This is a genomic window from Leptospira sp. WS58.C1 (assembly GCF_040833995.1).
Lineage (GTDB): Bacteria > Spirochaetota > Leptospiria > Leptospirales > Leptospiraceae > Leptospira_B > Leptospira_B cinconiae.
In genome coordinates this window covers 2,707,672-2,823,014 of the sequence record NZ_CP162137.1, presented here as the reverse complement: position 1 = coordinate 2,823,014, position 115,343 = coordinate 2,707,672, and the positions used below count along the sequence as shown (strand labels likewise).

Annotated in this window: 111 protein-coding genes and 1 tRNA gene (2 of these 112 only partly in view); 80 read left to right on the top strand and 32 right to left on the bottom strand. The window is 41.7% G+C overall.

The genetic code is table 11. The annotated features are described in order from the left end of the window. On the bottom strand, positions 1-201 hold the start of the coding sequence (locus AB3N61_RS12915; protein ID WP_020768808.1) for a MaoC family dehydratase. It extends 264 nt beyond the left edge of the window; the window shows 201 of its 465 coding nt (coding positions 1-201); the start codon lies at positions 199-201; its stop codon lies off the left edge, out of view. 452 nt (positions 202-653) lie between these two features. Between AB3N61_RS12915 and AB3N61_RS12910 the strand changes: the two genes are divergently transcribed. From AB3N61_RS12910 to AB3N61_RS12845, 14 genes are all read left to right on the top strand, one after another. Beyond that, positions 654-1,031, top strand: coding sequence for an NADH-quinone oxidoreductase subunit A (locus tag AB3N61_RS12910; protein WP_036089115.1), 378 nt, complete (start codon positions 654-656; stop codon positions 1,029-1,031). After that, entirely contained in the window at positions 1,022-1,582 is a 561-nt protein-coding gene (locus AB3N61_RS12905) for an NADH-quinone oxidoreductase subunit B (protein ID WP_020768877.1), read from the top strand. Before AB3N61_RS12910 ends, AB3N61_RS12905 begins: the two co-directional genes overlap by 10 nt. Next, complete coding sequence (locus tag AB3N61_RS12900; protein ID WP_020768976.1) at positions 1,579-2,100, top strand: NADH-quinone oxidoreductase subunit C; 522 nt, start codon at positions 1,579-1,581, stop codon at positions 2,098-2,100. The genes AB3N61_RS12905 and AB3N61_RS12900 overlap by 4 nt, the downstream gene beginning before the upstream one ends. A 12-nt stretch (positions 2,101-2,112) precedes the next feature. Then, complete coding sequence (locus AB3N61_RS12895; RefSeq protein ID WP_036089163.1) at positions 2,113-3,327, top strand: NADH-quinone oxidoreductase subunit D; 1,215 nt, start codon at positions 2,113-2,115, stop codon at positions 3,325-3,327. Then, on the top strand, positions 3,327-3,806 hold the full coding sequence (gene nuoE, locus AB3N61_RS12890; RefSeq protein WP_020768953.1) for an NADH-quinone oxidoreductase subunit NuoE: 480 nt from the start codon (positions 3,327-3,329) through the stop codon (positions 3,804-3,806). Before AB3N61_RS12895 ends, nuoE begins: the two co-directional genes overlap by 1 nt. 11 nt (positions 3,807-3,817) lie before the next feature. Further along, positions 3,818-5,113: an NADH-quinone oxidoreductase subunit NuoF gene (nuoF, locus tag AB3N61_RS12885; RefSeq protein ID WP_020768857.1), complete on the top strand. Its 1,296-nt coding sequence runs from the start codon at positions 3,818-3,820 to the stop codon at positions 5,111-5,113. A gap of 3 nt (positions 5,114-5,116) precedes the next feature. Further along, the gene (nuoH, locus tag AB3N61_RS12880) at positions 5,117-6,175 is read left to right on the top strand and encodes an NADH-quinone oxidoreductase subunit NuoH (protein ID WP_020768791.1); all 1,059 of its coding nucleotides are present in this window, start codon (positions 5,117-5,119) and stop codon (positions 6,173-6,175) included. Continuing rightward, positions 6,169-6,780, top strand: a complete 612-nt coding sequence (locus AB3N61_RS12875) for an NADH-quinone oxidoreductase subunit J (protein WP_367897779.1) — start codon at positions 6,169-6,171, stop codon at positions 6,778-6,780. Before nuoH ends, AB3N61_RS12875 begins: the two co-directional genes overlap by 7 nt. Continuing rightward, a complete protein-coding gene (gene nuoK / locus AB3N61_RS12870; protein ID WP_020768973.1) occupies positions 6,777-7,112 on the top strand; it encodes an NADH-quinone oxidoreductase subunit NuoK in 336 nt (111 codons plus the stop codon). Before AB3N61_RS12875 ends, nuoK begins: the two co-directional genes overlap by 4 nt. A gap of 4 nt (positions 7,113-7,116) precedes the next feature. Beyond that, positions 7,117-9,048: an NADH-quinone oxidoreductase subunit L gene (nuoL, locus tag AB3N61_RS12865; RefSeq protein ID WP_020768829.1), complete on the top strand. Its 1,932-nt coding sequence runs from the start codon at positions 7,117-7,119 to the stop codon at positions 9,046-9,048. After that, the gene (locus AB3N61_RS12860) at positions 9,049-10,698 is read left to right on the top strand and encodes a complex I subunit 4 family protein (RefSeq protein WP_367897778.1); all 1,650 of its coding nucleotides are present in this window, start codon (positions 9,049-9,051) and stop codon (positions 10,696-10,698) included. Continuing rightward, positions 10,695-12,173 carry an NADH-quinone oxidoreductase subunit N gene (locus AB3N61_RS12855; protein ID WP_367897777.1) on the top strand — a complete coding sequence of 493 codons (1,479 nt, stop codon included), beginning with the start codon at positions 10,695-10,697 and terminating at the stop codon, positions 12,171-12,173. The genes AB3N61_RS12860 and AB3N61_RS12855 overlap by 4 nt, the downstream gene beginning before the upstream one ends. Position 12,174: 1 nt before the next feature. Beyond that, positions 12,175-12,687, top strand: coding sequence for an SseB family protein (locus AB3N61_RS12850; protein ID WP_367897776.1), 513 nt, complete (start codon positions 12,175-12,177; stop codon positions 12,685-12,687). Between the two features lie 90 nt (positions 12,688-12,777). Further along, entirely contained in the window at positions 12,778-13,329 is a 552-nt protein-coding gene (locus tag AB3N61_RS12845) for a hypothetical protein (RefSeq protein ID WP_232420966.1), read from the top strand. Here the strand turns inward: AB3N61_RS12845 and AB3N61_RS12840 are convergent. Then, on the bottom strand, positions 13,319-13,747 hold the full coding sequence (locus AB3N61_RS12840; protein ID WP_020768846.1) for an MAPEG family protein: 429 nt from the start codon (positions 13,745-13,747) through the stop codon (positions 13,319-13,321). The two genes, AB3N61_RS12845 and AB3N61_RS12840, sit on opposite strands and share 11 nt — an antisense overlap. A gap of 169 nt (positions 13,748-13,916) precedes the next feature. Between AB3N61_RS12840 and AB3N61_RS12835 the strand changes: the two genes are divergently transcribed. Continuing rightward, on the top strand, positions 13,917-17,756 hold the full coding sequence (locus tag AB3N61_RS12835; protein WP_367897775.1) for a PAS domain S-box protein: 3,840 nt from the start codon (positions 13,917-13,919) through the stop codon (positions 17,754-17,756). 17 nt (positions 17,757-17,773) lie between these two features. On the opposite strand, the gene AB3N61_RS12830 is transcribed toward AB3N61_RS12835, so the two are convergent. From AB3N61_RS12830 to thiL, 3 genes are read right to left on the bottom strand one after another with little or no spacing between them, the layout of a single operon-like run. After that, positions 17,774-18,937: a DUF418 domain-containing protein gene (locus AB3N61_RS12830; protein ID WP_367897774.1), complete on the bottom strand. Its 1,164-nt coding sequence runs from the start codon at positions 18,935-18,937 to the stop codon at positions 17,774-17,776. A gap of 8 nt (positions 18,938-18,945) precedes the next feature. Continuing rightward, positions 18,946-20,274 carry an MFS transporter gene (locus tag AB3N61_RS12825; RefSeq protein ID WP_367897773.1) on the bottom strand — a complete coding sequence of 443 codons (1,329 nt, stop codon included), beginning with the start codon at positions 20,272-20,274 and terminating at the stop codon, positions 18,946-18,948. 48 nt (positions 20,275-20,322) lie between these two features. Then, positions 20,323-21,243, bottom strand: a complete 921-nt coding sequence (thiL, locus tag AB3N61_RS12820) for a thiamine-phosphate kinase (protein ID WP_257588071.1) — start codon at positions 21,241-21,243, stop codon at positions 20,323-20,325. Positions 21,244-21,301: 58 nt separating this feature from the next. Here thiL and AB3N61_RS12815 point away from each other — a divergent pair, with 58 nt between their 5' ends. Then, complete coding sequence (locus AB3N61_RS12815) at positions 21,302-21,946, top strand: YceI family protein (RefSeq protein WP_257588070.1); 645 nt, start codon at positions 21,302-21,304, stop codon at positions 21,944-21,946. A 229-nt stretch (positions 21,947-22,175) separates the two neighbouring features. Here AB3N61_RS12815 and AB3N61_RS12810 read toward each other — a convergent pair whose 3' ends face one another. From AB3N61_RS12810 to AB3N61_RS12800, 3 genes are all read right to left on the bottom strand, one after another. Continuing rightward, entirely contained in the window at positions 22,176-22,811 is a 636-nt protein-coding gene (locus AB3N61_RS12810; protein ID WP_020768783.1) for a hypothetical protein, read from the bottom strand. A 54-nt stretch (positions 22,812-22,865) separates the two neighbouring features. Further along, complete coding sequence (locus AB3N61_RS12805; protein WP_257588069.1) at positions 22,866-23,441, bottom strand: hypothetical protein; 576 nt, start codon at positions 23,439-23,441, stop codon at positions 22,866-22,868. A 161-nt stretch (positions 23,442-23,602) separates the two neighbouring features. Further along, a complete protein-coding gene (locus AB3N61_RS12800) occupies positions 23,603-24,283 on the bottom strand; it encodes a hypothetical protein (RefSeq protein ID WP_367897772.1) in 681 nt (226 codons plus the stop codon). A 90-nt stretch (positions 24,284-24,373) separates the two neighbouring features. On the opposite strand from AB3N61_RS12800, the gene AB3N61_RS12795 reads away from it, so the two are divergent. The 6 genes from AB3N61_RS12795 to mpl17 all read left to right on the top strand — a co-directional run bounded on the left by AB3N61_RS12795 (position 24,374) and on the right by mpl17 (position 29,895). Then, the gene (locus AB3N61_RS12795; protein ID WP_367897771.1) at positions 24,374-25,192 is read left to right on the top strand and encodes an LA_0442/LA_0875 N-terminal domain-containing protein; all 819 of its coding nucleotides are present in this window, start codon (positions 24,374-24,376) and stop codon (positions 25,190-25,192) included. Between the two features lie 67 nt (positions 25,193-25,259). Next, complete coding sequence (gene rplM / locus AB3N61_RS12790; RefSeq protein ID WP_008594822.1) at positions 25,260-25,709, top strand: 50S ribosomal protein L13; 450 nt, start codon at positions 25,260-25,262, stop codon at positions 25,707-25,709. 13 nt (positions 25,710-25,722) lie between these two features. Further along, positions 25,723-26,121 (top strand): 30S ribosomal protein S9, encoded by a 399-nt coding sequence (rpsI, locus tag AB3N61_RS12785; protein ID WP_020768787.1) that lies wholly within the window; start codon positions 25,723-25,725, stop codon positions 26,119-26,121. An 83-nt stretch (positions 26,122-26,204) separates the two neighbouring features. Further along, entirely contained in the window at positions 26,205-28,964 is a 2,760-nt protein-coding gene (gene alaS, locus AB3N61_RS12780; protein ID WP_367897770.1) for an alanine--tRNA ligase, read from the top strand. Between the two features lies 1 nt (position 28,965). Then, positions 28,966-29,460, top strand: a complete 495-nt coding sequence (locus tag AB3N61_RS12775) for a YajQ family cyclic di-GMP-binding protein (RefSeq protein WP_257588065.1) — start codon at positions 28,966-28,968, stop codon at positions 29,458-29,460. Between the two features lie 39 nt (positions 29,461-29,499). Continuing rightward, positions 29,500-29,895, top strand: coding sequence for a cell surface protein MPL17 (gene mpl17, locus AB3N61_RS12770; protein ID WP_257588064.1), 396 nt, complete (start codon positions 29,500-29,502; stop codon positions 29,893-29,895). Between the two features lie 212 nt (positions 29,896-30,107). Here mpl17 and AB3N61_RS12765 read toward each other — a convergent pair whose 3' ends face one another. Continuing rightward, a complete protein-coding gene (locus AB3N61_RS12765) occupies positions 30,108-30,527 on the bottom strand; it encodes a lipoprotein (protein ID WP_367897769.1) in 420 nt (139 codons plus the stop codon). Between the two features lie 17 nt (positions 30,528-30,544). Beyond that, positions 30,545-31,165, bottom strand: coding sequence for a hypothetical protein (locus AB3N61_RS12760; protein ID WP_198289296.1), 621 nt, complete (start codon positions 31,163-31,165; stop codon positions 30,545-30,547). Positions 31,166-31,260: 95 nt separating this feature from the next. Here AB3N61_RS12760 and AB3N61_RS12755 point away from each other — a divergent pair, with 95 nt between their 5' ends. The 6 genes from AB3N61_RS12755 to AB3N61_RS12730 all read left to right on the top strand — a co-directional run bounded on the left by AB3N61_RS12755 (position 31,261) and on the right by AB3N61_RS12730 (position 38,047). Then, positions 31,261-32,838 (top strand): M16 family metallopeptidase, encoded by a 1,578-nt coding sequence (locus AB3N61_RS12755; RefSeq protein WP_367897768.1) that lies wholly within the window; start codon positions 31,261-31,263, stop codon positions 32,836-32,838. Next, complete coding sequence (locus AB3N61_RS12750) at positions 32,835-34,268, top strand: M16 family metallopeptidase (RefSeq protein ID WP_367897767.1); 1,434 nt, start codon at positions 32,835-32,837, stop codon at positions 34,266-34,268. Before AB3N61_RS12755 ends, AB3N61_RS12750 begins: the two co-directional genes overlap by 4 nt. Then, positions 34,268-35,098 carry an MBL fold metallo-hydrolase gene (locus AB3N61_RS12745; protein WP_020768803.1) on the top strand — a complete coding sequence of 277 codons (831 nt, stop codon included), beginning with the start codon at positions 34,268-34,270 and terminating at the stop codon, positions 35,096-35,098. The genes AB3N61_RS12750 and AB3N61_RS12745 overlap by 1 nt, the downstream gene beginning before the upstream one ends. Before the next feature lie 4 nt (positions 35,099-35,102). Next, positions 35,103-35,789: an O-methyltransferase gene (locus tag AB3N61_RS12740; RefSeq protein ID WP_367897766.1), complete on the top strand. Its 687-nt coding sequence runs from the start codon at positions 35,103-35,105 to the stop codon at positions 35,787-35,789. 54 nt (positions 35,790-35,843) lie between these two features. Continuing rightward, on the top strand, positions 35,844-36,599 hold the full coding sequence (locus tag AB3N61_RS12735; RefSeq protein WP_367897765.1) for a hypothetical protein: 756 nt from the start codon (positions 35,844-35,846) through the stop codon (positions 36,597-36,599). A 128-nt stretch (positions 36,600-36,727) separates the two neighbouring features. After that, the gene (locus AB3N61_RS12730; protein WP_412758413.1) at positions 36,728-38,047 is read left to right on the top strand and encodes an N-acetylmuramoyl-L-alanine amidase; all 1,320 of its coding nucleotides are present in this window, start codon (positions 36,728-36,730) and stop codon (positions 38,045-38,047) included. 170 nt (positions 38,048-38,217) lie between these two features. On the opposite strand, the gene AB3N61_RS12725 is transcribed toward AB3N61_RS12730, so the two are convergent. From AB3N61_RS12725 to AB3N61_RS12715, 3 genes are read right to left on the bottom strand one after another with little or no spacing between them, the layout of a single operon-like run. Further along, positions 38,218-39,648: an OmpP1/FadL family transporter gene (locus AB3N61_RS12725; protein WP_081603572.1), complete on the bottom strand. Its 1,431-nt coding sequence runs from the start codon at positions 39,646-39,648 to the stop codon at positions 38,218-38,220. Positions 39,649-39,698: 50 nt separating this feature from the next. Then, positions 39,699-40,058 (bottom strand): hypothetical protein, encoded by a 360-nt coding sequence (locus AB3N61_RS12720; protein WP_020768749.1) that lies wholly within the window; start codon positions 40,056-40,058, stop codon positions 39,699-39,701. Continuing rightward, a complete protein-coding gene (locus AB3N61_RS12715; protein WP_020768869.1) occupies positions 40,055-40,945 on the bottom strand; it encodes a patatin-like phospholipase family protein in 891 nt (296 codons plus the stop codon). Before AB3N61_RS12715 ends, AB3N61_RS12720 begins: the two co-directional genes overlap by 4 nt. A gap of 209 nt (positions 40,946-41,154) precedes the next feature. Between AB3N61_RS12715 and AB3N61_RS12710 the strand changes: the two genes are divergently transcribed. Genes AB3N61_RS12710 through AB3N61_RS12700 form a run of 3 tightly spaced genes read left to right on the top strand, consistent with a single transcriptional unit; the run spans position 41,155 to position 45,037 of the window. Further along, positions 41,155-42,783 carry an FAD-binding dehydrogenase gene (locus AB3N61_RS12710; protein WP_036089149.1) on the top strand — a complete coding sequence of 543 codons (1,629 nt, stop codon included), beginning with the start codon at positions 41,155-41,157 and terminating at the stop codon, positions 42,781-42,783. Between the two features lie 16 nt (positions 42,784-42,799). Further along, the gene (locus AB3N61_RS12705) at positions 42,800-44,533 is read left to right on the top strand and encodes a thiamine pyrophosphate-binding protein (protein WP_020768914.1); all 1,734 of its coding nucleotides are present in this window, start codon (positions 42,800-42,802) and stop codon (positions 44,531-44,533) included. 12 nt (positions 44,534-44,545) lie between these two features. Further along, positions 44,546-45,037, top strand: a complete 492-nt coding sequence (locus AB3N61_RS12700) for a copper resistance protein CopD (RefSeq protein ID WP_367897763.1) — start codon at positions 44,546-44,548, stop codon at positions 45,035-45,037. Between the two features lie 23 nt (positions 45,038-45,060). Here the strand turns inward: AB3N61_RS12700 and AB3N61_RS12695 are convergent, their stop codons facing one another. Then, positions 45,061-45,684, bottom strand: coding sequence for a Crp/Fnr family transcriptional regulator (locus tag AB3N61_RS12695; protein WP_020768923.1), 624 nt, complete (start codon positions 45,682-45,684; stop codon positions 45,061-45,063). A 214-nt stretch (positions 45,685-45,898) separates the two neighbouring features. Between AB3N61_RS12695 and AB3N61_RS12690 the strand changes: the two genes are divergently transcribed. From AB3N61_RS12690 to AB3N61_RS12660, 7 genes are read left to right on the top strand one after another with little or no spacing between them, the layout of a single operon-like run. Continuing rightward, entirely contained in the window at positions 45,899-46,345 is a 447-nt protein-coding gene (locus AB3N61_RS12690) for a c-type cytochrome (RefSeq protein WP_020768828.1), read from the top strand. A 54-nt stretch (positions 46,346-46,399) separates the two neighbouring features. After that, complete coding sequence (gene nosZ, locus AB3N61_RS12685) at positions 46,400-48,280, top strand: Sec-dependent nitrous-oxide reductase (protein WP_085988908.1); 1,881 nt, start codon at positions 46,400-46,402, stop codon at positions 48,278-48,280. Between the two features lie 12 nt (positions 48,281-48,292). Next, on the top strand, positions 48,293-48,901 hold the full coding sequence (locus tag AB3N61_RS12680; RefSeq protein ID WP_020768757.1) for a hypothetical protein: 609 nt from the start codon (positions 48,293-48,295) through the stop codon (positions 48,899-48,901). Then, positions 48,888-49,328 carry a nitrous oxide reductase accessory protein NosL gene (locus AB3N61_RS12675; protein WP_020768915.1) on the top strand — a complete coding sequence of 147 codons (441 nt, stop codon included), beginning with the start codon at positions 48,888-48,890 and terminating at the stop codon, positions 49,326-49,328. Before AB3N61_RS12680 ends, AB3N61_RS12675 begins: the two co-directional genes overlap by 14 nt. Beyond that, positions 49,312-50,607: a nitrous oxide reductase family maturation protein NosD gene (locus tag AB3N61_RS12670; protein WP_020768913.1), complete on the top strand. Its 1,296-nt coding sequence runs from the start codon at positions 49,312-49,314 to the stop codon at positions 50,605-50,607. Before AB3N61_RS12675 ends, AB3N61_RS12670 begins: the two co-directional genes overlap by 17 nt. Further along, positions 50,604-51,314, top strand: a complete 711-nt coding sequence (locus tag AB3N61_RS12665; RefSeq protein ID WP_036089108.1) for an ABC transporter ATP-binding protein — start codon at positions 50,604-50,606, stop codon at positions 51,312-51,314. The genes AB3N61_RS12670 and AB3N61_RS12665 overlap by 4 nt, the downstream gene beginning before the upstream one ends. Beyond that, the gene (locus AB3N61_RS12660; protein WP_020768848.1) at positions 51,311-52,096 is read left to right on the top strand and encodes an ABC transporter permease; all 786 of its coding nucleotides are present in this window, start codon (positions 51,311-51,313) and stop codon (positions 52,094-52,096) included. Before AB3N61_RS12665 ends, AB3N61_RS12660 begins: the two co-directional genes overlap by 4 nt. A gap of 55 nt (positions 52,097-52,151) precedes the next feature. Here the strand turns inward: AB3N61_RS12660 and AB3N61_RS12655 are convergent, their stop codons facing one another. The 6 genes from AB3N61_RS12655 to AB3N61_RS12630 form a co-directional block, all read right to left on the bottom strand. Then, the gene (locus tag AB3N61_RS12655; protein ID WP_020768768.1) at positions 52,152-53,309 is read right to left on the bottom strand and encodes a transporter; all 1,158 of its coding nucleotides are present in this window, start codon (positions 53,307-53,309) and stop codon (positions 52,152-52,154) included. 61 nt (positions 53,310-53,370) lie between these two features. Further along, on the bottom strand, positions 53,371-54,153 hold the full coding sequence (locus AB3N61_RS12650; RefSeq protein WP_257588060.1) for a hypothetical protein: 783 nt from the start codon (positions 54,151-54,153) through the stop codon (positions 53,371-53,373). Between the two features lie 78 nt (positions 54,154-54,231). Next, positions 54,232-54,684 (bottom strand): LIC_11090 family protein, encoded by a 453-nt coding sequence (locus tag AB3N61_RS12645; RefSeq protein ID WP_020768862.1) that lies wholly within the window; start codon positions 54,682-54,684, stop codon positions 54,232-54,234. 105 nt (positions 54,685-54,789) lie between these two features. Further along, entirely contained in the window at positions 54,790-55,758 is a 969-nt protein-coding gene (locus AB3N61_RS12640) for a sterol desaturase family protein (protein ID WP_020768879.1), read from the bottom strand. A 5-nt stretch (positions 55,759-55,763) separates the two neighbouring features. Next, a complete protein-coding gene (locus AB3N61_RS12635) occupies positions 55,764-56,951 on the bottom strand; it encodes an NnrS family protein (protein ID WP_020768774.1) in 1,188 nt (395 codons plus the stop codon). A gap of 68 nt (positions 56,952-57,019) precedes the next feature. Beyond that, positions 57,020-58,120 (bottom strand): hypothetical protein, encoded by a 1,101-nt coding sequence (locus AB3N61_RS12630; RefSeq protein WP_020768884.1) that lies wholly within the window; start codon positions 58,118-58,120, stop codon positions 57,020-57,022. A gap of 171 nt (positions 58,121-58,291) precedes the next feature. Here AB3N61_RS12630 and AB3N61_RS12625 point away from each other — a divergent pair, with 171 nt between their 5' ends. From AB3N61_RS12625 to AB3N61_RS12615, 3 genes are all read left to right on the top strand, one after another. Beyond that, on the top strand, positions 58,292-59,038 hold the full coding sequence (locus tag AB3N61_RS12625) for a helix-turn-helix transcriptional regulator (RefSeq protein WP_020768844.1): 747 nt from the start codon (positions 58,292-58,294) through the stop codon (positions 59,036-59,038). Positions 59,039-59,124: 86 nt separating this feature from the next. Further along, entirely contained in the window at positions 59,125-60,012 is an 888-nt protein-coding gene (locus AB3N61_RS12620; protein ID WP_020768903.1) for a M24 family metallopeptidase, read from the top strand. Next, positions 60,009-61,247 carry an SMP-30/gluconolactonase/LRE family protein gene (locus tag AB3N61_RS12615; RefSeq protein ID WP_367897762.1) on the top strand — a complete coding sequence of 413 codons (1,239 nt, stop codon included), beginning with the start codon at positions 60,009-60,011 and terminating at the stop codon, positions 61,245-61,247. Before AB3N61_RS12620 ends, AB3N61_RS12615 begins: the two co-directional genes overlap by 4 nt. Positions 61,248-61,392: 145 nt before the next feature. On the opposite strand, the gene AB3N61_RS12610 is transcribed toward AB3N61_RS12615, so the two are convergent. Together AB3N61_RS12610 and AB3N61_RS12605 are read right to left on the bottom strand one after the other, a co-directional pair. Then, the gene (locus AB3N61_RS12610) at positions 61,393-61,926 is read right to left on the bottom strand and encodes a hypothetical protein (RefSeq protein WP_367897761.1); all 534 of its coding nucleotides are present in this window, start codon (positions 61,924-61,926) and stop codon (positions 61,393-61,395) included. A gap of 81 nt (positions 61,927-62,007) precedes the next feature. After that, positions 62,008-64,065, bottom strand: coding sequence for a SpoIIE family protein phosphatase (locus tag AB3N61_RS12605; RefSeq protein ID WP_367897760.1), 2,058 nt, complete (start codon positions 64,063-64,065; stop codon positions 62,008-62,010). Between the two features lie 137 nt (positions 64,066-64,202). Between AB3N61_RS12605 and AB3N61_RS12600 the strand changes: the two genes are divergently transcribed. From AB3N61_RS12600 to AB3N61_RS12590, 3 genes are read left to right on the top strand one after another with little or no spacing between them, the layout of a single operon-like run. Continuing rightward, positions 64,203-66,062 (top strand): PAS domain S-box protein, encoded by a 1,860-nt coding sequence (locus AB3N61_RS12600; RefSeq protein ID WP_367897759.1) that lies wholly within the window; start codon positions 64,203-64,205, stop codon positions 66,060-66,062. Then, a complete protein-coding gene (locus AB3N61_RS12595; protein WP_367897758.1) occupies positions 66,059-67,264 on the top strand; it encodes an EAL domain-containing protein in 1,206 nt (401 codons plus the stop codon). The genes AB3N61_RS12600 and AB3N61_RS12595 overlap by 4 nt, the downstream gene beginning before the upstream one ends. A gap of 19 nt (positions 67,265-67,283) precedes the next feature. After that, the gene (locus AB3N61_RS12590) at positions 67,284-69,584 is read left to right on the top strand and encodes a PAS domain S-box protein (RefSeq protein ID WP_367897757.1); all 2,301 of its coding nucleotides are present in this window, start codon (positions 67,284-67,286) and stop codon (positions 69,582-69,584) included. Here the strand turns inward: AB3N61_RS12590 and AB3N61_RS12585 are convergent. From AB3N61_RS12585 to AB3N61_RS12575, 3 genes are read right to left on the bottom strand one after another with little or no spacing between them, the layout of a single operon-like run. Then, entirely contained in the window at positions 69,559-70,281 is a 723-nt protein-coding gene (locus tag AB3N61_RS12585) for a glycosyltransferase family 2 protein (RefSeq protein WP_367897756.1), read from the bottom strand. The two genes, AB3N61_RS12590 and AB3N61_RS12585, sit on opposite strands and share 26 nt — an antisense overlap. A 5-nt stretch (positions 70,282-70,286) precedes the next feature. Continuing rightward, a complete protein-coding gene (locus AB3N61_RS12580) occupies positions 70,287-71,651 on the bottom strand; it encodes a multiheme c-type cytochrome (RefSeq protein WP_367897755.1) in 1,365 nt (454 codons plus the stop codon). Between the two features lie 10 nt (positions 71,652-71,661). Continuing rightward, positions 71,662-72,543: a sulfurtransferase gene (locus AB3N61_RS12575; protein WP_367899099.1), complete on the bottom strand. Its 882-nt coding sequence runs from the start codon at positions 72,541-72,543 to the stop codon at positions 71,662-71,664. 134 nt (positions 72,544-72,677) lie between these two features. Here AB3N61_RS12575 and AB3N61_RS12570 point away from each other — a divergent pair, with 134 nt between their 5' ends. The 9 genes from AB3N61_RS12570 (at position 72,678) to AB3N61_RS12530 (ending at position 82,974) form a co-directional block, all read left to right on the top strand. Then, entirely contained in the window at positions 72,678-74,039 is a 1,362-nt protein-coding gene (locus tag AB3N61_RS12570) for a hypothetical protein (protein WP_367897754.1), read from the top strand. A gap of 149 nt (positions 74,040-74,188) precedes the next feature. Further along, positions 74,189-74,773 carry a helix-turn-helix domain-containing protein gene (locus AB3N61_RS12565; protein WP_020768830.1) on the top strand — a complete coding sequence of 195 codons (585 nt, stop codon included), beginning with the start codon at positions 74,189-74,191 and terminating at the stop codon, positions 74,771-74,773. Between the two features lie 93 nt (positions 74,774-74,866). Further along, positions 74,867-75,961 (top strand): hypothetical protein, encoded by a 1,095-nt coding sequence (locus tag AB3N61_RS12560; protein WP_367897753.1) that lies wholly within the window; start codon positions 74,867-74,869, stop codon positions 75,959-75,961. A gap of 305 nt (positions 75,962-76,266) precedes the next feature. Then, positions 76,267-77,814, top strand: a complete 1,548-nt coding sequence (locus AB3N61_RS12555) for a sulfurtransferase (protein ID WP_367897752.1) — start codon at positions 76,267-76,269, stop codon at positions 77,812-77,814. Between the two features lie 161 nt (positions 77,815-77,975). After that, complete coding sequence (locus tag AB3N61_RS12550; protein WP_020768958.1) at positions 77,976-78,344, top strand: hypothetical protein; 369 nt, start codon at positions 77,976-77,978, stop codon at positions 78,342-78,344. A gap of 18 nt (positions 78,345-78,362) precedes the next feature. Beyond that, the gene (locus AB3N61_RS12545) at positions 78,363-79,334 is read left to right on the top strand and encodes a hypothetical protein (protein ID WP_367897751.1); all 972 of its coding nucleotides are present in this window, start codon (positions 78,363-78,365) and stop codon (positions 79,332-79,334) included. 11 nt (positions 79,335-79,345) lie between these two features. Then, positions 79,346-80,776, top strand: a complete 1,431-nt coding sequence (locus tag AB3N61_RS12540; protein ID WP_367897750.1) for a sulfurtransferase — start codon at positions 79,346-79,348, stop codon at positions 80,774-80,776. A gap of 260 nt (positions 80,777-81,036) precedes the next feature. Further along, positions 81,037-81,948, top strand: a complete 912-nt coding sequence (locus AB3N61_RS12535) for a cytochrome C554 and C-prime (protein ID WP_412758374.1) — start codon at positions 81,037-81,039, stop codon at positions 81,946-81,948. A gap of 267 nt (positions 81,949-82,215) precedes the next feature. Then, complete coding sequence (locus AB3N61_RS12530) at positions 82,216-82,974, top strand: hypothetical protein (protein WP_367897748.1); 759 nt, start codon at positions 82,216-82,218, stop codon at positions 82,972-82,974. Between the two features lie 4 nt (positions 82,975-82,978). On the opposite strand, the gene AB3N61_RS12525 is transcribed toward AB3N61_RS12530, so the two are convergent. Further along, positions 82,979-83,062 (bottom strand) — tRNA-Leu (locus tag AB3N61_RS12525). A gap of 23 nt (positions 83,063-83,085) precedes the next feature. Beyond that, positions 83,086-83,490 (bottom strand): PaaI family thioesterase, encoded by a 405-nt coding sequence (locus AB3N61_RS12520; protein ID WP_008595600.1) that lies wholly within the window; start codon positions 83,488-83,490, stop codon positions 83,086-83,088. Positions 83,491-83,601: 111 nt separating this feature from the next. On the opposite strand from AB3N61_RS12520, the gene AB3N61_RS12515 reads away from it, so the two are divergent. The 15 genes from AB3N61_RS12515 (at position 83,602) to AB3N61_RS12445 (ending at position 98,876) form a co-directional block, all read left to right on the top strand. Continuing rightward, on the top strand, positions 83,602-85,608 hold the full coding sequence (locus AB3N61_RS12515; RefSeq protein WP_367897747.1) for a hypothetical protein: 2,007 nt from the start codon (positions 83,602-83,604) through the stop codon (positions 85,606-85,608). 230 nt (positions 85,609-85,838) lie between these two features. Continuing rightward, on the top strand, positions 85,839-86,420 hold the full coding sequence (locus tag AB3N61_RS12510) for a peroxiredoxin (protein ID WP_020768941.1): 582 nt from the start codon (positions 85,839-85,841) through the stop codon (positions 86,418-86,420). 186 nt (positions 86,421-86,606) lie between these two features. Beyond that, the gene (gene sufB, locus AB3N61_RS12505) at positions 86,607-88,019 is read left to right on the top strand and encodes a Fe-S cluster assembly protein SufB (protein ID WP_020768788.1); all 1,413 of its coding nucleotides are present in this window, start codon (positions 86,607-86,609) and stop codon (positions 88,017-88,019) included. A 47-nt stretch (positions 88,020-88,066) separates the two neighbouring features. Then, the gene (locus AB3N61_RS12500) at positions 88,067-88,954 is read left to right on the top strand and encodes a tetratricopeptide repeat protein (protein ID WP_020768957.1); all 888 of its coding nucleotides are present in this window, start codon (positions 88,067-88,069) and stop codon (positions 88,952-88,954) included. Beyond that, complete coding sequence (gene rlmN / locus AB3N61_RS12495) at positions 88,951-90,024, top strand: 23S rRNA (adenine(2503)-C(2))-methyltransferase RlmN (protein ID WP_367897746.1); 1,074 nt, start codon at positions 88,951-88,953, stop codon at positions 90,022-90,024. The genes AB3N61_RS12500 and rlmN overlap by 4 nt, the downstream gene beginning before the upstream one ends. Before the next feature lie 31 nt (positions 90,025-90,055). Then, positions 90,056-90,352 carry a Cys-rich protein gene (locus tag AB3N61_RS12490; protein ID WP_367897745.1) on the top strand — a complete coding sequence of 99 codons (297 nt, stop codon included), beginning with the start codon at positions 90,056-90,058 and terminating at the stop codon, positions 90,350-90,352. A 40-nt stretch (positions 90,353-90,392) separates the two neighbouring features. Beyond that, a complete protein-coding gene (locus tag AB3N61_RS12485; RefSeq protein ID WP_367897744.1) occupies positions 90,393-92,126 on the top strand; it encodes an ArnT family glycosyltransferase in 1,734 nt (577 codons plus the stop codon). A gap of 175 nt (positions 92,127-92,301) precedes the next feature. Beyond that, positions 92,302-93,735: a M20/M25/M40 family metallo-hydrolase gene (locus AB3N61_RS12480; protein ID WP_020768861.1), complete on the top strand. Its 1,434-nt coding sequence runs from the start codon at positions 92,302-92,304 to the stop codon at positions 93,733-93,735. 102 nt (positions 93,736-93,837) lie between these two features. After that, on the top strand, positions 93,838-94,740 hold the full coding sequence (locus tag AB3N61_RS12475) for a lysophospholipid acyltransferase family protein (protein ID WP_036089141.1): 903 nt from the start codon (positions 93,838-93,840) through the stop codon (positions 94,738-94,740). Then, complete coding sequence (locus AB3N61_RS12470; RefSeq protein WP_367897743.1) at positions 94,701-95,912, top strand: helix-turn-helix domain-containing protein; 1,212 nt, start codon at positions 94,701-94,703, stop codon at positions 95,910-95,912. Before AB3N61_RS12475 ends, AB3N61_RS12470 begins: the two co-directional genes overlap by 40 nt. A gap of 91 nt (positions 95,913-96,003) precedes the next feature. Beyond that, on the top strand, positions 96,004-96,882 hold the full coding sequence (locus tag AB3N61_RS12465; RefSeq protein ID WP_020768921.1) for a YHYH protein: 879 nt from the start codon (positions 96,004-96,006) through the stop codon (positions 96,880-96,882). A 12-nt stretch (positions 96,883-96,894) separates the two neighbouring features. After that, positions 96,895-97,446: a toxin-antitoxin system YwqK family antitoxin gene (locus AB3N61_RS12460; RefSeq protein WP_367897742.1), complete on the top strand. Its 552-nt coding sequence runs from the start codon at positions 96,895-96,897 to the stop codon at positions 97,444-97,446. Continuing rightward, positions 97,424-98,131 (top strand): SCO family protein, encoded by a 708-nt coding sequence (locus tag AB3N61_RS12455; RefSeq protein WP_020768907.1) that lies wholly within the window; start codon positions 97,424-97,426, stop codon positions 98,129-98,131. Before AB3N61_RS12460 ends, AB3N61_RS12455 begins: the two co-directional genes overlap by 23 nt. A gap of 95 nt (positions 98,132-98,226) precedes the next feature. Then, the gene (locus AB3N61_RS12450; RefSeq protein WP_367897741.1) at positions 98,227-98,481 is read left to right on the top strand and encodes a hypothetical protein; all 255 of its coding nucleotides are present in this window, start codon (positions 98,227-98,229) and stop codon (positions 98,479-98,481) included. Next, positions 98,478-98,876, top strand: coding sequence for a type II toxin-antitoxin system VapC family toxin (locus tag AB3N61_RS12445; RefSeq protein WP_020768849.1), 399 nt, complete (start codon positions 98,478-98,480; stop codon positions 98,874-98,876). Before AB3N61_RS12450 ends, AB3N61_RS12445 begins: the two co-directional genes overlap by 4 nt. A gap of 109 nt (positions 98,877-98,985) precedes the next feature. Here the strand turns inward: AB3N61_RS12445 and AB3N61_RS12440 are convergent, their stop codons facing one another. Further along, complete coding sequence (locus AB3N61_RS12440) at positions 98,986-99,834, bottom strand: endonuclease/exonuclease/phosphatase family protein (RefSeq protein WP_367897740.1); 849 nt, start codon at positions 99,832-99,834, stop codon at positions 98,986-98,988. A 314-nt stretch (positions 99,835-100,148) separates the two neighbouring features. Here AB3N61_RS12440 and AB3N61_RS12435 point away from each other — a divergent pair, with 314 nt between their 5' ends. The 9 genes from AB3N61_RS12435 (at position 100,149) to AB3N61_RS12395 (ending at position 109,438) form a co-directional block, all read left to right on the top strand. Continuing rightward, positions 100,149-100,655 (top strand): cytochrome c3 family protein, encoded by a 507-nt coding sequence (locus AB3N61_RS12435; protein ID WP_008594443.1) that lies wholly within the window; start codon positions 100,149-100,151, stop codon positions 100,653-100,655. A 19-nt stretch (positions 100,656-100,674) separates the two neighbouring features. Then, entirely contained in the window at positions 100,675-103,737 is a 3,063-nt protein-coding gene (locus tag AB3N61_RS12430; RefSeq protein WP_367897739.1) for a TAT-variant-translocated molybdopterin oxidoreductase, read from the top strand. Between the two features lie 26 nt (positions 103,738-103,763). After that, a complete protein-coding gene (gene nrfD / locus AB3N61_RS12425; protein WP_085988907.1) occupies positions 103,764-105,131 on the top strand; it encodes an NrfD/PsrC family molybdoenzyme membrane anchor subunit in 1,368 nt (455 codons plus the stop codon). After that, on the top strand, positions 105,131-105,682 hold the full coding sequence (locus AB3N61_RS12420; RefSeq protein WP_020768865.1) for a DUF3341 domain-containing protein: 552 nt from the start codon (positions 105,131-105,133) through the stop codon (positions 105,680-105,682). Before nrfD ends, AB3N61_RS12420 begins: the two co-directional genes overlap by 1 nt. 10 nt (positions 105,683-105,692) lie before the next feature. Further along, the gene (locus AB3N61_RS12415) at positions 105,693-106,289 is read left to right on the top strand and encodes a c-type cytochrome (RefSeq protein WP_367897738.1); all 597 of its coding nucleotides are present in this window, start codon (positions 105,693-105,695) and stop codon (positions 106,287-106,289) included. Then, positions 106,289-107,512, top strand: coding sequence for a hypothetical protein (locus AB3N61_RS12410; protein WP_367897737.1), 1,224 nt, complete (start codon positions 106,289-106,291; stop codon positions 107,510-107,512). Before AB3N61_RS12415 ends, AB3N61_RS12410 begins: the two co-directional genes overlap by 1 nt. An 11-nt stretch (positions 107,513-107,523) precedes the next feature. Further along, entirely contained in the window at positions 107,524-108,048 is a 525-nt protein-coding gene (locus AB3N61_RS12405; RefSeq protein ID WP_020768867.1) for an Lsa16 family lipoprotein adhesin, read from the top strand. 95 nt (positions 108,049-108,143) lie between these two features. Continuing rightward, positions 108,144-108,557, top strand: coding sequence for a hypothetical protein (locus tag AB3N61_RS12400; protein ID WP_036089099.1), 414 nt, complete (start codon positions 108,144-108,146; stop codon positions 108,555-108,557). Positions 108,558-108,625: 68 nt separating this feature from the next. Continuing rightward, positions 108,626-109,438, top strand: coding sequence for an Lp29 family lipoprotein (locus AB3N61_RS12395; protein WP_367897736.1), 813 nt, complete (start codon positions 108,626-108,628; stop codon positions 109,436-109,438). 36 nt (positions 109,439-109,474) lie between these two features. Here the strand turns inward: AB3N61_RS12395 and AB3N61_RS12390 are convergent, their stop codons facing one another. Beyond that, the gene (locus AB3N61_RS12390) at positions 109,475-109,774 is read right to left on the bottom strand and encodes a hypothetical protein (RefSeq protein WP_367897735.1); all 300 of its coding nucleotides are present in this window, start codon (positions 109,772-109,774) and stop codon (positions 109,475-109,477) included. A gap of 365 nt (positions 109,775-110,139) precedes the next feature. Here AB3N61_RS12390 and AB3N61_RS12385 point away from each other — a divergent pair, with 365 nt between their 5' ends. Then, a complete protein-coding gene (locus AB3N61_RS12385; protein ID WP_367897734.1) occupies positions 110,140-111,285 on the top strand; it encodes a DUF1577 domain-containing protein in 1,146 nt (381 codons plus the stop codon). A 1-nt stretch (position 111,286) separates the two neighbouring features. Here the strand turns inward: AB3N61_RS12385 and AB3N61_RS12380 are convergent, their stop codons facing one another. From AB3N61_RS12380 to AB3N61_RS12370, 3 genes are read right to left on the bottom strand one after another with little or no spacing between them, the layout of a single operon-like run. Beyond that, positions 111,287-113,584: a DNA polymerase domain-containing protein gene (locus AB3N61_RS12380; RefSeq protein ID WP_367897733.1), complete on the bottom strand. Its 2,298-nt coding sequence runs from the start codon at positions 113,582-113,584 to the stop codon at positions 111,287-111,289. After that, positions 113,581-113,841 carry a hypothetical protein gene (locus AB3N61_RS12375; RefSeq protein ID WP_020768937.1) on the bottom strand — a complete coding sequence of 87 codons (261 nt, stop codon included), beginning with the start codon at positions 113,839-113,841 and terminating at the stop codon, positions 113,581-113,583. The genes AB3N61_RS12380 and AB3N61_RS12375 overlap by 4 nt, the downstream gene beginning before the upstream one ends. Further along, on the bottom strand, positions 113,834-114,481 hold the full coding sequence (locus tag AB3N61_RS12370) for a hypothetical protein (RefSeq protein ID WP_367897732.1): 648 nt from the start codon (positions 114,479-114,481) through the stop codon (positions 113,834-113,836). The genes AB3N61_RS12375 and AB3N61_RS12370 overlap by 8 nt, the downstream gene beginning before the upstream one ends. 133 nt (positions 114,482-114,614) lie before the next feature. Here AB3N61_RS12370 and AB3N61_RS12365 point away from each other — a divergent pair, with 133 nt between their 5' ends. Then, on the top strand, positions 114,615-115,136 hold the full coding sequence (locus AB3N61_RS12365; protein ID WP_232420960.1) for a Pycsar system effector family protein: 522 nt from the start codon (positions 114,615-114,617) through the stop codon (positions 115,134-115,136). Between the two features lie 97 nt (positions 115,137-115,233). Beyond that, positions 115,234-115,343: the start of a GNAT family N-acetyltransferase gene (locus AB3N61_RS12360; RefSeq protein ID WP_020768847.1), read on the top strand. 406 nt of this gene lie beyond the right edge of the window; the window shows 110 of its 516 coding nt (coding positions 1-110); it begins with the start codon at positions 115,234-115,236; its stop codon lies off the right edge, out of view.

Below are 115,343 nucleotides of genomic sequence, written 5' to 3'. Positions count from 1 at the left end.
ATAACCGTGCGCGATCGTGGTCCCGAACGGAGATTCTTTTGCCGCTCTTACCGGATCCGTGTGGATCCATTGGTGGTCCAAGGTTGCGTTTGCGAATGTATCGATCTGTGCCTGTGTGATTTCGTGAGCGTCGGATACGCCTAATTCTTTTCCTTCGTAGGCTTGTAATTCTGCGAAGCTGGAGAGTACGAGTTTAGCCATTTGATTTTATTCCTGCCAATGCTGGATCTATATGTCCAATATCCTGGTTCCTTAAATAGTTTTGTCACCAACTTTTTGGGCAAAACTAGAACGACTGTTCTGTTCGTAGTCCAAAGTTTTCGGCTATCGTTGGATAAAATGTCTGAATTTTTTGGCGCACAGAGTTCACGGAGATCGCAGAGGTGGGTTTGTTAATATAAAATTATACAAAACTCCGTGTCCTCAGTGATCTCTGTGCGAAAGCATTAGTTTACAAAAACGTAAAGTTCTTGTGCGAGGATAGAACACTCGTTCTGCTTTTTGCCATGGTATTGAAAAACGTTCTCATTTCGAAAACAGGAGAATTGTAAAATTCTAAAATGATAGAATCCGGTCTTCCGACCTCTTGTAAAGGCCTCGTTCGGGATTTTAGATTGACATAGGCGAGTAATCGAGTTTGATAGAAGTTAAATATGGGAAGTTCGCCGGACCATCTAGGCCCCCTGCTGATTCAATTCCTCCTGGGAGTAGGGTTCTCTGCCCTCATACTCGGGCTCGCATTCCTCCTAAACCCCAAAAAAAAATCCAAACCTCACGACACTTTCGAGTGCGGGGTACCGTATTACGGTGATGCAAAGGGTTTGTTTAATATCAAGTTTTACCTGGTTGCAGTTCTATTTATACTTTTCGATATAGAAGCGATCTTTCTTTTTCCTTATGCCGTGAATTTAAAATCATTCAAAGAGGCAGGGTTGGGGAATTTTCTCTTAATTGAGATGTTTGTTTTTATTTTCACCCTCGTGGTTGGACTGTATTATATTCGGAAGAAGGGGGCCTTAGAATGGGATTAAACGAACAACTCGCTCAACCCGGATCGTCTTACGGAGATTCCTTCCAAATTGCGACTGTGGATTCAGTCATCAATTGGGGAAGAAGTTACTCCTTATGGCCTTATCCATTCGCGACCGCATGTTGCGGGATCGAGTACATGAGTACCTCCTGTGCGGATTATGATATCGCCAGGTTTGGAGCGGAAAGGCCTTCCTTCTCTCCTAGACAGGCAGACATGATCCTAGTCCTCGGGACCATCACTTATAAAATGGCTCCGGTGCTTCGCGAAATTTACGATCAATTGGCCGAACCAAAATTTGTGATCAGCTACGGGGCCTGTGCTTCTTCCGGAGGAATGTTCCATGCGTACTCGGTTTTGCAGGGAATCGATAGGATACTTCCTGTGGATCTTTATGTTCCGGGTTGCCCTCCTAGACCGGAAGCACTTTTGGACGCTGTGATAAAACTCCAGGAAAAGGTAAAAACCCAAGGGCTAGAAGCCAGAAGACAGGAAGTAATGGATAAGATCCGGGAAATGAACGAAAGAAACAAACCCCTGGTCGTCCGATGAAAGAAACAATTCAGAGTTTCCTAAAAGACAAGTTTTCTCATTTTATCTCCAAGGAAGAGGAGATCATCACGAATCTTCCTACATTCTTTTTAAAGCCGGAAGGGATTGTCCCTGTTCTTTCCGCTTTAAAAACGGCGCCAGGGATCGAACTGAATTATCTGAACGATCTGACTGCGATCGATTGGCTGGGAAAAAAAACTCCAAGATTCGAAGTCTGTTACCTTCTCCGCTCCGGAAACAAATCCTCCACAAGAGTGCAGTTTCGTGTCGCATTGGAAGAAGACGAAGAAGTCCCAAGTATCATAAACATTTTCAAAGGTGCCAACTGGCCTGAGAGAGAAGTTTACGATCTATTCGGGATCCGTTTTGCCGGCCATCCCAGAATGGATCGTCTTATCATGCCTGATAATTTCCAAGGTCATCCATTAAGAAAAGATTATCCTTTGGAAGGTTTCGGTCAGGATTATCTGGTAGAGGACCTTCTCACCATCCACCTAAAAGAGGATATGGAGGCTTAAGTTATGGCAGCGATGTACGAAAAAACCGCGGAACATTTCAGCCTCAAACAGAAAAAACTCCCGGAAGGACATCTGCTCGTGAACTTGGGACCTTCTCACCCTTCTACTCACGGTATTTTGCAGAATGTGATCCAACTAGACGGGGAAAGAGTTGTGGATGCGGAATCCGTGATCGGCTATGTGCATCGCAGTTTCGAAAAATTAGGAGAACGTTATACTTATAATCAGTTCTTAGTTTGTACAGATAGGATGAATTACGTATCCACTCCTTTGAATAATATCGGATGGATCCTGACCGTCGAAAAAATGCTTCAGATAGAAGTTCCGGACAAGGTGACGTACGTTCGAATGATCGTCTCCGAACTTTCCAGAGTGATGGACCATATTATCTGTAACGGTATCTTGGGTGTGGATCTGGGTGCATTCTCCGGGATGTTACACTTATTCCATCATAGAGAAAATATTTATCAGGTCTTGGAAAAACTAACGGGTGCCAGACTTACTACTACATTCTGTAGAGTGGGCGGACTCGAAAAAGATATTTATCCCGAGTTCGAAAAAGATGTAAAAACCATCATCAAGGGACTTCGACCTGCGATCGAAGAGTTCCAATCTTTACTCGTAAATAATCGGATTTTTATAGATAGAACGGAAGGAGTGGGAGGTATCTCGGCGGAAAATGCGATCTCTTACGGTTATTCCGGTCCAAACTTGAGAGCCGCCGGAGTTCCATGGGATATTCGTAAGGACGATCCTTATATGTTCTATGATAAGGTGGATTTCGATATTCCTGTGGGAGAGGACGGTTCCGTTCTTCATAGGACTCTTGTGCGTATGGAGGAGATGAGACAATCTCTTCGTATCGTAGAACAGCTCATCAACGGTCTTCCGACAGGCGCTCACCACGCTGACATGCCTCATATCTATCTTCCTGATAAAAGTAAGGTTTATAAGAATATGGAAGAGTTGATCTACCATTTCAAATTGATTATGCACGGGATCAAGGTCCCTAAGGGAGAATATTATATGGCGACCGAGGCCGCAAACGGCGAGCTCGGGTTTTATATCGTTTCCGAAGGGGAGAAGTCCCCTTGGAGAGTGCATGTGCGTAGACCTTGTTTCTGGTTTTATCAGTCTTTTCCCGAATTAGTAAAAGGTTCACTTCTTGCGGATACGGTCGCTACCATGAGTTCCATGAATGTGATCGCAGGGGAGCTGGACTGCTGATGAGTTATCAATTTTCTTCCGAGTCGGTTTCGAGATTGAATAAACTTCTGGAGATGTTCCCTGATAAAAGAAGTGTGATCCTTCCTGGGTTGTACCTCCTACAAAAAGAACAAGGTTATGTGGATAGAGAAGGTATGGAAGCTCTTGCGGAGAAGATCGGTGCTCCCATTTCTCTCGCCCAAGTTTACGGTGTTGCTACCTTCTATACCTTATACAATAAAAAGCCCGTTGGTAAGTATCATATCCAGATCTGCGGGACTTCTTCTTGTTATATGAGAGGGAACGATAAACTTGAAAAACATCTTTGCTCTCGTTTAGGGATTGAACTCGGAGAAACCACTCCTGATAAAAAATTCACTTTGGAAGAAGTGGAATGTCTGGGCGCCTGCGGGTATGCTCCTATGGTCCAGATTAACGATGCATATTATGAAAATCTAACGTTCGAAAAAATGGATGAGATACTAAAGGATCTAACCTAAGGGGAAACGTTATGGCAGAAATGAAGATCCTCACAAAATTTATAGACGATCCCCGTTCTAACGAATTGGAATTTTACGAATCGGTCCATGGCTATGACGGAATGAAAAAAGCCTTAAGCTTGGCGCCGGATGAAATTATAGAGATCGTTAAAAAATCGGGCTTAAGAGGAAGAGGGGGAGCGGGATTCCCTACGGGGCTCAAATGGTCCTTTATTCCTAAGGATATTCCGAAGCCCAAATATTTGATCTGTAATGCGGACGAGGGAGAACCCGGAACATTCAAAGACCGTAAACTGATCGAAAACCTTCCTCACCAGATCATCGAGGGAATGGTGATCGGTGCGAAAGCGATCGGTGCCAACAAAGGATTTTTTTATATCCGTGGAGAGTTCAACAAAGGGATCGACTCCATGCAGAAGGCGATCGACGAAGCTTATACAAAAGGATATCTTGGAAAAAATATCCTAGGAAGCGGATTCGATTTCGATCTGGTATTGTATGCAGGAGCCGGTGCTTATATTTGCGGAGAAGAGACCGCACTCATCAATTCGTTGGAAGGTCGTAGGGGTCATCCTAGATTAAAACCTCCGTTTCCGGCGGTTTCCGGTCTATATCGCTGTCCTACTGTGGTGAATAACGTGGAAACTTTTTCCACAGTTCCTCATATTTTGGATAAGGGTGCTGATTGGTATTCTAAGATCGGGACCGAAAAGTCCCCGGGTACTCGTTTGTTCTCTGTTTCAGGTCATGTAAAAAGACCCGGAGTTTACGAGATAGAATTAGGAACTCCTTTATTAGAATTAATTAATGATCTTTGCGGCGGAATGTTGGACGATAAACCTTTAAAAGCGGTGATCCCGGGAGGTTCTTCCGTTCCGATCCTAACTGCGGAAGAATGTAAAACCGCAAACATGGATTTCGAATCTATGGCGGCTCATAAAACTATGCTCGGTTCCGGAGCGGTTATCGTGATCGGAGAAGGCACGGATCTCGTGGAGACAACGTATCGATTTGCTAGATTCTACGCCCATGAGTCCTGCGGGCAATGTACTCCTTGTCGAGAAGGTACCCACTGGGTGAGGGACCTCCTACATAAGATCAGAGAAGGAGAAGGAACAAGTGCGGACTTGGAACTTATTCTTTCTTTATCTCGAAATATGGAAGGCGGAACTACCATTTGTCCTCTATCCGATGCATGTGTGGGTGCGGTCCGACCTACAATCTTAAAGTTCAGACATGAATTCGAAGCCAGATTAAAAGACAAAGCAGGCAAAGAAGAACAAATACCTGCACAGACGGGAGTCTGAACCATGGATTGGAATGTAATTCTACTCTGGTTGTTAAAAAGTGCGCTTTTTTTCCTAGTGTTTATCACTGCTTGTGCATATTATACATTAGCAGAACGTAAAGTAGCCGGATTCATCCAAGATAGAAAAGGTCCGAACCGTGCGGGTCCTCTCGGTTTATTACAACCTTTGGCGGATGGGATCAAATTTTTAACAAAGGAAGAGATCTTTCCTAAAAATGTGAACAAAGTCATGTATTTGATCGCTCCGGCGATCTCCATGACCTGTGCGATCATGGCTTGGGCAGTGGTTCCTTTGGGGGGGACAGTTCTTTTGCCCGACTGGCTTGCAAAAGAGGTCGGTTCTCCATACTTGGATTTGCAGATCGCAAATCCGGATACCGGGATCTTGTTCTTATTCGCGATCTCTAGTCTTTCGGTTTACGGGATCATTCTTGCAGGCTGGTCCAGTAATAATAAATATTCTTTGATCGGCGGGATCCGGGCTACGGCTCAAATGATCAGTTATGAATTACCTTTAGGTCTTTCTGTGGCTTCTATCGTGATCTTGACCGGTTCTTTGCGGCTCACGGATATCAATGACGCGCAGATCGGTCTTTGGAATATTTTTAAACTTCCGGGCTTTATTGCGTTTTTCGTTTTTGTAGTGGCGATGTTTGCCGAAACGAATCGACTTCCTTTCGATTTGGCGGAAGCGGAATCCGAATTAGTGGTCGGGTTTCACACGGAATACGGTGCATTCAAATTCGCGTTATTCTTCATTGCGGAATATATGAATATGATCACTATGAGCTGCGTGGTCACCATCCTATTTTTCGGCGGATATCATCTTCCGTTCGGTTGGTTAAACGGTTCGATTTGGCAGGCTTGGGCGGGACTCGGGTTTTTTACTCTTAAGGTTTTATTCTTCGCATTTTTATTCATGTGGGTGAGATGGACTCTGCCTAGATTCAGATACGATCAGTTAATGACGATCGGCTGGAAAAAAATGATCCCTTGGGCTGTGGCGAATATAATCGTCGCAAGCGTTTATGTAGGTTTGGACGGTTTCTGGAAATGGTAGGAATATTCGACAATCCGGGTCTTCTACTCTTTTTCGTTTTTAGCGGAGTATTGGTTGCGGGAGCATTAGGGGTCGTTTTTCATCCGAATCCGATCAGCTCTGCGGTTTTGCTTGTGCTCTCCTTTTTCGCGTTAGCCGGTATTTACGCGGTCATCGGTTCTGTTTTTGTGGCCACCATGCAGGTTTTGGTCTACGCAGGTGCCATCATGGTGTTGGTGGTTTTCGTTCTAATGCTTCTTTCCTTAAATGAAGAAGGGATTACAAAGCTCTGGAACAATCCTATCAAAAAAGTTTTGGTACTTTCCGTAGTTGTCTTACTCGCAATTGTGCTGATCCAATCAGTGAAAGAAGGTATTCCGAATTCGGAAGCTTCTCCAAAAGGATACTCTGAGTCAGGTACGTATCAATATACCTTGTCCAAATCTGAAGAAGGTAGGGCGGGAGTGGTCGCGGAAGGAAATACCGCTGCGGTGGGAAGTTCCATGTTCTTGGATTACCTTCTTCCTTTTGAAATAGTTTCCATTCTCCTTTTGGCTGCCGTACTCGGTGCAGTTATATTAGGAAAAAAGAATTTAGGTAAAAAATTGGAAGAAGGGGAAAAATGAATCCGGGAATTCTGAAACCAACTCTCGCGGGAATTCCCGTAGAATATCTGCTGATCCTTGCCTGTATTATTTTCTCCATCGGTGTTGCCGGGGTTTTATTCAGAAGAAGTGCGGTAGTCATTTTTATGAGTATAGAACTCATGTTGAACTCCGTAAATTTGGTATTTGTCGTTTTTTCCAAATCGCTTCATCAGGTCCAGGGCGAAGTGGTTGTGTTTTTTGTGATGGCAATCGCGGCCGTAGAAGCAGCGATCGGTTTGGCCTTGGTGGTTGCTATTCACAGGAAGAAAAAGACAAGTTTCGTAGACGAAATGAATTTAATGAAATGGTAATGCGATGAGTTGGGAAATCCTTATATCCATTCTGGCTCTTTCTCCTCTTCTTGGATCCGTATTAAACGCATTATTCGGAAGATATTGGAAGGGTTTTTCCGGTCCGATCGGGACCTTACTGTCTTTTGTATCTTTCGGAGCTAGCGTATTCGCTTATTTGCAATTTCATCCAATGGAAAGGCAAGACGCTCAAATTGTGACCTTATTCAATTGGGTGAATGTCGGGAATTTTAAAGCGGACCTTGCTTACCAAGTAGATCAACTTTCCCTTTTTATGGCGTTGATCATTACCGGGATCGGCAGTTTGATCCATCTCTATTCCATCGGATACATGAAAGGAAATCCTGGGATCGGCAGATTTTTTTCCTATCTGAACTTATTCGTATTCTTCATGCTCCATTTGGTTTTAGCGGAAAACTTAGTGGTCCTATTTTTCGGTTGGGAAGGTGTGGGACTTTGTTCTTATCTTTTGATCGGATTCGATACTCATAAGGAGAATGCGGCACAAGCTAGTATCAAGGCATTTGTCACCAATCGGATCGCCGACTTGGCAATGATCGGTGGGATTGCTCTTACGTATTGGCTTGCGGGTTCCGTTTCCTTTATTACGATTTCTGAATCCTTGCCCCAGGCAAAGTTTTTGCTGAATGCTCTTCCTTTTGTAGCGATCTGTTTTTTTATCGGCGCAATGGGTAAATCCGCTCAGTTCCCATTCCATGTTTGGTTACCGGATGCGATGGCTGGACCGACTCCTGTTTCCGCTCTGATCCATGCGGCAACAATGGTGACTGCAGGGCTCTTCTTGATCGCAAGATTGAATTTTATTTTTATCTTAGTTCCTAAAGTAGGTTTTTGGATCGTTTGTATCGGAACGTTCACCGCTTTTTTTGCGGCGACCATCGGTGTTTACCAAAACGATATCAAAAAAGTTTTAGCTTATTCTACTGTTTCTCAGTTGGGCTATATGTTTGTAGCAATGGGAACCGGAGCGTATGTGGCTGGACTTTTCCATTTACTGACCCATGCATTTTTTAAGGCTCTTCTCTTTTTGGGTTCAGGTTCCGTGATCCATGGATTGTCCGACGAACAGGATTTGAGAAGAATGGGAGGTCTCAAATCCCAGATGAAGATCACTTGGTGGACCTTCCTTTTAGGAACCTTGGCGATCGTAGGAGCCCCACCATTCAGCGGATTTTTCTCCAAAGATCTCATTTTAGAAAAAGCATTCTATTTCCATCCGGTATTTTTCGGAATGGGAATAGCGACGGCTTTTTTAACCACATTTTATATGTTCCGCCTAACGTTCTTGGCGTTTACGGGTAAATCCAGGATCTCTCATAATGTGCATCCGCACGAGTCCCCTTGGACAATGACTTTGCCATTGGTGATCTTAGCATTGGGCGCCGCATTTTCCGGATATTTATTGGTTCCGGAATCCTTAGGAGGGGGGATCGATTTCTTGGAGAAATATTTCTCACCCATTTTTGCAAAAGGATTATTGTATTCCTCTCAGCAAAGGGGACCTGCAGAAGTACATCATTTAAGTCATGAGTTGGAACTCCTACTGGCCGGATTTTCTTTAGGAGCGATCTTTCTTGGAGTCGGGATCTATTGGTTCTTTTTCGGCAAAAAGGAGAAGTTGCCCTTGGATGAATCCTCTTATACAGGCTGGAGAATTCTTCCAGCAAACAAGTACTTCATAGATGAAATTTTCAAAAACGTTTTGATCGGACCGATCTCAGCCTTATCCGAATTTTTATCGGAAGTGATAGAGAAACGTTTGATCGATAGAGTTTTGACCGGAACGGGAAAAATTTCCGGGGGTATATCCGCATTACTACGCAGGCTCCAAACCGGGACCGTCGTAGATTACGCTTTTCTAATCGTCTTAGGGACCGTCTTGATCTTGTCCGTTTTCTTATGGAGGGGAATCTAAGTGCCCCAGTACTATTTAAGCATTCTATTATTTTTGCCCGTTTTAGGGATCCCTTTCTTATTCTTTTTTAAAAGCGAAAAATGGATCCGACTTTGGTCTTCGATTATAACTCTTGGAGTTTTTGCGATGACCGTCCCTCTTTTTTTGGAATTCTTGAAAGGAGATAGCGGCTTTCAATTTACTCATCGTATTTGGAACTTCCTGGAATTACAGTCGGGAGGGTTGGACTACCATATAGCGATCGACGGATTCTCCTTATTATTGGTTACGATGTCCGCGTTTCTATTCTTCCTTTCCGCTTTATCCGCTTTTTCTAATGTAAAACATAGGATCAGGGAATTTTTTATACTTCTTCTTTTGGTCGAAACAGGAGTGATTGGAGTTTTTCTTTCGGTCAACCTGATCCAATTCTATGTTTTTTGGGAATGGATGGTTTTGCCTTTTACCTTGATGGTGGGGATCTGGGGAGAGAAAGGGCGAATTAAGGCTGCTATGAAATATCTGGTATTCTCGTTTACCGGATCAGTGTTCATGTTAGCGAGTATTCTGGTCTTATATCATTATACCCACACATTCGATCTGGAAGAATTGGCTGTGGTTTCCCTGAATTCTATTCCTGCGAATATTAAGTTTTGGTTATTTATCGGTTTTAGTTTCGCATTTGCGATCAAAGTTCCTTTATTCCCTTTTCATACTTGGATGCCTGATGTTCATGAAGAAGCTCCTACCGTAGGTTGTGTGGATTTGGCCGGGATCCTTTTAAAGATAGGACTATTCGCGTATATTCGGGTGGCCATTCCGCTTTTCCCTCAGGTATTTTTAGAATATCGTAATTTACTTACCGCTCTTGCGGTTGCCGGGATCGTTTATGGGGCCCTGGTTGCTTTAACCCAAAAGAATAGCAAACGGTTAGTTGCATTCTCTTCCCTTTCTCATATGGGGTTCTGTATTTTAGGCGTTTTGACGCTTACGGAAGAAGGTGTGGCCGGCGGAATGCTTCAAATGGTGAATCATGGATTCACTTCTGGGCTTTTGTTCTTTATATTAGGATTTTTGCATGAAAGAACGGGAAGTAACGAATTAAAGGACTATTCAGGGCTTGCTAAATCAGCCCCGTTCTTGGCCGTCGCGATCGGTCTTGCTGCATTCGCTAGCGCAGGATTACCCGGAACGAACGGATTTGTCGGTGAGTTTTTAGTCTTAATCGGCACTTTCAAATACAGTCTTATCTACGGATTTCTGGCCGGATCTGCAGTGATCTTTTCCGCCGGGTATATGTTATACTTTGCAAGGAACTTGTTATTCGGTGAGCCGAATTCGTTATCTTCCGGTTTGGCTCCTTTAAACGGACGGGAGAAGTTTATAGTTTCTGTAGTTGCAGGAATTATAATATTCACCGGGATTTTTCCGAACATTCTACTCGATTATCTGAAACCTAGTGCAAGAGTGGTCTTGAACTTAACGTCTAAACAAGCTCTACAAGAAAGAGCCTTTTTGGAACAAGAAGGCACTTTGAAAAACACCAAGAAGAAATTTATAAATTATAGGACCTTGGGCACAGAACCTCCTAGTTACGAGGATAGGATCACATCCGGAAGGGGAACAGGGATCCCGGGTAAAAAGACAGTGTCCCAAGAGGCGGAAGAATGAATTTAATTCCAAATTCCAACGATCTAATTTCTATACTTCCCATCCTGGTGCTTTCCGGAGGAGGGATCCTATTACTTGGATTACAGTTCTTTTTTCAAGGATTTGAATTTAGGATCGTAAGATTTACTTCCGGTCTAATTTTGATTGCTGCATTCTTTTCCTTGTTTGTTTCTCAATCAAATCCGGGGATCGGGTCCTATTTTTCGGGGCATTATGAAATTTCCACCTTAGGATTCTGGTTCGGTGCTTTATACTTGATAGCTGCATTCTGCACCGTCCTTGCTTCTCCAAGAGTATTAGAACAACATAATATGGAATTTCCTGAGTTCTATCCTCTTCTTCTTTTTTCAGTCGTGGGGATGTTCTTAATGACTTCCGGAACGGACACCGTTACCATCTTCGTCGGATTGGAATTGATGTCCGTATGTTTGTATGTTCTGGTAGGAATGGCGAGAAGCGACGTTTACTCTTTAGAAGCTAGTTTGAAATATTTTCTTTTAGGAAGTTTTTCCACGGGATTTTTCCTTTTCGGAATGGCATTCTTGTTCGGAGGATCTGGCACTACTCATTTACAAGATTCCTTGAAACCGCTGGTGAGTTCCGGATTTGATTCTAATTTTACGAAAATCGGATTATTACTCCTATTAACCGGGATCTCATTTAAGATCGCTTTATTTCCTTATCATTCTTGGACCCCGGATGCTTATGAAGGCGCTTTAACGCCGGTCACAGGGTTTATGGCTACGGCATCCAAGTCCGCTTCCATGGGATTATTATTAGTCGTATTTTCAAAATTTCCAATTTCCGTTTCGGGAGGAGGATGGATCTGGGTGATGGGGATTTTAGCCCTGATGTCCATGACGTACGGAAATTTCGTGGCTTTAAAGCAAACTAGTTTAAAAAGAGTTTTGGCATATTCTTCGATCGCCCACGCAGGTTATGTGGTCGCTGGGATCACTTTAGGCGTAAAAGAAGAAGCCTTGTTCTATTTGATCGTATATTCTTTTATGAGCCTTGGAGCATTTTCTATTCTTTCTTTCCTGGAAGAAGGAAATCGCCACGTAACGTATGAATCCATTGCTGGGCTTGCAAAGTCCAGACCTTGGACGAGTTTTGCATTTTTCATTTTCTTCTTATCGTTGGCAGGGATTCCTCCTTTGGGCGGATTTTGGGCGAAGTTTTTCTTATTCCAAAAAATTGCGGAAGGAACGGGTCAGATCTCTAAGTGGTTGCTAATCGGAGGGATTGCGAACTCCGCATTGGCATTATATTATTATGTAAAAGTGGGAATATTGGCTTACATGAGTTCCGAAGAAGGAGAAATTTCTAAATTAGAAGCTCCTAAAGCGAGTTATGGAGTTTTATTCGTTTCCGTAATTTCTTTGGCTGCAGTACTAGTGGGCTGGTATATTATCCAGCCCAAGGATTTGAATAACTTAAAGTTCGCAAACAAATCCGCAGAATTACAAAAATAAGATGTATAACTTCAAAAGAGTCCTCTCTTCCATTAGAGAATACTTCGAGCCTATTCCCAAATTTGACGGAGAAAATGCAAGGTTCAGAGAGGCGATTTATCTTTATTCAAAAAATCGTTCCGAGAAAAACTTAGAAAAACTGTCCGCAGAACTTACCAAAGCTTACTTTTTGATCCCTCATGCGGGTGAGGAAGCCGTCCCGAAAAAGACAAAACCTAAAAAGAAAGTTGCAGCCAAAAAAAAGAAGAAAGTTTCCCCTAATAAAGGAGCGAAACCTATCGTATTATTATACGTAAGCGATGAAAGAGGTAGAGTGTTCTTACCTGCATTCTCCCATCCTTCGGAGTCATTTCGTTATTTTAAAAAAGAAACCCCGCTTGTTCCTATCACTGCGAAAGAATTATGGGTCTTAGGTCTACAGAACAAAGGAGTTTCCGGGGTCGCCATAGATCCAGGTTCTACGTTATGGTTGCTTTCCAGGGAACATTTGGAATTGTTGCAAAAGGAAAAATAATCTTTCTTTGAACGACGTTCTATGTATTCCACTTTCCGAATATATATTTTTCATCTTATTCTTTTATCCGCTTTATTTACGAATTGTATCTTGGTCTCGAGATCCGAACTTTCTCTTCCTTCGAGCTTAAACGAGGGAAAAGTATTAAAACATTATAAAAAAGTTTCTCTTAAAGTGATCTATATTCCTGAAAAGGATGATCACGCTTATAATCTGGAAGAAGAAGAGCAGAAAAGCAGGGAGGAAATCTGGACAAACCTGCTGGTTTCCGCTTATGAGGATTCGGGATTATTTAGAGAGGTCGTAACTTCTTCCGGAGGCGACTTGAAAGTCCAAATTAAGATCGTAGAATCCCAGGCAGAAGATAGGGGGATGGATTACACATTTTCCAAAGGTTGGGGGTTTCGCCCGTATCGGGAAGAGGGCTCCTTTTCCATGAGTACGGACTTTTATAATTCAAAGGGTGAACTTTTAGGTTCGGTAGATCTAACGGAAAAATATGACTACTATTATCAGATTTTCTTTATATTCCTAATGCCTTTCTATTCTCAAGACGGAGAATACGAAAAATTGGGACGTTTTATGGGATTAAAAACTTTGGATCGGGCTTTATTTAAGGAAATTTTCATCCCTAAAAAATAACGCCTAGGAATTTCCAAAAATAGTTCGCCCAAATCCCGAATAAAACGAAATTACTCGCTGCAAAGATTGTCAATCTATGAATAACGTTGTTATAGGTGAGATGGATCAAGCTATGCAAAAATCTAAACCCCACATAGATCCAAGCCAATTGAAAATTTAAAGGATCGATTGCCTCCGTCAAATATTGTATCAGGCAGATCAGATAAAATAATAGGGGCATTTCCAATAAGTTCATGTAGTTCCGGTTCGCGATCGATACCCATTGAGGGACATTTGTGGATTCTCCGAACTTAAAATCATCCGGGCTCACTTTTCCGATAAATCCTGCATAAAAACGACGGATAGGGATTTGTAAAAGAACGAAAAAAGTCAATAGAGCTAACGCTCCGACTGGAAGAAGCCATAATTCTTTTTGCATTTTCGGATCCTTTGAATCTAAAAGAATTTTATATAAAATCGTTTCTCATTTAATCTGCAAGCAAAAGTCATAGAATTTCAAAATCTTCCATTTCGATTTTCGTTGACTCCTGAAACTTTTTAACTAATCTAAAGGCCCTTTAATTACGTCCTATATCCATATATTCAATATGCAAGATTCCTTAGAAAAGTTAGTCTATCACTGGATTCAGAAAGATTGGGGAGTTTTCCAATTTATTCAATCGGAGGGATTGGATGGAATATGGATCTTAGATCTATCGAACGAAGATCGATATTGGATCAATCCTAAGTTCAGATCCGTTTTGGGATTTTCGGGATCGGATCAGGAACTTTGTTCTATTCGATGGAAGGATCTTTTTTCTATAAAAGATCATGAGTTACTCCATTCTCAGATAAAGAAGTTAGAAAATACAAAAACTTTTCGCGTACGTTACAAAACATTCTCAGGTACCGAGCTAGAGACGGATACTAAACTTAAATTTTTACAAGATCCGTCCGGTGAACTTTTTTGTATCGGAGGGGTCAACATCCTAAAAGAGTCTGAGCTCCATACGATGAAGAGGGAATTGGACTTTCTTTCCTTGATCAACGCTTTACCGGATATGATCGGCTATTGGGATTCCAATCTGATTAACCGATTGGCGAACGATGCGTATCAAAACTGGTTCGGTATCGAGGCTAAAAAGATTGTCGGTCAACATATGAAGACCCTTCTTGGTAACGAATTATTTGAATTAAATTATCCTTATGTACAAAAAGTTTTAAAAGGGGAAGGCCAATTATTTGAAAGAAAGATCCCATCTCCCGATGGGAAAAGTTTTAGATATTCTCTGGCAAAATATATTCCCGATTTTAGGGAAGGCAAAGTGATCGGCTTCTCCGTGATTGTTAGCGATATTTCCAAAATTAAGAATGCGGAAGCTGAGAATTTAAAGTTAGCGAGAATAGTCGAGTCTTCAGATGATGCGATTATCGGAAAGGACCTGGAGGGTACTATCAATTCTTGGAATCGAGGTGCTGAAAAAATATTCGGTTATAGTCCGATTGATATTTTAGGATCTAATTTTGATATTCTGGTTTCGAAGGAATCCAAGGAATTGGAAGCCAAAATCAATCAAAAGATGATCTCACAAAAAGAGACAGCAAGTTTTGAATCCGTTCGTAAAGCAAAGGACGGGCATTCGATAGAAATGTCTATCACTCTTTCTCCTGTGTTCGATTCATCCGGAAAGATGATAGGCTCCGCAGAGATAGCAAGAGATATAGGCGAAAGAAAAAGAATGGAGAGTTCTTTTAGGAGCGCTTTCGAATATTCCGCGATCGGGATGGCAATTCTAGATCCGAAAGGAAGATGGATCCAAGTTAACGGAAATCTGATCAAACTGCTCGGATATGATTGGGAAGAATTATCCAAACTGACTTTCAGGGATATTACGTATCATGAGGATTTAGGAAAGGATCTGCAGTTATTGGCGGAAACTTTGGAGGGTAAAAGGTCCGGATATCATTTAGAAAAACGTTATATTAAAAAAGATGGAGGGATCGTTTGGATACTTCTCTCCGTTGCTTTGGTTCGAGACGCGGACGGAAAGCCTAATCATTTTATAGCCCAGATCATGGATATAGACGAGATCAAAAAGACGGAAGAACAATTGCGTCATGCTAAGGAGCTTTTGGAACAAACCAATAAGTTGGTTAGAATAGGGGCCTGGGACCTGGATCTGAAAAACAATACGGAAACTTGGTCGGGAGTCACAAAGGAAATGTTTGAAGTTCCGCATGATTTCGATCCAAATGTAAGAGGAGCATTAGAATTTGTTAAAGAAGGAAAAAATAAGGAAAAAATTTTAGAAGCGGTGGATAAACTTATTAAACAGGGAGAACCGTACGATCTTGAGATCAAATTGATCACTTACAATGGTAACGAACTTTGGGTTAGGACAGTGGGGAGTGCGGAATTTAAGAATGGAGAATGTTTAAGGATCTACGGCGCATTTTATAATATAGATAAAAGAAAAAAAGCTGAGATAGAATTATTCCAAGAAAAGTCCAGATTATCAGCATTCGTCGAACATGCCCCCGCCGCGGTTGCTATGTTTGATACCGAGATCAAATATATTGCTGTCAGCGAAAGGTGGTTAACTGAATACCATGTATCCGGCAAAAATATCATTGGACTTTCCCATTACGAAGTATTCGGGAATATTTCCCAGGAATGGAAGGATATTCATCAAAGATGTTTATCCGGTGAAGTCTTAAAAAACGACGAAGATGTTTGGAGACCGGAAGGTTGGGATCATGACCAATATCTTCGTTGGGAAGTGAGACCTTGGTATCAACTGGACGGGTCAGTAGGCGGGATCATGATGTTCACTCAGGATATCACTGAAAGTTGCCTCCAAAGAGAAGAATTAAAAAAAGCGAAACTGGTAGCGGAACAGGCGAATAAAGCCAAGTCGGATTTTTTAGCGAATATGAGCCACGAAATCAGGACTCCTTTGAACGGGATCATAGGATTTTCCGACCTTTTGTTGCGAACTTCCATGGATTCCATCCAGCACCAATACATGATGACAGTCTTCCAATCCGCCGAATCTTTATTGGATATTATTAACGATATATTAGATTTTTCTAAGATTGAAGCCGGAAAACTTGAATTATCTTATGAAAAAACAAACCTTTTGGAACTTTGCAGCCAGATCGTAAATACGATCAAGTTCCAAGCCCAAAAGAAAGGATTAGAAGTTATAGTGAATGTAGCCTGGGACGTACCCAGATTCGTAAAAGCCGATAGTGTAAGACTTAGACAGATCATAGTGAATTTATTCAGTAATTCCGTAAAATTTACGGAAGAAGGCGAAATAGAATTTAAGATAGAACTTCTTAAAAAAATATCCGAGACGGAAGGGGAGTTCAGATTCTCTGTGAGAGATACGGGGATCGGTATCGCACCGGAAGCGAAGGACAAAATATTCGAAGCATTCTCTCAAGGAGATGTTTCCACCACTCGTAGATTCGGAGGAACGGGTTTAGGTCTTGCTATATCCAATAAACTTCTCTCTATGATGGGAAGCAGTCTTCAGTTAAAAAGCGAATTGGGAAAAGGAAGTACATTCTATTTCGATCTAAAACTTCATATTTCCGAAATTATCGGAGAAGATTGGATCAGACTTCGTTCGATCAAAAAGGTTTTGATCGTAGATAAAGATCAAGAGAACATAAAGTTAATCGGAGAAATGTTATCTTTGCAGAATATTCCCGCGGATTTCATGAGTAACGGAGATGAAATGATTCAGACTCTATCTAAAGGGAATAGATATGATATTATTCTAATGGATTCCGAAATGCCGGAAGGGAACGCCTTGGAATTGGTCCGAAAAATACGAGAGGATCTAAGGATCGGAAACGAGGATCAGCCGATCGTACTGATCGTAAATCCGGAAGACGGAGAATCTTTCGTTTCGGAATCTCGAAAACTGGGGGTGCAGGAAGTCGTCTCTAAACCGATCCATATGCAAAAATTATTCGATATCCTGGCAAGAAATCAGATCCTGAAGGAGCCTTTCGAGTTCCCGTTGATTACGAGGGACCAAGAGGGTGCAGCTACGATTCGTAAAACTGCAACCGTGCTGATTGCAGAAGATAATTCGGTTAATATGATGTTAGCAAAAAGTATCATCAAAAGAATTCTCCCTAAGGCAAAATGTATAGAAGCTCAAACCGGAAGGGAAGCTGTCGATAAGTATAGAGAGACAAATCCTGACCTAATCTTCATGGATATCCAAATGCCTGAGATGAACGGGTACGAGGCCACCAAAGCGATCCGTGTTCTGGAAAAAGACGGTATTCGGGTCCCGATTATCGCTGTGACTGCAGGGATCGTTTCCGGTGAAAGAGAAAGATGTTTGGAAGCGGGGATGGATGATTATATAAGTAAACCCGCAGTGAAAGCGGATTTTGCTCGGATCATCTTTCGATGGATGAGTTGACTATACTTTGAGTTTTATTAAAGTATTTTGATAGCCTTCCAATATGTCCAGGATCTCAGTATCCATTCCATAGGGCCTAACGAGAACATTCTTTTCCAGATAAAGGAAAATAATCCGAAGAATACCCAAATAGGAACAGTCAGAATTAGGACAATATAACTTCCAACCTGGTCGAAATATCCAAGCCCCCATCCACAAAAGATCCAGGAGCAAACCAAGGACTCTCCTAAATAACAGGTCAAAGAAAGTTTACCCATTACCTCGAACCAAATTCGATCGGCTAAACTTTTTTCAGAATGATAATAATTTCCGAGCAGATACACATAACTGAATGTGAGCGCAGGCGCGCTAAAAGTATCCGTTATCGCAAATAGGATTTTTAAGAAAACGTTTTGGTTTTCCGGAAGAATATGACGAGAATGTAATGTGTATATAAAATTTCCTAAAATCCCAAGGGTTAGCATCCAAGGAAAAAGTTTTTTAAATCCTGGCTTCGTATTTTCCCAATTCGAGAATACGGAATTTTTAGCCGCATAAAATCCCAAAGCAAACATGGAAAGAACCGAAGGCCATTGATATAAGACTAAAAAAGGAATGGAGAGGATGGTATCCTTTGTTCTTTGTATACTACTTTCCCAGAACCCTCCTAAATACGCTTTTCTGCTTTCATCCAATAGACGCGGAAGATCGGCTTCCAGTTGGGATTTAATTTCTCCCTCTGCCAAACTCATTCCTATCCTACAAAACGCGGCAAGTATTATACAAAAGAGGGAAAACTTTAGTAACCAAGAAGAGTTTTTATTCCTCAGAAACCAGAGTACGGTTCCTAAAATTGCGTAAGAAAGAAGTATGTCCCCGATAAAAAGAAATATTCCATGCAGAATGCCTAATATTCCTAAACCGAATATCCTCCTGAAATATACGTTTCCTGAGCTTGTTTCCGGGCTGTTCTCCAGTTGTATAAAAAATCCGTAACCGAATAGAAAAGAGAATAATACGTAAAACTTGGACTCAAAGAGAAATGCTACGATCCAAGAACCTATGGAATCTAAAAGATTGGAGTTTTCCCCTAAGGAAGCAACCAGATACATAGGTTTGGAAAAGTACGGTAAGTTGACCGCAAGTATCCCGAATAACGCAAAGCCTCTCAAAAAGTCTATGAATCCTATTCTGTTGTTCATATTTTTTCTTAATGTTTGGGTTTCCAAGTCCATGTGAAAGCGAGAAGAATTATCGCTAAAATTGCGGAAAGGAATATTATAGATATAGAATGTTCCCAACGAAACCAGGAGAAAGAGCTCATCCATCCTAAAACCTTGGAAAGAGTTGTCCTTCCTAAATATCCGAACAAACCGATAAATCCGGCCGCAGTCCCTACCGCTTTTTTAGAAGTAAAGTCCAACCCGGCCACCCCTAATAGCATGACAGGCGGGTAGATAAAAAATCCTACCACTCCAAAAAGTGTGAGGTCCGCCCATAAATATCCCTGAGGAATAAGGGAAATGCCGAATAACGCGAATAATATAGGGACCATACAAACCAAGCTGACTAATCCTCTTTTTCCTCCCACCTTATCGGAATACCAACCGACGAGTAATGTGGATCCTATTCCGGCAAATTCATAGATGAGAGTGCTAATCCCTCCTTTTTCCAAACTTGCACCTTTAACGAATTTTAGATAAGAAGGTCCCCAATCTGTAAGACTATATCTGACTACGTACACGAAAAAATTCGCCAAAGCAAAGACCCAAACGTATTTATTTAAGAGAACCGAATCTATCAATATTTCTTTGAAACTCAATTCCCTCTCCAATTCGGAAACTTTTGAGGAGTCGATTTCCGTTCCGGTATATTCTTCAATGGAAGGAAGCCCGACAGACTGAGGAGTATCCAATAATCTGTAATATAAATAGATCGCGGTTAGGAACGAGATTGCAGCGGGGATATAAAATGCGTTCCTCCATCCGAACCAAGAAGCGCTATAAGCAGCGATCACTCCTACGAGTCCGCCGCCAACATTATGCGCTATATTCCAGATTGCGAATTTTTCTCCTCTTTCTTTAACGGAAAACCAATGGCCTAAGGACCTTCCGCAAGGCGGCCAGCCCATTCCCTGAAATAACCCATTTAGTCCCCATAAGATTAAATGTGTTTGGTAATCGGAAGAAGCACCGAAACATACATTACAAATTGCTGTTAGAATGAGACCTAACGGCATGAAAACCTGAGGATTACTTCTATCCGATAGCGCTCCCATCAGGAATTTTCCGATCCCGTAAGAGATCGAAGTGATTGCTATAATATTTCCGATTTGCTCCTGAGAGTAGGAAAGCGCTTCGCCGATTTCCTTGGAAACAACCGGAAAATTGTTCCGAACAGTGTAGAAGACTGAGTAACCTAAAAATGTAGCTTCTAATATTCTCCATCGGAATTTGGGATACAGGGAGCGGACTTCCGATTCGGGAAGTAACGGTTTAGGGGGCTTAGGTAAAATCCAGGATAATAGACCGATTCTCATCGATCGGGAAGAATGATGCCATCTATCCTAAGCACAAGTAGAATTTGATCAAAAATGTCTAAATCCGGATTCTTTAGGAAAATAAGTTTTTCCTTCGTAAGAATATGTAACCTGTGGGGATTCGCCTTCTTCGATACCTAAGACTGAGCCTATCTTTCGGATAGAGACCCCTTCCCAAGAAGAAGGTAATTCGTCCGGAGATAAGAATAGAAGTTCTAATTCTTCTCCTGAAGTCAGAACTCCTTCTATTCCGATTGCTTCTTTCACTCCGTTTTCGAATGGAAGTTTGTCCAGATCCAATTCGATCCTAACACCGGAAGATTTTGCCAATTTGAACACATCCTGTTTAAGCCCGTCGGTTAGGTCCATTCCGGCATGTATTCTATTTTTCGAATATAAAGAACGGCTTAAACTTAATCTTGACTTAGGTCTTAAATGTCTGTCTAGAGCGATCTTTTTTACTTCCGGAGAAAGTGAAATATATGCGCCTTCTAATATTTTATATCCTAAAAGAGAAGCGCCTATATGACCGCTTAAGTAAACACTATCTCCCGGTTTTCCTCCCTTTCTATCTACAGGAGAATCCGATTTTCCTAACAAAGTTAAAGTTAAGTTTAATTCTTGGGTCCGATAAGTGTCCCCGCCGCAAAGTTCTATTTTATAAGAAGTTAATGCCTTTTTAAATGAGTCGACAAATGGTTCTAAAAATTCTTTTCGATTGCAGGAAGGAGAAAGTCCGAAATTGAAAAATGCTTTTTGAGGAGTCCCGTTAGCCGCTGCTATATCCGACACGTTAACTTCCACCAACTTGTTAGCTAGATCTTCGGGGCGACTCCAGTCCAATCGGAAATGAGTTCCTTCGACTATCGTATCCGTCGTGATCAAGTTCCCTTCTTTGTCCGAATAACAGTCGTTTTCCTGTTCTTTGCCGGGGGGATATAAGGAGGAGATGAGTTCTTCTTCGTTCAATTGTTTTCCGATATCTAAAAATCTTGACTTTGTTTTATTGTAACCCTAGTATAAGGCTATGAAATCTCGTATAAATTCTTTTTATCTAATTGCACTGATTTTTTCAGTATTCTCTTTTGGGGGAAGTTGGCAATTCAATTCGTTATCAGCAGAGACTTCTTGTAAATATTCCATTAGCAGCGAAGCAACGGGTCTGGAGTGGAAAGCGTTTAAATTCACCGAAAAAACTGGAGTCGGCGGTAAGTTTACGAAATTGAATATTTCCGGAACTAAATCGGCGGCTACGGTTCCCGACACATTAAAAGGTTTAAAATTCTCAATCGATGCTTTGGATTTGGACAGCGGAAATCCGGAAAGAGATCCTAAGATCAAGGGAGCATTTTTCGGAAATCTGAAAAAGAACGGAAAAATAGAAGGTTCCGTCTCTTCTGTAAAATTAGAAACGGATGGAAAATCCGGAAGCGGTGTGGTAAAACTTTTATGGAATGGAGTCAGTAAGGAAGTTCCCTTACAATTTACTTTAGCTGGAGAAGTTATAGAAGCAAAAGGCCTCTTGGACGTAAATCAGTGGAATGCAGGAAAGGCATTAACTGAATTGAACAAGGTTTGTAACGATCTGCATAAGGGGAAAGACGGTAAATCGGTTCTTTGGCCGGATGTAGAAATTATTATAAAATCTACATTAAAGAAAGATTGTAAATAAGATGGAAAAGCGGAGTGGGTTCATTAAGGTCGCCTTAGGGCTACAGCTCCTATCTTGGTCCGAGCAGGTTTTATCGGAAAGGCATCCGCTTGCGAAGATATAAAAGAATATAACAAAAAGAATACGGACCGTCATCCAGCCAAAGATAAGTTATAGTTTGTAAGTAAGCAAGAAATTATAAATCAATTTTAAATCTTAAATCCGTTTTCTATTTCCGGCTTCTTACTGTTTAATTCCTATAACAAAGACAAATTATCGGATGAGATTCGCTACACGCCGGAGCGCCCGATAAAATCCAACTTGTAGTGATATCTGTCGCAGACCCGATTGCCCCTGCGGCTCCCATATTCGTCCCATCGATACAGTTATCGGCGGAATTATAAACTCCTCCCGAGTTGGAGAAAGTCCAAAAGTTTTGAGATATCACTCCTGCCTCTGCCAAGGTAATCTGTAGTCCTGGAAACATATTTGTCCAAGAATTTGCGATAATATCACCTCTCGGTCCTCTCACGGGATATTCAGTATTATCAGGCAGGCCGAAATCCGTCGGAAAATTAGAAAGGTAATGTGTAGAAGTGGAGACTACTGGAAGAATATTGGAACAAGTGAAATCCGTGATCGAAGAAAATAACTTATTACTAGTGCAGATATTATACAGGCTATCGTCTAAGCTGGATCCGAATTTTGCCAGATCTCCCTGGTAACTTTGGGTGGAATACAGATAGATCCCTTTCGGGGTGGAAAAAATAGAAAATAATAGTTCTTTAGTGTTACAGGCTTTATCCGTATCGGAGCAGACGTCGGAAGACATACAAGCGTTGGAAAATAGAAGTAAGAAACTAAAAAAGTAAAATGTTTTGCTCATATAAAAATTCCCGAAAGTAGACGAATCTCTAAACCTTTAGACGAAAAAAGATCTTTAATAACAGATGCACAAAACTTTTCTATACTGGTCGCAGGTATCGCTTGCAAAGGATGGCCAACTCAAACCGATATCATTCGGATCTCCCGTAATTCCAACATTTGCATTATCTGACAAGGTGCCGTTTACACAGGAGCTGGAAGCATATCCCCATCCGGTGGTCGCAAAAGTCCAAAATTTTTCGGTCGTTACTCCCGCTTCACTCATTGATAGTTTCGGATTAGAAGATAAAATTAAATTCCATTGGTCATAAATTAATTCTCCTCGAGCTCCTCTTATTGGTAAAGTCCCATCTAACGAAAAATCCGTAGTGTACGAACTAACGGAGCTCGTCGGGCTTGCAGTTAGAGGAAGAACGTTCCCGCAATTGGAAATGGTCTGAGCGAAAAGTCTCGCTTCGGCACAAATATTCATAAGGCTGATCTGGAGGTCCGGTCCATAGGCGGCTAAGTTTCCTTGAAAGGATTTTTGAGTAGAATAGAGATAGATCCCCGGAGGAGTAGAAATATGAGAATATAAAATTTCGTTAGCGCTGCAACTCTTATCCTCTGAGGAACAGGTTTTACCATTCATACATCCGTATGCGGAAAAAAATAAGAAGAAAAGTAATATCGCAAAAAATTTCACCGCACGATTAAAGACCGAACGGCCGTGTTTTGCAAGAAATAATTTACTGAATGATGTGCAGAATGTGGATCTTTTAAAAATGAATCTTTAGAGAGATCAAGAAAGTTTTATTGGGATTCGGAATTGATAACCGGTGTGAAACAAACACAAAGTACACGATAACGGGAATCACAACTGGAGAATGATTCTCCTCCAGGATTGATCCAATCATTGTTCTTCGTGGATGGCGAACCGACTGCTCCGAAAAATTCGGAGGTATTATCCGATCCGGCATTACAATTATCTCCCGCTAACCCTCCGCCTATAGTGGAAAAGGTCCAAAAATCCCCATCCCCTAAACCTGAACTGGACAGAGGCTGTTTCGGACTTATTTCACCGAGAACAAAATCTTCCCAGGTATCCGAGATCAATATACCCGTGGGGCCGTAGATCGGAAGATTGCTTGGAACGGAAAAGGCATTTGTAAATGTGAATAAAGGCACTGATTCGCTAGATATAAAAGCCCATACGTCGGGACAAAACTGATTCACAAGAGATGAAAATAATTTTTCTCCCTTACAAATATTTTGACCTCCTATTTCCGGTCCTGATCCGTATGCGGCAAGATTGCCTTGATAAGTGTTGATCGTGGAATAAATATAGATCCCGTTCGGAACAGAAAGGATGGAGGTAAGTAAGGCTTGAGAACTACAGCTTTTATCCTCGTCGGAGCAGGTCTTTTCGCTCAAACAATTGTAATATAGGGAAGAACAAAGGACTGTTATAAGGATGAAAGAGCGACTTCGCATAATACTATACTCACGGGATGGCTATACAAAGTTCAAGGAATTTCTCATTACACTTGACTAAAATGTCTAAAAGTTTTTCCTTCTGCCAAGATGCGTCCAAATTCTAAAGTCCGTTCTACAGTTTTTTTCCTATTGGCCTTGGTCCTAACCCCAAGTCTGCTATTCGCCGAACAAACCATTCTTCTCCGCAAGGGTGGCAAAGTGATCGGTAACGTAGTCGGCCAAAACGAGAAGACGATCACCGTTCAATCCGACACCGGCAAACAGACCATCAGTAAAAGAGATATATTAAAAATCATTTATAAAGATATCACTAGAGAAGAAGAGAATCGCATTCGTAAGGAAGAAGAGAAGAAAGTCCAGGAAAATCCCCAAATAGTAGAGGAACCGATCCAGATCATTCCGCCTCCGGTTTCTAACGAACCTAACAGAAGTAGATGGAGCGCGGTTTGGCGTTCCGCACTTTTACCAGGCTGGGGACAATGGTATACCGACAATAAACTGGAAGCTAAGATTACCGGCGGCGCATTCCTTGCCAGCTTAGCATACGCCGGTTATTCCAGATCCGAAGCGGAATCCGCAAAAAGTAAATATGATGATGCCGTCTCCAAGAGTAGTACTACCGGTTCCTTTATCTACGGAGGCGGGATTGCAAATTTCTACCTTCTCACCATAGTCCCCAGCGCAAGAGCGGATTATGAAAGCTCCGTCCAGACCTATAATACTTCCGTATATTTGTTGGGTGGAGTGTATTTGGCTCAATTGGTCCGGACCTATTTTCTGGGAAAATCTTGGGAGGAGGGTGCAACAGCCAATCCAGTTGCTTGGACAGTCGTACCTAAACCGGATTGGTCTGCCTCGGGAAGAGTCGGTTGGGGCGCGGAAGCAAGTTTTAGCCTTGGTTTTTAGGAATTTTGTTCGTATTTCCTTGACCCCTTAGGCCGGTACGCGAAATTGGCCAATACAGGACATACCCATGCCAATCGTATCTAAACCGCATAGAACTCCTTCCTTAAAAAAGGAACAAGCTAATAAAGCTTGGTACGTAGTCGACGCAGAAGGCAAAACCTTAGGTCGTCTCGCTTCGGAGATCGCAACTAGACTCCGCGGTAAACATAAACCTACTTTTACTCCAAACGTTGATTGTGGAGATAATATTATCGTTATCAATGCTGCTAAGGTAGCTGTGACTGGAAATAAAGAGACTCAAAAAGAATATTTCCATCACTCTCGTTATCCGGGTGGTATGACAGCTACTACTCTCCAGAATATGAGAGTAAAACAACCTGAAAAAATCCTGTACGAAGCAGTAAAAGGTATGCTTCCTAAAAGCAAACTCGGTGCCGAAATGTTAACCCATTTCAGGATCTTCCCTGGAACCGAGCATAATCTCGGCGCTCAAAAGCCGATCAAACTGGAACTCTAGGAGATATTAGAATATGGCAACCGCCAAGGAAATTTGGGCAGTAGGACGTCGCAAAAACGCGATCGCCCGCGTAAAATTAAAAGAAGGTTCCGGAAAAATTGTAATCAACGATAAGGATTACAAAGATTATCTGCAAAATAGCCGTTCTAATATTAAAGAAGCTTTAACCGCTTTAACTCTGATGAACGTTTCTGAAAAGTTTGATCTTAAGGTAAACGTTTCCGGGGGAGGGATCATCGGGCAAGTGGGAGCGATCCGCCATGCACTTGCAAGAGTAATCTGCCGTTATAATCCCGAGTTCAGACCGACTGTTAAAAAAGAAGGCCTTCTGACTCGTGACCCACGTATGGTGGAGCGCAAGAAATACGGTCTACACAAAGCACGTAGAGGAACTCAGTTCTCTAAACGTTAATTTACGCTTTTTAGATCTTTTTTTGGGAATGCCTGAAGTTCTTGCCAACAAGACCTCGGGCATTTTCTGTTTTTAGGGGATACATGAATTTTAAAAAAGTTTCCGAAGTCCGCACAATTTTTTTGGATTATTTTAAGGAGAAGGGCCACACAATAGTGCCTTCTTCCTCTTTATTGCCTGCGGGAGATCCTACACTTCTATTCACGACTGCGGGAATGGTGCAGTTCAAACCTTTGTTCACAGGCGCTGTGGAACTTCCTTATACAAGAGCCGCCTCCGCTCAAAAATGTCTTCGAACCACGGATCTGGAGAATGTAGGTAAAACGGAAAGGCACTGTACATTCTTTGAAATGTTGGGAAACTTCAGCTTCGGAGATTATTTCAAGGAAGAAGCGATCGAATACGCACTGGATTGTTCGGTAAACTATCTTGGATTTCCTAAAGAGAAGATCTGGATTACTGTATTCGAAAATGATGATGAAGCAGAAAAAATTTGGATCTCCAAAGGTATTCCGAAGGAAAGGATCACTCGTTTAGGAAAAAAAGATAATTTCTGGGGACCTGCGGGAGATAGCGGCGCTTGCGGACCATGTTCCGAATTATATTTGGATAGAGGGCCGGAAAAAGCGTTCCCGGATTGTGGTGTCAAATACGAGTGCAAACCGGGCTGTGATTGTGATCGTTTTTTAGAATTTTGGAATATAGTATTCAACCAATTCAACCAAGATACGGAAGGAAATCTTCATCCGCTCAAACAAACAGGCATCGATACCGGTTCCGGATTGGAAAGAGTGGCTTTACTTCTGCAAGGTGTGGACTCCGTTTATGATACGGACGAGCTGAAAAAGATCATCCAAGAAGTGGAAAAGATCTCGGGGAAAACGTATAACGAATCCACTAAAGTTCCTTTTCGGGTGATCACGGACCATATTCGTTCCGTATTGTTTACTGTATCCGACGGGATCTATCCGGACAGAACCGGGCGAGGATACGTTATCCGTCGCCTGATCCGTAGGGCCGTATTATTCGCCAGAAAACTGGATCTAAAAGAACCTTTCCTATACAAACTGGCAAAATCGGTATGCGATATTTATAAAGAAAGATATCCTGAACTGGAAAAACATATTTCCTCCGTGGAAAGAACACTTCTCGCAGAAGAAGAGTTATTCCTCAAAACCTTAGAGATCGGTTTGGAAAAGATAGAAGTCCTCGTTTCCAAAACAAAATCGGAAGGTTCCAATACATTCTCCGGAAAAGACAGCTTTCTGTTATACGGAACGTACGGTTTCCCTGCGGAGATGACAGAAGAGATCGTAGCGGAACACGGACTCTCCTTCGATCGTAAAGGTTTCGAGGACGAATTGGAGAAGGACAGGCAATCTTCTCGCGAGACCTGGAAAGCAAACAAAGTCTCTTTATTCACCGGGATCAAAACGGATAAGACCCAATTTTTGGGTTACGACGTTTTAGAAGCCGAGTCCGATCTTAAATTTATATTCTCGGATAATAAACAAGCTGCAGCACTCAAAGAAGGGGAGTCGGGAGTATTCGTATTTTCTTCCAGTCCGTTCTATCCGGAGGGAGGAGGACAGGTGGGGGATATCGGATTCATCCGAAAGGACGGGTCCGTCTTTAAGGTTTTGGACACCCAGAAAGAGAATGATATCATTCTTCATATCGGAACCGTTCTCTCCGGAAGTTTTTCCGTTGGAGACAAGGCTAGGTTGGAAGTAGAGAAGGAAAGAAGAGAAAGACTCAAATTCCATCACTCCGGAACCCACTTATTAAACGGGGCACTTCGCACTTTACTGGGAAATCATGTGCTCCAAAAGGGATCCATCGTATCTCCAGAATATCTACGTTTCGACTTCTCTCATCCGAGCCCTTTGAGTCCAGAAGAAATTCGTAATATAGAATCCTGGGTGAACGAAAGTATCGTGCGTCATATCCCGGTCGATACAAAGGTCCTTCCGATCGAAGAAGCTAAAAAAACGGGAGCAGTCGCCGCCTTTGACGAAAAATACGGAGACAGTGTAAGAGTTCTTCAGATGGGCGATCGCTCCTTGGAATTCTGCGGGGGAACTCATGTGGGGAATACCGGGGATATCGGATACTTCTTCATTAAAAAAGAATCCAGCCCGGGTGCCGGGAATAGAAGGATAGAAGCAGTGGCAGGCCCGCTGGTTGTGGAAACCTTCCAAAACAGATTTGCAGAATTAACGGAAGCTGTCCAAAATCTAAATCTAAAGATCAAAGACGAGTTAGCCACAGACGGTGCCTCATTCTCTATCAAAACGATTATCCCAGGACCGGATGAGATTAGATCCTTATTCGAGACCAAGGGGGCGGATGCAGTCGTTTTTCTTAGAGATCTTTCCGAAAAACTCTCGCTCGAATTGGAAGAAACCCAATCCAAATTCTTAAAAGGGAAAAAAAATAGAGAATCCAGGGACTTCGAGAACAATCCGGAAGTGATCGCAAAAGTATTCGAAAATTCTAAAGTGATCGGTTCCGTTAAGATTGTTTCTGCGATATTTGAGTCCAAGGATGCGAAGGCATTAAAAGGACTTTCCGACAATATCAAGGTAAGAGAGAAGGAAATAGTAGCCATTTTTGCCAGCAAAAACACGGAAGACGCCAGTATCGTAATTACTTGTTCCTCTTCTTTGGTTGGAAAGATCCATTGCGGAGAACTTGTAAAAACCGCCTGTGAAATTTTAGGCGGAAAGGGCGGCGGAAAACCGGACATGGCACAAGGCGGAGGAAAAGAAGTTTCCAAAGTGGAAGAAGCAGTCCGATCCGCATTGGAAAAAGCAAGTTCCAGTTTGAACGGAGGAAAATAAGATGAGCGATCCATCATTTGATGTTGTTTCCGAGATAGATAGACCTGAATTACAAAATGCGGTTACCCAAGCGATCGCGGAGATCAAGAATAGATTCGACTTTAAAGGTTCCAAGTCGGAGATCAAATTGGAAGAGGAGAATCTGATCCTTATCTCGGACAATGAAGCAAAATTGGAAAGTGTGATCGATGTTTTGATCAACAAAATGGCAAAAAGAGGACTCGGTCTCAAGTCCTTCGATTTTAAATCCAAATTGGAACCTGCTACAGGTAATACCGTTCGGATGAAAGTGAAGATCCGCAACGGTCTTGAAAAAGAACAGACCAAAGAGATCACTAAGATCGTAAAAGATTCCAAATTGAAAGTGATCCCTACTATCATGGGGAATTGTGTTAGGATTCAAGGAAAGAAGAAGGATGATCTCCAAGAGATCATGAGACTTTTAAAATCTGCGGACCTTCCTTTCGATGTTCAATTCCAGAATTTTAAAGGATAAAACCGTAACATTCCGAAACGATAAGGGTCTAATCTAAGTATGAAACGTTTTCTATTTCCCGCAATTATTTCTATTCTTCTAATCTCAGGACTTTCTGCAGAAGAGGAAAATCCGATCAAGTTCAAAATAGAAAAATCTTCACCTTCCGTTTATCTTTTGAAAGTGGCTCATCCCGAAAATTTCGGGATCCAAAAAGAGGCTCCCCATCGTATTTTACTCAATCCTGGATCCGGATTAAAAGTGGTCTCTGCGGATCTAAAACTGAAAGGTAAAACTTCTCCCCGCAAAAAAGAATATTTCGAATCAGTGGAGCCAATGCAGATAAAATTGGAAGGAAAAGGAGAGCTGGAGATCCACGCAAAAATTTTCTACTGCGACTATAACAGGAATATCTGTATTCCTGGGAAGATATTACAAAAAGAAATTATACAATAATTGAATATCTACTCTTCCTCACAAATAAAGCGGTCGAGATGCCGCTTTTTTTGTGACTTATTTTAAGAAGCAGCCGACGTTGGAGTGCCAACAGTCAGGTTCTTCAAACATTATACAATTTAATCATGCCGTGTAGGAGTTCTAAGGGGAAATCCATTAAAAAGATCCTGTTAAATAATACGTTGTGCGAATTCCTACAAAGTAGGTCTTTATCACTTCTTAATTTCTATCTTTAGATCCGGTTGAGATACATGAAATAGATAATATGTCTTACCGTTGATCGGTTTGGAAACTTTTACTATTTTTCCTTTGGAATCCACTAACTCTTTCAGGAATTTTCTGTCGGTAGGACGAAACGAGTCTCCCTTTTCCGCTATAAAAAGATTTAAGGCTCTTTTTTTCGCCAATTCCAATGCCTCACCCTCGTTCCCATCCAAGGAAGACACAACAACTTGATAGGTAGATGAGCTGATAAAACCTTCGGTCGCTTTTACGAATTGGTCGTCTTCTGTCGGAGCGGACTCTTCCACAACATTCTTCGGAGTTTCTTTTTTAGGTTCTTCCGTTTGAGGAGTTTTACATACGGAAATGAGAGAAATGACCAGTAACGCAAAAATCGTTTTTGTATGCATAGCGTTAGATTCCTTTGTTATTGAATAATTTTAGATTCTAAGGTTCGCTTGAGTAAATCCGCATCCACAACTCTAAAAACGAAAGTGCAGCTCTTAGGGTCGCTATAATCTTCTCTATATAAGAACAGTTTATCCAAAAGCCAAGCGAAAGAAGCTCGGTAAGTTAAATAATCCGCATTTACGATTTCCGTCTTCTTTTTTTCTTTTTTTTCTTCCGGAGAATCGTCTTCAACCTGGGCCTGTACGTTTTGGGTAGCGATAGAAGCGGCACCCATAGGAGAATTGGATTTGGTACGGACCGCTTGTGGAGGCCCAGGAAGCGGCTCATACTTGGGAACCGTAGAATTAACTCCGACACCGATCCAAGTTTTTCTTTCCTCTGAGATCTGTGCTAAAAGCAAATTAACCGATATCTCATCTCTTTTACGGAGCGCTCTTGACTTACAATCTTCTCTCAGTGTTAGAAGGGGTTTTTCTTGGTTCGGGACCGGAACTGTCACAACAACTTGGAAATAATCGTGAGAAATAAAACCTGAGTCATTTAAGTTATCCCAAATTTTTCTTCGGTATTCGGGATCTGCGGGCTCGCAATACCCGAAAAAAAATGTCAGGAATACGACCGACAATACCCTCAACATAGTTCCTAGTTTATTGTTCCCCTCTACAAAAACCAGCGGGATTTTTTCCCGGTAACTTCTGGACAACATAACTTTTAGGGGAAAACTTGTTGGTTATGTGGGAATATCTTTCCAAGTCCGTAATTTCTCGTTTCAGCTTTTCGTTTTTCATTCTTTGTCTTCTTATAAACTTCGAAACGTTCGCAAATGAAGACATCTTCTCCGAGATCCGAACCACTTTGGAGTCCAGAGTGAAGAAGGTTACTCTGAAAAACGGGATCCGGCTTCTTATGATGAAAAGGGCCGATTCTCCTACGGTCGCTGTTTATACCAAATTTTTGGTGGGGGCTGCGGACGAAACTCCTGAGATCGCGGGAACCGCTCACCTTCTGGAACATATGCTTTTTAAGGGTACGAAAAATATAGGTGTCACCGATTCTGAAAAAGAAAAAGTATATCTGGAACAGATCCGTGTTTGGGGAAAACGTTTAGATTCGTATCGTATGCAGGAAAGAGAACTGGCTGCAAAAGGGGAGCCTGTTCCGGAAAAGTTAATCAAAGATAAAAATATTTTAGAGATCAGGTTTAAAAATCTGTTGGAGCTTCATCGTAAATTCGTGGTTTCTAACGAAGATTCTTATATTTACGAAAAGAACGGAGGCACAGGTTTTAACGCATATACGACGAATGATGTTACGAATTATCAGATTTTACTTCCCGCAAATAGATTGGAGATCTGGGCAAAACTGGAATCCGATAGATTAAAAGATCCTATATTAAGGGAATATTATACGGAAAGGGATGTGGTCCTGGAAGAGCGCAGGATGAGAGTGGAAAACCAGGGAATGGGGATCTTAAGAGAAAAATTTTTAGGCGCCGCTTTTCCGAAACATCCGTACGGAATGCCTGTGATCGGTTACGAATCCAATCTTCCTTTTTTGGACATAGATAAAACGGAAGAATTTTTCAAAAAGAATTACAGACCGCATAAAATGGCAATCGGGATCGTAGGAGATCTGGATTTCGATAAGACAGAAAGTTTAGTCCGAAAATATTTCGAAGATATTCCGGACGGACCTTCCCCTAAACTTTCTCATGAGCAAGAAAGTTTTGATCATGAGACGAGGAGAGTGACCGTAAAACATTCTTCCGGTCCTATGAAAGTAATGGGTTGGCTGACTCCAGCTTCTCCTCATCCGGATAAACCTGTTTTAGAATTGATAGATGCGATCTTATCCCAGGGTGAAACCGGTAGATTGTATAAAAGACTGGTACTTCGAGATAAACTTGCCCAGAGAGTTGCCTGTTGGACTGGAGAACCGGGAGAAAGATACGCAAATCTATTCGCGATCTACGTGACAAATGTGAGAGGGGCCGACCCGGACAGGATAGAAACTTCTATCTTGGAAGAAATAGAAACTCTCAAAAAAGAAGCGGTTACCGAAGAGGAACTGGCGAAGATCAAAAACCAGATCGTTGCCGATTATATCAGAGGTTTGAATAGTAATTCTAAACTGGCGGATGTTCTTACATACTACGAGCTAGTGGCGGGAGATTGGACGGAAATTTTTGACGATTACGCTCGATTGGATCGAGTCACTCCCGAAGATATCATGAGAGTGGCCCAAAAATATTTCACACATAGGAACCTTACCGTAGGCGATCTGATCAATTCCGACGGAGAGAAAAAATGAATATAATAAAAAGATTAACTATCTCTTCATTTGTGTTTTTATTCCCTTTTATCAGCTCGGACGCGGCTCCGGGAGATTTTGTAAAAGACGTAAAGATCCCCGCCTTAGAATTCCATTTTCCTGAAATTCGGGAGATTGGTCAGGACCCGAACACTCGGATCTTATATTTGGAAAACCCCGAGTTCCCTATTAAAACCCTGGAGATCACATTTTACGCGGGACCTTCTTTTTACACAAAAACTCCTTTCGAACTAGTGGAAATTTTTCCGGAAGCTTGGAAGAGGGGAGGTACAATCTCCCATCCCGGAGAAAGTTTTGCGGAAGTCTGGGAATCCTTCGGTTCCAAACTGAGAGTGGATTCCGATCTGGACACCGTGACTTTAACATTCTCCTGGCTTTCCAGATATGATCAGGAATCCAAAGCTCTAATCTCCGAATTTCTAAAACAACCGATTTTCGGAAAAGAAGCTTTTGAAATCGCAAGATTACAATTAGGCGAACAGATCAAAAGGAGAAACGATAATATCGTAGGGTTAGCTTTTAGAAAAGCAAACGAACTCGTATACCAAGGAAAAGTAAAAGGTAAGTCTCTTTTGTTATCCGCACTTGAACAATTAAAGGAAGAAGATCTAGGGGAATATTATAAGAATCAGTTATTGAGTTCTAGACGTTCTATTCTAGTTAGCGGTAAATGGAACCAAGAAGAGATCCCTCAGTTTTTAGGAGATATTCTGCCTGCATTCTCCGGAACTCCTGTGATGGAGTCTGAAAGTTCCATACCTGACGAGTTGAATAAAAAACTAAAAAGTAAAGAGATCAAAAACCTGATCGTGGACAAAGCGAATACTCAGAATGTTGTCCTGTTTCTGGGAGTAGGGCCTGCGCATAACGATCAGGATTTTTATGCCGTGCAAGTTTTGAATTATCTGGTTGGAGGCGGGGGATTTACGTCCTACTTTATGAGTAAGATCCGCTCGGACAAGGGACTGGCTTATTCTTCTTCCAGTCATCCTGTATTTGAAAAAGATCACTCGGTGATCTACTTTTTTACTCAAACGAAATCCCAAAGCACCATGGAAGTGTATAATCTCATGGGAGAAATTTTAGGAGATTCTACATTCTCCAATATAAGCGAAGAAGAATTGAAGAACGCAAAAGAAGCTATCCTAAACAAGTTTATCTTCCTGTTTACCGATTCGGTCGAAATTCTCCGCAATGAAGTCCGTTTCAGAGAGCATAAAATGCCTAAGGATTATCTGAAGAATTATAGAGACAAAATCCAGGAAGTTACTCTTGCAGATTTGAGAAGAGTAGGTAAGATCTATTTTAGAAGAGATAAACTTACCGCAGTGATCTCCGGCCCAAGATCTTCCGTTTCTTCCGACCTGCCTGGACAAAAAACGATCGGCCCGGAAGATCCGATTCCATAATGGATTGTACATTCGAACATAGAGGATATTTATTCGAAGGAATTTCGGAAGGAGGAATTCGCACTTCCGTAGTAATGCCTCGATTAGGGTTGATGTTCGATATTGGACACCAAAATCCCAACCGTATCAATATCGAAAGATTACTTTTGACCCATGCACATTTGGATCATTCTGCAGGGTTACCTTATTATATTTCCCAAAGATCCTTACGTAAATTAGGACCTCCTAAAATATATCTTCCTAAAACCTTAGAAGCGCCTATGAGAGAAATTTTGTCCCTCTATTCCAAGATAGAAGACTTCACTTACCATTACGAAATGAAAGGGTTAGAAGAAGGAGAAGAGGTTGAAATAGACGCATCCCATTTTTTTAAAGTATGGAAAACATTCCATAGAGTGGATTCCCAAGGGTATACGATTTATGAAAGAAAGAAAAAATTAAGAACCGAATTTATAGGTTTGGATAGGGACGAACTTTTAAAAAAGAAAAAAGAAGGGATCGATATCAACGAACTTAGTTCCAAACCTGTGGTTAGTTTTTCCGGCGATACTAAAATCGAATATGTGCTGACCCATAAAGATGTGGCTGAATCCGAGATCCTTTTTTTAGAATGCACCTATATAGATCACGAAAGGAATGTGGAAGATGCGAGAGAATGGGGACATATCCATCTGGATGAGATAATACATCATCTTTCCTCCTTTAAGAACGAAAAGATAGTTCTGATCCATTTTTCAAAACGATATCCTTCCGCATATATTCGAAAAGTATTCTCTAAAAGAATTCCCCTTTCCGAAAGGGATAGGATCCACCTTTTTCTTCCCGGATAATATTATGGCTCCTCAAAATCCGAAACAGAAATACGGGTCTTCTATTTATAAAGACGGATTAGAGGATTGGATCCATTCTGAATTAATAAAGCGCCCTTATGACTGGCTGGAAGACCTTGAAAAAAAGGCCGCTCAAGACAAGTTCCCTGTTTTAACTCCTGCCTCGGGCGCAGTGCTTGCGTTTTTGGCTTCTTCTTGGGATCCGGATATTGTTTTGGAATTAGGGACCGGTTATGGGATCTCGTTGATCTGGCTTTTATCCGCAGTCCGCAAAAACGTAAAAGTCCGAACCGTAGATAGAGAAACGGAGTTCATCCAAGTTGCGAAAGAATTTATTGCCAAGCTGGAGCCGAACTCATCCAGAGTGGAATTTACGAACGCGGACTGTTCCGAGATCGTAAAAGAATTTTTGGATACTTCTTCTTACGGAAAGAAAGAACTGATGTTTGTGGATTGTGACAAGGTCCGCTACCCTGAAATTTTAGAGATGATCCTGGAGAAGGGGAAGAGCAGAAATCTGAGAGTGATCTACGATAATGTTCTTTGGCATGGAAGGATCGCGGACCCGCAAAACCAAGCTCCTTCCGACCAAGCTGTGCGAAAATTATGGTCTCAAATCAAAAATTCCAAGATAGAATACACCATATTCCCTGTCGGCGACGGAATATTATGTTTCGATTTTAAGCAATAAAAAGCTTGTTTGCTTCTTAAGCGTTGTGTTATATTACCGCGAAGGGTCGATCACATGACAAAAATTTCTTTCCCTCGGATCGTCGCGGTTCTTGCGGCATTCTTCTTAATTTCGTACGGCGTCACTGCACAAAATAAACCTACAAATAACGACGGTAAGGGTTCTGCCTTGGCTAACGCAGCCGAAGATCCTAAATACCAAGGGGATTATTTGGAGGAATTTCATTTTGCCAGGACCTTGGATTCCACTCAGAATAAGATCAAAGGTGATCTAGGCGCTCTGGAAGTGGTGGTAAAAAATTTCGGATCTCAGGTCCAGAATTCCCAACAGGACTTCGATACCATCTGGAAAAAATACAACGAAGCATATCGCTATTCTTTAATGCGCAAATATGTGGTCGCCGGCCGTAAGATGAAGGAAACGGAAGACGAGACAAACAAACTGTACGGAAAATTCTCCGATCTATATAACCAAAAAGTGGATCAACTCTTAGGAGAATGTGCGGATGCGATCGTTTCCATCGAACAAAAGTCCGGACCAGGGGCGGCTGCAAAAGGATATGCGGGACGAGAAGTCTCTCATAACCAGCACAAACTTCAGATCGCTTACTATCAATTCATCCAAGCGGAGAAGATGAGAAGGGACTCCAGATTTAAGGATAGCCTGATGCATCTTAGGATCGCGAAAGAATACGGAATTTCTATCCTCAGCAAATTGAAAACCGAAGAGGAGAGTAAAAATATCCGGGAGAAATACAAGGTGGATCTGAGCGACAACCGCAATATGGTGTACGCAGAGACCAAACTTTAAAAGATCTCCGGGTTAAACGCTCGGATTCCTTGACGTATCATGAGGGGATAACAGGCTATGCCTGAGATCCCCGGAGAAATAAATTTCCATACGTGATACGAAAAATTTTACTCACACTTTTCCTTCTAATATTCTCATTCTCCGTTTCTTCCCAAGAAACAACCCCGAAAAGAACCTATAATATAGTCATAGATCCGGGCCATGGAGGTTTGGATCTAAAACCTAAGGAAGAACACGGAGACAAGTACGATCCTATCTCGAATAAATATCTGGAACCTTATAAGGCGGGCGCCCAAACAAAATCCAGAAGAGAAAGTGAAGTAGTACTCGCTCTTGCAAAAGAAGTAAAAGAAATTTTGGATCTCACCAAAACTCAGGAAGGATTCGAAACATTCCGATCCTACGCTAAAAAATTCACAAACGATACACTTCCTTGGATCAGAATAGATTCGGATCTGACTAGAGAGGAAACTGCAAAAGAAGAAGGAGCCGATCTTTCTTCCGACCCAAATGCTTTTTACAGACTGTATGATTATCCGGATAAAAAAACAGGAAAGATCAAACCTGGAAGGATTTCCAGGATCAATGCGGCTCGACCTTATTTAGTTCTGTCTTTACATTTGAATCCAAGTTGGAAAGGGCATCCAGGCGGAATGGCTGCGGTTCTCTCTCCTTCTTATAGAACATTCTATAATTTACGAAAAATATCCGAAGGAAAATCTTCTAAGTCATTTGAAGAAGGACCTTGGAGCGAATGGATGCGTTTCAAAATGGAATGGTCCCGTTTAGAAAATGCAGTCGCAGATGCTTGGATCTATTTTAACGGATACTGGCCGAACAAATCCGGGAAAAAAACGGATCTTTCCAATTTCGAAGGATACCGCCAAAACATGGTAACCTGGAAATATGCAGATCCTCCGGGCTGGATCGACAAAGCGGTGTTAAACGGTCCAGGGCCTTATGCCAAAAAACATTCTGAATATTCCGCCAAAGGAAAATTTTGGGATAGAGAAAGAGCAGAACCCGAACTCTGGAGAAGAGAGGACGGCGCAGAAGGATTCGGCGGAGACAATCATTACGCCGCAGCGGAACTCATGAGATTTTTACAATACGGTCTTAGGACTTTGCCGACCCAAGACGAAGAATTATCCAATCCAGGTCCGATCAATAAACCGTATATCTCCACTTATAGTCTTCCTACTTTTATCAATGCGATCTCCGCTTATTTAGAGATCGGTTATATCGATAAGGAGAAGGACATGAAGATCCTGACCCAAAGAAAAAAGGACACTGCGATCAGTTTGGCAGTGGGGATCTATTCCTTATTTCACGGCATCAAAATTAAATCTGCAGATCTACCCTACGTTCCCAAAGGGAAGAAGATAGACTGGGCGCGTTATGAGAACTTGAAGGAAGGGAATTATTTTAGGGTGGTAAGAGACGAGTAATCTTGAGTCTTCTTTCCACAACGGGCAGAACTCAGAAACATTCGAAATCTCCTCCTTGCTTTTATAATTCCTGAGAAACAATTAGGCTCTGGTCGCTCGGATCAATTCTGCGATCAGCAGTTCGATCCATTGAAGAGTCTGATAGATCCCTATTTTTGATTCCTTCTCCCTTAAATATTTTTTTCGACGCCAAAGCTTACGCTCAGTACGGAAACAGACTTGCTAAATTGGAATTGGGTCAGTTGGATCTCCTTTGCGGAAAAGATAGAATGTGCCAAGGCCCAATCCGAAGACTCGCTACCTTTCATCGATTTTGGAAATGCGTATTCTATCGCCAAATGAAGCGCGTAACCGTTCGTAGTATAATATCCCAAACCTCCAGCCAGATGATGTTCATTTGTGGTTCCAAGCATCGGATTTAGACCTTGAGGGGTCATAGGAGTTCTAGCATAACTATATCCGGCTCTGAACCTAAATCCGTATTTCCATTCATATTCCGCACCCAAAGCAAAACAATATTGATCTCTCCATCTGAAATTCATCTGCATTACATTTGATCCCAGGCCGATTGGAGTAGTTACTAAAGGTTGTTCCAAGATAAAACGATTTGTGCTAAAACTTTGGGACCAAGGAATATATTTAATATCAAAATCGAAGATCCAAGAATTGTTCCTATAAGAGATCCCGAAAATATGTCGATCCGGCCAAACCATATATCTGGAAACTCTGGACTCATTTTTGATAATAGGATCTTCTCCTTCTATCTTCATTTGCCCGTCCATATGTAAAACGTTTCGAAGCGTATAAGAATAAGCGACCCTAATATTAGGGGAAAGTTCATAAGAAAATCCTAATTTTCCTCCGTAAGAGTAAGCGGGATCGCTATTATAAGCTAGGCTTCCCGGTAGTTCGACTGTGCGGCTTAGGTCTAAGTTTGTCTTCTTCATTTCCATGAATGCGTATGCAAGATCAAGGCCCACGCCGACCGATAGATTCCCGAATCTGTATCCGGCGCCTAGGGTCAACTTAGTAAGCATAAATTTGAATTTAAGATCTTCTTGTATTCTTCTTTCCGTTCCGAAGGGAGAGTCGGCGTCTAACGTATCATTTAAACTTTGTTTGCCTGGTGAGATCCGGTTTATATTCGAAAAAGAACCTCCTCCTCCGCCTTGCGTATACAACGCAAACCCGATACCGAGTCGATCCGTGACCGGAAGTATATAACCCATATACGGGAAAACAGCCCTTGGAGTTTCCACGATCTTGTTTTGGTAGGAAAGTTTGGGGTCCTGGTCTATAAAAGAATCTGAATATTCTATTCTTGCAAAATGAACGGAGGTCCCGAACTCCCATTTTGGGGCAGTGAGTCTCGCCAAGTGAGACGGATTGGATTCCAAGTCCATAACGGAACCACCGACTGCTTGGAATGCGCCTCCCATCCCGGTTTGCCTCGCGCCGAAAGCGGTGGGCATGATCCCCTGGAATCCATACACAGCAGAGTCGATTGATAAGAAAAGGAGAAGGATCGGTAAAAAGGGGACCGTGCCCCTTTTCGGTCGGGAGAGGATGTCTTTATATTTGATATTAATTCCGAGTTTCATTCTCAAATTATATAAAAGAACCCAGCAAATGCATTGATCCAAGTCAATTCTTAGAATCTGGTGAGGTAAACTGTAGGATCCGGATAGGCCGGATAACGGATGGAGAACCTGGATGCGGTTTCCATTTTCCTTCGATCTTCCGGAAAGCAGATGAATTCGATCCGAAAGTCTCGGATCTCCATTTCGGGAGGTTGGATCCCGTCGATAAATTCCATCCACTCCCAAGTTGGCACATTAATAAAAAGTAATCCTCCTTCCGGGAATTCGTAACGAGGCTCTTTTTTGTATTCTTGAGAATTCCATTCTAAATGGATATAGACTCTAGGATGATGTTCTTCGAAGTCCATTATCAATTCGTAATTGATCCGTTCGAGCGCGGGTTTGAGAGAAGGAAAGGAGATCGTTTTCATAGTTTTCGTTTTAAAAATTTTGCGGCTCTTCTTCCGATCTCTTTTCCTAGCTCCACTGTCGCTTCAAGCTTGGATTGTTTAGTGGTGATTAGACCTACCGGAAGTTTGGATTCGGGCGCGATCGTATAAATTCGGACTCCTTTGGGAGGATTGGAAGCGATCTCGCGAGCGTTATTATAATTCGTATGATGTGAAAATTTCATAATCTTAGACAATTTCCGATCTAAAGGAAAGGATAAAAATCTGCTAATGGATGTAAGCGGCGGAGAAGAATGTTGTACAGGTGAGTTTAATACCACCGTTATGTCCTTATAACCCGCTTGGATGAGATCTTGTAATGGCAGAGGATTTAAGATAGCTGCGTCGGATAAATATTCACCTTCTACCTTATATTTTCCTTTGGTTGCTATAGGAAGGGACGTAGCCGCCTTTAATAGATCGAAAAGATTTTCTTTGGTTGCCTTTCTGTATTCTACGGACCTGGAGCGGAGATTACTTACTGCGATCCTTAACTCGGGCAATCCTCGTTTTCCTAAATTTTCGGTCAAGATCCTATATTTTTTTCGGAATAGATAATCTATTAAATATTTCTGATCTAGAAAAGGTTTACCGAAAAGCGGATGGAATACGGAGATCAATTTTTTACCGGCAAGTTCGTATTTCCAGATAGAAAGAGTATGTTCTCCGGAAACAGGTTCAGGGTCGGGAGTGGTCGCATAATAAGCCGCACAGCAAGCCCCTGAAGAAACTGCAAGAACTAGATCGAAATTTTTAGCAGGCAGGATACAATTCAAAGAATGTAATACACCTCCCGCAAACGCTCCTTTCATTCCTCCTCCTTCTACCAATAACGCTCGCTTTCCTTTTTTTGCTTTAGGAAGTTCCATGATCTCTCCTTTATCGGGAACTTAGGATCTTATCCTTCTTTCCCGTTTATAGAAGATAAGAGTTCATCTCTTCCAAAAATGTTGCAAATTCAAGAAGACTCCAAGGTCCAGAAATCCATTACAACTCATTAAACATGATAAATGTTAATACGCACATTGATATCGATCAATTGCATCTGAAAGATTTTCAGTTAGGATTGATCCCGAAAATGGAAGAGAAGAAGAAGGAAAAAATATCCTTATCCACCGAAGTCTTGGTGATCGGAGGTGGTCTGGCCGGGATCGTTCTGGCCCTGGATCTACTTGATTCCGGAAAAAGAGTGATCTTGGTAGATCGTGATTCTGAGGATCGATTAGGAGGCCTTGCTAGACTTTCTTTCGGAGGTATCTTTATGGTGGATACTCCGATCCAAAGATGGAACGGGATAGAGGATAATAATTCTTTAGCCCTCTCAGATTGGTATTCTACGGCTGAATTTTCGGAAGAAGACAAACTCCCTAAACTCTGGGCGAAGGAATACGTTAACCGGTCTTTAGAGGATATATTCTATTATCTTAAAGGAAAATCCGTCGGCTTCTTCCCTGTCGTACATTGGGTAGAAAGAGGATTATTCAAACCTGGGAATAGCGTTCCTAGATTCCATATGGTTTGGGGAACCGGAGAGGGTTTGATCTCCGCATTAAAGAAAAACTTATATTCTCATAAAAATTTGAATCGGCTTCATTTTATATTTGGAACTCGAGCCAAGGAGCTGATCCGCTCCGGAAAAAGAATACAAGGCTGCATAGCAGAATCCGAAACGGATGGGATCAAATACGAGATCTTTGCGGAACATACGGTGCTTGCGAGCGGCGGGATCGCGGGAGACATGAAGAAGGTCCGAAAATATTGGCCTAGATCTCTTGGCAAACCGCCCGAGACAATTCTGAACGGTTCACATAAATATGCGATAGGAGATCTTCATACTGCTTCTGCAAAGATAGGAGCTAACCTGACCCATCTGGATAAGATGTGGAATTATGCCGCAGGAGTTCATCATCCTGATCCTAAATGGGAAGGAGAAGGACTCAGTCTTGTCCCTCCTAAGTCCGCTCTTTGGTTGAATTCAAGAGGAGAAAGGATTGGGCCCATCCCTTTAGTTACCGGTTTTGATACACGCTATCTTGTGGAAAGGATCTGTGCCCAAGAGGAAAAATTCTCTTGGCAGATCATGAATTGGAAGATCGCAGTTAAGGAACTTGCCGTTTCCGGTTCCGAATTCAACGAGTCGATCCGAAACAAGGATTTCTTCGGATTTTTGAAAACTTTATTTTTCGGGAACGAATCTTTCCTAAAAAAGATCAGTTCAGAATGCATCGATTTTGTAGTGGCGGATTCCATCTCCGAACTTGCGGAAGGAATGAACCAATTGAATGAAGATCGTTCCATCGATGGGGACAGATTAGAAAAAACTATATTAGAATACGATGAAATGATCGAAAGGGGAGAAGTATTCCATAACGACGATCAGCTCAGAAGGATCGTTCAACTTCGTAATTATCGTGGAGATCGGGCCCGAACCTGCAAGTTCCAGAAGATCTTGGATCGGAAAGCGAAACCTTTGATCGCTATACGCGAATTTATCCTGACTCGAAAATCCATGGGAGGCATCCAAACGGACCTAAGATCCAGGGTCTTGGATCCTAAAGGAAATCCGATAGAAGGTCTGTATGCGGTGGGAGAAGCAGCCGGTTTCGGCGGCGGCGGTATTCACGGGAAAGGCGCTCTAGAAGGGACTTTTTTAGGAAGTTGTATACTTACCTCCAGAATTGCCGCTCGTTCCATTATAAAAACTTAAATAAAAGAGAATTAATATGAAAAAAACCGGAGCAGAATTGATCGTATACGCCTTGGAACAGATCGGAGTGAAATTCACTTTCGGAATACCAGGAGTACATACTACGGAATTATACGACGAATTGAATCTATCCAGCACAATCACTCCGTTTTTGGTTACCCATGAATGTGGAGCGGCGTTTATGGCGGATGCAATCAGTAGGACTTCCGCGTCCTTAGGAACATTAGTGATCGTTCCCGCCGCGGGAGCAACTCACGCGTTAAGCGGAATAGGGGAAGCTTATTTGGATGGAATTCCGATGCTCGTCATTTCCGGTGGAGTGAGAACGGACACTGGAAAAAAATTCCAATTACATCAAATAGATCAGTCCGGATTTTTGAAAGGGATCACTAAAAAATTCTTTAGAGTAGAAACTCATGAGGAGATCGTCCCCATTCTATTCGAAGCTTACGAAGTTGCAACGGAGGACGAAGCTGGACCCGTATTTGTGGAAATTCCTGTAAATATACAATTGTTTTCGGGAAAAGTTTCTTATATTCCCAAATTCATGCCGGAAAGGAACGTATGGAAGATCGACGAGGCAGCGTTTGAAAAAGCATGTGAACTTTTAAAGCGCTCTTCCCATCCGGGGATATTTGCAGGTTGGGGAGCAAGGAACGCGACAAAAGAATTGATCGAACTTGCCGAATTGATCGGTTCCCCTGTGGCAACTACCTTGCAAGGATTAAGCGTGTTTCCGGCAACTCATCCTCTTCATACCGGAATGGGATTCGGTGCGTACTCGGTTCCTGCGGGAGAAGCAGCTTTCGAGAATTGTGATTGTCTCTTGGCTGTCGGAACAAGATTTTCAGAGATCCCTACCGGTAGTTTTAGTATGAAGGTACCTGAAAATCTGATCCATATAGATGTGAATCCGGACGTGTTCTCCAAAAACTATCCTGCTAAATCGGAGTTAGAAGGAGACGCCAAACATATATTAGGCGCTATATTGGAAAAATTAAAGAAAGAAGGGGTCCAAGAAAGAAAATCCGCAAAAATAAAAGACCTGATCCTAAAGAAGAAAAAAGAATACGCAGAAGAATGGGAAAAACATTCCGTCGCAGATCGGATCAATCCTTCTATCTTCTTTCGAGAGTTGCGTAAACAAATGAAAGAAGAGGATATCCTGGTAGTGGACGATGGGAACCATACTTTTTTGGCTGCTGAATTATTTCCTGTGATCCGTTCTAAAACATTTATTTCTCCTAGCGATTTTAATTCTATGGGTTATTGTGTGCCTGCTTCTATAGGAGCTAAGATCGCAAACCCGGATCGAAATGTTGTGGGGATCGTGGGTGACGGCGCATTTTTAATGACCGGATTAGAATTACTCACTGCGACTACAAACTCTGCGGGCGTAGTCATTTGTGTATTTTACGACGGGGAATTAAGCCAGATCTCCCAAGGGCAACAGATACCATATTCTCGTAAGACTTGTACAATTCTTGGTGAATTACAATTAGAAGGTATTGCAAAAGGCACCGGCGCCGCTTATCTTTCTCTTGAATCGAATGAAAACATCGAGTCGATCTTAAAGCAGGCATTTCGTATCTCGGAAGAAGGTAGGCCGGTCATTGTGGATATAAAGATAGATTATTCTAAAGCCACCAGATTTACAAAAGGAGTGGTCCAAGCCAATCTGGGAAGATTTCCTTTAGGAGAGAAATTCAGATTTATCGGCCGCGCTCTTTGGAGAAAAGTGACAGGCTAAAGCTTTCTTTCCATGTATTTTATAGCTTTATTATTCCACTTTTTTGCGGCTGCCTTTTGGGTGGGTGGAATGCTTTTTTTTGTGCTGATCTTCCGTCCTGTGTATAAGGATAAGGAGCTTTCGGATGTTAAAACCATTCTATTGCTCAAGATCGCGTTACAATTCAGAAAACTTTCTTATTATGTATTTATAATATTGATCGGATCGGGTATCAGTATCGCTTATTTGAAAGAGTATTTCGAGGCGTATTCCTTGATTTCTTACTGGATATCTCCTCATGGAAGGATCTTTCTTATAAAGATGATCTTGTTCCTTCTTCTACTTCTTAGTTCCGTTCTTCATGATTTTTTGATCGGTCCGACTGCATTTAAGGAAATGGAGAAGGGAGCAAGATCGGATAGTAGAAGCAGAAAGTTTGCATCCATATTCGGAAGGATCAATCTTTTGATCTCATTATTGATCGCTGTGTTGGGGCTTGCGTATTCGAGAGGTTTTACGTTTTAGCGGACCTTCTTCTTTAATACGTACTAAAAGAATTTTTTCAATTCTTCTTTGTTGATAACCTCTATCAATCCTCTTTCCGGATTTATGATCCCTTGGTCCTTGAGTTGTTTGAGCGCTCTTGAAAAGGTTTCCGGTCTTAGAGCGAGCATGGAAGCGATCTGGGAATGTGCAAGTGTTGCTTGGCTTTCCGGAAGATAATACAGGAAGTGAGCCACTCTCTGTAAAGAATCCATAGTCATTCCGCGATTGATGGAAAGATTTAACGCTTGGATCTTATTGAACAAGGATTGGATCAAAAGATGATTTAAAGAAATATCCGTTTTTATTTTTTCCCGCAGCTCTTTAAAGGGAAGGGATAGGACTGCTCCATCCGTTACAAATCTACCGGATGCAGGAAATGCGATCCCGTTGATGAGCGCAAGTTCTGCGATCATGGAAACAGGATTGAAAAAATTCAAAGTGATCTCGTTGGAGCTTGAATCGTATTTGAATATCTGCAGTTTACCTTCGATCAGAAGATGTAAACAATCCGTTTCGTCTCCTTGATGAAATAAGAATTCGTCTTTTTTAAGAGTCCGTTTCCTTCCGCCGGAAAAGATGGATAACATCTCATCCTTAGTTATTTCATCGAAGATCATTAATCCCATATCTTACTCATTCTCATTCGATCCTATTCTATAAGTTTTGACGACTTGAAAATCTACGAATCGATCTTAAGGCCGCATGACAATTATCATCCGTGGCTTTTCGGGCCGATTGACCCGGGTCAAGGAGCTTCTTTCCTGAACGTAGTTAGATGAGTGAAAGTCCGGCCGTTGGATCTCATCACTGAAACCTGAAGAGCCGGACGCTCGGGTGTTTATGAAGATAATTAAGAATATCATAAAATTCGGCAAGATCGCTCCGGTGCTGTTAGGTTTAATCGCTTTCTCTTATTGCGGGAAGGAAAAACCGGCGGAGACCGAGAGTTCTGTCGCTAGTAAAGGAGTCGGGCCAGTCTCTTCTGTTACGTTAGGCACGTTAAATGAAGGTATGGCTCAGAAGGGAAAGCTGAACTTCGAAACAAAATGTAGCGCTTGTCATAAATTCGAAGAGAAGGTCGTGGGGCCTGCGCTTAAGGGAGTAACCGAGAGAAGGACTCCGGAGTGGATCATGAATATGATCTTGAATCCTATCGAGATGACACAGAAGGATCCGATCGCTCAGGAACTTCTCGCAGAACATCTGACTCAGATGACGTTTCAAAACGTTCAAGAATCCGAGGCCAGAGAGATCCTGGAATATCTTAGAAAAATGGATAAGAAATAAAGGAGGAAGAAAATGAAAAAACACGAATTCAGGAATCTTGTACCTATCGGACTGATGATCCTCATCGGTTTAGGGTACGGATGTAAGAACGGGGCTGCAACCGCTGCGCTCGCTTCCGATGCGGCGAAACGTGTGTATGTGGCGCCGGGAGAAAAGGATGAAGTCTATGCTTTCCTTTCCGGAGGATTCAGCGGGCAAATGTCGGTCTACGGAATTCCTTCTACTCGTTTATTCAAGATCATTCCGGTGTTCTCTGTCTTTCCGGAGAACGGTTATGGATATGACGAAGAAACTAAGAACATGCTTAGGACCACTCATGGATATGTTCCTTGGGACGATAGCCACCATATAGAAGCTTCCATGACGGACGGAAAACAAGACGGTCGTTGGTTGTTCTTGAATGCGAATAACACGCCAAGACTTGCGCGTATCGATCTAAGATCTTTCGAAACAAAAGAGATCATCGAGATCCCGAATAGTGCGGGTAACCATGCTTCTCCTTTTGCTACCGAGAACACCGAGTATCTGATGGCGGCGACAAGGTTCTCCGTTCCGATCCCTCAGGCAAGTGTTCCTATAGAAAATTTTTCTAAAGGAGATTTTAAAGGAACGGTTTCTATGGTGAAGGTAGATCCTAAATCGGGAAGACTTTCTCTTGAACTGCAGATACTTGTTCCAGGTTTCGATTACGATCTATCCCACTGCGGAAAAGGAAAATCCCACGACTGGTGCTTCTTCACATCATACAACTCCGAACAGGCGTATAAGATGATAGAAGTGGGAGCATCTAAGAATGATAAGGATTATATCTTAGCGTTCAACTGGGTTCGTGCGAAACAATGTTTGGACCAAGGAAAGGCGTCTAACTTTGGTGGAGAATATTATAGGAATTATCTACCGGAGAACCAGCCTGCGATTTCCGAAAAGTTGAGCGGAGTGAAAATGCTCCAGCCTAAGGATTGCCCGGGAGTCATGTATTATATGCCTACTCCTAAGAGTCCTCACGGAACGGATGTGGATCCTACCGGAGAATATATCGTAGGCGGAGGAAAGCTCGCGACAGTGATCCCGGTTCACTCCTTCTCTAAACTTATGGAAGTGAAGGACAAACCGGAACATAGATCCGGAACGATCATGGATATCCCAATATTAAAATACGAATCCACTCTTGCCGGTGAAGTAAAGAAGCCTTGTTTAGGTCCTTTACATACCGAGTTTGACGGAAAGGGATATGCTTACACTTCCTGTTTCGTAAGTTCGGAAGTCGTAAAATGGGAACTAGGCACCTGGGAAGTGGAACAACATCTTCCCGCTTACTATAGTGTGGGTCACCTTTCCATCGTAGGCGGAAGTTCTAAAGATCCGTATGGAAAATATCTGATCGCATTGAATAAGATCACTAAGGATAGATATCTTCCAGTCGGTATGGAGCTGCCTCAGAGCGCCCAGTTGTACGATATTTCCGGAGGCAAAGCGGAACTTCTTTCCGATTTTCCGACTGTGGGGGAACCTCACTATTCTCAGATGATACCTGCAAAACTTCTAATGGATAAGGCCGCAAAAATTTATCCATTAGAAGAAAATAAACATCCTTATGCGATCAAGAATGAGAAGGACGCGAGAGTTGTTCGTGAAGGAAACACTGTCAGAGTTTATATGACTCAGATACGTTCTCACTTTAAACCGGATACTATCGAAGTAAGAAGCGGTGACACTGTATTCTTCCATGTGACTAACTTGGAACAAGACTTCGATATTCCTCACGGTTTTGCGGTGGGTGGGGCGCCTGAAATGCCTAACCTTCTGATCATGCCGGGACAGACCAGGACTTTCAAATGGAAAGCGCCTAAGCCTGGGATCTATCCTTTCTATTGCACGGATTTCTGTTCGGCGCTTCACCAAGAAATGCAGCAGTACATAAGGGTGCTTCCTTAAACGAGGGATCTTATGCAGGAACTTCTATTAAAGAAGATCTCGAAAATGAACCGGCTCCTAATTTTAGGAGTCGGTCTTTTGCTTGTATCGGTTTATTTTTTGCCTATCTGGCATATCTCCTTGGATGCTCCTCAGTATCCGGAGGGTTTGGGAATGAGGATCTGGATCGATAAGATCACAGGATCTTCTCCCTACGATCTTCAGAATATCAATTTGTTAAACCATTATATAGGAATGCATGAGATCGTTTCGGAATCCGTTCCGGAATTATTGTTTATGCCCTATGTTTTAGGATTTTTGATCTTCGGCGCGTTCGTTACCTTTCTTCATCCTAAAGTGTATCTAGTTATTTTAGGAATTCTGAATATTATAATATTAGGAATCCTGGGAATGTACGATTTTTGGAGATGGGAGTATAATTACGGGCATAATCTGAATCCGGACGCTCCGATCGTGGTCCCTGGTATGGCTTACCAGCCTCCACTTTTGGGATGTAAGGAAATGTTGAATATCACCGCCTGTAGTTTTCCTTCTTGGGGAGGGATCATTCTATTTGTTTCGCTTGGTATCCTTGTTTTTGTGATATGGAGCGAGAAGAGGAGGATAGATGTTACTAAATAGATCCGGTTTTCCGGTTATTCTATTACTATCGGTAGTATCGGTTTCGGTTTTCTGTTCTAAAAGAGAACCGAAACTTCCCGAATTCGGAAGAGAACTTTGCGCTCATTGTTCTATGGCGATTGTGGATAAACGTTTCCATTCTCAGTTATTGACAGAAAAGGGAAGAAGATACTATTTCGATTCCATAGAATGTTCTCATTCTTTCGAGAAATCCGAAAGGTATTCTTCCGGATCAGTTTGGTTTGCGGACTATGAAAATCCGGATCGAATGTTATCTGAAAAAGCAGCTGTGCTCGTCCGTTCTTCAGAACTACGTTCTCCCATGGGAGAAGGTCTTGGGGCATTCTCCTCTATGGATCGAGCCAAAAATTTTCTGAATTCTCATAAGGGCTCTGTCTGGAGTCGTAACGATGAAAAAGATTATTGATTTGGATCGTATAAATTTTCGGATCAATCTCGGATTCTCGCGACTTATTGCGATGTTCGCCTTCTTCTTTTTATGTTTTGCTCCTTCTGATATTTTTTCCAAAGGACTAGAAGTATGTAAGGAGAAGTGTAACTTCACTTCTATACAGACTGCGATCGAGTCTGCAAATCCGGGAGATACGATCCGGATCGGAAAAGGGATCTATCGAGAGGGTATGATATCAATCTCAAAACCTTTAATTTTAGAAGGTTCTGCCGGCGCTGTTTTGGATGGACTGAAAGAAAAACATGTGCTTGATATTCGATCCAATAAGGTAGAGATCCGAGGATTGAGTATTATTGGGGGCGGAGTTTCCGATACCTCGGAATATGCGGGAATACATGCAGAAAAAGTAAAATACTGTGCGATCGAGAATAACGTCTTCGAAGATAACGCATACGCGATCTATTTGGCGGAAGTGGAGGATTGTAATATTCGAGGAAATACTTCTTCTGGAAATGCTGTAAATGAAGTTTCAGGCGGGAATGGGATCCATCTTTGGTCTTCTAAAGGAATACAGATCGAAAGGAACGAATTGAAAAAGCATAGGGACGGGATCTATCTGGAATTTTCGAGTAATCTCAAGATAGAGGAAAATTTTTCTCACGATAATATCCGTTACGGAATGCATTTTATGTTTTCTTCGGATAACGATTTTAGAGGGAATAGATTTGAGAGCAACTCCGCTGGGGTTGCCGTAATGTACAGTAAAAATATACTCATCGAAAATAATCGTTTTGAGAATAATTGGGGAGATAGTTCTTACGGACTTTTGTTAAAGGAAATCTCCGAGAGTATTCTTACAAAAAACTCATTCGTACATAATACTGTGGCGGTCTTCGCAGACGGATGCAATCGTAATTATTTTACCCATAATGATCTGAAAGATAACGGATGGGGAGTGAGAATATTAGGAAATAGTGAATCTAATCAATTTGTGAAAAATGAATTTAAAGAGAATGTATTCGATATCAGCACGAATACCAAACATAGTACGAATTCATTTAAAGAGAATTATTGGGATAGTTACGACGGTTATGATCTGGATCTCGATAAATTCGGGGACATTCCTCATAAGCCGGTCCACTTTTTCGGATACTGGGTGGTAGTTTATCCTTTTCTAATGGTTCTATACAATTCTCCGATTGTGAATTTTTTGCAGGCCATCGAAAAAGCGTTCCCGATCGTTACACCAATCGATCTGGAAGACCCAAAACCGATGATGAGAGGTCATGTATGATGCTGGTAAGGGACTTAACCGTTCAATACGGGAAATCGCTCGCCGTTAAAGGGATCTCCTTCGATGCAGAGAAAGGGAATATTCTATCTTTGATCGGTCCGAATGGGTCCGGAAAAAGTTCCGTACTCAAAAGTATCGTAGGTTTAGTGAAACCGAGCCGCGGAAAGATAGAATTTAAAACAAAAGAAGAAGGATACGGAATTTCCAAGATAGGATACATGCCCCAAGCTCCTTTATTTCCTAAAAATGTAAAGGTATCCGAGCTTGTGGACTTTCTGAAAAGACTGGAGCCTTCCGATCCGAAAGAATTCCGTGAATTATTCGATCTGCTTGGGCTAAAGGATTATGAAAACGTGAAGTTTGGTTCCTTGTCCGGAGGAACAAAACAAAAAGTGAATATTCTGCAATGTTTTTCGGCTCGAAAGCCTGTGTATATCGTAGATGAACCTACTGCGAGTTTAGATCCTTATATCTCGAATCTTTTAAAAGAAATATTACTTCGGAAAAAGAAAGAGGGAGCCTTACTCGTTTTTTCCACTCATATCCTGACCGAAGTAGAAGAGATCGCGGATCGTTTTTTACTTATGTCGGAAGGTTCTTTATTGATCGATGATTCTCCGGAAAATTTCGTAAAGAGTAAAGATCGAGGGAATCTTCAGAATACATTGATGGAATTTTGGAATACAGAGTACTTAGAAAGAAAATGAACGAACTGATCCTATTCGAATTAAGGGAAAATATCCGAAGCAAATGGATGTTTGTTTTTGCAGGCTTTCTTGCAGTTGCAGCAGGAGCGCTCAACTATTTCGGGGACGAAAGCGGGGGAAGACTTGTCGTAAGCCAAATGAATTTGGTCTTATTTATAGTTCCTTTATTTTCCATTACATTTGCTGGATTGACATTCAACGATTCACTTCCTTTTGCAGAAGTGCTTCTTTCCAAATCATTGACCAGATCCCGATACTTCTTTGGAAAATATTGCGGGGTCAGTTTATCTCTGTTTTTAAGTTTTCTGGTAGGACTCGGAATTCCAGGAGTTCCTCTTTTTTTCAGCGATCCAAAATTTGCGATCTTGTTCATGGAATTGATCCTATTCGGAAGTATATTGATCTTAGTTTTTGTTTCTTTAGGTTTTTTATTGGCTTCCTTTTTTAAAAAAGGAGAATTGATCGTTTCCGGAGCCTTACTCGTATGGCTCTATTTCTTTTTACTTTTTGATTCTTTCGTCTTTATGTTGAGTATTTACTTAGGAGATTATCCGGTAGAGATTCCTGCGTTACTCGTCATTTTGTTTAACCCGGTCGATCTGGTAAGGATCTTGATCATCCTTCAGACAAAGGCTTCCGTATTGCTTGGATTTTCCGGCGCGTTTCTTATTAGGAGTTTGGGTACTTCGCTCGTTATTGTTTTGTCTATTTTGTTTTTAGCCTTTTGGGTTGTGATGCCTCTCAGCATTTCTTATAAAAGGTTTTTAGTTCGGAATTTTTAGGAACAAGAAAGAAGGCCCTCAATCGGAATAGATCTGGGGCCTTCTACACTAAGTATTAATTTAGTTCATAACGAACAAATACGTTGAAGATGGTCTGCATAGCAAGTTGAGGCCCGTTCAGATGCTGGTGAAAGGGTTTTCCTGCTTCGAAACCGAATCGAATTCCTTCTTCCATAAGAAAATTCATACCGACTAACGCGTCTGTGCGATTTCCTCCTTGTCGATTAGGATCGTTTTGAGGATCCATCTTCGGATCTAATGAACCGTCTTGTCCTTTGATATTATCCCAATAAAGTGCTTGGACTCGAATAGAAACGCTTGCCCAAGAAAATAAGGAGTAAGCGATCCAAGAATTCAGTTCGTATATATTTCCAAAACGGTATTGGTTCTGATTTTTGGAACTACGCAAATTTGCATTTGCTCCTAATCCCCAAGAGAAACGATTCGATTTTCCCGAATATGCGATCCCAGGTAAATAATTGATCGTTCCAGTTCCGGGTTGCATATTATAAGGGACTTTTTGGTTTCCCATCATCGGCATCCAGTCCCGTTCATCGATCGAGCCTGTAGGAAGTGAGATCCCGAAATTCAGAAAAAATTCATGGTCATTCCGTTTTAGAAAACGATGAGCCGCAGATAAAGTAATGTCCCCAACTCCCCCGGACTTCATTGCGGAAGAATCGAAGTTACTAGTCTCCATCAGCATTTGGTTTTTTACGACAGGAACCATGAACATGATCATCGTGTCGTCCGAGATCCCATACATTGCGCTTGTCATATAAGATTCCATTAACATGGATTTGGGAACTGACATATATCTATATCCGTTCGCAGAAGTTTGGGGAATACTTGGACCTCCCGTTAGTAAACTTCCCGTCGGCATAGAAACGCTTGGATCAAATTGAGGGAACCAAAGGGTTTCATAAGTTCCCATGGACTTGTTTCCGTTTAAAAGGCCTGACATCTGCATTCCCATATAACGAAAATCTAAAACCCAGGAACCCTTTTTATGCACATGAGGGAACATTAGGCCTGCGGGGGAGACCTGATCCGCTCTAAATTCATGATGGTGACTTTGTTCTTTGGATTCTTTGCGATGCTGCGCGTGAGGATCTATTCCTTCTGCCGCTTTTTGCATATCGATCTCATCCGAAAGAATATTATGAAATGAAAATATAATTAGAAGAACTGTTATATAAACGCGATACTTCATGATTACCTCCGAGTATCCGGATAAAAAAAAGAGGGCCGCTTAGCGGCCCCAGTGGAAACGATCAATCGACTTGGGACAAAATCGAACCGATCGTAAAAGACGTTAGTTTTGCTCCATTCAGTATGAAGCCGATCCGATTTCCGGAATAGACAGGAATATCCATCATCTGCATGATAGGGAACATCATCATGGAGCTCCGTTCCGATTGGCTTACCTCTGAGCAGGCTTTAGGCCAGGCATTGATCCATTGTTCTGAACTCGCATATTGAAAATCGATACAATACACATAATTCGTATCTGGGGTCAAGGCAGAGGTTCCCTTGCTTACAGTTTCAAAGTTTCCGGACATATCCGAATAAAATTGTTCCTTACCTGAATCCGTTAGTCGAAATGCAGGGCCTGAAATCGGAGACCCGGAGCCGTATACATATGCAGTCAGACTTCCGCCGGATTCTAGTGAAAAGGAAACTTCTATATTTGTTCCACCATTTGAACTAGGAAGAACAACATTACCTGAACTGGAAAATACTGAATCGGAAGAATGACCGCTCAGTCCCTTCTCTAAGTGAGAAGTATTACCGGTAAAGCCAAGTCCTTCTAAATTGTTAGGAGTACAATTTTGGATCTCATATCTTGTGCGTGTGGGATGCACATAAGAGAGAGTATTCGAAATTGGAGTTAAATTTTGGATGGAGCAACCTTCCTTGGCAGCCACTCCTAAAACAAGAGTCTGCATCAATTGTTGCTCGGAAGAAGTTCCGTTCGATAAGGAACCCAACTGGGAACAGTCAAAACAGAAGAATGCGAGTAGGATCGCGGTTATAGAAATATAACGAGATAACATATTTACTTTCCTTTATATTAGAAATATATACTTAATATCCCCCTGAAACAGCCTGGGCGGTTTAGAGAGGCGAAGACGTCAAGCTATGGAAAGAAGTTTAGGCGGGCGTTTAATCTTTTGAGTATGAGCTTCGGATAATTCTCCGGAATATAGATCTTTTATTTTAAAAGTATTTCCGGGAGTAGGAACGATATAGATACGAGGGGTGATTACATAATAGGAAAAGATCCTGATTTGAGAGAAGATCCTATTGCCATTCTCCTTTTTGCATGCACATTCATGAACAACTGTTTCCGAACTCGAGTGACAATTAGGACGATCTTGTTTTTCAGAGCCGGAAGATTTAGCTAAGTCTGTCTTGGTTCGGAAAAAATCATCTTCCCTGTTTGGATGAGTTTCTTTGTTGGAATTATGATTACAGAGACAGATGGAATTTCCTAAGAATAATTTTTCAAATACGCTGCCTTCTGCAGGAACAAGCAGGCGCGGAAAAAAGATCAGAGTTAAAAACCAAGCAGTAATCGTTTTCATCTCGAAAGACTCTAACGAATTAAGTTTAGCCTCCGGTGATCGTACATTGCATTGATTACGATCAATCCGGATGACTGAAAACCCTTTTTATGGTTTTGATTTATCTCAAGATCTGGATTTGAGTTTGTCTAATATTTTCCCGAAAGGTAAAAAATAGATCTGAAACAAATTACGAAAGTTCGGATCTTCTTCCTCTAAACCGAAAACCGTACGTTCCGCTTCTCCTTCTTTTGGAATATAAAGGCTTCCGAAAAGAATATCCCAAAATGCGAAAGATACGCCTATGTTCTTATTCTGAAGATAAACGTTAGTGCTATGATGGATCTGATGTTGAGCGGGACTCAAAAGTATCCGACTCAACCATCCGGGAAATCTAAGACCTATATGAGAATGTCTTAAATTAGCGTATAGATTGAATACAAAAATCCCTAAGTTCACTCCTAAGAAGGACAACATATTGATCCCATTCGGAAAAAGAAATATGGCGATCCCGGTAACGATGCCGGAGCAAAGAGCGCCTAATGAGTTCACTAAGATCGCCTCCACAGGATGTACTCTATATACCGTAAGCGGATTTAATACTTTAGCGGAGTGATGTAATTTGTGGAATTCCCAAAGGAAGGTCTTGTGGAGCAGCCAATGAGCAAAAAATCTTCCGAAATCGTTCGCCAACCAAAATAAGATGGAATATAGAAAGATGAAGAAGGTTCCCGGAGAAAGTGGGTTTTTGATGTCTCCGAAAACCTTAGATAAAGCGCCGTTTACGAAAGCGGATACTGTTGCACCTGAGATAACGAAATAACTGAAGAGTAGCGCGAATAAGAAAGTATTTACGAAATAATATTTATAATCGACCAGAGCGGATTTATGTAACCAGATCTTTCCGGATAAATTTTCGCGTAGATATTCCTTGGGTCTAAATCCTTTTTCTTTCCATGCTCTCCAGACGATCAACAAAAATGTGATCAAGATCGAACTGAAAATATAGAACCAATATATTTTTACCGCAGGAAGAAATATGATCCGGATCGGACTCAGAAGTGAGCGGAAAATCTCAGTGAAATAGACCTGCATAGACCTTATTTTCTATTGCCGGCCATATCCGCCCTAGGGTCTATTAGAATTTTAGAATATTTCATGACAAAGATCAAGAATGCGGCGATCCATAATATTGCCGAAAACAGGTAGGCTTCTCTATACTTATTCATTAAAGGAAGAAATACCCTGGAGATCACCGCTAAATTGATCAATATATAACCTAAAACTATGGATTTCGAAGCTTTGATCGGTCTGCCGGTATGGCCTAGGGAAACTCTTGTGATCATACCGTATATGAAAACTCCTATTCCTCCTAAGGTGAAGATATGAAAGGCAGAAGAAGTGGGAAAAAATCCCAAATGTGAAAGTCCATAAGCTACAAATCCGGAGCATAACCAGAAATAACCGAAATGTAAGATCCAAAGGATAGGCACCTTTTTGGATTTCCAAGGTTTCCAGAAAAGCCAACGTGAATAATTCAACATTCCGAAAGCCAAACAAAATAATCCTGCAAATGGAACGATCTCTGAAATCCAATAAGCGGCAGTTTCTAACATTAAAAATAGAAATCCTCCGTATCTTATGAAACTTTCTAATTTTAGAAATCTTTTAGGATTCGCGCCCGGAATAGCGGCGGAGGAGAAAAAAGGCATGATCCTTCCTCCGATCAATATCACAAATTGAAGTATTACAAAAAGTGAAAGATGGATGAAATGCAAACTCCATTCTTCCGGTAAAATATTCAAAAATGAAAACGCTGTCAGTATATGAAGTAAGAAAAGAAGGAAGTAAGTGATCACAACTACACGATTATGTTCCTGCCCTTTGGCGAACAAAGGTGGAGTAAGATAAAAAAGGACCAGTAGGTCACAATAAAGATCAGCGGTAAGCGCAAGATAGGAAAGATACGGGCTGGATAAAAATCCGAATCTGCCTAAGAACCAAAGTCCGAATAAAAGAGCTAAGTAGCCTTCTTTAGCCAGGACTTTTTTGGTCCAATTCTGACCTGCTGTAAAAAGGAATCCTATAATTGCTCCTCTTCCAAAACCGAAAACCATCTCGTAAGAATGGATCTGAATTCCTCCCGTCAGAAATGGAGAAGGAAGGATAGAAAACAGGATCAAGATCCAGATCAGAACTGCAAATAATGCGTGAAAGGAACTCGCTAAAAAAAATGGGCGAAAGGCAATCGACCAAACTGCAGAACGAAAATCTATAAGAGATTTCATCCTTCTTATGATAAGAAAGGATCTTTCTTTTGTCTTTGATCTGGATCAAAGAGAGGAGATCAATTTATCTAAAAACCGTCGCTGCAATTGATGGTTGAATTAGAAGTGCTTGGATAATATGTTTGGGTCTCGAACTCATAGGTCGAAAAGGCGATTGAAGTAAATCTAGTACATTTTTTTAATACAGTAAGTGTAGGATTTCTTTGCGCACAAGTTTGCGTTGTACTCCAAACTCCATCGAAAACGCCACATTCGTCCGCATCCATAGTTGTGCCCGGGGCATAATCGAAACAACCCTTGCTTTCAAAAAAGGAACCTACATAATTGCAGCTTCCTCCTCCAGAAGCATGGGTATTTCTTGCTTGGATGGAAAAAGAAATTGGAAAAGAACCGGAAGTATCGGAAGCAAGAATTTCATAATTTCCAGTTGCTTGTGGATAATGTGCGGAACCCTTGGATTGAATATAGCTTCCTGAGCCTACACTGACATTTTTCATTAGATCTGACCCGTTAGTTCCCGGCGGATAAAGGGAAACTTTATCAAGAATAGTTCCGGTTGTAATAAGATTAATACCGATTACAAAATCCTTATACGTCGGTCCTACATTCAGTTTAAAAAGTTTTTCGTCCGTTCCGGAAGTAATCGTGACAACTACTGCAGAACCATTCATCGTCAATGTGGAAGCAGTCGCGTGAGTGATTACACTTTCCAAAGGTTCTGATTTAGCTACTATTTGGTTATTTACAAGAAGAGAGAAATTATAATTTCCGTAAGGCCAATTTGAAGAATTGAAGTAACTCGTAAAATTTCCTAGGTCTTGAGCGATCCACGGATTATTAAGTGTGTCTCTGGTGGATTGACAATATTCCATACAATTATTGGTATCCGTAAGATAGAAAGAAACAGGCCCTGTCCAATCCCCTGTTCCTACTTGAGTGATCTTGTAATCGATAGTAACCAAATCTCCCGGTTTATAATTTTCAGGACTAACGGAAAGAATAGTGATCTTAGGCGCTTCTTCCGGAATTTCAACTTGGCCGTCGGAAGAGGAGAATTCCGTTATTCCAGCAACGGCGGCGAGCTGTTCATATTGCGGATTGCCGGAAGATTGGAAACAGGATGTGAATATCACGAAAAAGAAAAGAATAGAGAGTAGAAGTTGATACATTATCCGAAATTCCGGCAAACTTGCTTTTTGCTAGTTAGGAATATAGAATTTTAGGGCCGTATCAAGGACAACAAAATTAAAATGGGCAGAAGGAGCCGAATAACCCAAATAGGTTAATCTTATATGGATTTTACAAACAGAGGAATTCTCTATTTATGGAATGGCCGAGTAATGTTTGCCACAAATTCCATGCAAACCGATTTCCATTCCCATTATGCGGCTACCTTGGCAATTTCCTTAAAAAATAATATTCATATAGAAACTGAAAAAGGAAAGGAAGAATATCGAGTCGCCTTAGTAGGGCCGAATACATATCATAAGACCGTTTCTCCCGGAGTAGAGATGATCGCATTACTCATCGATCCCGAAACTTACGAATATTCATCCATCTCGGAATTTGCAAAAGTAGGCGAAGTGAAAAAATTAGATATCTCCGACTTTCAACCACAGATGGAAAAACTCTGGGAATTATATTATGGAAAATTAAATGACTACGAAGCGTGGGAATTACATTTGGATCTTCTTCGTTCCGTTTATCCTTTCCGAAAAATGGAAAGGGTTCTGGATGAGAGGATCGTCCGGATCGCAAAGATGATCCGTAAGGAAATGCCTGATAGTATCCGGATGAAAGAAATCGGTAAAAATTTTTCAGTCTCGGAAGATAGGCTCATCCGGCTCTTTAAGGAAAATTTGGGTATCCCTATGCGCAGATATTTATTGTGGGTCCGGATCTTAGAGGCTGCGAAACTTTTGAAAGAAGGTAAGAGCCTGACAGATGCGGCACATTACGCAGGTTTTTCCGACTCTGCTCATTTTACTCGGACCTTCAAAGAAAATTTCGGATTTGTGCCTTCTCTATTTTTCGGACATCTAAAATCCATTGAAGTTCGATTTTGTGAATCAGGCGATCTGATCTAATTAAAATTAGATTTCATACCGGAATCATTCAAGCGGAATATACTGCTCTCTGTTACTCTTCTCTGATCCGAGATTAGGGGACCCTTATGCCGATAGAAAAACGAAGAGGATTATTATCCAAACTCTCCTCTAAAATTTCCAAATACAATTCCGGATCCGTCCATACTCCTACTCAAGAAGAGAAAACTGGATTTTTAAAAGCGCAAAGATTGGCTTACAGATGTGTGACCGAGATTGAAAAGGAAATGCAAGAAGGTTGGACGGAACTCCAAGCAACAAAACGAATGGAAACTTTCTTAAGAGATCACGGGGTTAAAATATTTTTGCATCGTCCTTTCGCTTGGTTTGGAGATCATGCAAGATTTGACGGATACAAAAGATTCACTCAATTTCATCCTAGCAAAAGAAAATTACAGGTGAACGAATCCTTTATCTTAGATGTGTCTCCTGTCGTGGACGGTTATATAGGGGACATTGGATATTCTTCTTCACTAAATAAAAATGCCGAGTTGGATCATGGAATGAAATACCTATTAAAACTCAGATCGGAACTTCCCAAATTATTTTCTTCTTCCATGAGTTCTTCGGAGATTTGGCATAAGGTAGATCAGGATTCCAAACAGAACGGTTTCGATAATGTGCACTCTTTGTATCCTTTTGCCGTTCTTGGACATAGGGTGTATAAAGTACATTTACCTAATATTTCCTTTCCATTATTACCGATTAGTTTTGCAAGTTGGTTCAGTTTACAGGGATCTTTCGAGTTCCTCAGCCATAAGGTTCTTCCCGAGCTTCTGACTCCGGATCATGAGGGGGAGAAGACCGGGCTTTGGGCGATAGAACCGCATTTAGGAAAAGGCAAAACCGGTTTTAAATTCGAAGAGATCTTAGTGGTGGAAAAAAATAAGGCGTATTGGTTGGACGATGAAGTCCCCCACGTACAAAAATACGGAAAATTATTGGAAGCTGTATGAAATTACATCACACAATTATAATACTTACGATCCTTTTCTCTTTAGGGAAATGTAACCCTTCCGGGATTAAGATAGGAGCCCCTTATAAATTGGGGGAAATACCTCCTTCCATTTTGGAAGTCCAAGACAAAGAAGACCCTTTTTTGAGCGGACTTAAGGTGGAGATGGAAGATCTACCCGGTCATGATGATCTCATTTTCGATCGCCCAAAAGGATTCGGATATGCTTCCGGAATGGATGGCTGGATTTGGAGACTGAATTTTAAAACCGGAAAGGCCGAACAGTGGGTGAAACCGCCTGTCAATCCTGCCGGTATACAATTTGGAGATCGGAACAAGGAAAAAATATTAGTTTGTGCCTCCAGGCTCGGAGGGGAAACCTACGAGGAAAAAAATAGAGTTGGGCTTTACGAAGTGGATATAGAAAGCAAAAAGATAGATCCTCTTATTTTAGACCTTCCTAAATTAGAAAAAGAAGAATTAGAAAGAGTGTATCCCTTTTCGGAAATGCCTACCTTCTCCCTTCGAGATCTGAATTCTTCCAATTCGAGACCGTTTTCCTTATGTAACGATCTGGCCGTATCCGAAGACGGAAATCGTATCTATATCACCGAACCTTTCGAAAGATCTGATGCAGCAATGGGAAGCGGTGCCGTTCCGGAAGCGATCGGACTTTATCCTCATGGAAAACTTTGGATGTTGGATAGAAAGAAAAATACGATCTCTCTTACGTTAAGCGGATTTACTTTCGTGGATGGGATACTGCTGGATATAAGTCCGAATGAAAAGGAACAATCGGTGATCTTTACGGAAACCACCAAGTTTCGGATCATCCGAGCTTTTCTGTCCGGAAACAAACAAGGAAGTTTCGAAATCTTATTCGAAAATCTTCCCGGTCTTGCGGATGGACTGGAACGAGATGAAAAAGGAAGGATCTGGACCGGGATCATTAAAAAAAGATCGGGGCTTATCAATTTTGTGCATAATAATCCTTGGCTGAAAAGTGTTATCTTATCATTGCCTCAAAAAATCCTGCCGATTTCACATAATACCGGGATACTCGTGATCGATCAGAGCGGAAAAAGACCTCTTTATTATTCGATGCATGACGGGTCTAAAATTAAGGATATTTCAGTTTCCGTCCCTTTCGAAGACAGGGTCTATTTTCCTTCCTTCGACAAAACTTCCAAGGGGTTATATTCCTTGCCAATTTCTTCTTTGAAAATTAAGGAATAGGGTTCGGGCGATTCCTCGCAAAGCTCGGACCGGGCTACTTCGGCCTCGGGCATCGCCCTCGTCCCTTCGGGACTAAAGGCCTACGTATCCCTATCGCGGAATAATGCCGATAAATTCCAATACATTATGTTAACATAATGTATTTCTAGAACATAGGCGGGATGGTAACTAAGATATTTCCGATATTTGTCCCAGTTTGAATATCCGCTCCCGAGCTGAAAGTGACAGTATGGCTCAAAGAGCAGACTTGCGTAATTCCACCATCTCCGAGTCCCACTAGGTCCATAGAAATAGAATACTGGTCTCCGGAAGTAAATGAAACTGTGGAAGGTAGGCCGGCCGAACCGTTGAGGGAACCGATATAACCGGAACAACCGCTTACCTCCAGATCGAATGTGAATTCTTCTTGGTACCATGAATTGGGAATATTGCGGGCCCTTGCTAAATAAGAACCTGAACTTGGATCGGATGAAGTCGGTGCAACAAGAGTTAAATTGTTTGGAAAAATCTCAATGTAAGGATTACCGAAATGATTTGTTATGCCTAAGAGGAGCAATATGGAACTAGTACCCTCTTTTTGGGAAGGATCCAAATCCTGTATGACCAAAAGAACGGATCCACAATCGAATTGTAATGTCATACAAAATAGTATTACGTAATAAAAAAAGGACCTCGACATATCGGATTTCTCCATCTAATCCGAATCATGCGGAATATAACGATGAAAAAACGGATTTGTTCGGGAGTATCCGTTAAAATTTTAATGAACCTCTACTGCGAGTAAAGTAACGTCGTCTTGAAAGCCTCTCGGCCCTACGAAGATCTGCAATTCAGAGATCAAATCTTCCGCCACTTCCTGGATCCCCGTGTTTCTGCTCAAAATGGACAATACCCGGTTTTCTCCGAATTCCTTTTTTTCCTGATCGAATTCCTCGAAAATACCGTCCGAAAAGAAAAAGATCCTGTTCCCGGAAAGAAGAGGAACGGTTAGATTTTTATATGTTGCTTCTTTTTTTAGGCCAATGATAGGTCCCCTGGAATATAGATAATCCGCTCCGTCTTGTTTTTGTTTTAAGACCTGAGGAGGATGTCCGGCGGAAGAATAATACAAAACGTTATTATTCAGATCTATATCGGCTAAAACTGCGGAGAATATGACATTGAGACTTTTGTATTTCTGGCAACAGGCTGCGTTTAATAATTCTAATATACGGGAAGGTTGGTCTTTAATAAACTTTATACTTTCGAATTCCGCCTTAATCGTCATCGTAAGAAGTGCCGCCTGTACTCCATGGCCGGTGGCATCCACCAAGAATAAACGGAAATATCCCGGTTCAAGTTCGAAAATATCGTAGTAATCTCCTCCAATTTCCGACATCGGAAGGTAATATGGATGGATGGACACATTTTTACCGTTTAAGTTGAGAGTCGGTAATGTTTTCTGTTGTAATTTTTTAGCAAGAGAAAGGTCCCCTTTTAAAAGTTTCAAAGATTCGTTTAAGTTTTCCGTTCTTTCGATTACGATCTGCTCCAGGTTTACATTCAGTTTTTTTAATTCTTCTCCCAGGTCTTCTGCGAGCACGAACCCTTTGGAAAATCTGGAGGCAAGCAGCACACATTGGGAAAGTACAAGAGCCAAAACACCGTATGGGACCAAATAAATTGAGTCTATAAACTTATTCAGGTACAGCACGTCATTTGCTACCGTGGTCAGGTTTATTACCAGACTGAAAAAGCAGATCCTCGCTCCATCTATTCCTTTGGCGGACATGTATGCCAATTTGAAGAATAAATAGCTCAAAATTCCCAACATCATTATTTCCAATGAATTAATGAAGAACGACATGGTATAAAATTTTGTCGGAAGAAATAAAGCCGAAAATATAAGAGGAATACTTAAATAAAGTGTAATATTAAAAACTTTGTCCTTTTTGAATTGTTCTTTGAATACGGACTGAACATACAAAATTGTTCCGGGTAAAAGTAAAAATAAGAATAGGATCTCTCCTCTGACCGAGAACTCGTAGTTTCGGAAAATCGGGAATACGTTATAAAAGATCCTTTCCCCGTAAAAAGACACTCTAAATGCGATACACAAACAGAGCACGGCAAAGAACAATGCGGAAGCGTCCCTTCTTCTCATCAGATAAAACGTAAAATGATAGAGTGACATCACGAACAAGGTCCCGAACGTGATGGAGTCCAACATAGTAGCCTTTAAGGAAATCTGCTGAATATCGGAAGTATTCCCAAGCTGGATCGGATTCCAGATCCCGGAGCCGTTCGAATATTTATAATTCGAAACATGGATGAGGATCTCTATCTCCGGTTTGGCGGAAATAAAACTGAAAACTCCCGGTTTATAACCTGGGAAATATTCAGAGTCCTTTTTTCCAATATTCCCGCCTTTTGCTATCTCCTTACCGTTCACGAACAACGTATAAGAGGAACTGATAGAAGAGATCTTTAGACTGAGTTGGGTATTTGTCTCAGGTAATAATACTTTCGCTTTATAACTCGCGAAACCGTAACTTGGATACTTATTATCGACGTTACGTCCTTTATCCCATTTGGCTGGGACCTTTATGTAAGAAGGTGAGGATGTTTGCCCATTAGGATTGGAATCGGGAAGAAGCTTGTTCCAATAAAACTCCCAATCTCCATCCAAACTGATATTGCCGTCCGTTTGAAAATTCCATTGTTTTAGATCCAAGACCCCTTGTACGACTTTAGGGCTTTCCTTTCCTGGGCGGCAGCCTAAATAAAGGAAGAATAGTATAGATCCTAAGAGCCATAACGATATTCTATTTTTGCCCAAAATCCGGATCTTCCTGCCGATAAATTTCATTAGGCTTAGGCTCTATATGGATTTCTGATAGCTAAAAATATCAAGATCGGATTTTTTTTAGGAAGAGAAACGCGGGTTAAAACGCTTCGTTTTTCGTCGAATGCCTGATGAGATCCAGTATTTTAATCATAGAAGAAAAGGAAGAAGAATACAAATGGATCCGGACTCTATTGGGAGCTATCGAATCCTTTACTCCTAACTGTACACGAGTCTTGAGTTTTCAAGAAGCCTTGCATCGGGCGAAGACCGAATCTTTTGACGTTATACTATTCCAATACGATTCCCAAAAAAGTTTAGAAGATCTGGAGAAGTCTCAGATCCATATACCCTTGATAGTTATAGTAGGAGATCAGGGGTCTAAGGAAGTTCTTAAAAATTCTAAGATCAAATTTACCGATCTATTATTAAAGGAAAGTTTGAATACAGATCTTCTGGACCGTTCTTTGCGTCTAGTATTGCAGACAAGAACTACGGAAGAAAATCTAAATCTTCTTAAGATAGGAATTGAAAGGTCCAAAGATATTTTTCTGATCACGGAAGCTTCTCCTATAGATGAACCTGGACCCAGGATCGTATACGTAAACGGCGCTTTCGAAAGACTGACGGGTTATAAAAGAGAGGAAGTATTAGGAAAAACTCCTAGAATACTTCAAGGACCTAAAACAGATAGAAAAGTCCTCGATAGGATCAGAAAAGCGATTTCGGAAGCCAAACCTTGTTTCGAAGAGATCGTAAATTATGATAAGGATGGAAAAGAATATTGGATCGAGATGGATATCTTTCCCATCGTAAACAATCAAGGTATCGTCACTCACTTGATGGGAATAGAACGAGATATTACGGAAAGACGAAATACCGAGGAAAGAATCAGACATTCCCAAAAGATGGAAGCTGTTGGGCAACTTGCAGGGGGAATGGCGCACGACTTTAATAATTTATTAAACGTAATATTAGCAAATCTAGATCTTCTCGAAATGAAGTTGAAAGATTCCGAAGATCTTATGAAAAGGGTCAGGTCGGCGCAAGACGCAATACAAAGAGGCGTCGAGATCAACAAAAGGCTTCTTGCTTTTTCCAGAAAGCAGGCCTTAAATCCGGAATCATGCGACGTAAACCGGGTATTGAGGGACTTTGTCCCCATTTTGGATCGTATAAAGACCGAAAAAGTAGAAATAGAATATGAGATCGCCGACGAAAAAACGATTTGCGACATAGAAAAGACCGGCCTGGAGAATGCCTTACTCAATCTTGCGTTGAACGCGAGAGATGCCATGCCGGAAGGCGGTAAAATATTTATTTCTACCGGATTTGTCCGAAATGGAGACACAATAGGACCTAAAATTTCCGGTTTGGAAGCGAAGGATTACTTTTTGGTCTCTGTTACCGATACCGGGACAGGCATGGACGATCTTACGAAGGCTCGAATTTTTGATCCTTTTTTTTCGACCAAGGGAGGAGGAAAGGGAACGGGTTTGGGATTGACCATGGTTTACGGTTTTGTAAAACAATCGAACGGTTTTTTAAAAGTGATCACCGCACCGGAATTTGGTTCCAGTTTTCTAATATTTTTGCCGGTGCATAGGCAGGACGAAAGTCAAGATATTCCCGCGACCAAAAGGAAAACCTTGGTCATGGAAGAAAATCGAGAAACTGCCGAATTAGCCTGCGTGTATTTGAGAGAACTGGGTTATGAACCTCATATAAGTTCGGATATGAATCGATTGGCAAAATTTTTCTCCGGCGATCCTGAAATCTCCTTCGTGTTGTTGGATCTCCAACTTGCGGACTCTAAAGGGATCGATCTAAAAAAAGAACTGGAAAGATTCGGTTCGGGAAAACTAATCGCTACCTCTTCGAGCCGCGGAGATAATTCGGAACTCCCGAATTCAGTACCTCTGGTCCGAAAACCGTATACCAAAACCTCATTAAAAGAAGCGGTTCGCAATATCGGAGAAATTCTTCCATGACGGATTCAAGAAATTCTAAAAAACTTCTAATCCTGGATGATGAAGAAGAAATAGCAAAGATCCTAGGAGAGATCGCAGTAGATTGCGGCTTTTCCGTTTCTTTAACTCATACTGCACCCGACTTTTTAGATAAGTTGGATCCTAGTTTTGATTGTGTCATCTTGGATCTAATGATCCCTGGGATGGATGGAGTGGATGTGATCCGTTTTTTGTCGGAAAAAGATGTACATCCCGACGTGATCTTGATCTCAGGAGCTGATAGAAGAACTCTTCATAGCGCGGAAACTTTAGCCGGAGAATACGGATTACATATCGCGGCGGTCATGGAAAAACCGATCCGAGTTTCCGACATCAGAAATATCTTGTCTACGATTGCCGAAAAGGAATCCGATATTTCTTCCCGTACCAAAACGGGTGGAAAAGGAAAATCAGGCCCTACATTCGAGAAGGAAGAAATTTTAGAAGCCGTTCGTTCCGATCAATTCATATTATTTTATCAACCTAAATTCGATCTAAAAACAGGAAGGGTGGAAGGTTTCGAGGCTCTGGTGAGATGGAACCATCCCAAATTAGGATTAGTGTTTCCTGATTCTTTTTTACCATTGATGGAAAAAGAGATCACAATCCTAAATCTAATGACCGAAAAAATCATAGATCTTGCATTGGATGAGAAAAGGATTTGGAATGCTAACGGAAGAAGGCTTCGCGTAGCGGTTAACGTATCTCCTGTAACATTGACCGAACTGGATTTTCCGGAAAGGATCCTTGCTAAAATAAAGAACCAGGGAATCCCCCAAAGCCAATTCCAGATGGAAATTACGGAAACGGGGTTTTTGGAGAACATTCGTTTTACTCAGGACATTTTAACCAGGCTTAGGATCCGCGGAATCGGGCTTTCGATCGACGATTTTGGCACGGGTTATTCTTCCCTGAAACAATTACATAGATTTCCTTTTACGGAATTGAAGATCGATAAATCGTTCGTTATGGATTCTCCCAGGGACAGGGAATCTTTGTTTATTTGTCAGGCTTCCATAGATTTAGGGCATAAATTAGGAATGAATGTCGTAGCAGAAGGCATCGAAACTGCCGAAGTGGAAAGATTGATGAAAGAAGCCGGTTGTGATGTGGGCCAGGGTTATTATTATTCCAGACCTGTCCATCCGGAAAAAATTCCGGAAATTCTTTCCAAATTCGGTTAACAATAGTACTCTTGGTAGAATGTCCTCGGGAAAAAGTAACAAATTATCGGAACAAACGATTCCGGACCAAAATCCCGAAATAAGTAAAGAAACAAAATCGGTATTGGATCATATACCCGACGCAGTCATATTAGCAGACCTAGAATGGAACGTAACGTATGTGAATGAAAAAGCGGAGGAAGTCCTTCGCAGATCAAAGGAAAGCCTGATCGGTAAAAATTTTCTTAGAGATTTTCCAAGGCTGATAGGGACGGATTTCGAGGCTCAATACAAAAAGGCAAAAGAAACCGGAAATTCTTGCACATTCGAAACATTCTTCGAGCCGTTCAACGTATGGATAGAGGTTAGGATCTCTCCGAGACCGGACGGATTTTTAGTATATTATCTGGATATTACCCAAAGGAAAAAGAAAGAGATCTCTTGGGCAATAGGAGAAAGTCTACTTTGGGATATATCCACTTCCGATACTTTGAGTTCAGCCTTCGAAAAAGTACTCAAGACCTTAATTAAAAATACTGCATGGACCTACGGGCAGATTTGGAGATCCAAAGATAAAACGGTTTATATAAACGAAGAAGATCCGTACGTTTACGGTTCCGACCTTCAACTTTTATTCAGAAAAGAATCCATAAACAAGTTTTTCAACATGGGAGAAGGAATACTTAAGAAGGTAAGTGAATCCGGCGAATTATACTTTATTCCGGATCTTGCGGCCGACACCGAATTAAAAAGAAAGGAAGCTGCATTAGCTGCAGGATTTCGTTCTTGGTTGGGAATTCCTATACTTTCTCACGGACGATTTTACGAAATAGAACTTCTTTCGGAAAAAGTTTTAAATCCCGAGGAAGCGTATTTGGATCTACTTGGTGTTGTTTCCAAAAGATTTGCCGAGATAGTGAGTAGAAGGGTTGCCGACGAGGAAAGAAAGGCATTGATAGAACTCTCTTCCGAGATTATCTTGAGTGTGGATTCCGATTGTGTAATCCTAAGAACCAATTCCGCTTTCCAAAGGATCTTAGGATACGAAATAAAACATGTCGTAAATAGAAGTTTGTCGGAATTCCTACATCCTGACGATATAGAATTCACCAAAGAGAAAATTTTCTCAGGTCCCAAGGAAGGATTCGAAAATCGTTATATAACTAAAGATGGAAAAGTATGTTCTCTACGCTGGAATACGATCCGTCTTCCGGACTCGGAAACGATATTTTGTATCGGAAGAGATATCACCGAAGAAAAAGAATGGAACGATTCACTACGACAGTTCCAAAAGCTGGAAGCAGCAGGGGAACTCGCAGGAGGAATGGCTCACGACTTTAATAATCTCCTAAATATTATTTTGGCAAATTTGGATCTTTTGGAGCTAAATCTTAAAGAGACACCTGAACTGTTAAAGCGAGTATTCTCCGCCCAAGATGCAGTTAGAAGGGGAGCCGATCTCAATAGAAGACTATTGGCATTTTCACGTAAACAAGCGTTAAATCCGGAACAGGCGGATGTAAATCATGTGATCTTGGATTTTGCTGATATACTTACTCGGATCCGGAACGATATAGTCAGTATAGAATTCTGCTTGGAAGAATTTCCTTTGATCTGCTCTTTCGAGAAAAATGGACTAGAAAACGCACTTCTAAATCTTTGTCTGAATTCAAGAGACGCAATGCCTCAGGGTGGAAGAATTTTAGTAAGCACAGGATTTTCTCCCGCGGGAAAAGAGCATAGATCCATGATTCCCGGATTCGTGGATATGGAAGACGCATGTGTTATTTCCGTTCGAGATGAAGGTTGCGGAATGGATGCGGCAGTGATAGAAAGACTATTCGAACCGTTCTTTACCACAAAAGAATCCGGAAAAGGGACCGGGCTTGGCATGCCGATGGTTTATGGATTTGTAAAACAATCCAAGGGAATGGTACATGTTCACAGCGAAGTCGACAAAGGGACCTGTATTGAGATTTTTCTTCCTTTGACTCGTAGTCCCGAGATTGTTGGTTTGGATCGAAATGGAAAAATTTTGGTTTTGGAAAAAAACTTAAAAGGCCAGGCCTATCTGACAGCTTTATTGGGAAGATTCGGACTCGATATTTTTTCTGTTTACGATCTGCATGAAGCGAAAACCATTTTAGAAAATTATCCGGAAATGTTTACTATCCTCGTAGAGGAAGAGATCCTGTCTGAAATTTCCGGCTGGAAAAATTTAAAGAGTAATGTTAGGATTATCGTAATTTCAGAATGGAATTCAAAAACGGAATTTGATCCTTCCGTAAAGGTTTTGAAAAGACCTTATACTTGGACTAAGCTGAAAAAAATGTTAACTTAATGAAAATATAAAGTATTTTTACGCCCGCTTTTACGCTTCCGATCAAATTCCCGCTGATCTTAGATATTCCGCTCTTTCTTTTTCGGTATTGAACCGGGACTTCTTGTATCTTGAATTTTTTTCGGATGGCCTTGATTTGCATTTCTAAGTTCCAACCCCAAGTAGGATCTTGGAGATCCAAAGCTAATAAGGATTTCCATCGTACGATACGAAACGGCCCCAGGTCGGTGAATTTTACTCCATAAAAAGTCCGGATCAAAAAACAAGAAAACCGATTGCCGAACTTCTGCAAGAATGACAAGGAACCCGGTTCTGCATTTCCTAAGGTTCTGGAACCTATCACTAGATTTGTATCCGGATCTTGGGAAAATACGAAAAATAGATCCTTTAGGTCGCCAAGATCATCCGATCCATCGGCATCCATAAACACGATAAATTCGGGAGAAATATTTTTCCTTTCAAGATAACGGATCCCGGCCAAACATGCGGAACCATAACCTCTTTTGGGTTCTTGGACTAAAATAACCCCTGCATCGATTGCAATCTGTGGAGTGGAATCTTTAGATCCGTTGTCTAATATCAGCACTTGTTCCGGCAAAATCCCGGATCCGAACAGGGAATCCAAAACCTGAGGAAGAGATCCCTCTTCGTTCAGTGCAGGGATCAAAAATTTAGAATTTGCCCAAGGAGCTTGCAAAAGGTTTATTCCCCTCTTCTATTTTTAGAGATCCTGAAAACTTCTTCAGGCGAATAGATCCTACTTTTTCCCGAGTTTAGATCCACTGCTTCTTTGTGGACTAGGCTGGAAAAAGGGTAATGATTTTCTATTTCCGAGATCTTTTTGCGAAGTTGATAGGATTTAACTTTCTCGCTATTTTTTCTCATGTGTTCCGCATTGGATTCTTTTAGACGAATATGATAAATTTCGAATACGATCTTAGAATAACCTTTTTCGATCCCTGTGAATAGATCCATCCAAACTTTGGTCTCTCCGGGAAGAATACGCGTATCTGCTACTAGTTTAGCCTTCGGATACCATTCCCATTCTTGTCCGAATTTGATCTCCTTGTCGGCGAGAGATCTACCTTCGGGATCCAATATTGAAATTTTCAGAAGTAAAAATCGTTCCGGATCTCCGGTCGGAATATTATGCGCGGCTTTTTCATTTTTCAGAGAAACTGAATATTCTAGATCGTTTCCTTTTTTCTTCCACAGGATCGGTTCTATCGTTAATCCGGACCGATATCCTCCGGGAATCTGTTTTTCATACAGTTCGAATTTTTTAGGAACACCTCCTCCAATAAAGGAATGTTTATGAGAAGTTCGGATCGGAGTGTTTAGTTCCGGTTTCACAAGTTTACGTTGTAATTCTCTCATATGGCAGGAGCCGCAGGCTAACTTTCCGTGGGAGTTTTCCTTTTGCTCCAACTCAATACCCGTATTGAAAGCGCATACCAATTGGTCGTCCAAAATGTAATTTGCGTTATGACAATCTAAACATCTATTCCTCAATTGATCCGGAACGATTTTTACAGGATGGGGAGGTTTGGTTTTGCCGTTAGCACCTAATATGTAAGAGTTCCCATTTTCATCCAAACGAACATGGCAGACTGCACAGGTTACCGCTTCCTCCTTCATCTTCGGGTCGAATTTAGGATTCGGTTCTTCTATTGGAGATCTATAATCTCCGTTATTCAAATAGTCGACTAGAGTTTCTCTCTGGTTCGCAACTGGAGTATGGCAATTCAAACAAAGCCAACGGGGAGAAGAAGGTTTGGAAAGTTCGGACTGGAATTGCAGATCGGAAAGAGCGTTTGCGTGAGTGGATGTTTTCCATTCCGCATAAATTTCTACATGGCATTTTCCGCAATTTTCCGCTCGAACTTCCCCGACTCCGGCAAGAGGAGGAAGGTAGGGTAAAGGTTTAGACCATGGAGCCTGCGAAAACACATCTTCCACAGGGATCGGTTTATCTTTCGGTTTGGTAAAAATACAATAGAATAAACCGGCAGCCAAAGATATCGATAAGATCGATAGGAATATACTTCTTCTTTTATAAGAGAACATTAGTAAAATTTTATCTAGTTACTAAAGGATGGTTTTCATCCCCTTTAGAAGACCATTCCCACATGGAGCCTGCATAATTTTTTGCATTATAACCCAATGAGACCAGAACGGAAGTCATCCATCCGGATCTTACTCCTCCAGTACAATAAGAAATCACTGTCTTATCCTTAGAAATCCCTAATTCATATAATTTCGCGAGGATCTTGGATTCGCTTAATAAATATCCGTCTTTGTCCAAAAATTGTTTATAATAGATCCATTTTGCTCCGGGAAGATGTCCTCCTCTAGACTCTCCGTAGGGAGTTTGTCCTAAAAATTCTCTTTCTTCTCGGGTATCTATAAAAGCGAATTTTTTATCGGAAAGTTGGGATAGGACAAATTTGGAATCTGCTGACCAATTTTTATCATTCGAATCGGAAGAGTTTATTTTGGAAAGAAGTTCCGGACGGATCGGAACAGAGGAATTGGAAGCCTTTTTTAAAGAATTGATCCCTCCGTCCACTATAAAGGCTTTAGAAAAACCTAATGTGCGTAAAGACCAAACGATCCTTCCTTCTTCCCCCCATCCTCCAATAGTATCCCCGAACACCAATACTATTTTGTCCGGATACAAACTTTTCTTACGTAGTAGCTCCTTCGCTTCCGATGCCTCGATTAAATTTCCTTGGTGGGGAAATTCTTTCCGAGAGATCTCCTGCCACCCTAAGGGAATGGATTTAGGTATGCCAGAAAATTTGATCCCTTCTCTTGCATCCACGAACACTGCACCTTGGCCATGTAGATACAATGCTTCGGGTGCACTGATAAACCAGCCTTTAACCCCGGAAAGTTTTTCGGAGGCGAAAAGTGAGGAAGAAAAAAGAAAAACTAAAGCAAAGAAGATCCTGAGCATGTACGTTAATTTGGGATGGATCGATACGCGTGTCAATAAATAATACAAAAAATCTTATATAGCAGAATAATTTTAATATCACAGAAATGAGGCCATGATTTTAATGGGATTTCGCCTTAAATGGGGAATAGAACTTGGAATTTGAAAGGATTCAAGAAAGAGGAAACCGGATTCTAAATCGGACCTATCTGATCTGGATCTTGGCTGCGTTTGCGTATTTTAGCATTTTTCTCTTCTGGGAAAAGAAAAATTTAGGGAGAAGTTTAAATGGAAGTTTGTACATCTTTGGGTTTTGCGGAGTCTGCGCCGTTTACGGATTTTTATTTTTTTCTAAAACTTTCGAAACGTCAGATAGGTTCGGTTTTGTTTTAGGAGTTCTTCTTCGAGGAGTTTTGATCTTATCCACTCCGATCTTCGAAGATGATTGGGCTCGTTATCTTTGGGATGGTTGGATTAGTTCCGAAAAAGGAAGCCCGTATGGGATCAAACCGGAATCATTCTTTGGAGAAATAGATCCGATCAGAACGGAAATACTTTCTAGGATCAATCATCCGGACTGGCCTACCATTTACGGTCCTCTACTCGAGATCTATTTTTATTTAATCCACCTTTTATTTCCTTGGAAGCTCTGGGCGCTGAAACTTTTTCTTTTGGTTCCCGATATTCTTTTATTTTTTTTGATCCGGACGAAATACGGGACTCGATCTTCCGCAATATACTTTTGGAATCCGGTCCTCATAAAAGAGGTCTTTCTGAATGCACATCCGGATATAATAGGGATCTTTTTTTTGTTCTTTTCATTTTATTTAATGGAGAAGTATAAGTTTCGTCTAAGCTTCTTTGTTTGGGGACTTAGCCTGGCAGTAAAAGGATTCGGAATTTTACTTTTTCCTTTTTTATTAAAATGGCATTGGGAAAAAAATCATAACTGGAAAAAAACGGTAATTGATCCGAGTTTAGCGGTTTTAGGAATAGTATTAGCATATTCACCTTTTCTATTCTTTTCCAAGGAGACTGATTTTACGTCTCTGCGCAGCTTTATAGGAAGTTTTACATTCTTTCCTCTGGGTTATAATATCCTTCATGCTACATTCGGAGAATTATCTAGGGCGATTTGGGCGCTTCCTTCCATTTTAAGTACATTGATCTTTTTGAATAAACGATATACTTCCGATTTGGAGAAGGAAGAGAAGATCGGGATCACATTCTTCTTGTTCTTTTACTTCTGTCCTGTGGTCAATGCCTGGTATTTACTTTGGATGTTCCCGTTTTTACTCAGGTTCCCGAGGAACTTTTGGCCTTCTTGGATGTTTTTGTTTTTAGGACAGTTTTCTTATTTGAATTTCGCAAACCTAGGAGATTGGAGATCCGTAGTAGAAAAAGGTTTTTATGTACATCCTGATCTACTTTTGCTCTCTGTTAGTTTTATCTTCTTGCCCATTCTTCTAATCTGGATTCGAGTTCGCTTTTCTTCTAAAATTGCCAATTCTCTTTAGAAAACATCATATTTCAGTTAAATTATAATTTTATTCGTTTTTATAGAATTTTGATTGTTATTTTAAACTATATTTCTAATAAGTTGGAATAATTCTTATTATAACTGTTCGGGATAAACAAAATTCCGTTTCAGTGGGGAGAACCGAGTATGCCGACGATCGATCCGATGGAAAGAGGCCTGATCCAATCCATTGGGACCTTGGTTCGGAAGAGAAGACAAGAGTTAGGTCTTTCACTAGGAAAGCTTGCAGAATTATCTCAAGTGAGCCGAGGAATGTTAAGCTTGGTCGAATCCGGAAAAGCCGCACCTTCCATCGCTTTATTATGGAAAATTTCCAAGGCGATCCGTTTACCTTTGTCCAGTCTTATGGAATTTTCTAAGGAAGAATTTCCTAAAATTTACAGGAAAGAAGACTCCACCGGAAGTTCAGTGGAGGAGAATCAGTACGTGATCCGTCCTCTTCTTCATGAAGAAACTAGATTTCAAACTAGACTATTTGAGATTAGGCTTCTGCCTGGAGTCGCTAAAACGTTTATTACAAAAGTGCAATCCAAACAAAGACAGAATTTATTCCTACAGTCAGGCGCGCTACGTTTGAAAGTGGGAGGTAAATGGTTCGACTTGCAAGAAGGTGACAGCATGACCTTTTTGGGAAAAGATCTGCAAGAGCTTGCAAATTTAGGGGAGAAGGACTCTTATCTGATCTGGTCCTCTTCTCTTTCCGACGACTGAAATAGATTCCTGTTCGCGTTTGTTAATTGCAATTCTTCAGGGGGCTTTGAGTATAATCCGGACGTTTCACTCTAGGAAAAGTTTGTCGGTTAGATGAAGATCCTTAATAACATCCTAGAAAGTTTCTCCAAGCGAAAAAGGCTGATTTTGTCCTTACTGATCGGACTTGTTTCTATTTTTTTCTTAAAGGAAGCCTCATACCTTTTATACAAGACGTCTTCCCAATCTCAGGTGATCAATTCCGGATTTTATTATCTTTCTAAATCCGATCTTTCTACGGAATACGATTCGGATTCCTTTTTATTTCCGTATCATCTCAAAATTTTCGGGATAGATCTTTCTCCGGAAGAGTTCAAAAGATATTGTAAGTTTCTATTATATATTACTTCCGCAATCCTGATTTCCTACGCTTATTATTTTAGAGGAAGTTTTACCGGGGTCTTTTTGGGTTTTTTCTTACTTCTTTCTCCCGTTTATCTTATCCAAAATAATTGGATCGGTTTTGCGGATCATCTTACGTTCTTCTGGTCGGTATTGCTAATTATATTTTTGGATCAGAGAGATCAGTATCCAGGGAAGAAGATCCACTCTTACGTTTTATTTTTCCTTTTTGTGCTGGGATCTTGGACCCATTTTTATCAATTCGTGCCGATTTCTCTTTTCGTTCTATTTTTGTATTTTTGGGAGAAAAAAGAGATAGATCGAGATATATTAAAGGTCTTCTTTTTTGGGATATTCGCTGGAAGAATTTCTTCTTTTCTGATCTTCTATCTCAATGGAATAGAATGGAATGAAAGAAGGTTAGATACCGCGCAGTCCTTGGGTTTTGCGCGTTGGTATTCTATGCACACGAAACATCTTATTCTTACCTTAGTTTCTTTTTGGAACGGTTTGTTATTTTTGTTTTTAGAGAATCTGGCACGTAAAAAGGTATCGATCCTCTTGGTGTGCTTCGGGGCCTTTGTCATTACATTTTTCACTGCAGACAGTACGAGAGTGTTTTCTCATTTATTCTATCCGGCGTGGATCGCTCTTTGGTTGATCCGCTTTCGAAGTGGATTTTCCAAGCGGGATAAATGGATCTTGTGCTTCGGATTGGTTCTTGCATTTGCCTATCTTTTGGTTTTTGATCCTTTCTATAAATGGGGCGGGGACCTGATCTATTTAGGACCTCGTATCTCCTTTTAAAGTGAAATTACATTATAAAAAAATAATTTGTAATTCCTGAATATTCTGCTTAGCGGAAAATAACGCAGCCTAAATTCACAAAAACATTTTTACCTTCCATTTTGTTTCCGATTTTTTAGAGTTTAGTCTGTTTTGTTTAAAAAATTGGTTCTTAGTTATAGTATATTATCTAATTTATTGGAAATTATATTCGTTATAATGAAATAATCTTGGTAATAGCGAAACTCTGTATCGATTTTGTTCTTAGAGTCCGCAGTGGAATAAACATGAGGGAACCCCGAACCGGACCAGCAATGGAGAACAAAATGAAAAATATGCTCATTTATTCGAGCCTCCTGGCAATTGCGCTGGGATTATTCGGGAATTGTGGGGAGGGAACTTCGGATAGTTCCGCACTAGCGTTAGCGGCAATCAGCGGGGGAACTTCAAGTGTAAAAGTTGCCAGCGCTTCCGATCTAGCGATCGAATCTGCGGACGATTATAACGAGAATCGATTCGGTCTAATCACGGCATCTACACTTAGAACTTGGGTAAACGACTGGGCAAACAATAGGCCAGCAGGAATTACCGGAAATTTGGTGATCTTTCAAGCAAACAAAGTGGGAGCGGATTCGAATAAAAGTTTAATCCTTCCTACGACCGGAGTGAAAGTTTTTATCTCCGTTGATGGAAACAACTCAGCGCTTTATTCTTGGAAAACTTTTAGAGAAACCAGATACAACGGTTTGATTTCTATTCCTGGCGGAACTGCAACAACTGGAGGATTCGGAATTATCGGCGGCGCAAGCATCGACGAATGGTTCCAAACTTACGGGGTAGATCCTACTAAGGATCTGATCGTTTTTGCAAGCGGTAACGGAGATAACTACGGATCCATCGGTCACCAACATTATTCGTTAAGATATTGGGGTGTGGCGCACGAACATCTTGCTATCTTGAACGGAACTATTAAAGGTCAATTCCCTGAAGCGGAATTAGGCAATGATACCGACGAGTCTGTTCCTCCTTTGAACGGAACATTCTCGGTGAAACAACTGAAGAATGTGGATAACAGAATCTTAACATTGAGCATCGAAGATACTATCGAGGTAGTGAAGAACAACGGAAACCATAGTGTAAAGGGACTTTCTTCCAGCGTTTTGATCTCCGATAACAGAACTAAAAATAATACCAACACTATTGGCGCGTATACTTCGACTGCTGGATGGCAAGAATACGATGGTGGAGAGAACACAACTGTAACCACTAAAACTTCAGGTGGAGCAGTCGCTTTCGAAGGTCACTTGAAAGGAGCGGTATTCGTTCCTCACTTTAACTTAATTGATCGGGCGTCTTTGGACAACACTTACGCTTATACTACTTCAGCAGCAGGGACTTTTAATACCCTCAAGTTCAAATCCAAAGCGGATGTTAAGGATATTTGGGATACTTACGGAACCACCGGCGGACCTAATGCAGGTGCGCCTGCATATGAAGAAGGCCAAACTATTCTTCAATACTGTAGGACAAATACCAGAACTCAGACGAGCGGTATTTCCACTCTTCTAATCTTGGGACGTCCAACCGTATTCTTGGAAGATGGGTGGAGTATCTTCGGGTTCTTATCAGGTAACTTCCCGGCTGCGAATTTCAACGACGATGTGACTGCTGGGGCTTCTTCTTATCCTTCCGTTCCGGTTAAATTTGCTGCGGACGTTCAAGGTGTGATCGAGTCCGGCGCCAGGGGATCCGGATTAGGCCCGCACTATAACTCCGGTGTAAAAAAATCCACTGTGGATTATTTCCAAATCAACTCTTCGGCTACTACTACCAAAGCGGCCTTTGTGGAAGACTGGAATTACAAAAATCAATAGTCGCGACTTAGATAAAGAGGGTGGGTGAATCTCGCCCTCTTCGATTCCGTAACATAAGAACCGGTCCCAATGGTCCAGGTTTTTTAAACCCGTGATTAAACGCTTATCGATAACCTAAGTTTTTAAGGCGGATTATAAAAAAAAGAGGGAGTTACTGTTTTATGAAAATCTTATATATATATGCGCTCATAGGCGTATTATTTTTCTCTTCTTTGGAAACACTTTTCGCTTCCGGGGGATTCGGAGGAGGTGGAGTGGCCGGTCAGGCGCTTCGCGGAAAGGAAAGAGAGAAGTTCAATCTCGGCAAAGCAATCTATAACGGAGAAGTCGCCTTAGACCCTAAAAAAGAAGATCTCGCAAAATCGCAGAAAAACCGGTTGGAATATCTGCAAGGTTCCTTGCCCAACTCGGAAAAAGGAAGGGTAAACCTGGAGGATTTGGCGGGCAAATTGTCTGAAGAACAGATTTCCGCTTTGGAATTTTTCGTAAGTATCCGCTTCAACCTGAAGTTGGAGGAGAAAAGGGATTAAGCAGGGAATCTTTATATAATGAAATATTTAATTAAGAAGGGAGTTCTCCTTCCCCTTCTATTTTTGGCCCAACCTTTTTTTATTGGGGAATTATTCTCTCAGACGGTTTGGGCTCCTTACCAAAGACAACTATGGGTCCGGACTACCGCGGTGAATTCGGTCTACGATTCCGCATACGTGGGTAAATACCATACCACTTACGACGACGATGTCCGTATCAATGTGGGCGCTCTTGCGTTCGAGTATGGGATCACTGACAGACTGACTATGGATTTGCAGACAGGTTTCGGTAAATTGGGAAGAACCCAATTAATAGACCGTTATTTCGGGACCTTAACTTCACCTGAACAACCGGACAAATACGGGATCATTGATTCGAGAGCGGGTTTACGCTACAAGATTTTGGATGAATATGATTTCGATTCTATCTGGATCCCTACAATAAGCGTAAGGGTTGGTGGGATTAAAAAGGGAGATTATGATAGAAATCCTCAGGCTTTAGGAGATGGATCGAACGGTGCAGAGGTAAATATCTATCTGGGAAAAGACTTCAACATTTGGGGAGTCGGCGCTTTGGGTGAATGGAGTTATCGGAAAAGGGAAAAACCGGTACCGGATGATATTCTTTATTTCGGAGCGCTGTACAAACGTTTTTTCGATTCTTTTATCTTCATTGTTGGAAGCAGAGGACAGATCGGACAAGGAGGATATGCTTTCGCCGATCCAAGAGGAACTCCTCCTTTAAACTTGATCCAGTTGGATCCGCCTTCTATTGCTCCTTTCGGGCAGGATTGGTACAATTATTACCTAGAGCACGAAAGGCCTGCTTGGGGAAGAAAGGAAGTATATCATAACGTGGAAGTAAGTTTGGGGTATACGGATAAGTACGGGAATTATTATAACTTCTTCTATTCTCATACATATTCCGGATACAACACCGCAATCTTAAAGACCTTCGGGTTCTTGATCAATTTTCCGTTTAACTTGTGATCGGAGGGAATATGTTCGATTTTAATATTAGAAAATTAGGAATTCGTGTTTTACTAATCCCTTTTCTTGGATACTGCGGTGCGCCGGAGTATATCACTCCATATCAGAAGCTTGCTTTGGTGCAACCTGTGCAGGTTTTCGGGACTTCTCAACTTTTGTCGGTATCCGACGACGATTATAATAATAATTCGTACGGACTCATCACTGCGTCCACTTTGGAATTTTGGCGATCGAATTGGGCTGCGAATCATCCTTCTGCGATCAGCGGAAGGCTCATCATCTTTCAGATCAGCAGCGGATCTCTTTCCGGTTCTTATGTAAGACCCGAGGCTGGTGTGAGAGTGTATGGGATCAGTTCAAGTTCTACGGATTATACTTTTTTTGGACAGACCAGATTTAACGGTCTGATGGATACGGAGACAATCGTTCCGGAGGGCAAGAATATCGACGCATTCTTAAAACGTTTCGGAGCCAATCCGGCAACGGATCTGATCGTCCTTGCACAAGATGTTCCGAGTGACGGAAATTTGATGCTGACCCTTCGATCTTGGTATACAATGTATTATTGGGGAGTGGAAAAAAATCATCTTGCCGTTTTGAACGGAGCGATTTCCGCAAAGATCGTAGCTTCCGAGCTTACCGGCGGGTCTTCCTACACTGTTCCTACAACTAGCGGGGCGGGTAATCTAGGAGGTTTGTATCGGGATCACACGATCTTGCAGGCTACATTAGCGGATGTTTTTAATGCGGTCCAAGGGATTACAAATCCGACTTTCGAAAGTTCCACACCTGCGCCCGAAGGAGGAAGTTTTATTTTAGATGCAAGGACTGCCGCGGAATACGATGGTTCCGGAACAACAATTGGAGCTTCTACTTATACTTGCGCGGATACCCCTAGTTGTTATACACCTTTCGAAGGCCATATTAAGGGAGCAAAGAACATTCCTTTCGCGAACTTTATCAATGCGAACAAGGAGTTCCTACCGAAATCGGATCTTCAAAACCTTCTCTCTACGAATGGATATACGAACGGACAGACGATAATTGCGTATTGCAGAACGAACGTAAGATCTTCCATCACCGGATTTGCCACGCTTGCGATCCTTGGATATCCGACCAGATTTTATGACGGCTCTTGGGTAGAATGGGGATCACTTGCTTACGATCCCAGCGCTGCTTGGTCCAATCTAAGCGCGGTATCTCCTTGGAGAACGGACAGATCCGCTGTTACTGAATCGATTACGTATAACGTAGGAAAATCGGGAATAGACGCATCCAATATTTCTAATTTAGGTAATTATTTCACACCGGACCGAAATTTTGCGAAAGGTACGAACGATATCATAGACCAGGATAAAAAATATCTTTCAGGTTCTGCTTCCTCCGGCGGCGGAGGAGGTGGTTCAGGAGGCGGTGGTGGGGGAAATCCTTGCGGAGGATAACCTCTTTATTCTTCCTGGCTGCATTTATTGCGGCGGCCTTCTTCTTTTTGTATTGTAAAGAAGAAGGGTTTCACCAAAGGCATTGGGCATTCCCCCTCGAATCCCAAGGCTCGCTTTCAGTAGATCCGAACCCGGCCTCTTGCGGGAGTTGCCATTTACAACAGTTCGGTTCATGGAAGTCGGCACTTCACTCCCGGGCCGTTGGCCCGGGCTTTCTTTGGCAATTACCTCGGATCGGAAAACACGGATCCGAAAATTGTATGAATTGCCATAGCCCAAATCCGGAAACCAAAAACATCTTACTTTCTCGTTTAGGTTGGGGAGAAGTATCCGATCCAGCTTGGAAACCGGGAAGTGAAGAAAACGGAGTCCAATGCGTAAGTTGCCATCTCCGAAAAGGAAAAATATACGGACCGTTTCCCAAAGACTGGGCTAAGGATAGAATATTCCAAAATTCGAATATTCCTCACCAAGGTTTTCTTCCCCAAAAGGAATTCGAAGAGTCCGAATTTTGTAAGAACTGCCATCAATCTCCCGATACCGCAAAACAGGTAAACGGAAAGTTTCTGATGGATACCTACGATCAATGGAGAAGGTCTGGATTTGCAGATTCTAACGTGCAATGCCAGAACTGCCATATGCCGGACAGAAAGCACGAATGGAAAGGTATCTCCGACGCTGAAATGGTAAAACGTGGGGTCCAAACTTCTTTACAAGTACTCCCAAAAGAAGAAGAAGCCGAAATTATTTCCGAACTCAAAAACTCCGGTGTAGGGCATTCATTTCCCAGTTATTCGGTCCCAAAAGTATATTTAGAAGTTTGGACAGAATCCCTCACTGGAAAAAGAAAAAAGATCTCCGAGAAAACATTAGGCTGGATGTTGGATTTAGAATTGCAGAAAGAAATTTTCGATACAAGACTTTCTCCGGGAGAATCCGCTCTTCTTCGTGTCCAAATATCAAAAGAAGAATTTTCCAAAATCAAACGGGTCGAATTCATCGTTACAGTAGATCCGAAAGAATATTATAAAAGAATGTTTCAGGATAATTGGAACTACAGAGATACATTTCCAGAAGATACAAAACTTTGGGTTTTGCCGAATTTAAAAAAGGCATTAGAAGAAGCAAACGCTGCAAAATACGAATTGGCTCGTCTCGAATGGAAAAAATAAACGCAGGGATATTCGCACGCAGAGACGCAAAGACCGCTAAGGATTTTTTTCGCACGGAGTGCACGGAGATCACAGAGGGGTGGTGAGGAGTGTAGGAGTTCCAACACGCGATAGTTAAGTTGGATGTTGGAATTCCTACATTGCGTATCTTCTTTTCTTTGCGGCTTTGCGTGAAAAATAAACACTCCGTGCTCTCTGTGTTCTCTGTGCGAAACAGCAAAAAACTAGTTTCCGAATCTACCGCAGATCCCCAAAATCATCCCGAGTATGGCATCTATATTAGAAGAACCGGAATTCCCAAAATTAATAAGTGCATATAGAGAAGCCTTAAAACGGAGATATTCCAAAAACAATCTATCTAAGTATCCAAAGTTCTCTTCCATCCCGGAGGAGAAAGTGGATCTTTTAGTACGCTACTTTCTGGAACTGCTATACCCGGAATACGCGGGTAGGAAGAAATTAGACGGTGCGTTCGAATCCTTGGCGGGATTTGTACATTCTCCGCCAAAAGTATTCGGGCTTTTAGGCTCTTTGAGTATAGCCGTATTCAAACTGGGTCGCCATTTAAAGTCAGCATTCCAAGCCGGATTTGCAGCATTACATTCTTATGTAACCGCTCACAGATTCGAAGAGATCATGTTTTCGAAAGCAAAAGAATTATTAAAAGAAGGGAAGGATCTCACGAATAAATCAGTCTTTGATCAGGTTCTTGCTTCGGTTTCTAAAAAAGACGCGGACCAATTTCGGGAAGATATTTTAAGATTATTCGCCACACTTTCGGATAAGGAACTTCTTTCTAAGATCAAACAACTCATGGATGCAGTCGTTAATACGATGAAGTCCAAAACGAAAACATATACGCAGCAAGAAGTAGAAGGTATTATGCTCGGAGCAGGTATCCTCACAAAGGGAGAAGAACTATTTTCCGGGATGACTCGAGAGGAAATGGATTTAATCTTAGAAGCGATCGACCAAGTGGAGAAGGATGCCTTTGAGGAAGCAATCGCTACTGTAAGCGGTACATAACCCGTGCCGACGGTCGGAGTCGAACCGACACGGGGTTGCCCCCGCTGGATTTTGAATCCAGTGCGTCTACCAATTCCACCACATCGGCGGGTTTTATAATTCCTTATTGGATCAGGAATCGAGTTCGATGTATTTGCCCTTACCGCGGGCAACAATCTTACCGATCTCGTTCTCGATTTCGGCTCTGTTTTCGATCACTTTTTTGTTCTTTTTAACAAACCAGCCACGTAAATGCAGAGGTTGATTTACTTGGGCAGGTTGCAAGAAGCGGATCGTCAACTCGCCGGTTGTTGTTTTAAAATTCATCGCCTCATTGATTTTGGCCATGATTTCGTCCAAAATAGTGGCGATGATTCCGGGATGGATCACGTCCGGAGACCCTTGGAACTTTTCAGGAACCGTGTAGTCGCCGTAAGCGGTTTTTGTGTCCTCATCAAAGGTGATCTTTAATTGAAGACCGTCCGGATTATCAGGACTAGACCCGAAGCTCAGGTTTTCCCGAACCGTTGATTTCATATATGTCAAGTTATTACTTAACATTCATGGTGTCAATCGGAAAAAAGCTATTGGGTCCCGTTTAAGAACGACGTAATGTTCTGTCGAAAATACTAGGTAAGATTTTTTCTAATGACGGCCCTTCTTTTATTACTAGGACTTCTTTCTGCGGGAGCAGGAGCATACACTTTATTCAGAGATCCGAATAGATCTTCCGGAAGTCCTACGCCTTCTCCTGGAGGCGGTGCTGCGAGTGGAGGAGGTGGTCCCGGCTCTGGCTCCTCCGGTGGGGGAAGTCCTGCTCCGGCTGATCGCGGTAAACTAGTCAATGTAGGAGACCAAGATTCTTCCTCTTCTCCGACTTCCTCATCACCACAAAGAGGTGGCGGTCGGGAAGAAGCGGAAAAACCTAAGGAAGAATGGAGTCCTCCTTCCGGAAGCGGCGAAAAACCGAACTATCCAGGATTAAAGAAGAAGGAAAAATTACAACTTCCTCATGCAACCGACGATATCATTCGGAATAATTCTCGTTATGCTCATCATCGAAGACCTTTGCTTCATTCGGAAGCATTGGTGGATAAGGAGAACTTTTTAGGCGCATTAGAAATATTAAAAAGAACTAATGCTCGAATTCCTGATGCGGATATTAACGAGAAAATAGACAATAATATCCAAGCGATCGAAGATCATCTAAGTTCTCCTCCGGAAGAAGAGACGTACACTCCGGATGATCCGAATTATACCGGACCACCGATTCCCATGGGGGATCTGGTCAAAGCGATCAAGGATATCAGCCAGGCATTAGGAAATAATCTTTCCCAGGGATTTGCTAATCCGATCCAGATCCAAGCTCCTCCCGGAATGGAGGTCCCGAAACTTCCTGCGGAATTACCGCCGGGGCCGGTATCTTATCAAATTATTTCTTATGCCCCTTCTTCCGGGCCGATGCCTCCGCCTCCACCCGGAGCGCCTATTTCTTATAGTGCGGGAGTTCCTTCCCCTCCAGGAGGATTTCCTCCTGGGCCTGGCGGTCCTCCTCCAAGCGGTGGTCCGGGTCCTGTAGGCCCGGAAGATTTTGCTCCTTCCGAACCTTCTCCGAAACCGAAAGACCAAGAACACCTAAATCCGAATGAGATGGATCTTCCGGAAGATACGTTCTTCACGGATGAATGGGATAAGTTTAAAGACCTTCCTCTTGTGGATAGAAGGACGGGAGAAGACCGTCGCTCCCAAGCAGATAGAAGAGGTGGAGAAGGTTCTCGTAAGGATAGAAGAGGGGAACAAGATAGAAGGAAAGAAGATCTTTTCCAAGAGAGAGATGATTATCTCAAGAAGAAGGCGGAGGAAAAACGCCAAGAAAGAGAAGAGCAAGCATTAGAAGAACCTTTACCTCAGGATTGGCCAAGACCTGAATATCCTCTTTCCGATCAGATCCCAGGTTATGCAGCACCTGTACTTCCTCAGATCGATCTTGTTCCGATCCGTTTACCCGATCCGGAAGATAAAGTTTTACGAGGGGAGCCTGAAGGAACTCCTCAAGCTGCACCAGCACCGGCTCCCAGTGGAGAAGCTGCTTCTGCGCCAGGTCCAGTAGAATTACCGAAAATAGATCTTCCCGATCCTGTGGATGAAACGAAACGGGAAGAATATACACCTGAAATTCCTCCACTCGCGGGACCTGGGGCTCCGAGTTCCGCACCGGCTCCTTCTCCTAGCGCGGAAGAAGCTCCCGAAATTGAAGTACTGGATGGAGGCCTGGAACCTTTAGACCAAGATCGTCCGGAAGGCCCAAGCGGAGGACAGGACGACGAGCCTAAGATGATCCACGGTATTCTGGAGTTAAAACCTCCGGAAGTGGACGATGCTCCGTTCTTGACCTTGACCTATGATTTCGGGAAGATACCTCATTCATTTAAACTTTCTAAGAATTACAGTATTATGGAATACTCATATTATAAGTATAAACCTATGCTGATCAAGGCCCAGGAATTCGCCCGCCGCAAAATGTTGAAAAATGCTCTGAACTATTATCGTGTGATCAAATCCCAGAACATCCCTCCCGAACTTAGAAAGATGATCAATCGCAACATCAAGGACATCACAGAGTTCATGGAAAAATATCTAATGGCCAAGGGGTAAGGTTCACAGAGACTACGGAGCACACGGAGCTAAGAACAGAATACGGGAATCGCTTTCATTTAAAGCCCCTTAGTGTTCTCTGTGATCTCCGTGCGAAAAAACTTATTAAACCTGAAATTCTGTCTGAAAACTGCGATTGGTTGAAATATTTCGTTTTTCAGAAAAAAAGAAAAACTGCTTTCCTTCCTGGCTGTCTAAATTTAGAATGATTCTAAATAGGAGAGAGCAAAATGCCTCAAGTTACTTCACTCGCACCGGACTTTAAAGCAGAAGCCGTTATCGGTCAGCAAATCAAGGAAATCAAACTTTCCGACTATAAAGGAAAGTGGGTTGTTCTATTCTTCTGGCCCCTCGACTTCACTTTCGTTTGCCCAACTGAGATCATCGAGTACGATGCAAAATTGGACGAATTCAAAAAAATCGGAGCGGAAGTTCTAGGAGTTTCCGTGGACAGCGCTTTTACTCACCTTGCATGGAAAAACACACCTCGTAAACAAGGCGGATTGGGAGATATCAAGTATCCTCTAATTGCTGACATAACGAAGTCAATCGCAAGAGATTACGGAGTTCTTACCGAAGGCGGAGTCGCGCTTCGAGGTACCTTTGTGATCGATCCTGCCGGAGTGATCCGTCAGTCTACCATCAACGACCTTCCTGTAGGAAGAAACATTGATGAAGCGATCCGTTTGGTGAAAGCTTTCCAATACGTGGAAAAACACGGCGAAGTTTGCCCTGCAAACTGGGACGAAGGCAAAAAAACCATGAAAGCGGATCCGGAAAAGTCCAAAGAATACTTCTCCGCGGTAAACTAATCCAATATTTACGGAAAATCCGGTCGTATCGGCCGGATTCTCCTTTCTTAGAATTTCTCCTGGTCCAAGCGACCATATCCTTAAAATCTGGTTATAATAGCTCGCAGCTGGCAAAACTCGCCTTTTAGACTTTCGGAAAGGGTTGCATCTTTCTTTTTAAAGTCTAAGATATGGGAGAACAATATTATGGCACAAGCACTTGAGATCATATCCGACGAAGACAGATATTATCGTGCGGATAATTTTCCCAAAGGACTTACACGCAAGGTGGTGGAGTCCATCTCCCATATCAAAAATGAGCCTGCTTGGCTGACCGAGTTCCGTCTAGAGGCATTTAAAGTTTTTGAAAGTAAACCTATGCCTAGTTGGGGATTTTTTCCCAACTTCAAAGTGGATATAGACGAGTATGTGCATTATATAGGCGCAAATCATAAAAAGAAAAAATCCTGGGACGAAGTGGATCCGGAAGTATTAAAAAGTTTTGAAAGACTTGGGATCCCCGAACACGAAAGAAAATACCTGGCAGGGATCGAGGCCATGGAAGATTCCGAGACTGTTTACGCTAACGTCAAAAAGGAACTTACCGATCTAGGAATTATTTTCTGCGATATAGATACTGCGATCCGCGAATATCCTGAGATCGTTCGCAAATATATCGGGACTGTAGTCTCTATCGGAGATAATAAATTCTCCGCATTGAACTCGGCGGTCTTTTCGGGAGGATCTTTCGCATACGTTCCAAAAGGCGTGAAAACTCCTATGCCTTTGCAGGCTTATTTCAAAGTGACTGCAGCTTCTTCGGGACAATATGAAAGAACTCTTTTGATCGCAGAAGACGGAGCGGAGTTGGAATATTCGGAAGGATGTTCTTCCGTCCAAGATAAAGGCACAAATTTCCATACCGCAGTGGTGGAATTGATCGCTCATAAGAATTCCAAAATATTCTACACTACCATCCAGAACTGGAAAAAGAATATGTACAATTGGACTGTGAAACGCGGTCTTTGTCATGAGGCGGCTCATATCACCTGGACGGATGTGAATATTGGAGCAAATACGATCAAGTATCCTGGTATCGTATTACAAGGGGATAATTCTACGGGAGATATTCTCTCCTTGGCTTTTGCAGGTTCCGGTCAGATCCAAGATACCGGCGCAAGGATCATTCACGTTGGTAAAAACACTCGCAGTAATATTCTGGCAAAAGGTGTTTCCTTGGATGGTGGGATCAACTCTTATAGAGGTCTTGTAAAATTCACAACAGGCTCTTCTAACGCATATAGCCATGTGAAATGTGACGGCCTAATGATGGACGATCGTTCGCAATCCCATGCCTATCCTTATAACGATGTGAGCGGGCAGAACGGTACTTTGAACTATGAGGCGACCGTTTCTCGTATCGACGAGGACCAACTCTTCTATCTTCAATCCAGAGGACTTTCGGAAGACGACGCAAAACTGCTTATCATCAACGGTTTTTGTGAGGGTGTAACCAAACACTTAAACGTGGAATATTCCGTGGAGATGACTCGGCTAATCAGAATGATCCTGGAAGACGGAAAAGTTATTTCCGAACATTCGGATTCTGCCGTTTCCTGACCGGAAAAAAGCTGGTATTCCTTCTAAAATCCGGTCATACAAATCGTATGCAGAGAATATTAGGTTTTTTCCTGGTGGTGGGTTTGATTTTGGCGGGGTTTCAGATCTTTTCTCCGGAGACTGTTTCTTCTAACGAACCTGAAAAAGCGGACACTCAAAAAGAAGAAGCAAAATCGGAGACTTCTTTTCAATTCTCTTCTATTGTTTCCGGGATCACCGATTTTATAGACCAGTTAGAAAAAGAATCGGCAAGCCGTAATAACACTCCTGAAGTCCTTTCGGACCAGGAATTGCAGGAACTTTTCCAACAAGGTTTAGATTCTTATAATGCAGCCGAATATGAGAATTCTATTTCCCAATACGATCGTTATATTGCCGTTAACCCTGAAAATACTTCCGCATTCTATAATCGTGGCTTAAGCAAATATTATCTGAATCGGTACGCCGAGTCCGAAACCGATTTCGATTCCGCGTATTCTTTAGACCGCGAGAATCTGGATGCATTATATTACAGAGGATTAAGTCGTTTAAGTTTGGAAAGAAAAGAAGAAGGTTTGGAAGATATGAACCTCGCCATAGATTCCGGTCTAAATAAGTCTTATGCTTTTGCAGAAAGAGCGATCCAGTTGAGTATATTAGGAAAAACGAAAGAAGGTTTGGCGGATGCTAAAAAATCCGTACAATTATCACCTAAATACACGAGAGCCGTTTTTGCTTTAGGTTTTGCGTCTTACGCTTCCGGAAAATACAAGGAGAGTGTTTCTGCTTATTCCAAGGTTCTAGAAGATTTGCCGGACGATTCCATTTCTTACTTTAATCGCGGTTTAGGTTATGCGGCCTTAAAAAGAAAGGTTGAGTCCTGCAAAGATTTTAAAAAATCCTGGGACCTGGGATATGTCGATGCAGAAAAACAATATAAGGAATCTTGTGAGTGAACGACACTCTTCTAAATTCTGAACCCCGAGAAAATGAGACCGGAAAAATCCCGGTCAAGGGCCAAACTTTAGACGAGCTCACCCGGATCATCTCGGATTTGGGGGAAAAACCTTTTAGAGCGAAACAAATCTATAACGGATTGTACGCCAATCGTTACGAATCTTGGGATGAATTTTCCACAATAGGAAAGGAACTTAAGAAAAAATTAAAAGAGAAGTTTAGCTTCTCCTCCATCAGCGTTGCGAAACATTTAAAATCGGTGGACGGGACCCAAAAGTTTACGTTCGAATCCATTCCCGGCAGCGGAAAAGAATTCGAATCCGTTTGGATCCCTTCCGGAGACGGCGGAAGAAAAACGATCTGTATTTCTTCCCAAGTAGGTTGCACTCTAAATTGTAAATTCTGTGCCACTGCCAAATTGCCTTACCAAGGAAATCTAAAAGCGGGTGAGATCATCGACCAGATCCTCCAGGTGGAAAAGATTGTTGGTGATCGTGCCACAAACATAGTGTTCATGGGAATGGGTGAACCGATGCATAATTACTTTAATGTAATGCGTGCAGCGGAACTTCTTCATGATCAAGAAGCTTTGGGAATGGGTGCAAAAAGAATTACGATCTCCACTTCTGGAGTCGTAAACGGCATTCGTAGATTTATAGAAAATAAAGAGCCTTATAATCTTGCGATATCGCTCAATCATCCCGATCCGAACGGAAGAAAAGAGATCATGGATATAGAGGAGAAGTTTGCACTTCCGGAACTTTTAGACGCCGCCTTAGAATATACCAAAGTCCTAAAGCGTAGGATCACATTCGAATACGTGATGATCCCTGGCGTGAATATGAGCGCGGAAGACGCTAAAAAATTAGTGAAGATCGCAAGAAGATTGGATTGTAAAATAAACGTGATCCCTCTGAACACGGAGTTCTTCGGTTGGAGAAGACCCACCGACCAGGAAATAGACGAGTTTTTGCGGCATCTGGAACCTGCTGGAGTTCCTATTTTGAACAGAAGATCCCCGGGAAAAGACATCAACGGGGCCTGTGGAATGCTCGCCGCAAAAAGTTGACCTTAGATCCATATCCAATAACCTAGCTGGAATGAGGCTGTCTCTTTTTTCGACCTTATTCTTATCTTCTTTTATTCTGATCGGCATCACTGATTGTAAGGATCCTTACCAGCAAAAATGCCAAGAGATCTGCGGGTTTTTCACCTCTTGTGTGGAGAAACAATTCGGATCCAAAGGGCCCATGGATGCCTCCCAAAAAAGTTTCATGCAGATCGAATGTGAATCCGGATGTTTGAGAGAACAAGGATACGCGATGCCTTGTTACGAGTCCGAAAAAACATGTACCGGATTTACCCGTTGCCTCATGGAATCCGGGCTCATGGATTGATGGTATCGTTTTTCTATTAAGTTTGGAGTATTATAAAAATATGAATTTCGTTCAGGATGGGAAAAACGTTCCGCTTGTGAAATATTCTGTTTGGTTTCTTTTGGCAGTGGCTGTTCTGCCCTTATTTTTGACATTTCCTTTGGATGTGATTGATATCGATTCCTCCCAATATGCGGAGATCGCTAGGGAAATGACAGATAGCGGAAATTGGTTTTTTATCCGCGACAATGGTAGAAGGTATTTGGATAAGCCGATCCTGACTTTCTGGAAGATCAGCGCTTCTTTCACTCTTTTCGGTCAGAATAATTACGCTTTTCGTTTGCCTGCAATCCTTATGACCCTAATCTCCCTTTGGGGAGTTTTTACGATCACCAAACTATATTCAGGAAATATAAAACGTGCCTGGATCTCCGTATTTTTATACGCATTGTCTCCGGGATTGTATGCAATGGTGGTGGATCCTAAGATAGACGTGTATGTGACCCCTTATATCATCTTAGTATTCGCATTTTATTATTTAGGAACGAAAAAGAATCCGGCTTACTATTATGCAATGTATCTCGCTATGGGACTCGGCTTTATCACAAAGGGGCCGATCGCAGTCGTGATCCCAGGGATCGGGATCGGCGGGGATATCCTTTTTAGAAGAGACTGGAAAAGACTTCTCGGAATGAAAATTTTCCCGGGAGGGTTTTTGGCCTTACTTCCCCCGTTCCTATGGTCGATTCCTTTATATTTGGAATTTAATACCTACGGACCGTATTTCTTTCTTTGGGTGCAATCATTCGGTCGTTTTTATGTGAAGATGTACGATCAAAAATTCAATCCTCTATTCTTCTATTCCAATTTCTCTTGGGCGTTCGGAATATTCATATTGCCGTTTATAGCTTGGATCGGTTCGAATTTGGTCGGATTCATCAAGGAGAATGGCAAGGGCCTATTTTCGAATATTCGAAAAAATGAATGGAAGGAAAATGATTTTGTTCCCGCCTTCTGGCTCTTCCTATTTTTATTTTTGATCAGTTTTTCCAAATACCAACTCCCTCAATATATTTATTGGTGTCTTCCTGCGGGAGCGGTTGTAGGTTCCGGATTTTTACTTAAGCTGATCGAAAGCCCGGAAGGATCTCTTTCCCTTGTAGGGAAAATTTTAGTGTATCTGACTAGTTTAGGATTCGTATTTGCCGGTGTTTTATTTCCGATCTTGGTTTTAGATGTTCCGATCTCCTATTATGTTTGGGTGGCTGTTTATCTGGGAATTGCGGCGATCGTTCTGCTGTATTTTAAAACGGAAACGGCGCTCGGGACTTTGGTGGTATCCGTCTCCTTCTTCTTTACTTTGGTAAGTTTGTATGCGTATCCTTTGCTTGTTTCTTACCAACCTTCCAAAGAAGTGGGAGAGATTATCCAAGAGGCGGAGCCTGGAAAAGAAAAGTTTTTGATGTTCGGCGTTCCCGCCTCCAAGAGATCTTATGCATTCTATGCAAAACGTCTGACCAGGACCTTATTCGATCCGGAAGTTCTTTTCGAAGCTCTGCAAAAGGACGGGGAAAGAATGATACTCATCTCCGAAAAGTATCTACCTCATTTTGACGAATTCACTTCGAACAGAGTGGATTTGGATATTTTTGCGGAATATGAGAGTTATAAAGTGGCCACTCCAGAGTTCGGTTTTTTCTTAAAATCGAAACGAGATTCTCTGACTACCAAGGTATACTTAGGAAAGGTCCGATTTAAGTCCGGAAAAGAGACCCCGACTACGAATTCGAAATAATTCTTTTTTTCTAATTTTTGGAAAAAAGTATAAGGGAAATTTTACGAACTCACCGAATTCTTAAGTAGGCTTTGTTATGAGCCTGGTTTGGTTTTGGTCCCAGGGTCCTCCTGGGGCTACTTTTCCCCCATAAGTAATTCTCGACTTTTGATCATTCTTCTTTTAGAAATGATAAATGGATTTTTCCCGTTCCTTGTTCCTCTGCGCGTTCTTCCTTCTATTTCAATGTGTAACTTCTCCCATTAAAAACACTCCCCTTAAGGAAGAAAATCATATCCTGTCCTGGGATAAGAGAGAAGCAGAAGCTGTTAAGATCTTGACCGACCTGATCCGGATCAAATCGGTTCGAGGGAACGAAAAACAAGTTGCAGAATATATAAGATCCATTTTCGAAAAAGAAGGCATCAAGACCAAGTTTATCTCCGAGCCTGGATTTCCGGATAGAGTGAATCTGATCGCTGAGCTAGAACCAAACATTCCCAGTTCCGAAAAAGGTTTAATTTTAGGAAATCATTTGGATGTGGTAGAAGCGGATCCGAAAGAATGGACAGAAGATCCTTTTGCAGGCGCAATCAAAGAAGGTCGGATCCATGGACGAGGGGCCTTAGATTGTAAGGGTCTCATCGCAATGCAGATCGTTTCCTTTTTGGAACTCAAAAGATCCGCTGTTCCACTTAAAAGAAAAATAATGTTCTTAAGTATGGCGGACGAAGAATCCGGAAGCGAAAGAGGTGCCAGATTTTTATTAAAATCTCATCCTGAATTATTCAAAGATTACGGATATATGTTGAACGAAGGAAGTTTCGGCACCAAGGATGTGGCTATCCCCGGAAGTACTATCTTCAATATCCAATATGCGGAAAAAGGAAATCTTTGGTTGAACGTTAGAGCAAAAGGGGAGCAAGGACATGGTAGCACTCCCAGCCAAAATTATTCTAATCTAAGGCTTCTGAAATTTTTAACGGAAGTTTTGGAATATGATACGGAGATCCGTATCTCTAAGGAAACCCAAGGATTTTTTTATCAACTAGGAACGATCAGCTCTTTTCCTAAATCGTTTATCTTAAAAAATTCAAATATTCCAGTCTTGAGAGGATTATTATACGGACCGATCCGTGCAAGTAAACAACTGAGTGCGATCACTCGAAATACTAAAGCTGTTTCCGGTCTAAGGACGGAAGAAGGTAAAGGCCATAATGTTCTTTCTTCCTTGGCGGAAGCGAAATTAGATGTGAGACTTCTTCCCGGATTTGATCCTTTGGAATATTTGAAAGAGATCCGAAAGATAGCTGCAAAATACGAAGTGGAAGTGGAGCCTGCAGCCACTGTATCTTCTGATATATCCACACTAGATTCGATCTTATTCCAGAGACTTGCTTCCGTTGCGACTCGTAAAATTCCGGGAAGTGTGGCGACTCCGTTTATTTCTCCAGGTAAAACGGACAATGCGTACTTTCGCCAGATAGGTATGGAATGTTATGGATTGATCCCGGTCCTTCTAAACGAAAAGGAACTCAGTATGCTTCATGGTAAGAATGAAAGTATCAGTTTGGAAAATCTGAAATTGGGAACACAGATCCTCTTCGAGATATTGTATCAAATGAACTAAAACGATTTTTCTCTGCGCTCTCAGAGCCTCTGCGTGACCAAAGTGCTTGTCAAAGAAGCTGGACCAAATCCTTATGTTCGAAAAGCGAGAATTGGATCTACTTTGGTTCGTTATATTATTCCCTATATCTTTTTATATTTATTTTACCTGCCGTTCAGAATTCTACCTTATAGAACCTGCTTACTTTACGGAAGATTTTTGGTATGTCTACTTTATCCCCTCGCTAAAAAACATCGTAAGATCGCTTACGAAAATATTTCGTATGCTTTCCCGGAATATTCGGAAGAAAAGAAGAAGGAATTGGTATGGAAAAGTTTTCTTCATATCGGGGACCTTCTTGCCGGTACTTTATTCGCTCCTCGTTTAAACCGCAAATGGATGGATAAGTATCTTGTTTATGACGAAGAATCTTTGGTTATAGAGCAGAAAACGATCCAAGAAGGAGTGGGAGTCGTTCTGATCTCAGGACATTTCGGGACCTGGGAAATCCTTGTGCAGTTCATGGGGATCCGAATGAAAGGAGGCGGGATCTATAAAAAAGTCCGTAACCCTTATGTGGATCGACTCATTCATAAATTAAGAACTAAGAATGGGATCAAATTAGTTTCCACGGAAGAATCCAGCCAAGTAACTAAAATGTTAAAACAAGGTTACTGGGTGGGATTCGGTTCCGACCAGAACGCAGGTAAGGTCGGGATCTTTGTGGACTTCTTCAATCGTAAAGCATCCACGTATCAAGGTCCGGCTTTGATGGCTTATTTGACCGGCGCAAAAATGTTACTCTATTCGGTTTTATGCGGAGAAAAAGGAAAAGTGATGGTGCGAGTGAAAGATCTTGGCTTTGTAGATAAGTCCGCATTCTCCGATCGAGAAGCAGCGATCCGTCATTACACCGAAGTTTGGACAAAAGCATTGGAGGAAGAAGTGAAGCTGTATCCTGAACAATATTTTTGGGTACACAGAAGATGGAGAACGAAACCGGGAGATTTTCCGGGTCAAACGTAAGTATGGTCCCTGCGATACCGATCATTTCCTTTACGATCTGCGTTTTTTCCGCATTTCTGATCTTTACCAAACGCCCAAGGTATCCTTTCGATTCAATTTATTCCGTATTTACGATCTTCTTAGCGGCCCCTCATTTAGGACATTTGTTTGTACATCGATTCGAATGGGGGCCTGAGTTTTTAGATTTTGCGATCTTATTTCCTTATACTTATGGTCCATTATTATTGCTTTATATACGAAATCTAACGACGGAAAATGAAAATTTTAAAAGTACGGACCTTCTTCATTTTGTTCCTTTTGTGATTTTACAAAGTGTACTTTTGGTAAGATTGTTTTTCTTTCAACCTCCGGAAGAAGGATTTTATCCTCATGAATGGCACAGACCGAGCAAGGGATTTCATCCGAGCGGAGGATTATTGGTCACTTCTATGCTGGTATATTCGGTCTGGACATTCCTACTTTTGAACAGACATAGGAAAAATATAGTAAATCATTTTTCCAATATAGATAGTATTAAGGATTTACGATGGATGTATTGGAGTCTGGTTCTATTCGTAATATCGGCTAGCGTTCATATTTTATTAGAAGGATTATTGTTCACGGATCTTCCTCCTGAAAACTACGAACCTAGGTTGATCCGAGGAGTGGCCGTTTTGGCGTTTTCCGTATTTTTTTGTTGGTTCGGGGTTCGACAAACTGTGGTTTATACTCATAGGGAGTTGCACACGTTTCGGGAAAAAATTTCAAAGGAAGAAGAGGTTGTAAGCGTAGAGGAAGAGCGCAAAAAATACGAAAAATCGGGCTTAAGAGAAGATAAGATCCCGGAGTATCTTTCTAGGATCCGTAATTATATGGAGTCCGAAAAGCCGTACAAAGATTCGGAATTTTCCATAGATCTACTATCCGAAAACGCAGAAGTTCCCAGATTTTATATCACTCAGATCTTAAACGAAAGATTGGAAACAAATTTCTACAATTTTGTTAATGAATATAGGATCAAAGATATCATCTCTGCTTTGGAAAATATTTCAGAAGAACGTCCTAATTTTTTGAGATTAGCCCTTGAGTATGGATTCAATTCCAAGTCCACGTTTAATACCTCCTTTAAAAAGGTCACTGGAAAGACCCCAACCCAGTATCTGGAAGAAATTTCCAAAGCAGCCCACGCCTAAATCCTAAAAATATGGTTCGAGCCGATTGGCACGGTCGAATTCCTCCGAAAGATTTCGTAGATTATACCTAACTAATTAGTTTGGAGTAGTTATGCTTCGTTTACGATCTATTCTATTGATTGCTGTTGCGGTCTTTATGTGGAATTGCGATAGCTCTGGGGGAAGCGACCTTTCTTCCGCTGCGGTTTTATTGGCCGCTTCTCAATGTACACCTACAACCACCACTACAATGCCTACAACTTTGACGGACAATTCTTCCTGTCCAGCGGCAGTGAACAATGCAACGGATGATCTAGGTTTCGGGGGGCCTACCTGTGTGACTAGTATCGCTGCAGAGGCTCCTTGTTGGATGAAAACCAATTTTCATTGTGTGACTGTGACGGTAGAAGGTTCCAACTATGTGATCACTACTACTGATAGGCCTCCTCACAAAAGCGCATATTATAGTGTTGCTTCGGGTTATAATGAGTCTATGGATTCCGGATTCACTACTAATCCGAATACTATTCTCACCCAGAACATTACTATGACGATTCCGACAACTCCTACAGTAACCGATTGTTCTCAGTCAAATGCCGGATCGGATTCGGTCGGAATTTCAACATTGGGAATCGTGATCTTTAATAATCAAGCGGCACCCGGAGATTCTTTTGCCACGGAATATTACACGATGGACCAGTCTCAAGGACATCCTCAGAATACCGGGAAATACCATTATCATACGGAACCGTATAAGATTACGACTGATGATGATAATATGGTAGGGCTTATGTTGGACGGATTTCCGATCTATGGAAAGAGGAACCAGTCGGGAACTTATCCAACATTGGATTCAACAACTCATACAACTTCCTGCACACCTACGGAATTTCCGGACGGGACTTACTGCTACCATGTAGAGAACCAAACAGGTTATAACGGATATATTATAGGAAGTTACTTCAAGGGAACTCCGGGCTCCGTAGACTAAGTTGAGGTCAGATTGAATTTCTATATATTTGCGATCTGTTTTCTTCTAGTTGCTTGCGATCCGGTCCGGGTTGCAAGCACGGATCCTTCTATCACTCGAAATGGAAGATATGTTTCCTTTAGGGGTGATAAATTCACCGGACTCTTAGAATCCAAATTGGATGAACTGGAAGTTGTCCGTGTAACCTCTTACAAAAACGGTTTGCCTGACGGGAACGAAAAGGATGTACACTTCAACGGTCAAATTTTGGCGGAAAGAGAGTTTTCCGAAGGAAAGAAGGTAGGAACTCATCTAGGTTGGTTTCCCGACGGTAAAAAACGTTTTCAGAATGAATACCTAGAAGGGCAGTTCCACGGTTCCCAATGGGAATGGAGAAACTCAGGATCGTTGTATTCTTATGCAAAATTCGATCATGGAAAGGTGATCGGGAAGAAGATGTGGAGAGAGAACGGACAGATCTATATGAATTTTGTGATCTACCAAGGACGTGCGTATGGAATGACGGGCGGAAAATTATGCAGCCAGATCCGAGGAGATGAAGATGGGAATACGATCCTATTCTAAAATTTTATTCTGCAGTTTGGTTTTGTTCTCTCTTTTTGCAGGTTGTGCAAAAGATCCGAAAGAAGAATATTCCGAAGAGATCACTGACTTCTCTTTACCACAAAAGGACAAACTTCCTTTGTATTATGGAAAGGATTTGCAGCCTGTTTGGGAAAACAAAGGTACCAATAAGCCTAGAGAAATTTCCAAATTTATAATGAAAGACCAGGAGAATCAAAATGTATCAGAAGGCTCCTGTAAGGGAAAAATTACCGTTGTCTCCTTCTTTTTTACGAAATGTGCAGGGATCTGTCCAACGATCACAAACAATTTGAGTTTGGTGCAGAAGGAATTCGAAACAGATCCTAATATCCAAATATTGTCCTTCTCCGCTACTCCTGCTTTGGATTCTCCTCAGGTTTTAAAAGAATACGGATCCAAACGAAAGATCCGATATGAAAAATGGAAACTCCTGACAGGGAACCAAAAGGAAATTTATGCATTAGCGAGAGATTCCTTCAATGCGGATACAGCGATCCCAAAAGAGGACGCTAAAAAGAAACTCACGGAAAGGGATTTTCTACACTCGGACCATGTATATCTTTTAGATACTCAGCTTAGATTACGCGGGATCTATAATGGTAAAATGAGATCTTCTATCCAGGAGTTGAATTCGGACATAGAAGTTTTGAAACGAGAACTTTGATCCCGCTTTAAACATAAGATATTCTCCTGAGTTCATGTTAGCTCCCAAAATTGGAAGTAACATGAACTTGGAACCAATATTCCGCGAGATTGGGATTGGATTGGGACAAACTGGTTGACGCATTAAAAAAATGTAAACATCCTTGGGTCATGAAAAAGACAGCAACAGGACACAAATATCGATTCCCATTAGTAGGATTAGAACAAGAAGAACCTACTGTTAAAAGCCGAATTCCGGCTAACAAAGTCGGAGAACCTAAAAAAAGAATACTCGGGATCTTAAAAGGAAAAGCCTCCTTTAAGATCTCCGATGATTTCAAAATGACAGAGGAGGAATTTCTGAATCTGTGAACTATCTATTAGATACGCATGCGATCTTATGGGTTTTGTTTCAGCCGGAGAATCTATCCTATAAAGTAGAATCGGAAATTCTAAACCAAAGAAATCGGATCTTCATTAGTAGTATTTCTTTGTGGGAAATTTCTCTGAAATTTTCTCTGAAAAAGTTAGAGTTGCAGGGAATAACTCCTGAGCAATTGCCTAAAAAGATTCGAGAAGTTGGATTTGAGTTTATAGGAGATTCTCCGGAGATATTTGCGAATTATTTTAAATTGCCGACTGGGAAACATACGGATCCATTCGATCGTTTTCTAATCTGGCAGGCAGTAAGTTTTGATTTTGTGTTCATTACGAAAGATAGGTATTTAAAGGAATATAACCCTCTGGGTCTAAGATTGTTTTGGTAAAAGTAAAGGTGACGTCATACGCAACTCCGATCTGACATCCTGTATTTCTCTTTAGTATAGGATGTTGGATATCTTTTTAATTTCCGGCCGCACTGTTTGTTAGTCTAACTCATCTCTCCAGCAACAGATCCGCACTTACCGGACAATGATCCGAAAGGCCTTTTTCTGCGCTTGGATTTCCGTCAAAATTTCCATCGTCGGATTCAAACTTTGTTTGAACAAAACTTCCTGGCTGCCAATCCATATTCGTGATCAGGTAATCGATAAAGCCGTCTTGATGTTGCCAACAATCCGATTTTTGTTTATAGTTCGCGGATTTTATTTTCAGGTTTCCTCGTAGAATTTTCCAAAGATCCGCTTTTTTTTCCAGAACCTCATTAAAATCCCCTAATAGAACGAATTTGCCGAGAGACGGAAGGATTTCCTTTAGTGCAAGTATCTGTTCCTTTCTTTCCTTTTTATCTTTGGCAGAACGACCTGCTTTTAAATGGACCACCAAGAAAAAAACCTTTTTGCCATCGATATTAAACTCCGCAAGAAGTCCCTTTCTGAGTCCCGGGCGAAAAGAAAGTTGTTCCAATTCTTTAATGACCGGTTTGCCTAATTCCTTCTTCCAACAAAGTCCCAACTCTTGGGAATAACCAGGGGTCACCGTGGCCCTGCATTCATATTCATTTATTATAATATGATGAAGCGCTGTTTCGTTTTCTATTTCTTGGAATCCGATTATATCCGGACGGTTTGAAAGTAATATCTTTTTGATCTTAGCAAAATCCTCTTCCGTTCTATGTTTTCTATCTTTTGGGAATTGATGAGAATCTCCTACCTCATCATATAAAAAGTACGAATTAAAGGTTGTTACTTTGAGTTTTTTTATGGGACCTTTCGCGATAATGGAAATTGTTATTAGGAAAGCGAAGGGAATTCCCAGAAATCGTATCAGTGGGCAGTGCATCATACTTTCCAAATTTGATTTTTGAATTCGTATTTTAGCGAAGTATAAAAGGTAAATCCAGGAATTTTCGGAATACAAAGAACGATCGTTCTGATCATATCTATCATAAACTTAGGTTTTGTATCCGAGATCTTTTAACTTCTAAAAAAAGACCATATTAAGTACAAATTGTATCCATTTAATTGATACTAAGTCTCAAAGAAAAATGCAAGAAATCGCCAAACCAATCGTGTTTTTAGGCGTTTACTTGCAATTTTAACCGAAGCCAAAATCCTTGTTCCCAAACCTTATTTTGGAACCCACGGGACTTCTCACGAATGAATAAGAAAGCTTTGAAACTTTCGGTTCCGCTTATTGCTATTGCAGCAGTGGCTTACCTGATTTTTTCTCCCTCCAAATATGTAGGCTACTCTCCGGATCAGCCTATACCTTTTAACCACAAGATTCACGCAGGTGATAATAAGATAGACTGTCGTTATTGTCACACTGGTGTAGAAACAAGCGCTCACGCAACGGTTCCGAATACTTCAACTTGTATGAACTGTCACTCGCTTGTTGCAAAGAACAGCCCAGATATTAAATTTTTGAGCGAAAGTTACTCGAACAAGAAACCGATCGAGTGGGTGAAAATCCATGACCTTCCGGATCATGTTCAGTTCAATCACTCTCGCCATATCTCAAGAGGCGTGGATTGTTCTCAATGCCACGGCAATGTAGCTGAAATGGTCAAGGTCAAGCAGGTAGCATCCCTGAATATGGGATACTGTATCAACTGCCACCGGGAGAACAACGCTCCCACCGACTGTTCCACCTGTCACAGATAATCAGGAGATAGCATAACAGATGGATAAAAAGAATTTCCAGAAAGAAAAGAAAGCTCACTGGCTCTCCCTCGAACTGAAAGATAACGAAAAAGAAACGAAGGACCTAGCGCGCTCTGAATTTTTCACTTCTCCGGATCCAGTCATCGCAAGGATTAAATCCGGGGAGTTCGATCGTAAGACCTTCCTCAAATTGATGGGTGCGGGAGTCGCAATGACTTCCTTAAATTGTGTACGCAAGCCTGTTGAAAAAATCGTTCCTTATGTGGATCTGAAAACCGACGAAGGTACTTTCGATTTCGTAAAACACGGACAAGCGTATTACTACGCTACCGTATTCAACGGAACCGGTTACCTAGTAAGATCTAAAGACGGACGTCCTCTAAAATTAGAAGGGAACGAAGATCACCCTGTTTCTCAAGGTGCTCTTGGCGCTTCCGGCCAAGCTGCTATCTTCGATCTTTATGATCCGGATAGAGCGCAAGGTCCTGCGGCAATTTCCGGCGGAAAAGTGGAGAATATCCAATGGAGCTCTTTGGATTCCAAAGTCCAGGAAGCTCTTTCTAAGAATAAAGGGAATACCGTAATCGTAACCAGACCTCTTGATTCTCCTTCTACCAAAGCTATCATCGCCGACTTCTTAAAAGCGGTAGGCGGAGGACAACATTTAGAGATCTCTATCACTTCTCCAGAAGATGCAATCTCCAAAGCGCAAGCGGCTTCCTATGGAAAAGCTCTTGTTCCTAACTATAACTTCGAATTGGCAAACACGATCCTGTCCATCGATTGCGATTTTATGGGTGGATGGTTGTCTCCGGAAGAACACCAAAAAGATTTTGCAAAACGCAGAAACTTAAGAGATGGAGCCAAAGACGTTAACTACTTCATCGCTGCCGAATCGATTCCTACGATGTCCGGATCCAACGCGGATCTAAGACTTCCAATCCGCCCCGGTGACCAGACGAAACTGGCTCTTGCCATCGCTGCCGGGCTCGGAGAATTAGGAGCAAACACTAAGGATGTTACCGGAACTTCTACTGTAGAAAGTCTCGCAGGAGAACTCGGAGTTACTACAGAGGGAATACGTAAAACAGCAAAAGCTCTTTGGTCGAATAAAGGCAAATCTCTCGTGGTTGCGGGTGGTCTTTCTGCTTCTACCAAAGAAGCTGTGGATCTTCAGGTCCTTGTGAACTTCTTAAACTCTACTTTAGACAACGACGGTAAGACTGTTGATTACGCTTCTCCTAAAAAAGAAGGTTTGGCGGATTATTCCGGTAACCTAAACAAACTTACGGAAGCATTAAAACAAACAAAAGTAGGAGTTTTATTCCTCTACGATACCAACTTGGTTTACCAAGCGGGAGATTCTTGGAAGGACCTTCTTCATAGAGCGGCTCTGACCGTAAGTCTTGCCGACAGAGCGGATGAGACAGCACTTGCCTCCAACTATCTGGCTTCTACGACTCATTTCTTAGAGTCTTGGGGAGATTCGGAAGGAACTAAGGGAATTTTCTCCATCCAACAACCTGCGATCCGTCCTTTATTCAACACTCGTTCTTTCGAGGACAGTTTGATCGCTTTCGCAGGCGGATCTCTCGGTGGAGAAAAATCATTTTACGAATACGTAAAGAACTCTTGGACTAAAAAACTCGGCTCCAAACTAAAATGGGAAGATCTACTTAGAGTTGGAACTACAGTAAGAGCTAAGGACCGCAGAAAAACAGCAAGTGCTACTCGTGGCTTCAATAAAGGCGCCCTGAAAAAGCCTGCTTCTTATCCTGCCGGAATCCGTCTGGCTCTTTACGAGACAAGCTCCATAGGAGACGGTAGAGCGGCTAATAACTCTTTACTACAAGAGCTTCCTGATCCTGTTACTAAGGTTACTTGGGACAACTACGTAGTGATTTCTCCTTCATTGGCGAAAGAGAAAGGGATCCAATCCAACGATGTGATTTCCGTTAAAACTGCGAAGGGTTCTATCGAACTTCCTGCTCAGGTTCAACCTGGAATGCATAAGGACTCGATCGGGATCGCGGTCGGTTACGGTAGGACTGCAGCTGGTAAAGTAGGAAACGAAGTAGGTAAGAACGCATACGTTCTGGCAGAAGACGGAGTGTTCTCCGGAATTTCCGTAACTTCTCTCGAGAAGACTGGCAAAACCTATAAGCTTGCTTGCACCCAACACCACCATGTATTATCTCCAGGTTTCGGATACGAGGATCGTCCTTTGGTCCAATCTACTTCTTTGGAAGAATGGAAGAAAAATCCAGCTTCCGGAGTGAAAGAATCCGAAATTCCTAAAATCAAAAAAGACGGTAAGATGGTCTACGCAACCGGAGCAAACCCGGTTCATGAATACCCTGGTTATAAATGGGGTATGGCAATCGACCTGACTGCTTGCACCGGTTGCGGCTCTTGCGTCATCGCGTGCCAAGTAGAGAACAATATTCCGGTAGTAGGAAGAGACGAAGTTAGAGTGGGTCGCGAGATGCATTGGCTTCGTATCGACCGTTACTATATCGGTGATCCTGAAAAACCGGAAGATCTACAGATTGCTCACCAGCCTATGATGTGCCAACAGTGCGATAACGCTCCTTGTGAGACTGTTTGTCCTGTTGCGGCTACCGTTCATAGTTCGGAAGGGATCAACGATATGGTTTATAACCGTTGCGTTGGAACTCGTTACTGCTCTAACAACTGTCCTTACAAAGTTCGTCGTTATAACTGGGCTCAACACTGGTATAACGAAACCGGAGCCGAAAAAGGATCCAGAACTCCGAGATATCTCGGACTCAATCCTGAAGTTACGGTTCGTGGTAGAGGGGTTATGGAAAAATGTAACTTCTGCGCTCATAAGATCGCAGAGGCGAAAATCCAAGCCAAGAACGAAGGAAGAACTCTTAAAGACGGAGAAGTTCGTTGTGCATGCGAACAAAGCTGTGCGGCAGACGCGATCAGCTTCGGTAATACCAACGATAAAACTTCTAAGGTTTCCAAACTTAGTGCGGATCCTAGATCTTTCCGAGTTCTCGAGTATTTAAATGTCGGTCCCCAGGTCGCTTATCTGACCAGGGTAAGAGCTTAATCCGGAGTAATTAAAGCGCTATGTCTATACCTAACGCAATCAAAGAAGCCCTGGATATCCAACCTTTAGTCACCGGCGGGAAATCCGTCCGTGATGTCACAGAGGATATCCTCAAGCCGGTAGAAGCTTTCCCCACTTCCTTGTGGTGGAAGGCTTTCATTCTGGCTCTTACCATTACCGTAATCGATTTAGGTATCATCGGATACTTGGTATACGAAGGTCTTTATATCCTAGGGATTAACAATCCTGTGGGTTGGGGATTTTTTATCGTTAACTTCGTATTCTGGATCGGTATCGGTCACGCAGGAACTCTGATCTCTGCGGTTCTTTATCTGTTCCGCCAAGAGTGGAGAACCGGTATTAACCGTGCAGCAGAAGCGATGACCATCTTTGCGGTATTAACTGCTGCATCCACTTTGATCATCCACATCGGACGTCCTTGGATGGGATTCTGGTTATTCCCTTATCCGAATGAAAGAGGACCTCTTTGGGTGAACTTCAGATCTCCGCTGATCTGGGATACTTTCGCAGTTTCCACTTATTTGAGTATCTCTCTTGTTTTCTGGTATATCGGTTTGATCCCGGATATCGCTGCTGTAAGAGATAGAGCGACAACTCCTATTCGCAGAAAAGTATATGATATTCTTTCCTTCGGATGGGTCGGGTCCAACAAAGCATGGTCTCACTTAGAGACTGTTGCGATGATCCTCGCGGCTTTGTCCACACCTCTGGTTCTTTCGGTGCACACGATCGTATCCTTCGACTTCGCGGTTTCCATCGTTCCGGGATGGCACACTACGATCTTCCCTCCTTACTTCGTTGCCGGTGCGATTTTCTCCGGATTCGCGATGGTGGTTACCCTGATGGTAATCGCAAGGGAAGTCTTCCAGCTGAAAGATTATATCACCATGAAACACTTGGAAAACATGAACAAAGTGATTATGGTTACCGGTTTGATCGTAGGTCTTGCTTATTCCACCGAGTTCTTCATGGCTTGGTATTCCGGAAACGAATACGAAGGATTTACCTTTGTTAACAGGGCATTCGGACCTTACGGATGGGCATACTTCATCATGTTTAGCTGTAACGTATTTGCTCCTCAGGTGTTCTGGTCTAAAAAACTTAGAAACAGTATCCCTGTGATGTTCATCGTTTCCATCATCGTAAACATCGGTATGTGGTTCGAACGTTTCGTGATCGTAATGACATTACACGCGGACTTCTTACCTTCCAGCTGGGATAAATACATTCCGACGGTTTACGACTTCATGATGTTGCTTGGAACCTTCGGTATCTTCTTCACTATGTTCCTTCTCTTCTGTAGATTACTTCCTGTGATCGCGATCGCAGAGGTGAAAACTGTAATGCCTCATAAAGATGGAGGTCATCATTAATGTATACTCCTAAGAAAGAACAATTCCATACTTTCGAAGAAACAGAACATGGAGTTTTCGGATTATTCGATACTCCCGCTCAGATCCTAGACGCGGCTCAAAAAACAAAGGAGAAGGGTTACACCAACTTCGATTGTTTTACTCCGTATCCTGTGCATGGACTGGATGACGCGATGGGTCTTCCTCGTTCCGGACTTCCTTGGGTGACCTTCTTCATGGGACTTTTCGGATGTATCACCGGTTTCTCCATGCAGTATTTAACTCATAAATACGATTGGCCGATCAATATTTCCGGAAAAAGTTTCAACGCTTGGTTTGCGTATATTCCGATCACATTCGAGTTTACAGTGTTCATGGCTGGAATTTCCACAGCTGCAGCTTTGTTCTTCCTGGCTAAACTTCCAAAAACCGGTCGTAAGGTTTTACATCCGGACATCACTACCGACAAATTTGCACTTTGGATCCCATCCAACTCAGCGAATTATTCAGAAGGTTCAGTGACCGACTTTATCAAAGGCCTCGGCTCTAAACATGTCGAGACGGTGAAATAGGAGAATTTTGATGATTTCACTGCAAAGAATTTTTGCTCTTTCTCTCGCAGGTTTGATCCTATGGAACTGCGAGTCTAAGACTCCTCCTATGGAGTATATGCCGGACATGGCCGATTCTCCAGCAAGAGAGGCTCAGGAAGCGGATTCTAATTTTCCGAACAATACTTCCTTACGTTTGCCTCCTGTAGGAGCAGTTCCACAGGAATATTACCCTTATGAGTATGCGGGTTGGACACAATCTCTGGATGCTCTTCCTAATAAAGGACTTGCGAATCCTATCAAGGGAGATCTGGCTACTCTTCAAAAAGGGGAGATCAAATACCAAACGTATTGTAGCCCTTGTCACGGTGTTAGAGGACAAGGAAACGGAACCGTTGTAGGTCCTGCTCCACGTTTGAATATGGCTCAGGCCGACGGAAGCCCTATGGCAGCGCTGACATCTGCAAGTGCTAAGGCCTATTCCGACGGACAGATCTACCATATCATCACCGAAGGAAAAGGAGCTATGAAAAGTTACGCTTCTCAAGTTCTTCCCGAGGATCGTTGGAAAATCATATTATATGTTCGTAAATTACAAGAATACGACAATAGAACGGCTGGCAAATAATGGAAGTTAAAGTAGAACAAAACTTAATCAACTTTAAGTTGGATTCCAAAACCAGAAACGCTCTGGTCGGAATGATCTTAGTAGGTTTGGCAAGTATAGGTCTTGCGGCCTTCGGTCTTGGACATCCGGAACTTCGTCATGAAGGTGGACATTCCAATCCTGCGTGGTCCGCGTATCTGGTCGGTGTATTCTTCATTTTGGGAATTACTCTTGCAGGGATCTTCTTTACCTCATTGGCACATATCACTGGGGCTCATTGGCCGGTAACTCTGCGTAGAATTTCCGAAACCTATGGACTATTTGTTCCTGTTGCAGCGGTCCTTCTTCTCGTCCTGATCTTTGGAGCTCATGATCTTTATGAGTGGACTCACGCGGAAGCTGTAGAAGCTGATAAACTTCTAAAACATAAAAAACCGCTCTTAAACATCGGATTTTTCTCCGTGATGATCGTAGTTTTAGGGGTAGCTTGGTCCGGGTTTGGATACTTATTCTATAAGAAATCCGTAGCTCAGGACGGCGACAAAGACGTAGCACATACGCAGTTCAATGCAAAGTTAGCCGGAGGATATATCATATTCTTCGCTCTTTCTTTCTCTTTAGTTTCCATCATGTTGGTAATGTCTCTTACTCCACACTGGTTCTCCACCATGTTCGGAGTTTACTGCTTTGCAGGAGCTTATCAGGCAGGACTTTCTTCTTTCATAATCATGGCGTATTATCTGAAGAAGAAGGGATTTTTAGGAAACCTGGTGAACGAAAACCATATCCACGACTTAGGAAAATTCCTTCTCGGTTTCACCGTATTCTGGGCTTACGTCGGTTTCTCTCAGTTCATGTTGATCTGGTATGCTTCCATTCCGGAAGAAACTTTCTTCTATGAGCAAAGACTGACGGGCGGATGGGAATATCTGACTCTGGCATTGCCTGCTATCAAGTTTGCGGTTCCTTTCTTACTTCTGTTAAACCGTCCGAACAAAAGAGATATCGACTTTTTAGTGAAAGTCGCTCTTTGGGTGGTTTTCACTCAAGCTACAGAAATTTTCTGGTTGGTTTATCCTGCTAATTTTGTGGATTTCTCCTTCGGAGGATATCTGGTATCTTTAGGAGCAGTGGTTGGGACGATCGGATTATTCGGTCTGGTAGTTTTGAAAAGATTGGAAAAAGCTCCTTTGATCCCGGTGGGAGATCCGAGATTGGAAGACGCCTTACACCATCACCAATAAGGAAAAGGATCATGAAAAAATTAGCATTAAATATTACGATCCTCGGAATTGCAGCTCTCTTTTTGGGAGCTTGCTCCAACACCGCTCAAATCGTAGGGAATATCAATTGTCCTACATTAGAAAAAGATAAATTAGATCCGAAAGTCGGAATTCTTTCCGACGAGCAACCTGGTTCCGTTCAAATAGAACTCCTCCCAGTCGGAACAGTAGTAAAGGTTTACGATTATAGGAACCATTATTATATCGCAAAAAAATTGGTCCGAATCAAGACCGAAAAAAACGAGGGTTGGGTCGATCCGGTTTGTCTGGTAGTCTCTCAGAATCCGGAAGATTCCGTTTTCACATGGGGATATCGTTCCGATTATAAACCTTTCTTGGACAGAGAGGACAGAGATAGATATAATTATAAAAACGATCCAAATGCAGGCCCTGATGCAAAAGGAAAATCTGCAGACGGATTCGAATATGATATCTACAGAAACCTTCCGAAAGATAAGGTTCCTCTGGCAGATCTGGCGCCTGAGCTGAAAAAGTAAAAGAAGAACGTTCTTTTATCCGTTTCAAAATTCACAAAACCCCCTCCGGATTCGATTCGTTGGGGGATTTTTTTTGTAAAACGAGAAGGTGGAGTATGAATAAAAAGATACTGATCAGAAAATCCGCGGCAGGTTTACTCCTTCTATTTTTTTCCTGTTCCATTATTTTTCATACGATCATCATTTCCGGCGTGGTCCCTTTTTCCATAGTATGGGGAGGGAGATTGGAAACATGGGAACAGATGGTCGTTTTTGAATCGATTTCCATTCTTCTAAATTTTATCTTTTTAGCAGTGATCGCTCTCGATTCAGAATATATCAAACTGCCAGTTCCTAAATCGATTGTTCGGATATTACTTTGGATCATGATCGCGATCTTTTCTTTAAATACCCTGGGAAATATTTTTTCTTTGAACGCGACAGAAACTATCGTATTCACTCCGGTAACTTTAGTGACCGCTTTATGCGGCCTTGTTTTGGTCTTTCTCCCTTCGAAAGAAGAAGTTTGAGATTTGAATTCCTAAACGAAGTAAATTTTTTACTGGAATCTTCCCGGAAATTCGTTTAGGGTTTCCAAATGCGTTTACTGGTTTTCTCTATCTTCATTCTAATTTTATCCAACGCCTGCGCTTCTAGATATTCCCTTACCCAAACCGGCGAAGTAGGAACTCCAACAAAACAACCTACTAAAAAATTCAGGATCGCTTACTTAGGTTTTAATACGTTCAAATCTACTAAGTTAAAAAATCCGGATGGGACGGTGGACTTTGAAGCCCTTTCCGATCCGTATTCCCGCACGATCAAAGAACCTATTGGAGGAAGTTTTCCAATCCCTGGCGAGAATAAACCGAACGGAATCAGAAAGGATCTCTCTCCGGAGAGGATTTCGAAATTTGTAAAATCATTTTTAGAAGTAACCGGACCTACCGGGATCAAGGAGCTGGAAAAGTTTTTAGAGATCTCAAAAACAGGGGATAATTACACTTACTCCTTCAAAAATCTCCCCTACGATTACTATATTATGGGACTGCACTATCCAGTTTTTGAAAAGACTAGAAACATAGGTTTAAACTTTGTAACAATCTTTTCTAGTCTCTTCAGTGTGGCTACGTTAGGAATTCTCCCTTCCTACGAAGCGTATGCAGCGAATACAAAAGTCCTTGTATATGATAAAAACTTAAATCTTATAAAAGAACTGGAATATGATAATAATTACTCAGTATGGAGGGCATTATGGATCTCTCCTAATCCAAAGGAATGTGGAATAGGAAGTTTGGAATGTCTTGGAATGTTTAGCCCGACACTCGGTACGAATCCGCCTATGGTATTCGAGGCGAGTGCTCCAAAGATCAGTGCCGATCTAATCGATTTTATAAACACTCTGAAATAAGAAAAGACACCCGGGGGGACACCCCGGGATTAGAAGCTATTTAGCGAGAAGGGATGCTAGGTAACTTTTCTTATCGATAGAAGGATCGAAAATAGAAGCAGAACAAACTTTATAATTTACGGCGGTAGGACAGCTTGCCGTTCCCCCGATCTTACATCCCGATTTCTCGCATTTTTTGCGGTTTTCGGAAGTATCCGAGCCGGAATAACTGCAATAATCCCTACAATTGGAGCTCGAACCTGAGCTACAGATATAACATCCATCCGCGTAGAGACCAAGTTTAGAATGAGCGGAGAAAGCCAAGATAAGAAGCTGGACAATAATCAGTTTTTTCATAGATTCCCCAAATCCGAAATTGGATTAATAATTTATTTCCATAATTTAAACTAGTCAACCGATTAATTAGGAAAAATTTTTTCGTAAGATGGAATTAGTTTTGTATCCGATATAATCTACCGATTTACAGAAACATAAATAAAACTTACATTTTCGTGGGTTTTGCCCGGGTTTCAGACCCCCCGTTATAGGGATACGATACTCCTCCAGTGTCCCCTAACGGATAATATTTAGTAAAAAATTTTTTCCCAGGAAAGCGATTTTTCTTTAAAAAAAAGGAATCGAAAGACATTCAAAGAATAAATTATGAGTCGGTTAATTCGAAAAGAATCAATTCGCTTATTAAAATAAGTAATATTTATATTATGCAATATTATGAAAGGAATTCTAGAACTTTGGACTATATCGTTTCCAAGGAGCAGAAAAAGCATGTTATTCTGAAATATCTATTAGATCAGGAACTTTCTCTTAAGATCTATCCTTTTGATAGAAAGGCGGTTATCAAAAAGTATCTGGAAGAGGACGAAAAGATCCTGATCCGTATGCCGGAAGATTGGGAAGAAACGGGAGAGAAGAAGATCTCCTTATTCAAGATCCTCGCCAAGTATATAGAAATAGAATGTCAGTTTCTTCAAAAAGCGGAGAAGGACCTGTACCTCTTAAAGGTGGAGAGACTGGCCATTGCAAAATCGAATCGCGAAAGTCCTCGAGTTCCGGTTTCGAACGGTAAGGTAGTCGTTACTAATCTAATTACACCTAAAACGGTGATCGAAGCGAATATGTTCAATATTCCCACTTTAATAAAAGTGAATTTAGAAGATTATAAGAACCGTCTGAAAAAGAATAACACTGATAATATAGTAATTGAAGCATTCAAACCCGGTTTGGATAGGAAGTTCGAGATCGTTAAACGTTCTCGCAAATCGTTATTGTTAGAGGATACCCAAAACGTTAAGTCTTATTCGGAATCCGGGCCGGATCGTTTGGATTATTCCAAAGAGGTGGACGAAGATGTCGGTACAATGATCCGAAAATTTAAGGACCAGAAAATTGTTTCGGAACTCATCCGCCCTATCATTTACAAAAATCATTCGGATCAGCCTATCCCTATAGGTTATATATGGATACAAAGTAAGGATAAAAATTTCAGTTCGGATTATTTATCGGAGCTGGGGAAACTTTCCGACGAGGTTGTGAGCCGGATCAAAGAATCGAATACTATCAAAACTACTGAAAAATTTAAAGTTTTGGATGCTTCTCTCAAAGGGCTTAAGGTAAAGATCCACGATCCGGATCTGATCGATACTCTAACTAAGCAGAAAGACTTTATCCTGGATGTTCTCTTTAAGATGCAAGCTCCATTGACCGTGTCCGCCGCCATTCGTTGGTGGGGAAAGGATGAGGACAAAAATTTGATGATAGGTTTGGAGTTTAAGGGGAAATCGGATCATCCTGGAGAGAGGAACAGGTATATTAAGAATCTGGAATTGATGCAAAAGGGCGCTCTTTAATTCAAAAATCGAATCTTCCTTGGGGATCTATTAAGGAATCAAAATCCTTGAAGGAGGCAAATTCCGCCCAAACTTCCCTAAAAACACCGACTAACATTTTTCTATAATATTCTTTATCGAAGCCCGTAATTTTTATCCTATTCGGATAAAGTTGTAATTCTTCTTCCGGCATGTATCTTTTGTCCTTTGTTTTCGATCTTCGGTTCAATACTAAGTATTTTATCTTTTCCCCTGCCTGCACTTCTATTCCAAAATCCTTAAGTTTCATCATGGAAAGTGCAGTGGCTCCCATTACTTCGTATTCTTCCAATTCCCTGGAACTGGATTTGCGAAGTAGAAGATTTTCCGGAGGAATTCGATCCTGACGGATCATAGAATCGTATTTATAATAGATGGATAAAATTTCAGATTCGGACTTTTTTAGATCTTGGATCGTAACCTTGGTCTTCATCCATTCCAACATTTCAGTTTGGGCGTTTGTGATAAAATAAGGCAGGTCCTTTCTTCTGGCTCCTATTCCTCTACATTTCAACTTTCCGGATTGGAATCTTCCCATATATCTATTTGCCACAGGCATTTCGGAATCCTGACTGGAAGGGGGAAAAAGTAACCAAGTATAGACCCCATCCACCTCCATTCTGATCCCGGTCCTTTTTTGTATTTCTAAACACAAGGAATCCAGTTCGGTTGCGCTCAGCGGAGAAGAATTTTGATTTTTGATAAATATACTGTCGGTGATCGCATGAACGAACTCATAGCCGAATTCTTCAGCGGTTTCTTTTGCGAGAAGAAGTTTTTCTCTTCCGAATGCGTTCACTGTTTCGTGGCTTTCTAATCTTCCGAATTTTGCGTTTCTATAACCTAAGTATCCGAATGAAGTGACTAACATCCATTTTAAACTGGCTTGTTTTGCTTCATAGTCCTCCAATTGTTTTCCGGAAGTGATCTTGGACTGTTTTTTGTAATAGGCTCTTCTTTCCAATACATGTTCGAGAGCTTCGGAAACAACTCCTTTACGTTTATTGCATATACGATATCCAATATCCGGAGCTTTTGGGACTGTTTTGTCATCGGCACAACATAGGCAATTCACACATTCCGGAGAAATATTATGCATCGCCATGATACTCGGATACATCTGAGCGAAATCCAATTGTGCTACATTTTCCGTCGTTTTTCCATGACTTACATCGGGTTGGAAGACCAAACCACCTTTGTCTGCTTCTAACAATTGGAGAGCTGTCTTCGGAGCCTCTACCGCACTTTTTTGCCAAGGAACTAAATATCCTCTCCTTAAGGCCACATCGGTCTCTATATAAGTGAGCGCCTTTCCTGTGGATGCTCTTGCCATTTTTTGTATAGGAAGTCGGGAGAGTCTCGCAAGTTCCACGACTCCCATTAGATCCGCTTCCTTGTATACAAAACTATTTTTGGAATCTATATGCCATCTTCCGAATAAAGGATAAGAAGGAGCCCTAAACACTATATTCCCATACGTAAAATAACTGGTTCCTTTTGTACTTATATTTCTTCGGATGGGAGTGCTCCTATCTCTGTCTAATGCAGGCAGAAATCCGTGTTTTTGGGATTGGTAGAACAAATAAGGTAGGATGACTTGATCTCCATACCGGGTCAGAAGAATGTCCGGATCTTCTTCCCTTAATAGTATATCCAGTTTTTCTAATAGTTTTTCGGGATCCGTTCCGGAAAACTCATGGTAATCCGTGTCTGTCCTTACGATCAAAGAATTTTTTTCTATACTGATCCTGTGACTTTTTTTGAGTTCCAAATGTATTATTTTGAACTTAGGGACTTCATAGTCCATTTCCGATGGAGAATCCCCGGTTCTAATATTTACGACCCGTTTTGCTCCCGGATCTTCGGTGTAATCTATTTCCATTTTACATAAAGGAAATAGACCTTTTTGGAACATATAGCTAGTAGGAAGATCCAGATCAGAATGATAGATCTCGAATTTTCCGTAAAGAGCATATAATTTCCGACTGATCTTAGGTAAGACAGAAGGTTTGCTAATCACAATTTTTAAGACAGGAACGGTCTTATTTTCATAGAATAGATTTCTATTTTCATATACGGGAATACCTAAGATAGCATCCAGCTCGAAAAGACGTTTTACTAATTTTTTAAGTAGATCGGCTTCTCCTCTTGCATATATGATCGGATTAAATTTATCTAAAAAGAGTTGGGATCCACCTTCTTCGTTTTTTAGCCAAAGATATACCACGTCCTCCGCATGATAAACGTCGAACAGATATCCTCTGGCGGTTTGGAGATTCATTCTTGTTTCCTGATAGCTTCCGATTCTTTTTTTAATCTAAGTATTTCTTTCTTAAGATCGATCATCATCGTAAGAAGCATAATATCGATCGGATAAGGAGAAGAAGCCATCACTCCTGCCTGCACCTGGAGTTTTGCAGTTCGGATCAATTCGTCGAAAATTTCCTGGTCCGGTTTGCGAAGTCCTCTTCTGTATTGTCCAAGACTGGATTCGATATACTGCATTTGTCTGGAATATGGAATAACCGTCCTACCCATAAATAAACTCCTGTTTGGAACTTTGATCCGTTCCGATCTCGTATATAGATTTCGCTTTTCTGATCTTAAGATAAGAGTGACCTTCCACCATATTCAATTCCCAAAGATCGTCAGAGAGTGCCACTAACTTTGGGAAAATTTTTTGAAAGTTCGGGTGAGTGTATTTTGTAGATTCCACAAGGACAATCGGGATCCGTTTGGAACGCATACGTTCCAATAATAATACCAACTTTTCCAAAAGGAAGAGACCTTCGTCGTACTGAACATCTCCATCAAAGAATTGTTTGCAGGGAGCCAAAAGGAAATAGATCGTATTTTCTTTTGTCGAAGTATAGATCTCCCGTAAGGAATCCAAGATCTGATAGGGAGTAAATGCTCTCTGGACCAAAATCTTTTCCAGAAGGGCCTCTGGAGATACTCTCCTTTTTCTAGTCTCTTCTGTGATTGTGAATACGTCGAAACGAATGGCACAGTCCAAATTAAAGACCTGGAATCCGGAAACGGCAAATGCGTATTCCCAACGAAGCGCCAATTTATAGATCCCCTGTCTTCCCGTTAAAAGCCCTACATTATCCCTGCTCCAGCCTAGGACCGGGCGAAACAACTGGTCTTGGAAACCTTCCAGGGGACCTAAATACATATATACTATATAAATGATATGTTGAAATATGTAAAGTGATTTGAGGTGTAGGAATTCCAAAAAGAGGACTTTTGGGCTTTGGGCTACTTCAATTATGTCTTGTCTAAAATTATTTTACCAAATCCTTGGAGCTATGGAATCAGATCATTTCAAAACGGTCCGTGCTCGTTCTGCTGTAGATTATCTTTTTAGGACCGTTCACCAGCATCATTCTCAGCTTAGCCAGATGGCGGACCAAAAAGCGAATATTCTGATCGCGGCATCATTCGTAATCCTTTCACTATCCTTAGGATATGTCCAAAGGCCGGTCTATAGAACAGGATTACTGACCTTGATGGTATTTATAGTAATCGCGGCAAGTTTGGCTATACTCGCGGTGATGCCTACGTTCAAACAGAAAAAGAACGGTAAATCGAATCCTTTGTTTTTCGGGCATTTTGCTCCGTTGAGTGAAAAAGAATTTATGATTAAGATGGAAGAGATCGCTTCGGAAGATTCTACTTTGTATGAAGCCTTAACAAGAGATCTGTATCAGTTGGGAAAATCTCTCTACTTTACAAAATATAGATATTTGAGATGGAGTTATCGTTGTCTTTTAGTAGGAGTCACTTCATCCATGATTTTAATATTTTTGGAAATTAAAGGAATTATATAGAACTAGCTGAAAAATACTTTAAAAAGCCTACAGCGAAAAGTTTAATCCAAGGAATTGTTTGTAAAGGGTTTTGAGAAAGGTTCTATATAAAATATACATGAAAGAACAGAAAATTTCCCTCCGAACCGCAAATTACGAAGATTTGAGAACTCTCGAAGAATGGGATGAAAAGGAACATGTGATCGAGTCCGATCCGAATGATGATTG

What these genes read in the sequence shown, in the direction of transcription:
- AB3N61_RS12815 (WP_257588070.1), top strand. Translation starts at nt 21,302, where the DNA reads ATGAAATCTCGTATAAATTCTTTTTATCTAATTGCACTGATTTTTTCA.
- AB3N61_RS12650 (WP_257588060.1), bottom strand. Translation starts at nt 54,153, where the DNA reads ATGTTATCTCGTTATATTTCTATAACCGCGATCCTACTCGCATTCTTC.
- AB3N61_RS12645 (WP_020768862.1), bottom strand. Translation starts at nt 54,684, where the DNA reads ATGAAAACGATTACTGCTTGGTTTTTAACTCTGATCTTTTTTCCGCGC.
- AB3N61_RS12620 (WP_020768903.1), top strand. Translation starts at nt 59,125, where the DNA reads ATGCCGATAGAAAAACGAAGAGGATTATTATCCAAACTCTCCTCTAAA.
- AB3N61_RS12520 (WP_008595600.1), bottom strand. Translation starts at nt 83,490, where the DNA reads ATGAAATCAACGGTTCGGGAAAACCTGAGCTTCGGGTCTAGTCCTGAT.
- AB3N61_RS12435 (WP_008594443.1), top strand. Translation starts at nt 100,149, where the DNA reads ATGAATAAGAAAGCTTTGAAACTTTCGGTTCCGCTTATTGCTATTGCA.
- AB3N61_RS12690 (WP_020768828.1), top strand. Translation starts at nt 45,899, where the DNA reads ATGAAGATAATTAAGAATATCATAAAATTCGGCAAGATCGCTCCGGTG.
- AB3N61_RS12825 (WP_367897773.1), bottom strand. Translation starts at nt 20,274, where the DNA reads ATGAGAATCGGTCTATTATCCTGGATTTTACCTAAGCCCCCTAAACCG.
- AB3N61_RS12365 (WP_232420960.1), top strand. Translation starts at nt 114,615, where the DNA reads ATGGAATCAGATCATTTCAAAACGGTCCGTGCTCGTTCTGCTGTAGAT.
- AB3N61_RS12595 (WP_367897758.1), top strand. Translation starts at nt 66,059, where the DNA reads ATGACGGATTCAAGAAATTCTAAAAAACTTCTAATCCTGGATGATGAA.
- AB3N61_RS12765 (WP_367897769.1), bottom strand. Translation starts at nt 30,527, where the DNA reads ATGCATACAAAAACGATTTTTGCGTTACTGGTCATTTCTCTCATTTCC.
- mpl17 (WP_257588064.1), top strand. Translation starts at nt 29,500, where the DNA reads ATGAAACGTTTTCTATTTCCCGCAATTATTTCTATTCTTCTAATCTCA.
- AB3N61_RS12410 (WP_367897737.1), top strand. Translation starts at nt 106,289, where the DNA reads ATGGAAGTTAAAGTAGAACAAAACTTAATCAACTTTAAGTTGGATTCC.
- AB3N61_RS12635 (WP_020768774.1), bottom strand. Translation starts at nt 56,951, where the DNA reads ATGAAATCTCTTATAGATTTTCGTTCTGCAGTTTGGTCGATTGCCTTT.
- AB3N61_RS12480 (WP_020768861.1), top strand. Translation starts at nt 92,302, where the DNA reads ATGGATTTTTCCCGTTCCTTGTTCCTCTGCGCGTTCTTCCTTCTATTT.
- AB3N61_RS12610 (WP_367897761.1), bottom strand. Translation starts at nt 61,926, where the DNA reads ATGTCGAGGTCCTTTTTTTATTACGTAATACTATTTTGTATGACATTA.
- AB3N61_RS12515 (WP_367897747.1), top strand. Translation starts at nt 83,602, where the DNA reads ATGACGGCCCTTCTTTTATTACTAGGACTTCTTTCTGCGGGAGCAGGA.
- AB3N61_RS12740 (WP_367897766.1), top strand. Translation starts at nt 35,103, where the DNA reads ATGGCTCCTCAAAATCCGAAACAGAAATACGGGTCTTCTATTTATAAA.
- AB3N61_RS12370 (WP_367897732.1), bottom strand. Translation starts at nt 114,481, where the DNA reads ATGTATTTAGGTCCCCTGGAAGGTTTCCAAGACCAGTTGTTTCGCCCG.
- AB3N61_RS12510 (WP_020768941.1), top strand. Translation starts at nt 85,839, where the DNA reads ATGCCTCAAGTTACTTCACTCGCACCGGACTTTAAAGCAGAAGCCGTT.
- AB3N61_RS12470 (WP_367897743.1), top strand. Translation starts at nt 94,701, where the DNA reads ATGGAGAACGAAACCGGGAGATTTTCCGGGTCAAACGTAAGTATGGTC.
- AB3N61_RS12875 (WP_367897779.1), top strand. Translation starts at nt 6,169, where the DNA reads ATGGTAGGAATATTCGACAATCCGGGTCTTCTACTCTTTTTCGTTTTT.
- AB3N61_RS12835 (WP_367897775.1), top strand. Translation starts at nt 13,917, where the DNA reads ATGCAAGATTCCTTAGAAAAGTTAGTCTATCACTGGATTCAGAAAGAT.
- rpsI (WP_020768787.1), top strand. Translation starts at nt 25,723, where the DNA reads ATGGCAACCGCCAAGGAAATTTGGGCAGTAGGACGTCGCAAAAACGCG.
- AB3N61_RS12805 (WP_257588069.1), bottom strand. Translation starts at nt 23,441, where the DNA reads ATGAATGGTAAAACCTGTTCCTCAGAGGATAAGAGTTGCAGCGCTAAC.
- sufB (WP_020768788.1), top strand. Translation starts at nt 86,607, where the DNA reads ATGGCACAAGCACTTGAGATCATATCCGACGAAGACAGATATTATCGT.
- AB3N61_RS12540 (WP_367897750.1), top strand. Translation starts at nt 79,346, where the DNA reads ATGTTCGATTTTAATATTAGAAAATTAGGAATTCGTGTTTTACTAATC.
- AB3N61_RS12675 (WP_020768915.1), top strand. Translation starts at nt 48,888, where the DNA reads ATGTTACTAAATAGATCCGGTTTTCCGGTTATTCTATTACTATCGGTA.
- AB3N61_RS12375 (WP_020768937.1), bottom strand. Translation starts at nt 113,841, where the DNA reads ATGGGTAGGACGGTTATTCCATATTCCAGACAAATGCAGTATATCGAA.
- AB3N61_RS12560 (WP_367897753.1), top strand. Translation starts at nt 74,867, where the DNA reads ATGAAGATCCTTAATAACATCCTAGAAAGTTTCTCCAAGCGAAAAAGG.
- AB3N61_RS12715 (WP_020768869.1), bottom strand. Translation starts at nt 40,945, where the DNA reads ATGGAACTTCCTAAAGCAAAAAAAGGAAAGCGAGCGTTATTGGTAGAA.
- AB3N61_RS12710 (WP_036089149.1), top strand. Translation starts at nt 41,155, where the DNA reads ATGGAAGAGAAGAAGAAGGAAAAAATATCCTTATCCACCGAAGTCTTG.
- AB3N61_RS12855 (WP_367897777.1), top strand. Translation starts at nt 10,695, where the DNA reads ATGAATTTAATTCCAAATTCCAACGATCTAATTTCTATACTTCCCATC.
- AB3N61_RS12600 (WP_367897759.1), top strand. Translation starts at nt 64,203, where the DNA reads ATGAGATCCAGTATTTTAATCATAGAAGAAAAGGAAGAAGAATACAAA.
- AB3N61_RS12840 (WP_020768846.1), bottom strand. Translation starts at nt 13,747, where the DNA reads ATGCAAAAAGAATTATGGCTTCTTCCAGTCGGAGCGTTAGCTCTATTG.
- AB3N61_RS12485 (WP_367897744.1), top strand. Translation starts at nt 90,393, where the DNA reads ATGAATTTCGTTCAGGATGGGAAAAACGTTCCGCTTGTGAAATATTCT.
- AB3N61_RS12750 (WP_367897767.1), top strand. Translation starts at nt 32,835, where the DNA reads ATGAATATAATAAAAAGATTAACTATCTCTTCATTTGTGTTTTTATTC.
- AB3N61_RS12775 (WP_257588065.1), top strand. Translation starts at nt 28,966, where the DNA reads ATGAGCGATCCATCATTTGATGTTGTTTCCGAGATAGATAGACCTGAA.
- AB3N61_RS12455 (WP_020768907.1), top strand. Translation starts at nt 97,424, where the DNA reads ATGGGAATACGATCCTATTCTAAAATTTTATTCTGCAGTTTGGTTTTG.
- AB3N61_RS12670 (WP_020768913.1), top strand. Translation starts at nt 49,312, where the DNA reads ATGAAAAAGATTATTGATTTGGATCGTATAAATTTTCGGATCAATCTC.
- AB3N61_RS12415 (WP_367897738.1), top strand. Translation starts at nt 105,693, where the DNA reads ATGATTTCACTGCAAAGAATTTTTGCTCTTTCTCTCGCAGGTTTGATC.
- AB3N61_RS12500 (WP_020768957.1), top strand. Translation starts at nt 88,067, where the DNA reads ATGCAGAGAATATTAGGTTTTTTCCTGGTGGTGGGTTTGATTTTGGCG.
- AB3N61_RS12550 (WP_020768958.1), top strand. Translation starts at nt 77,976, where the DNA reads ATGAAAATCTTATATATATATGCGCTCATAGGCGTATTATTTTTCTCT.
- nosZ (WP_085988908.1), top strand. Translation starts at nt 46,400, where the DNA reads ATGATCCTCATCGGTTTAGGGTACGGATGTAAGAACGGGGCTGCAACC.
- AB3N61_RS12735 (WP_367897765.1), top strand. Translation starts at nt 35,844, where the DNA reads ATGACAAAAATTTCTTTCCCTCGGATCGTCGCGGTTCTTGCGGCATTC.
- AB3N61_RS12530 (WP_367897748.1), top strand. Translation starts at nt 82,216, where the DNA reads ATGGCATCTATATTAGAAGAACCGGAATTCCCAAAATTAATAAGTGCA.
- nuoK (WP_020768973.1), top strand. Translation starts at nt 6,777, where the DNA reads ATGAATCCGGGAATTCTGAAACCAACTCTCGCGGGAATTCCCGTAGAA.
- AB3N61_RS12565 (WP_020768830.1), top strand. Translation starts at nt 74,189, where the DNA reads ATGCCGACGATCGATCCGATGGAAAGAGGCCTGATCCAATCCATTGGG.
- AB3N61_RS12405 (WP_020768867.1), top strand. Translation starts at nt 107,524, where the DNA reads ATGAAAAAATTAGCATTAAATATTACGATCCTCGGAATTGCAGCTCTC.
- AB3N61_RS12760 (WP_198289296.1), bottom strand. Translation starts at nt 31,165, where the DNA reads ATGTTGAGGGTATTGTCGGTCGTATTCCTGACATTTTTTTTCGGGTAT.
- AB3N61_RS12580 (WP_367897755.1), bottom strand. Translation starts at nt 71,651, where the DNA reads ATGTTCTCTTATAAAAGAAGAAGTATATTCCTATCGATCTTATCGATA.
- nuoE (WP_020768953.1), top strand. Translation starts at nt 3,327, where the DNA reads ATGAGTTATCAATTTTCTTCCGAGTCGGTTTCGAGATTGAATAAACTT.
- AB3N61_RS12695 (WP_020768923.1), bottom strand. Translation starts at nt 45,684, where the DNA reads ATGGGATTAATGATCTTCGATGAAATAACTAAGGATGAGATGTTATCC.
- AB3N61_RS12385 (WP_367897734.1), top strand. Translation starts at nt 110,140, where the DNA reads ATGCAATATTATGAAAGGAATTCTAGAACTTTGGACTATATCGTTTCC.
- AB3N61_RS12905 (WP_020768877.1), top strand. Translation starts at nt 1,022, where the DNA reads ATGGGATTAAACGAACAACTCGCTCAACCCGGATCGTCTTACGGAGAT.
- AB3N61_RS12555 (WP_367897752.1), top strand. Translation starts at nt 76,267, where the DNA reads ATGAAAAATATGCTCATTTATTCGAGCCTCCTGGCAATTGCGCTGGGA.
- AB3N61_RS12700 (WP_367897763.1), top strand. Translation starts at nt 44,546, where the DNA reads ATGTATTTTATAGCTTTATTATTCCACTTTTTTGCGGCTGCCTTTTGG.
- AB3N61_RS12535 (WP_412758374.1), top strand. Translation starts at nt 81,037, where the DNA reads ATGAATTGCCATAGCCCAAATCCGGAAACCAAAAACATCTTACTTTCT.
- AB3N61_RS12440 (WP_367897740.1), bottom strand. Translation starts at nt 99,834, where the DNA reads ATGATGCACTGCCCACTGATACGATTTCTGGGAATTCCCTTCGCTTTC.
- AB3N61_RS12795 (WP_367897771.1), top strand. Translation starts at nt 24,374, where the DNA reads ATGCGTCCAAATTCTAAAGTCCGTTCTACAGTTTTTTTCCTATTGGCC.
- AB3N61_RS12420 (WP_020768865.1), top strand. Translation starts at nt 105,131, where the DNA reads ATGTATACTCCTAAGAAAGAACAATTCCATACTTTCGAAGAAACAGAA.
- AB3N61_RS12465 (WP_020768921.1), top strand. Translation starts at nt 96,004, where the DNA reads ATGCTTCGTTTACGATCTATTCTATTGATTGCTGTTGCGGTCTTTATG.
- AB3N61_RS12590 (WP_367897757.1), top strand. Translation starts at nt 67,284, where the DNA reads ATGTCCTCGGGAAAAAGTAACAAATTATCGGAACAAACGATTCCGGAC.
- AB3N61_RS12380 (WP_367897733.1), bottom strand. Translation starts at nt 113,584, where the DNA reads ATGAATCTCCAAACCGCCAGAGGATATCTGTTCGACGTTTATCATGCG.
- AB3N61_RS12400 (WP_036089099.1), top strand. Translation starts at nt 108,144, where the DNA reads ATGAATAAAAAGATACTGATCAGAAAATCCGCGGCAGGTTTACTCCTT.
- AB3N61_RS12660 (WP_020768848.1), top strand. Translation starts at nt 51,311, where the DNA reads ATGAACGAACTGATCCTATTCGAATTAAGGGAAAATATCCGAAGCAAA.
- nuoH (WP_020768791.1), top strand. Translation starts at nt 5,117, where the DNA reads ATGGATTGGAATGTAATTCTACTCTGGTTGTTAAAAAGTGCGCTTTTT.
- AB3N61_RS12910 (WP_036089115.1), top strand. Translation starts at nt 654, where the DNA reads ATGGGAAGTTCGCCGGACCATCTAGGCCCCCTGCTGATTCAATTCCTC.
- AB3N61_RS12720 (WP_020768749.1), bottom strand. Translation starts at nt 40,058, where the DNA reads ATGAAAACGATCTCCTTTCCTTCTCTCAAACCCGCGCTCGAACGGATC.
- AB3N61_RS12640 (WP_020768879.1), bottom strand. Translation starts at nt 55,758, where the DNA reads ATGCAGGTCTATTTCACTGAGATTTTCCGCTCACTTCTGAGTCCGATC.
- AB3N61_RS12390 (WP_367897735.1), bottom strand. Translation starts at nt 109,774, where the DNA reads ATGAAAAAACTGATTATTGTCCAGCTTCTTATCTTGGCTTTCTCCGCT.
- AB3N61_RS12850 (WP_367897776.1), top strand. Translation starts at nt 12,175, where the DNA reads ATGTATAACTTCAAAAGAGTCCTCTCTTCCATTAGAGAATACTTCGAG.
- rplM (WP_008594822.1), top strand. Translation starts at nt 25,260, where the DNA reads ATGCCAATCGTATCTAAACCGCATAGAACTCCTTCCTTAAAAAAGGAA.
- AB3N61_RS12655 (WP_020768768.1), bottom strand. Translation starts at nt 53,309, where the DNA reads ATGAAGTATCGCGTTTATATAACAGTTCTTCTAATTATATTTTCATTT.
- nuoL (WP_020768829.1), top strand. Translation starts at nt 7,117, where the DNA reads ATGAGTTGGGAAATCCTTATATCCATTCTGGCTCTTTCTCCTCTTCTT.
- AB3N61_RS12575 (WP_367899099.1), bottom strand. Translation starts at nt 72,543, where the DNA reads ATGCTCAGGATCTTCTTTGCTTTAGTTTTTCTTTTTTCTTCCTCACTT.
- AB3N61_RS12615 (WP_367897762.1), top strand. Translation starts at nt 60,009, where the DNA reads ATGAAATTACATCACACAATTATAATACTTACGATCCTTTTCTCTTTA.
- AB3N61_RS12545 (WP_367897751.1), top strand. Translation starts at nt 78,363, where the DNA reads ATGAAATATTTAATTAAGAAGGGAGTTCTCCTTCCCCTTCTATTTTTG.
- AB3N61_RS12725 (WP_081603572.1), bottom strand. Translation starts at nt 39,648, where the DNA reads ATGAAACTCGGAATTAATATCAAATATAAAGACATCCTCTCCCGACCG.
- AB3N61_RS12490 (WP_367897745.1), top strand. Translation starts at nt 90,056, where the DNA reads ATGAGGCTGTCTCTTTTTTCGACCTTATTCTTATCTTCTTTTATTCTG.
- AB3N61_RS12745 (WP_020768803.1), top strand. Translation starts at nt 34,268, where the DNA reads ATGGATTGTACATTCGAACATAGAGGATATTTATTCGAAGGAATTTCG.
- AB3N61_RS12900 (WP_020768976.1), top strand. Translation starts at nt 1,579, where the DNA reads ATGAAAGAAACAATTCAGAGTTTCCTAAAAGACAAGTTTTCTCATTTT.
- AB3N61_RS12755 (WP_367897768.1), top strand. Translation starts at nt 31,261, where the DNA reads ATGTGGGAATATCTTTCCAAGTCCGTAATTTCTCGTTTCAGCTTTTCG.
- AB3N61_RS12800 (WP_367897772.1), bottom strand. Translation starts at nt 24,283, where the DNA reads ATGCGAAGTCGCTCTTTCATCCTTATAACAGTCCTTTGTTCTTCCCTA.
- nuoF (WP_020768857.1), top strand. Translation starts at nt 3,818, where the DNA reads ATGGCAGAAATGAAGATCCTCACAAAATTTATAGACGATCCCCGTTCT.
- AB3N61_RS12630 (WP_020768884.1), bottom strand. Translation starts at nt 58,120, where the DNA reads ATGTATCAACTTCTACTCTCTATTCTTTTCTTTTTCGTGATATTCACA.
- AB3N61_RS12430 (WP_367897739.1), top strand. Translation starts at nt 100,675, where the DNA reads ATGGATAAAAAGAATTTCCAGAAAGAAAAGAAAGCTCACTGGCTCTCC.
- AB3N61_RS12810 (WP_020768783.1), bottom strand. Translation starts at nt 22,811, where the DNA reads ATGAGCAAAACATTTTACTTTTTTAGTTTCTTACTTCTATTTTCCAAC.
- alaS (WP_367897770.1), top strand. Translation starts at nt 26,205, where the DNA reads ATGAATTTTAAAAAAGTTTCCGAAGTCCGCACAATTTTTTTGGATTAT.
- AB3N61_RS12680 (WP_020768757.1), top strand. Translation starts at nt 48,293, where the DNA reads ATGCAGGAACTTCTATTAAAGAAGATCTCGAAAATGAACCGGCTCCTA.
- AB3N61_RS12625 (WP_020768844.1), top strand. Translation starts at nt 58,292, where the DNA reads ATGTTTGCCACAAATTCCATGCAAACCGATTTCCATTCCCATTATGCG.
- AB3N61_RS12705 (WP_020768914.1), top strand. Translation starts at nt 42,800, where the DNA reads ATGAAAAAAACCGGAGCAGAATTGATCGTATACGCCTTGGAACAGATC.
- AB3N61_RS12895 (WP_036089163.1), top strand. Translation starts at nt 2,113, where the DNA reads ATGTACGAAAAAACCGCGGAACATTTCAGCCTCAAACAGAAAAAACTC.
- AB3N61_RS12665 (WP_036089108.1), top strand. Translation starts at nt 50,604, where the DNA reads ATGATGCTGGTAAGGGACTTAACCGTTCAATACGGGAAATCGCTCGCC.
- AB3N61_RS12830 (WP_367897774.1), bottom strand. Translation starts at nt 18,937, where the DNA reads ATGAACAACAGAATAGGATTCATAGACTTTTTGAGAGGCTTTGCGTTA.
- AB3N61_RS12395 (WP_367897736.1), top strand. Translation starts at nt 108,626, where the DNA reads ATGCGTTTACTGGTTTTCTCTATCTTCATTCTAATTTTATCCAACGCC.